Genomic DNA, 115,343 nt, shown 5'->3' on the forward strand with positions numbered 1-115,343 from the left:
CATAAAAAAGCACCTTGTATTGGTCTGTTGTCGTAAACAAATTATACTTTAAAGTGCCTATTTATGGGCTTTATTTATGCTTTTGAATGTAGGAAATTTAGGATTTTCTATGTGCGAAAGTTGAGTATTTAGTAAATAGAAATGCAACTTTGACAAAACCTCTTAAAGATGTATCTTATTTTAAATCATACTTTATAGATTTTGGTGCCTTATGTTGGAAAAATGGACTTGAGTTGAGCGGTGAGGGACTTTACCTTAAAGCAAAAGAGAATAAAACTATACAAAATTGCCAGAATGTGGCGTAATGGAGAAGAAAACAGTGAAATTTAGCGGAAAAAATGTTTTAGTAACGGGTTCAAGCAGAGGAATAGGTGCGGAAATCGCAAAGGTTTTGGCAAGTTACGGTTTAAAAGTTTGGATTAACTACAGAAGCGGTGCGGCAGAAGCGGATGCCATCAAAGATGCTATTGAGGCATCAGGCGGAAGTGCAGCGGTTATCGGTTTTGATGTTAGCAATGAAGATGCGTTTGTGGATGCCATAAAAACTATAATCGATTGTGACGGAGAGTTAAGCTACCTCGTAAACAATGCAGGTATTACAAACGACAAACTGGCTCTTCGCATGAAGAGTGAGGATTTTATGTCGGTAATCAACGCAAATCTTCTATCGTGTTTTGTGGGATGCCGTGAAGCAATGAAAGTGATGAGAAAGAAAAAATTCGGCTCAGTAGTAAACATCGCTTCAATCGTAGGAGAGACAGGAAATGCAGGGCAAACAAACTATTCTGCAAGTAAGGGTGGAGTTATAGCCATGACAAAGAGTTTTGCGCTTGAAGCAGCATCCAGCGGTATCCGCTACAACACTATCACTCCGGGCTTTATAGCAACAGAGATGACGGATGTTTTAAGCGATGAGATAAAAAACAGCTTTACTTCAAAAATCCCGATGGGTCGTTTTGGAAACCCTGCCGAAGTAGCAGAGGCAACCGCATTTTTACTCTCAGACCACTCAAGCTATATAACAGGTGAGACGCTAAAAGTAAACGGTGGAATGAATATGGCGTAACATAAAATGAACATAGCAGTTTCGGCTTGTCTCTTAGGTCAAAAGGTTAGATATGACGGTGGGCATAAACACGATAGATTTATAACCGATGAGTTGGGTCGTTATGCTACATTTATTCCTTTTTGCCCTGAAGCCACTGCATTTGGTACGCCTCGTTCTTCAATTAGACTTGCTCTTAGAGATGATAATGTTTTTGTGCTATCAAACGAAGATAATTCCGATTTAACGCGGCAGCTTTTAGATAAGGTGTATGAAGAGATGCATAAAATTGCGGGAGTAAATCTAAGCGGTATCACCTTTAAGTCAAAATCGCCGAGTTGCGCTCTTGGCAGTGCAAAAATCTACTTTCTGCTTCAAGCAAAAGATGAAAAGCTTTGTAGAGTCTTGGGCAATATTGTTGCAAATCACGAAAAGTTGAGTTTTGATGAGCTTTTTAAAAACTATGAGTATAACTTTAAAGTTGCAATATCCAAAAGATTTGGCTCTTCGCCAATCAATCTATAGCTTCAAATGAAACGCATTCTCTGGTTTAGAAGAGACTTAAGGGTTGATGACAATCCCCTTCTATCTTTTGGCGGGGAAGTTCTGCCTATCTTTGTCTTTGATGAAAATATCCTAAAAGAGCTGCCGAAAAATGACAAAAGAGTGAGTTTTATCTTTTATCATGTAGTAAAACTCAAAGCCGATTTGCAAAAAATTGGGCTGAACCTTAAGATTTTTTACGGCAAACCTGATGAGATTTTTGCGCAGTTTAATGGTTTTGACGAGGTTGTGGCATCGGGAGATTATGACTCTTACGCAAAAGAGAGAGACACTAAAATCTCCCACATGCTGCACTTTCGCTATCTTGGCGACACCTACATTTTTAAACCAAAAGAGGTTTTAAAAGATGATGATACGCCATATCTGGTATTTACCCCGTTTTACAAAAAAGCAAGAGCCGCTCTTAAAGATAAAAACATCGAGAAGGTAAAAATTGCAGAGCATGTTTTGGCTAAAGCGGATTATGAAGGGATTCAAAAAAGAGATAAAATCCTCCTGCTTGAGATTGAGAGTTTAGGATTTATAAAGCAAAATATTGAGATAGTAAACCCACATGTAAAGTTGGAGAGTTTCTTAAAAAAGATAGATGTTTATCAAGAGATGCGGGATTATTTATCCTCTGATGCCACTTCGGATTTAAGCGTTGATATGCGTTTTGGAACTATCTCCATAAGAGAGGTTTTAAGAGCTGCAAGAGACTGCGGGGATGTTTCAGAGCCTTTTATCAGGCAGCTGATATTTAGAGATTTTTACGCCTATCTTCTTTTCCATATCCCAACTTTAGAGACGCAAAACTATAAATATAACTTTAAGGGCATAGATGATGAGGAAAAATTCAAAATCTTTTGTGAAGCCAAAATAGGCGTGCCAATCATTGATGCAGGCGTAAGAGAGCTTTTAAAGACGGGCAAAATGCACAACCGAGTTCGTATGATAGTTGCCTCTTTTTTTACAAAAGATTTGCTTCTTCCGTGGCAGTGGGGAGAGCGTTTTTTTGCTTCGCATCTGCTTGATTTTGACATGGCGAGCAACGTTTTATCATGGCAATGGAGTGCAGGAACAGGAGTTGATCCACAGCCATATTTTAGGGTTTTCAACCCATACTTGCAGAGTAAAAAATTTGACAAAGATGCTCTTTACATCAAAAAATGGCTCCCTGAAATAGCGTACATTGAGCCTAAATTTATACATGACGAAACATATCTTTTAAATAGCACGCTCCCAAACTACCCAAAACCTATAGTCGTACATAAAGAAGCGGCAAAAAAAGCGGTTGAATTTTTTAAAATAAAGCAACACAAGCCGCTATAAAAAAAGATTGCTTCAAGGTAAATATGCTACAATTCCAAGATTTTACACATAAACATAGGAGCTAGAATGGCACTTTTAGACGATATTAAAGCGGTAGTAGTTGAGCAATTAAGCGTAAGCGCTGATGAAGTAAAAGAGGACTCAAAATTTGTTGAGGATTTAGGTGCTGATAGCCTTGATGTTGTTGAATTGGTAATGGCGCTTGAAGAGAAATTCGATATCGAAATTCCTGATGATGAGGCTGAGAAAATTAGAACAGTTCAAGATGTAGTAAACTATATCGAAAGCAAGTAATTATTTACAATTCTACTGAGGATTCCTCAGTAGCAAATATTTTTTAGCGGTCAGTTTTTCTGGCTTTTCAAAAGTATTTCACTATTTTAAAGTTAACGGAGATTTGTATGAGAAGAGTTGTAGTTACCGGACTTGGCATGATTAATGCGGTTGGAAATGATAAAGAGAGTTCTTTTAAGGCTATTTGTGACGGTGAATGTGGCATCGACACAATTACTCTTTTTGACCCAGAAAATTACAGCGTAAAGATTGCAGGCGAGGTAAAGAACTTTGATCCTGAGACTGTTATGGATGCAAAAGAGGTAAAAAAAGCAGACAGATTTATCCATCTTGGACTCAAAGCGGCGCAAGAAGCGATGGCAGAGGCAAATCTGCCTGAAGGTACGGATATGGAGAGATTTGGTATAAGTGCGGGTTCTGGTATCGGCGGTCTTCCTTCTATCGAGAAAAACTCTATCATTATCGAGATAAAAGGACCAAGACGCATAAGTCCGTTTTTTATCCCGGGTGCGCTTGTAAATATGCTTGGCGGTTTTGTCTCTATTGAGCATGGGACAAAGGGTCCAAATCTCTCAAGCGTTACGGCATGTGCTGCAGGTACTCACGCTATCAGCGAAGCAGTCAAGACGATTATGTGTGGCGGTGCAGACAAGATGTTGGTTGTTTCAGCAGAGTGTGCAATTACCGGTGCAGGTGTCGGCGGGTTTGCATCTATGAAAGCACTCTCAACAAGAAATGAAGAGCCAAAAAAAGCATCACGTCCATTTGATGCAGACCGTGACGGGTTTGTTATGGGAGAGGGCGCTGCTGCTTTAGTTCTTGAGGTATATGAAGATGCGGTTGCAAGAGGTGCACACATTTACGGCGAAATTATAGGGTTTGGAGAGAGCGGCGATGCAAACCACATCACAACTCCTAGCCTTGACGGTCCTGCACGTGCGATGAAAGCGGCATACGCAATGGCAGGCAAGCCAAAACTTGACTATGTCAATGCACACGGTACAAGTACGCCTATCAACGATAAAAACGAGACGGCGGCAGTTAAAGAGCTTCTTGGCGGTAAAGAAAACTGTCCTCCGATGAGTTCTATCAAAGGGCAAATCGGTCACTGCTTGGGTGCGGCGGGCGGCATAGAAGCAGTTGTTTGTTTGATGGCGATGCGCGATGGAATTATCCCTCCGACAATCAACCACGAAACACCTGATGAAAATTGTGATTTAGATATTGTTCCTAATGTTGCAAGAAGAGCTGAACTGATAACTGTTATGAGTAATTCATTTGGTTTTGGCGGAACAAACGGCGTTTTAATCTTTAGAAAAATCTAAGGAGTCTATTTTGGCAACATATTTAGATTTTGAGAGCAGTATAAAAACGATTCAAGAAGATATTATATCTGCTCAAGTGCGTCATGATGAGGGGCTTGTTGTCTCTCTTAAGGCAAATTTAGACAAAGAAGTTTCAAAAATTTTCAGCAACCTCTCTCCATTCCAGCAGCTTCAGTTGGCGCGCCATGTGGATAGACCGTATGCACTTGATTATATCAATCTTTTGATGCGTGACAAGTATGAGATTCATGGGGATAGACACTTTCGTGAAGATTCGGCTATTATCTGCTACTTGGGCTATATAGGCGATGAAAAGGTTGTCGTTATCGGTGAGCAAAAAGGGCGTGGAACCAAAAACAAGATAAAGAGAAATTTTGGTATGCCTCATCCGGAAGGCTATAGAAAAGCTCTCCGTGCCGCAAAGCTTGCAGAAAAGTTCAATCTTCCTTTGTTGATGCTGATTGACACTCCGGGTGCTTATCCGGGGATTGGCGCCGAGGAGAGGAATCAGAGTGAGGCGATTGCGAGAAATCTTTTAGAGCTCTCCGTGCTCAATACGCCGAGTGTCTCTGTTGTTATAGGCGAGGGCGGAAGCGGTGGTGCTTTGGCTATCGGTGTTGCAGACAGACTTGCGATGATGCGCTACTCTGTTTTTAGTGTTATCTCGCCTGAAGGGTGTTCTGCTATTTTATGGAATAATCCTGCAAAGGTAGAAGCCGCTACTAATGCTATGAAAATTACAAGTAGTGATTTAAAAGAGCTTGGCTTGATTGATGCAATCATTAATGAGCCTTTAATCGGTGCGCATAGAGATAGAGATGCTGCTGCCGATGCGATAAAAGAGTATTTCTTGGGTGAAATCGCAAATCTGCGTATGCTTTCTAATGAAGAGCGTATGCAGCAGCGATATAAAAAACTCACGGGCATAGGCGCATTTAGCGAGTAGAGTTTTTTTTAAAAAAAAGCTACTCTTGCTCTTCTTCCACAAATAAAAAGGGGTCAAATTTTGGTCTCTTTAACCTCTCCGCTTTTTTTACAAATGATATAAGTTCTTCCGTTGTCTTTATTTCGCTGCTTAGGCGGCTAAGTGATATCTTGAAGAGTTCATACGTCGTCATAACATCGCTCATTGCACGGTGGTGTGTTGCTTCTGGGTGTAAATCAAGAAGTTTATTGAGGTAGGAGAGGGCATATCTGTAAGATTCGATTGTTCTCTCCGCTAAAGAGATAGAGCAGAGTGAGCGGTTGAGGAGCGGCGGAAGTCCTATTTTTTGAAGACTTTGTGAGATGAATTTGTAGTCAAATTTGACATCATGAGCTACAAAAACAGCGTCGCCTAAAAAAAGTTTAAAATCATAAAGAACTTTTTTTAGCGGCGGTGCATCTTTTGTATCTTCGATATTAATGCCTGTAATTTGTGTGATATGCTCATTGATTTCATCGCATTTTACAAAGGAGTCAAAGCTGTCAATAATTTGAGCATTTTTTATCTTGAGTGCCGCAATCTCTATGATTTGGTGTTTCTCTATCTTAGAACCGTTTGTCTCAATGTCAACGATGCAAAAAGTCTCATCTTCTATTTTTGTGAATTTTGTGGAGAAGTAATAGTTGCTAAAATGCTTGACGATATTAAGTCCTTGCGAATGCCAAAGTTCCAGATAGTAGTCAAGATCGTTTTTTAGTTTTAAAGAGAGGGCATTTGCTCCTATACCGTTTGTCGAGAGGAGATGGAGCGTCTTATCGTCAAGCTCAAAACTATTTTTTAGCATTTATTATGAACTCTTTTACTTTTTCCGAATCTTTTTTGCCATAACACAGCTCCACTCCGCTACTCACATCAACTCCGTAGAAGCCATATTTTTTGACCAGAGCTACATTTTGTGCATCAAGACCGCCGGCTAGTATGATTTTAGAGCAGTCCACTCCATTGAACCACTCTAGGTTGACCCTTTTTCCGCTTCCGCCGTAGGATTCGCAGTAGGCATCGACTAGCCTATACTCGTCGCTATATGTTAAAACATCTTGAGGCTCTTTTGCACGAACAACTTTGATATGAGGGATAAAAAGATGCTCATAAAGTTTCGGCGCTGCTTCAAAATGAATCTGTGCCAGAGTTGCTCCTGCTTCTTGGCAGTAAGAGTTGATAATCTGTGCATCGGCATTGACAAAAAGAGCTACTTTTTCTACAAAAGGCGGAAGTTTTTTGATGATAGCTCTTGCGTCGCTCGGCGAAATATACCTTGGAGATGCTTCATAAAAGACAAACCCAAGTGCATCTGCGCCGGCATCTATCGCCATCATAGCATCTTTATATGATGTAATCCCGCAAATCTTACAGCGCATTAGATTTGTAAACTCTTGATGGCTTTTGCTTTATCTGCATGGGAAAATACATAGCTTCCCGCCACCACGATATCTACACCGGCATCTTTGAGCAGATGGATATTTTTGTCGCTTACACCGCCATCAACTTCGATAAGACAGTTCGGGTTTAGGGCATCCCTCATTGCGCTTAGTTTTTTGGCTTTTGGTACAACAGTGTCGATAAAACTCTGCCCGCCAAATCCCGGGTTTACGCTCATAAGCAGCACCATGTCCAAATCTCCAAGCAGATACTCAATAGCCTCAGGCGGGGTATGCGGGTTGAGTACGATAGCAGGTTTGATGCCCAAAGAGCGGATTTTTTGGATAAGCCTATGCGGATGTTTCTCCTCTTCAATGTGAAAAGAGATATATTCGGGCTTAAGAGGTGCAAAAAGGTCAACAAAAAAAGTGTTATTTTCAACCATTAGGTGAATATCTAGCGGTTTTGTAGCAACTTTTGCAACACTTGAGACGACAACAGGTCCGATGGTGAGGTTTGGAACAAAATGACCATCCATGACATCAACATGCACAAAGTCACACCCTGCATCACAAATAGCTTTGACATCATGTGCCAAATTGCCAAAATCGGCAGATAAAATACTTGGAGCTACATACATATTTTTCCTTTATAATTGTGCGAATTTTACACTTTTGTAACTTTTATCTTGTTAAGAAGAAGAGAAATTTATCGCCGTTAAAGGAGAGATCGACTTGCACTCCTTTTCTGTTTGCAACAACCTCCATCAAGCTCTCTATATCTTGGTAAGTTCTAGGAAGGGTGATGTTAACGCTTATCGCCTCATCGGCAAGAAGTGTTTTTATCCTTCCTCCTACAATGTTGACAAGCTCTGCCAATGTATCTAAAACAAGTTCCGCATCATCTGTGCTTTCGCCTATGAGCAGTTCACACGCTTTTTTTGCAATCCCCTCCGGAAAAACCAAAACAATCATTCCGTCCATGTCGCCATAGTAGCCGATGGAGCTGGCAATTTTTCCTTTTGCATCTTTAATACTCAAGCTATGGATACTTGCAGCCTCTTTCATGGCTTTTGCATTTGTCATCATCTCAAGCGTAACAACAGTTGCATCGATAAATTTTGGCAGTTCAGAGACGGTCTCTTTGTTAAGCACTCTTTTGTTTTTGATGTTTGAAGCACTGCTTGCACCAAGTTCCTTAAGAAGCTCTTTGTTTTGTAAGATGTCATCCATCTGTTCATAAAAAAGGATTCCTGCGTCTTCCATCGTCTCTTTAAATACAAGAGGAGTTTTGTCAAATTTCATTCCGACAAAGCAGATTGTTGCATTGTATTCAGCCCCGGAACTCGCAAGTTTTGAGAAAAAGTTGAGTGCATGTATGTTCATACTGATAACTTTATAAGCATCAAAGATGAAAAGTCGAAAGCCGACGTTGAGTGAATTGTTATGGTACTCTATATTGAAATTTTCACCTATATCTGCATCTAAAAAAGAGGTGATGGTATAGATGATGGCATTTCCGGTAACACGTGCAGCAACCTTTTGACCCATTTGTCCTAAAAAAGTTGAGTCAATGATATAGTCGTAAGCATTTTTGTTGGCTGCTTTGGCGGTAAACTCCTCAAAAGATTGTGCAACTACAGGATTATGCCCGCCATCATGCAGTTCTATCGCCATAGCAGAGCGCTGCGATTTGTCACCGCTGTATAGCAGGATGTTTTTCCCCAAATTTTTAAAGCTTGGTGAAAAAAGATGGGCGATTTCAAGAGTTTTAAAGAGTGAAAAATTCAGTTCATCATGAAAAAACTTCTTTATCGCTTCATATTTTTTGCGGTCATAATCGCAAAATCCTACAACAGCTTGGTTTTTTTTGCGAATCTTGGCAAAGAGCTTCACAAAGATATCCAAGCCGTTACGATTAAAAAAAACCACTTTTTTGAGCGAAACCAAAATCATATCCGATTTGATATGCGTTGCGGCTTCTATATCTTCAAGGCTCATAAAAGCGTTAGAGCTGTTTCCGTCTAAAAACCCCTGAGGCGAAAAAACAGCGATACCATCTTTGACTACGGCTTTCATGCAATCTCCATAAGTGAAGCGAAATCTTCATAGATATCGTTTATATATTCAGGCTGAAAATCAACAAAATCGTTAAGTCCGGCAGCTATAAACTCCGGTTGTGATAGTTCGTAAAAAAGCAAAAGATGCATCCATTTTCCAAAGTTGTTTATCTCGTTATCTTCTGATGGCTTTACGCCTGAGGCTGCTTGAATAATTTGAGCTATTTTTGGGTGCATATCCCATTTTTGTGCAATCTCTCCGCAAATATCAAAAAGTCCCATGCCGCAAAGACGTACAAGAATGGTGTTGTAGTCAAGTGCTTTTGCGCTTCTAAGCAGAGCTACATTCTCTTCTTTTTGTGCAAACAGCGCTTCGGCAACGATAATACTTGCACTCAAGAGAGTTATTGCCGCATAGACATTTGTATCTTTGCAGCCGAGATGTTTAAGGATGTTTTCCCATTTTTTTGAAAGATTTGCCTGAAGGTCATGAAAGAGAGAGCTGTTTAATTTAAAAAGTACCCATTTTTTTGGATTAAGCAGAGAAATCATGTAATTGTAAACACTTTGCTGTGCAAGGGATACCCCCAAGATACCAAAGATTTGCCCAACATCACTTACTTCATTTTTGAAACCATATATAGGCTTGTTAACGATGCTCTTAAGATAAGATTTGAGCGCTAAGTCATTCTGGGCTACTTTTGCTGCTTTTACCAAATCACCGACACGCAAAAGAGCGATAGTCTCGTTTAGTATTTCCGGAGAAGGAGGAATCTTGTCTATATACGCATCTATGTTTTCTTTGGTTATCATCGTTACCACGCATCTGTAAAGTTGTATCATTCTACTCTTATATCAATAAAAGAAAAATAAAACCCTTAAGCAGAAGTTTGGTTTAGGATTGATATAATTCGCAACTTTAAACCTAATAAAAGGAAGCTAATTATGGCAAGAAAATGCGCTATCAGTGGCAGAGGCCCAATGAGCGGGAACAATGTTTCTCACGCAAAAAACAAAACAAAACGTCGTTTCTTACTTAACCTTAGAACTGTCCGCATCACTTTAGATGACGGCACAACTCAAAAGGTAAAAATCTCTGCAAAAGAGTTGCGTACACTTAAGAAAAACTCTTAAGGGTTACGACCTTGAATCTCTTAGAGAAGATTCGAAACTTTCTACATTGGGAGATTTCTCCCAAACCTGCTATCACACTCAATGATGAACTTTATGCACAGCTTTTACCCTTTAGAACACCGCTAATCCTTATCCAGCTCCTTATGTTGATAGGAACATTGGGATATGTCTATATAGAAAATTACACTATTATGGATGCAATCTTCCAAGCCGGCTATACATTTACGACGGTTGGATTCGGTGCTCTTAAAGAGGGAGAATTTTCCGCTGCAGGGCAGATTTTTACGGTAACACTTATTATTTTGGGTTTTACTGTTTTTACTATTGCCATAGGTATCGTTGTTGATGTTGTGAGCAAAGGCAAGTTATCCAAAATACTCAAGGAGCGAAGAATGCTCTATGCAATAGCGAGGCTTAAAAAACACTATGTTGTTTGCTACCATAACGATTATACGCTAGAGGTAACAAAACAGCTAAGAGAAAACCATATCCCTTTTGTTGTTGTTGATCCGCGAGAAGAGATTCATGAATGGGCACAAGAGCATAACTACACAACCTACCTAAAAGCAGAACCCCATGCAGAACTTACTATGCTCAAAGCGCATCTCGCTTCTGCGAAAGGGCTTATCACGCTCTCAAGCTCAATGTCTGATAATATCGCTCTTATCGCATCTGTAAGGCTTTTTGAAAAGGAGCACTCTTTACCGCGCCCATACTATATCATCTCCTCTGCCGAGACTGTGAGTGATGTGGAAAAACTCAAAAAATTGGGAGCAGATACAGTTGTTTCTCCGACAAAGCTGACTGCACAAAGAGTAAGTGCTATGGCGGCTCGTCCTGATATGGAAAACCTTTTGGAGGAGTTTTTATACAAAAGCGACAATCCTCTCAACATGGAAGAGATAGAAATTCCAAAATATAGTTGGGCAGTACTCAAAAAGCTTAGAGAGACGCACATAAGAGAGATAACAAACTGCTCTGTCGTGGGAATCACAAAGAAAGAGGGGAAGTTTTTGGCAATGCCAAAAGGGGATGTTTTGATTACAAGCGAGTGTAAACTGCTTGTCATCGGGACACAAAAAGATATTAGTGTGACAAAAGATTTACTAAGAAAAAGAGATAAACCAAAGGAGCTTAAGTTTGTATAATATAATCTATTCAAGTGGCGGAGTATGTTTAAGTGACGGTTTTTTTGCTTCAGGCGTACATGCAGGGCTTAAAAAAGAGGGTGCGCTTGATATGGCGTTTATATATAGTGTAAGTCAATGTGAGGTTGCGGCAGTTTTTACGACAAATAAGATGGCAGCAGCTCCGATAAAGCATTTTAGAAGTATGGGCGATGTGAAGCCCAATTTTATAGTGATAAATTCTAAAAATGCAAATGCTATGACGGGAAGTGCCGGAGTTGAAGATATAAAAGAGGTGCTATCTAACTGCCCGCAGGAAGCTAAAAACCCTATCATGAGTTCAACGGGCGTTATAGGTGTTAGGCTTCCAAAAGCTAAAATCATAGAGGGGATGAAACTCTTTGATTTAACTAAAAAAGATTCAAGCTCTGCGGCAAAAGCTATAATGACAACCGATAGCTTCGCAAAAGAGATAGCCTTTAAGGTAGTGCTTAGTGATGGGAGCAGTTTTAACATAGGTGCTATTGCCAAAGGTGCAGGAATGATAGACCCTGCGATGGCAACGATGCTTTGTTTTATAACGACAGATGCAAAAGCCGATAAAAGTGAGATGCAAGAAGTGCTTGATGAGGTGGTAAAAACTACATTTAACGCTATAAGCGTTGATGGAGACACATCTACAAACGATACTGTTTTTGTTTTGGCAAACGGCAGAAGCGGTGTTTATGAGAGAGAGGCGTTTAAAGAGGCTCTTTTTAAAGTTATGCACTTTTTAGCGTTAGAGATGGTGCGTGACGGCGAGGGTGCTACAAAACTGGTTACTTATAAAATAACAGGTGCAAAAGATGATAGAGATGCTGAAGTAGCCGCAAAAGCACTATCGGACTCACTTTTGGTTAAAACTGCACTTTTCGGCGAAGATCCAAACTGGGGTCGTATAGCTTCAACTATAGGTGCAAGTGGAGTTGAGGCTTATGAAGAGAAGCTAAAAATCTCATTTGACAACCTTTGTGTTTATGACAGAGGAGAGATACTATTTGACGCCGAGATGGAGAAAAAATGCGCCGTTGTTATGCAACATCAAAAGTTTACCATCTCTTGTGATTTAGGTGTAGGAGAAGGGAGCTTCAAAGCTTATGGCTGTGACCTAGGTCATGAGTATGTTAAGATAAATGCGGATTATAGGACGTAGTTGTCATTTACAAGAACAAAAGTTACTCGACAAGAATAAATGTTATTGGAGGATTGAAGATTGGCTCAAAACAATTCAACAATCCTCGACTTCTTCTCAAAATTTCCCAATCAACCGTTTGAGTTCGTTACAGTAACTGACATCAATATAAAAGAACATCCAAACTACTACAAAGCAATCTTCCGCAATATAAAAACAAATAAATACTTCTCATATCCTATAGCTCCTGAAATGATGAGATACAAATACAAAGTCGGTCATATATATACAGATGGTGAACATGTAGGTCAAAACAAAACTCTTTTAAAAAGTGAGTTCACAGTCAATGAAAACACTGATCTAAATCTTGTTGGGCGTGTAACTCATATTTTAGATAACGAAGAAAAAAATATCTTATTATTGCAAAAATTATCAGAACTCTAAAACTTATGCTTCTCTCGTTTCCAACGCTGAAGCGTGGGAATGCATACTTAAATCTCTCATAGATATATTAATTACCATCGAGACGATGGGAACTAGCCAAATAGTAATAAATAGTGAGGTTGAAAAATATGGTTTATTTTATTGGCAAATAAAAAGCAAATTTTCTATAATCCCTATTTTAAGGGATTTGTTTTATTTTGTTTATTTATTTTGAAAATAAAAAACTGGAGAAGTGTTCCTGATGACCGAGTGCCAGACACCATTTCTAAAAAGTATGGTAAAATATGGTAAATATTTAAAGGCTGATAAAATGACTAAAAAAATAACTATAACGCTTGAAGAAAGTTTAGTCGAAGAACTTGCAACTATCGCAATGGATAGCGGGAAGAAAAAAGCTCAAATTATCAGAGAAGCACTACAGGACTATTTTGATATTCAAGCAGTTACAAAAACACTCCAAGAGTATAAAATGGGTACCTTAAAAACTGTTTCTCATCAAGATGTAAGAGCAACTCTTGGCTTATAACATAGAGTATGACCCAAAAGCCCTCAAGCAACTCCAAAAGATGGATAAAAGTATAGCTTCAAAAGTACTTGATGGCATAGAAGAGTTCGCATCAAACCCCGTACTCACAAAAATTAAAAAGTTAAAAACTCCTTTTGATGGGGCGTATAGGCTTAGAATCGGAGACTATAGAGTTGTGTTTTATCAAGAGAATGATTTTATGTTAATATCTAAAATTGCTCATAGAAAAGAAGTTTATATATAGGCAGATAGAAGACCCTTGCATTAAAAATCCTTCTACTGCTAAAATAAAATTCTTTTCTTGCTAAAAAGCTCTTGATTGTAGCGATTTTTTTTCATACAATTTAATTATCAAATCATAGGAGTTTTTTATGTCAAAAGTAGTTTTTATTACCGGTGCAACATCAGGTATGGGAGAGCTTAGTGCTAAGTTTTTATCCGATAACGGTTACATAGTTTATGCAGGTTCAAGAGATGCAACCGTTGCAGAGGGAAGCTCAAATCTAAAACATATATACATAGATGTTACAAATACACAGAGCATAAAAGATGCGGTCGCAAAGATCATAAAAAACGAAGGCAAGATAGATGTTCTTGTAAACAATGCAGGTTTTGGGCTTTTAGCAACTCTTGAAGAGGGAAGTGATGAAGAGATATTTAAGCAGTTTGATGTAAATGTTTTCGGGCTTATAAAAACCTCAAGAGAAGTTCTGCCGTATATGAGAGAAGCTAAGAGCGGTGTCATCATAAACATCAGCTCGTTTTTAGGGAAGATGGGTCTTCCGCTACTATCACACTATAATGCTTCAAAGTATGCGGTTGAGGGTATAACGGATTCGCTTCGCTTTGAAACTCTGCCTTTTGGCATAAGAGTTCACTCCATAGAATCAGGGTTGTTTGGAACAAACTTTGTCAAAAAAGGTCTTATTGCAAATGCAAAAACTACGAGTGAAACTTCGCCTTACAAAGATTTGGTAGCTCATTTTGTGCCGATAGTCGCAAAAGCTATAAACGAAGGTCCGACCCCTCAGCCGATTGCAGATGCTATAAAAATGATAATAGAAGATGAGAATGCACCTATTGCAGTACCTGTAGGTGTTGAAGCTACGACATTTGTACCGATGAGAAAAAGCCTAAGCGATGAAGAGTTTGAGCAAAAAATCAAAGAGACTTTTGGGTTATAATAGATGAAAAAGCTCCTCTCTTACGCTCTGCTTATCGCCATTGTTATTGTAAGTATGATGGCTACTATTGCTTATTTTACACCTCCAAAAAAAGTTCCGAACTATAGCGATGCAGAGTTAAGGGAGTTGGCTATAAACAAGGGGCATAAAGCGATGCCCTCCTCCTTGGATGAACTTATATCCCTTGTGGATGATGCCTCCAACCCGATGACGCAAGAGAAGATAACGCTTGGAGAAGAGCTTTTCTTCGATACAAATCTCTCAAAGAGCGGCAAAACAAGTTGCGCAACATGCCACTCTTTTGACAGAGACCTTAAAAATAGCGGCGCACTGCTAAAAATGCTCACGCAAAAAGAGCCAAAAACCAATGATTGCGCCGCATGTCATTTGAGAGATCAAAGCGGGGTCGATAGATTTACCTTTTCTCAGGGCGATAGAGACACCATGCACCCACATCTTCTCAACACGCAAACCATTTTAAACACAGCTTTCGCAAAACATTTTACATGGAGCGGCGAAGTTAAAAGCATAAGAGAGCAGAGCGCAAACTCACTTTTGGCACATCACAAACTCAACATGACCAAAGAAGATATCAACTCCACTCTTGCCAAAAATCCAAAATATAAAAAATTGTTTGCAGAGGCTTTTGAAGACGGCATAACATTTGACAATACCGCAAAAGCGATTGAAGTCTATGTAAAAACGCTTGTTACAAGAGGAGCGTATGACAAATTTTTGGATGGAGACGACACTGCCATGAGCCAGCGTGCAAAGAGAGGGTTGGCAAACTTCATCAACCACGGATGCAAAGGGTGTCATGCAGGCAGAGCATTTGGGGGCGAGAGCGTCCAGAGATTTCCTCTAAGAGAGTTTGCGCAGCTCTATGATGTAAAGCCAAATTTTGAAGTTATTCCTACTCCAAAAAGGCTTGATAGCGAATTTCCTTTTGAAAATAACGGAGGATATCTCGGCAAAGGAGACGCTCATCTTTTCAGGGTGCCTATACTCAGAAATGTCACAAAAACATCTCCATATTTTCACAACGGCGCAGTACCAAAGATAAGAGAAGCGGTTGATATCATGGGAAGACACCAGCTCGGTCGCCATCTAACACTTGAGCAGATTGATGAGATTGTTGCATTTTTAAAAACATTAGAAGGCGATATAGTTGACTACAGGGAAACAAAATGAGAAGATTTTTAGTAAAATTTTTTATACTTTTGATGTTTATCTCAGGCATGGCTCAGTTCAAACTCTTTGACATTTCATGGGAGATTTTTAGAGTTGTGCAGCCGCTGCACATAGCCTTCTCGCTTCTTGTCATGCTCTTTTTTATGAACTCTTTTATCTATAAACATATCCGCAGATACTATTTTGTAAAAAAAACAAACAGTATGGATGGCTGGATGCTTTTAATCTCTTTTGTTCTTGTCACTCTTAGCGGAGTGTATCTGCTGCTCGTGGGCAATCGTGGCGGAGATGCCTTGGGAGCAGTCTTATTTAACATCCACCTCTTTGGTTCGTTTGTTTTGATGCTCTTTTTCCTATGGCATATAACAGCGCCTATGAAGCAAAGCAGAGAGCCGTTGGCACTTCTGGCAGCTATTCTTCTCTTCTACCCGACTATCTCACAAAGCAAGATAACAAACCTCTCCAACCTTGAGATAACCAAAAATGGTACAAAAAGCTATCACAGCGAGGATTGGACAAGTTCTGCAAAATGCAAATCATGCCATAGCGAGATATTTGAGCAGTGGAGCAACTCTAACCACAAGCACATAGCAGGCTCAAACCCTTACTATATGGTTATGGAGACACTAGCAGGTGAGGTTGAGGGAGAGAAGTTTAGGGAGTGGTGTATGAGCTGCCATAACCCAAGCGCACTCTCGGTTGGGTTTGGCAAAAGCACCCATGCTATGGATGGTAACTTTGTAAGTAATGAACATTTTGAAAAAGGGGCAAAAACGCTTCTGAAAGATTTTAAAGAACATGGAAATTTTAGACTCGAAGAGGGTGTTTCTTGTATAACCTGTCATCAGATAAGCGATGCGACTTCAAAGGGAAATGCTTCATATAAACTATTGCTTGATAGAAAAAAATATGCTTTTGAAGATAGCAAATTTACCATGCCGCATCTATTTAGCGAAAAACTTATAAATGCAAACCCGAGTGTTCATAAAGAGAGCTACTCAAAAGAGTTGTATAAAGATAGCAAATATTGTGCATCTTGTCATGACGAGTCACATCCAAAAAACGGTATAAAGATAGTTTCGACTTATGAAGAGTGGGAAAAATCGCCTTTTAATAATCCAAATGACAAAACAAAGCATAAAAGTTGTATAGACTGCCATATGACAAATCTAAGTGAGGGTAAATTTGCACCACTAAAGGGAACTTCAACAGACGGCGGAACTCTGAAAAAAGATGTGAAAGTTCACTATTTTGCAGGTTCAAACCACTTTTTGGCAGGACTTAGAGATAAAAAAAATGAAGAGCAGACCGTTCAACTGCTAAAGAGTTCCGCCCAGCTTGATGTGGCTATAAAAGGTAAAAATTTAGAGGTAGGCGTAAAAAATATCGGTGCAGGGCATCATCTACCAACCGGTGTAGCCGACTTTAGAGAGCTATGGCTTGATGTTGAAGTAAAAGATAAAGATGGCAAACTCATTGTCTCAAGCGGCAAACTAAAGAGTGATGGAAATATAGAAGATAAAAGCAGGCTTTTTCAAAAGGTTTTCGGCGATGAAAATGGCAAGCCTGTCGGACTTCTTTTTTGGAAGTATAAAACGCTTCTAAGCGATACAAGAATCCCATCAGGAGAGAGAAGAGTAGAGAGCTTTGAACTACCAAAAGATGCTATCTACCCTCTAAAAGTAAGCGTAAAGCTAAATTTTAGGATATATCCGCAATGGGTAAGTGATAAAGTGAGAAAAGTATTTCCAATCCTTCCAAACCCAAGTATTATAGAGCTTCAAAGGTTAGAAAAAGAGTTGAAATGAAAATTTTATGGATACTGATTTTTAGCAGCTCTCTCATTTTTGGTGAACATATAAGACGGCTAGAGTTTTTAGAGGTGCCCTTAAGTAAAATGGTATTTATGTTATCGGTTTGAAAAACTCAGTTATTTCTACATCAAAAAGCTTTGAGAGTTTAAAAAGATGTAGCAAGTTAAAGTATTTCCGCGGATGTGCAAAGTCTGTTACTTGTAAAAGTCAAGACGACTCTGAGCTAAGAGTTTGTGTACTAGAAGATTGTATAAGGGCACTAGGCTCTGCTACAGATGAAGGTAGATATTAACTCTATCCAAGTCGTGGTAAATGCCACTCTTTTTTATACGCTACAAGTCTTAAAATTATGCTAAAGAGTGCTATGGCGACTATGCTAAGCTCGTTTATAGCTCCAAAAATATTAAGAACTCCAAGTGAGAGTGCGGCTATAATCGCTATTGAGCCGTAAAAATCACTAATTAAAACGGCGGGTACTTGATTTATCATTATATCTCTAGCAACGCCTCCTCCTACCGCTGTTATAAAGCTAAGAATGATAATGCCAAAAAAGTTATAGTCGGCATTGATAGCCATAAGTGCGCCCGTGATGCTAAATGCGACAAGCCCTATGGTGTCGCTTACTACAAATATCCATCCTCGCTCGATAGAGTCTTTTTTGTAGAGTCTGAGGGCAAAAATCAAAAAGATGGTAAGTGTTAGCGTGAGGGCCGGATGCAGAGCGGTAAATGAAAAGGGCGGAGTGCTTAGGATAGCATCTCGTACGATACCGCCACCTAAGGCGGTAAGCGTAGAGGCTATCAAAATGCCTAAAATATCAAGCTTGTTTTTGATGGCAACCAAAAAACCGCTTATCGTAAAAGCGGTTATACCTATGATTTCGGCGAAGATAAAGTACTCAGGCATCTAGTTTTGGTAGTGGGATTTGAACTCTACGTAGCGTGAAGCGGAAGCATACAGTTCTTTGACCTCTTCATCGGTGAGTTCTCTCATAACCTTTGCAGGGCTGCCCATGATAAGCGAACGAGGCGGAAAGACTTTGTTTTTGGTTACAAGCGCACCTGCCCCCACAATTGACTCTTTTCCTATTACAGCACCGTCAAGTATAGTCGCACTCATACCGATTAGACACGCGTCTTCGATTGTGCATCCATGAAGCATAACACGGTGACCGATGGTTACGTCACTGCCGATGATAGTCGGATGTCCGTCGCTTCTGTCTGCTTTTTTGTGGTGTGTGACATGTACCATGCTCAAATCTTGTATGCTAACTCTGTCACCGATTGAGATGTAGTGAACATCGCCTCGCACAACAGTTCCAAACCAGATGGAGCAATCCTTGCCGCATGTGACATCGCCTATGACATCGGCAGACGGTGCTATCCATGTATTTTTGCCGATTTTTGGCTCCATATTTTTAAAACTATACAGCACTGTTGTTCTCCTCGCTAAATATATTTGACATAATCTGCTCAACCGTGCCCATGCTCTCTTTGGCAGAGGCTTTAGAGACTTTGTTTACATAGTCTTCCAAGAGCAGATGGTTGTTGATGGTTCTGGTGTCATCATGTTTTACTTTGATGTAGGAGCCGTCGCTTTGGAGTTCGTGTGCCAAAGAGTTGTCTGCACATTGGAGTTTGAGGATTTGCACTATCTTTGCTTTTGCTTTTGGGTCTTTGATAGTGGTAAGAAGCTCTATGCGTCTTGTCAAGTTTCTTGGCATCCAATCCGCACTTGAGATGTAAACCCCTGCTTCATCATTTTTAAAGTAAAAAGCTCTTGCGTGTTCTAGGTATTTTCCAAGAATGGAGATAACTCTTATGTTCTCGCTTACTCCCTCGATTCCCGGTTTGAGGCAGCAGATACCGCGTACTATAAGGTCTATCTTGACTCCCGCCTGACTTGCTTTGTAGAGCGCACGGATAACATCTTCATCCACAAGAGAGTTGAGTTTTGCGATGATGCGTCCATCGCTCTTTTTGCGTGCTTCGTTTTGTATAAGCGATAAAATCTTTGGTTTTATCTGTGATGGAGACATATAGAGTTCGTTGAGTTTGCCCTTTTTGCTAAAACCTGTCAAAAAGTGGAAAAATCTGGTCATATCATTTGTTATCTCGTCTTTTGAAGTGAGGTAGCTCATATCGGTATAGACCTTGGAAGTAGAAGGGTTGTAGTTGCCTGTTCCAAGGTGTGCATACTGTTTGAGTTTGCCATTTTTCTTTTTTGTAATCAAGGTTGCTTTTGCATGGACTTTAAAGCCTTTGATACCGTAGATAACATGCGCACCCGCCTTTTCAAGTGCTTTTGCCCAGATAAGGTTGTTCTCTTCGTCAAATCTAGCTTTTAGCTCAACCATAACCGTGACTTGGATGCCGGCTTCACTTGCTCCCATAAGCGCTTTTACGATTGGCGAATCTTTGCCTGAGCGGTATAGTGTCATCTTAATTGAGACGACATCAGGGTCTTTTGCGGCGGTTTGTATAAGCATAACAACCGGATCAAAACTCTCATAAGGATGAAAGAGCAGAATATCTTGCTTCTCTAGCGTAGCAAAGATATTTTCACTATGATCAAGAGGCGGTAATGTTTTTGTTTTAAAAGGCTCCAAAAGAAGATGCGCAAAACGTTTATTTGAGACAATTTGCCAAAGGCTTGAGAGATTTAAAAATGTGTGAAAACGGAAGATATCATCCTTATAAACATTGGTATGGCGGTTAAAAAAGTTGACTATCTCCTCATCCCCGTCACTTCCGACTTCAAGGCGCACCATCGCTCCTTTGCGTCTTAGTTTTAGCCCTTCTTCCAAAATCTCCAAAAAGTCATCTGCTTCTTCCTCTTCTATCTCGATATCTGCATTTCTTGTTACTCTAAAAGATGCAAATTTTATAAGAGAATATCCGGGGAAAAGGTCTTCTACGTGCTCTGCAACAATGCTCTCAATGGGAACATAGATGTCATTTTCAAGCTCTACAAATCTCTCCAAAACACGAGGAATACGGATAATTCCAAATCTTTCCACGGATGCATTATCGCTATCTCTTAGTTTAACTATAAGTCCAAAACTAAGGTTGTTGAGGTGTGGAAAAGGGTGTGTCGCGTCCACGGCGATGGGGATGATAACCGGATAGATGTTTTCATTGAAGTATCTGTTTAGGTAGTGCTTTTGACCCTGAGAGAGTTCATGGTAATCTTTTACCTTTATCCCCTCGTGTTCGAGTTTTTTGAGAATGCCAACCAAGCAGTGCTCCGCTACCTGCTGCTCTTGATGCAGATACTCTCTTATCTCTCGAAGCTGTTGCAGAGGCGTAAGTTTATCTGCACTTGAAACTACGATACCCGCGGCAAAAAGTTTTTTGAGTCCTGCGATTCTTATCATATAAAATTCATCTAAGTTTGTTCCGTAAATCGCTAAAAACTTTAGTCTCTCCAAAAGCGGAAGAGACTCATCAAGAGCCTGTTTTAGAACCCTTGTGTTGAACTGCAGCCATGAGGTCTCACGGTTGTTGTAAAGGTCTGGATTTTTGAGATTGAGCATAAAAACTCCGAATAATTATTTTTGCTTATTATAGCAAACAATGGTTACTGTATAGGCACGGCGGTGTCATTTCACAACCCCACTCCCCTTCCAGTTTGCGGCATGATAGACCGTTGTGCCGTTTTTTCTGGCATAAAAACGAATTAGGAGTTTTTGCAATGTAGGTTCTATGGATGGGTAGAACCATGCGTTGTTGCTTGTGGCTAGGACATACTGAGCGCCGTCTTCGTAAATCTCTTTGCAGGTTGCTTCATAACAGATGGCGTTGCGGAACTTTACGCCTTTGATGATGAAATCTGTCGGTTTGTCTGCTGTTTTAAAGTCCGATGCGCCGCCAAAAAAGAACTCATTGACAAAGCCTTTTGCAAAGGAGGGAAGCGGAATATACTCTCCAAATGGAACTAAAATCATCTTTTTTGCTATCTGGTATTCACCATTCTCAAACATATAAGTAACGTTGTAATGCTGCTCATCCTCTCTTAAAAGTGTGCCTGCAACGATGGAGATTTCATGCGAAAGTTCTTGGAGTTTTACTAAAACCGTGGGTGCTTTGTTCATATAAAATGGAAATACGGACTCCGGTAAAACAACTATGTCGTAGCCCTCGTCAATCGCCTTGTTAATTTCTCCAAAAATGAGTTGCAGCGTAGGTTGCAGGCTCTCTTGCTGCCATTTCTTCTCCTGTTTTATATCTGTGGCTATAAGCTTTATCTTAAGCGGCGCATCTTTTTGCAGAGGCGGAGTGAAACTGAGCGTTAAAAAAAGAAGCGCGAGCGGCGCGTAACGGTAGGATTTTGGGGTATAGGCAACTAAAGAGAGTGAGAGAAGCAATAGTGCAAAATCAAGCTTTTGGATGCCAATGTAGCTATCTACAAACAAAATCTCCGGTTGCAGCCAGTTAAAATCCATCGGCTCAAAAAATGAGAGACCAAAGAGCAAAACGGCACGAAGCCAAATATGTTTTGTAAGTGCCAAGACACCAAAAAAAAGCATATAAATGACGGCAAAGCCAAATGTTACAAGAGGCGTGAGATAGCCTACGCCGTTGTACTCAAAACTATAACCTATCCAGTAAAACCATAGAAGCCCTATGAAAAATCCGGCAACCAAAACAGCTCTTTTTGGGATGTACAAAAGAAGTGCTATGGCTAAGAGTCCAAAAAGTGTGTTGAGAAATTTGAGTGTGATACCAAAATTTTCAAGATAAAGAAATGCGCTAAAAAGAAGTGCCGTAGTGATGCCAATCGCCAAATCAAAAGGCTTACCGTCTCTTTTTTCTCTCAATTTGTTTAGCTTTTCAATCATCTCATTGCTCTTTTTTTTGGTCAAATTATATCACTCTTCAGTCTTTTGTTACTCTATTTTTTGTATAATCGCCGCATTTTAAATTTAAGGAAACCCAGATTCATGGAAATATTAGGTCAATTATTACCGTTTGTATTTTTAATTGCAATTATGTACTTTGTGATTATCCGCCCGCAGCAAAAAGAAGCAAAAACACGTCAAGAGATGATTATGGCACTTAAAAAAGGCGACAGAGTGATTACGGCAGGCGGGTTAATCGTTGTTGTTTATAAAGTTGAAGAGCAGTTCTTAAGCGTAAAAATCAATGAAGAAGTAGTTGTAAAGATAACAAAAGATTCTGTTATCAGAAAGTACGAGGATGAAGTTTAATTACCGCATAGTCGTCTTTGCCGCAGCGATTTTTTTTGGTCTCTTCTTTTCTGCTCCCTCACTTCTTCAAACGCAGGATGGCAAAAAGATAGCGCTCGGTCTTGACCTTCAAGGTGGACTTCATATGCTCCTTGGTGTCAAAACCGAGGAAGCCGTCAAATCACGTATCAAATCCATTGCCGCAAGTATCAAATACTTTACCGAGAAAAAAGATATTCTTGTTGACGGGCTATCGTTTGATGAAAATGGCATTTCATTTACGCTTTTAGATAAAGACGATGTAAAAACGCTTAAGTCTTTTTTGCATGAGATACAAGGTGCCGTAGTTGTTGTTGTGGGAGAAAATATCTCCTTGTCCCTTACAAATGAAGAGATAGCAAGAACCAAAGAACAGGCGATTTCTCAAGCAATTGAGACCATCCGTAACAGACTTGACCAATTTGGTTTGGCTGAGCCTATCGTGGCACGTCAGGGAGAAGAGAAGATTCTTGTGCAGCTTGCGGGTATAAAAACTGCTGAAGATGAACAAAGAGCAAGAGAACTTATCTCACGTGCTGCAAAGCTTGAGCTTATGGCTGTGGATGAAGATCGAGCGGCACGTGTTGGCAATATGAGTGCGAGTGATGCCGCTGCTTACGGTGATGTGATACTAGAAGATGTCGCAAACCCAAGCATTAAGCACCTTGTACGTGAGATTCCAGTTCTTGATGGCGGGATGCTGACCGATGCAAGTGTCGGTTTTGACCAAAACAACCGCCCTCTTATCACCTTTAAGCTTAACGCTGAGGGTGCGCAGATATTTGGCGACTTTACAGCAAAGAGCGTAGGCAAACGTTTGGCTGTCGTGCTTGATGGCAAAGTCTATTCTGCTCCTGTTATCAATGAGCGTATCGGCGGCGGAAGCGGACAAATCTCCGGAAACTACACTGTTTTAGAGGCGAAAGATTTGGCGATTGCACTTCGTTCAGGTTCTCTTATGGCACCTATCTACGTTATGGAAAAGCGCTCTGTCGGTCCTAGCTTGGGGGCCGATAGTATCAAGGCAAGTATGATTGCGCTTTTGGGCGGTTTTGGACTTGTCGTTGTTTTTATGGTTGTTTACTACAGAGCGGCAGGAGTTATAGCAAACATAGCTCTTTTTGCAAATATCTTGCTGATTATCGCGGTTATGAGTCTCTTTGGTGCTACGCTCACACTTCCGGGTATGGCGGGGATTGTTCTTACTATAGGTATGGCGGTGGATGCGAATGTTATCATCTCTGAGCGAATCCGTGAGCTATTGCGTCATGGCGTCTCAATGCATAAAGCCATAGAAGATGGGTACTCAAATGCAATGCGTGCGATTTTGGATGCAAACATTACCACGCTTATCGCTGCCGTTGTGCTTTATGCTTATGGTACGGGAGCTATCAAAGGATTTGCCATCACTATCAGTATCGGGATTTTAGCTTCCATGCTTACGGCGATTTTGGGAACACACGGGATTTACCAGATGCTTGAAGAGAAGATGAAAAAGAGCAAAAATAACCTTTTATGGTTTGGGATAAAGGGGTAATTATGGAGTTTTTTATACACACTAAAACATTTGGATTTATGGGCAAATCAAAGCCGGCAATGTTTTTTTCCATCGCCCTTATCTTAGCCTCTTTCATCGCTTTGGCAACAAAAGGGCTTAACTACGGTGTTGACTTTGCGGGCGGGACGATTATTCAGGTCAAATACGCTTCCGCAGCTCCGATTGATGATATGCGTGAAAAACTTAAAAGTAATGAGATTTTTGATGGTGCGAGCATTACGGAGTTTGGCTCTGCCGATGAGGTGGTTATCCGTATGAGAACTGCAACGAGTGATGTTGTGGTGGATGTGGGAGATGTTACAAGAGAGGCGCTAAAGGGTACGGGCGATTTTGAAGTACGCCGTGTCGATATTGTCGGTCCAAAGGTTGGGAGTGAACTCAAAGAAAAAGGGATAATGTCTCTTGTTTTGGCAATTGCAGGGATTTTGATATATGTTGCATTTCGTTTTGAGTGGAGATTTGCTCTTGCTTCTGTTTTGGCACTTGTACACGATGTTTCCATAGCGATGGGGGCCATTGCGCTTACACAAATGGAGGTTAACCTCGATGTTTTAGCGGCACTTCTTACCATTCTTGGATATTCACTTAACGATACTATTATCGTTTTTGATCGTATCCGTGAGGGGATTATCGGAGGAAAAGGAGTAGAGTTTAGCGAAATCATTGATGACTCCATCACAAACACACTTTCAAGAACGACACTTACGTCTCTTACAACTCTTTTTGTTGTTTTCACGCTTTTTGTATGGGGCGGTGAGATTATCCATGCGTTTGCATTTACTCTTTTAGTAGGTATCACGATTGGAACATACTCCTCTATTTTTGTCGCTTCTCCTACATTGCTTCTTCTTGGTTTTGATGTGAAACAGTACCATATCAATCTTGCAGAAAAAGCAAAAAGAGAAGCAGAAAAAGAGAAGATGAGAAATCAGTTTGAATCCGGAGTGATGTAGCCACAATACATAACCAATGCAGCGAGTTACACACTGCTCATTGCATTTGGTATTAAGATACTTTTTTGTATAATCTCCGCAATTAATACTTAAGGATTTAATGTGGATTGGGGCAAAGTAGTTTATGTTTTTTTTGCGTTGATGAGTTTAACATCAATTGCGGGGTTCTTGTATGAGCATAGCGCGGCAGCACTCTTTGTCGCGGGCAGCTTAAATCTAGTTTCTACATTTTTAAAAATCGGTGTGAGAAATCTTCTCTCTGCCGAACTTTTGGCATCTTCGCTTGTTGCAGATTTACATCTTATTCCGGCATTTATCTATCTTGAAGTTGTAGGTAATTTAGAGTGGGCTATCGCTTTGGCAATAGGTGCGCTTATAGCAAATCTTTTCTCTGTAGGTCTTATTTATATAGAGAGTTCAAAAAATCGTGATGAGTATTAGGAGTTAGTGTTGGAGTATAGTGCAAAAGAGTTAGAAAAAAAGTGGCAAGAGTATTGGGCGCAAAATAGAAGTTTTGAGCCGAGTGAGGATTTTACAAAAGATAAAAAATATATCCTTAGCATGTTCCCTTTCCCAAGCGGAAGACTTCATATGGGGCATGTCAGAAACTACACCATAAGCGATGCGTTTGCCAGATACTACCGCCAACAGGGTTTCAATGTCTTACATCCTATCGGCTTTGACAGTTTTGGTATGCCTGCTGAAAATGCGGCTATCAAAAACGGCTCACACCCAAAAACTTGGACTTACAGTAACATAGATTATATGAAAGGCGAGTTTAAATCACTCGGTTTTTCATTTTCAAAAGAACGAGAGCTTGCAACAAGTGATGAACTTTATACGAAGTTTGAGCAGGGCTTTATCATCGATATGTATGAAAAAGGGCTGCTTTACCGTAAAAAAGGTTTTTTAAACTGGTGCCCAAGCTGTCACACCGTTTTGGCAAATGAGCAGGTTATTGAGGGGAGCTGTTGGAGATGTGACAGCCAAGTAGTCAAAAAAGACATGAATCAGTACTACTTCAAAATCACGCACTATGCGGATGAACTTTTGGCAGATCTTAAAAAACTAGAGGGCGGCTGGCCAAAACAGGTTCTTACAATGCAGGAGAACTGGATAGGCAAATCTTACGGTTTGGAGTTTAAGTTCACTTTTGATGCTGCTTCAAAAGAGAGACTAAGCGGCAGCTTTGAGGGTTTTGAAGTATTTACTACACGTCCCGACACCATTTACGGCGTGAGTTATGCGGCACTTGCTCCTGAACATGAAATAGTCTCCTATATGATTCAAAACTCTCTTTTGGATGACAACACAAGAGAACAGATAGAGTCTATGAAAAATGCCTCTTCCATTGATAGACAAAAAGAGAAGAGCGGTGTATCTTTGGGACTAAGCGTAGTGCATCCTTTGACAAAAAAGAGTGTTCCCGTATGGGTTGCGAATTTTGTTCTTATGGATTACGGAAGCGGTGCGGTTATGGCTGTTCCTGCACATGATGATAGAGATTTTGAGTTTGCAAAAAAGTACGATTTGCCAATTCATGCGGTTATCAAACCATTCGGCGGTGAGGCTGATACTTCAAAAGCGTTTACTGAAGTCGGAGAGCTTTTTGCTTCAGAGCAGTTTGACGGGCTTAACTCCAAAGAGGCGCAGGCTAAAATCATAGAGCATTTTGAAGCTCAAAGCATCGGTACAAAAAAGACAAACTTCAAGCTAAAAGACTGGGGTGTGAGTCGTCAGAGATATTGGGGTGCGCCTCTGCCGTTTGTGCATTGTGAGGATTGCGGCTTGGTTATGGAGAAAAAAGAGAACCTGCCTATCGCACTTCCTGAAGATATCGTTATTACTGGAGAGGGAAATCCGCTTGACAAGCATCCGACTTGGAAGCATTGCAAATGTCCATCTTGCGGCAAGGATGCTGTTCGCGAAACAGATACGATGGATACATTTGTCGAGTCTAGCTGGTACTTTTTGAGATTTTGTGCTTCGAGCCAAAATTGGGAAAAAGAGGCGTTCTCGGCAGAGCAGATTAGATACTGGATGAGCGTGGATCATTACATCGGTGGCATAGAACACGCAATACTTCATCTTTTATATGCAAGATTTTTTACAAAAGTGTTTCGTGATTTGGGCTATGTAGATTTTGATGAGCCGTTTGCGAGACTTCTTACTCAAGGAATGGTGCTCAAAGACGGTGCAAAGATGAGCAAATCAAAAGGCAATACCGTTGACCCTGATGCTATAATCGAGAAATACGGTGCAGATACAGCCAGACTTTTCATCCTTTTTGCAGCACCGCCTACGCAAGAGTTGGAGTGGAACGATAGTGCCGTAGAGGGAGCATTTAGATTTATCAAGAGATTTTACGAGAGAAGCGCAAATGTGCTAAAGTCGGATACGATTCCTCAAATTGATCATACATCACTTACAAAAGATGAAAAATTTGCCAGGAAAAAAGTGTATGAAGCTCTAGTACGCGCTCAAGATGTTTATAACGAAAAATACACTTTTAATACTATGATAGCAGGCGTTATGGAGGCGATGAACGCTCTTAATGCACAAAATAGCAGCGCTGTTTGGAGTGAAGCATACTGGATACTCACGTCAATTATGGAGCCGGTTATCCCACATACATGCTCTGAGATAAGCAGTCGTTGCTTCTCTCTTAAAAATCTTGCTTCCCAAAGAGTGCTGGAAGAGGTTTTTGTGCAAGAGAGCATAACTTTAGGCGTTTCTATAAACGGTAAAGCAAGAGCGGAGATAGAAGTTTCTCCTGATTCTACAAACGACGTGATAATAGCAATGGCAAAAGAGAGTACGGCAAAATGGCTTGAGGGAAAAACTATAGTCAAAGAGATAGTTGTTCCTAAAAAACTGGTCAATCTCGTTATTAAGGATTAAAGTGAAACGATATTTCAATCTTAAAACAAGTGCGTTTTTTTTGAGTCTGCTCTTTTTTGCAAGCGGGTGCGGTTATGCACCGAATGCAAAATTTTCTCGTGATGTAATGGGAGAGAAGATTAGCACAAGCGTTGTTGTATCGGCAGAAGATCCGCAAAATACGGTTGTGATAAAAGATGCAGTTGACAAGGCGGTGATTGAGGTTTTTCAGGCATCATTAACAACAAAAGAGGCTTCAGATTCACACCTTGTTATTAAGATGGGCAAACCAACCTATACTCCAGTCGTTTATGACGAGAACGGTTATGTAACAGGGTATAGAATGAGCGTTGTGCTGCACATAGAGAGAGATTCAAAGGGAGTTTCAAAAAAATATCAAACACGAGGGTTTCATGACTTTTCTGTTGCTCCAAATGCGATTGTTACGGATCAGGATAGATTTAACGCTATCGGTTTTGCCGCTCAAAGAGCAATTAGAGCTTTTGTCGCACAGGTTTCTGCCGAGGGAGCAAGAGCTAAAAAGTAGGGAGTTTGTATGAATATCCAAGAGATTATAAAAAAAAGCATCAAGAGACTGGAATTAGAGGGTAAGCTTCTCACTCCGGATTTTTATGCGGAGGCTTTTTGTAAAGAGGCATCAAAGGCAGGTTTTAATGTTGAGGATTGTTCTAAGCTGGAAAAGTTTAAGTCGATGCTCAATAAAGAGTTCCAAGAAGAACTTAAAAAATACCATATAAAAACTATCTCCGAATTTGCCCATTTTCTGATTTCAAGACTTAATAGAACCAATCCGTCGCACTGCTCAAATCTGCTTGAGGCTCAGAGTGTTTTTACGAAGCGTGTGCTTCAGGTTGTAGAAGTTTTGCATAACAAAGAGGCGGCAGAACTTGCAAGAAAAAGTCTTGATTTGCTAAATCGTGAGGCTTTGCCTTTTGAGATTGACCAGTACAGACAGCTGTGGGTCAACTTTATCACAATATATGATGATACTTTTTTGCAAAAATTGAAACTCTTGGGAGATGTAGATACCACAAATCTAAGAAAAACAGTTGAAAATTTAAATCTTGAAAATGGCTCATTTGCATCAACACACTCATTTGAACTCTCTAAGATTGCATCACTGCTTGTTGCTTCATTTGTTCCCTCTATCGCTTCAGATGTGAATGACAAAATAGCCGCTATCAGCCAAAAAATCAAAAAAGAACCATCTTTGCTTGAGAGTTCTACAATTGAAGCGGAGATAAAATCCGCAATTTCTCTTAGAATAGCACTTGATAAGCAGAGTGTCAAAGAGATGATTGAATCAATTGACGGTGTGCTTGATAAACTCTCTATAAGACTTATTGAGATGATTGAGAGTTCTGACAGCTCTACCGTTGAGATACAAAAGATAAAAAAAGAGCTTGAGAGCTATAATGAGCGTGATTACACAAGCTTTTCTCTTGCGCATAAAAAACTCTATACCATAGCAGTAGCGTTGGAAGAAAATACGCAGGCACTGACAAAAGATTTGAAAAAGCATAGCGGTGAAGTGGCGCTTCTTAGCAAGCGTGTCGAGCAGTTGGAGCAAGAGCTTCAAAAAGCTAAAGAGCAGTCCAAAGAGGATTTTTTAACCAAACTTTTTAATAAACGTGCACTTGACGAATCTATGAATATTAAAGAGGCAGAGTTTGTGCGATATGGAAAAAACTTCACAATTGTTTTTTTTGATTTGGATTTTTTTAAGTCTGTAAATGACACTTATGGGCATGATGCCGGCGATGCGGTTCTTTTTGCTTTTGCAAAGATACTTAAAAAAGAGGTAAGAAGTGTAGATGTCGTAGGGCGCTACGGGGGAGAGGAGTTTATAGCCATCCTTGGAGAGACGGATGCAGAGGGCGGTGCTATTTTTGCAAACAAGGTGCGCATCAAGGTTGAAAATGCACGTATGATGTATAAAGAAAATCGTATAGAACTTACCGTGAGTTGTGGCGTAAGCGAGCGCAAAGCTCATTTTTCACTTCAAAATACAGTCAAATCAGCCGATGAAGCACTCTACAAAGCAAAACAAAACGGCAGAAACAGGGTTGAGACTAAGTGAGGTTTCAAGAGTATCTAAACGCCAAACCGCTTTACTATGATGAGATAGACTACTCGCGGATGCCGCGGGTTTATGAGAAGATAAAACACGCTTTAAAAATCCCAAAAATCATCCACATAATCGGTACAAACGGAAAAGGCACGACAGGGCGGTTTTTGGCGACTGCACTTTTTGCAAATAACTATGGCGTGGGACACTACACTTCGCCACATATTTTGGAGTTTAACGAAAGAGTGTGGGTGAATGGAAGTAATGCAAGTAATGAAAGGCTGCAAAATGCCCATGAAGAGCTGCAAAAGCTCTTAAGTAAAGAAGATGCCGATGCACTTAGCTACTTTGAATATACGACACTTCTTGCCATGATAATTTTTAGCGAGTGCGAGTTTGTGGTTATGGAAGCGGGGCTTGGCGGTGAGCATGATGCAACGGCGGTATTTCCTAAGATACTAACTCTTGTAACGCCTATTGCTTATGACCATGAAGCGTTTTTGGGAACGGATATAAAACAAATCGCAACAACAAAGTTAAATGCCATCCAAAACAACGCAATAATCGCAAATCAGCGATTTGAAGAGGTTTATGAGGTTGCCAAAAGTTTAGTCGGTAAAAATATCGCTAGAGTAGATGACTTTTTAGATGACAATGATAAAAAGAATATTTTAGCCATAAGCAAAGAGCTGATTTTAGCTCCATACCTTGCGCAAAATCTCTCTCTTAGCATTGCGGCTTTGAAATTTTTAGGCATGAGTTACAACGCAAGTGACTTTAAAAATGCAAAGCTCTTTGGCAGACTAAGCCATGTCGCTAAAAATGTTCTTGTTGATGTGGGGCACAATACGCTCGCGGCTTCAAGCATAGCAGAGGCGCTCTTTGGAGAGAAGTTTACGCTAATCTACAATAGCTACAGAGATAAAAACTATAAAGAGATTTTGTCTATTTTAAAGCCTATTATTTTGAGTGTAGAGATTATAGAAGTTGCAAATCAGAGAATAGAGGATGTACAAAAAATCCAAAGTGCACTTGATGATTTGAACATAAAACATACTATTTTTAAAGAGATACAAGAGGAGCAAAACTATCTGGTTTTTGGCTCTTTTAGCGTCGTGGAGAAGTTTTTGAAGGAGCATACGGGTGTCGCAAAATATACTATTTGACTATTTTAAAAAGGGTCAAAATCTTGATGTTCTTGTCGTTCAAGACCATAAAGAGGCGTATGAGCTTGAGAGTGTGGCAAAATTTTTCGGGCGTGAAGTTTTAGTTTTTCCCGACTTTCGAGCATCGTTTGGAGATGACCTGAGGGTTTACAAAGAGGAGTTGCATGAGCTTTTTTCATGCCTTAGAAAGTACCACGCTTCAAAGAAAAAGCCTCTTGTTATTTCGCCGCTTAAAACGCTTCTTTTTCATCTTCCAAAAGAGGAACTTTTAAAGAGTACGACTTTAGAGTTTGGCTCAAAGATAGAACTTAAAAAATTTAAAGAGCTTCTTCTTTTTTGGGGATACAGCTTTGTCGATATGGTGGAAGTTGAGGGTGAAGTCTCGTTTCGTGGCGACATTATAGACATATATCCGCCATCAAGCAAAATGCCGCTTCGCATTTCGCTCTTTGATGATGAGATAGAGCAGATAAAATATTTTGAGCTAGAATCGCAACGCACACAGGGCGAAGAGCTGGAGAGCATAGAGATAGCTCCTGCATTTTTTTCTTTGGATGAGGAGGCATTTAACACTCTTGATGCAAGGGTGAAAAAGAGCGATTTTAACTCTCTTGCTTATGATATCGCTTCGCTTGGACTTTGGTATCTGGGTGAAATGGCGGCAAACTTTTTAGAGGGTAAAGGCGCAAAACTTATACGAAATCTGGATGCGCTTTTAGTTGATGCTTATGCGCTTAATAATCCGATGCTTAGTCGTGAGTGCTTTAACTTGGAGATTTTGCCGCAAAACGATGAGTGTAAAGAGTTGGCGGTTACGGATGCTATGGCACTTCTGGGCGTTCATAAAGATAAAAAGATAACCGTTATCGCATCCAATGAAGCAGTTGTAAAACAGGCGAGGATTTACGATACCAAGGGCATCAAAATCATCTATGCTCCATATGTCTTAAATATCATAGACAAAGACGAAGTTGTAATTTCGCTCAATAAAAAAGAAAAAGCAAGACGCAGACGAAAAAGCTCCATTCTTTTGGATGATTTAAAAGTCGGCGATTATGTAGTGCATGAAGATTACGGTGTTGGTATCTTTGAAGGGATTGAAAAGACGGAGATACTCGGCGGCGTGAAAGATTTTATCGTTATAAAATATGTGGGTGACGACAAGATACTGCTTCCCGTTGAAAATATCGACTACATAGACCGCTACATAGCTTCGGGCGGCTCAACCCCGGAGCTAGACAGGCTGGGCAAAGGGAGTTTCGGCAAACTCAAAGAGAGCGTGCGAAAACGCCTTATGGAGATTGCGGGGCAGATTGTAAACACCGCAGCAGCAAGAGAGCTGATAGCCGCACCAAAAATCAGTATAGACGAGGATGAGTTAAGGGCGTTTCAAAAGTTATCGGGTTTTGTTTATACGGATGACCAAATCACCGCCATAGATGAGATAATAGAGCAGATGAGTTCAGGGCATATCATGGATAGATTACTCAGTGGCGATGTCGGTTTTGGCAAAACAGAAGTTGCCATGAATACTATTTACGCGGCATACAAATCAGGCTTTCAGTCAGCTCTCATAGTTCCTACGACGCTTCTCTCCGCACAGCACTACCGCTCTTTGGCGCAGAGGTTCGATGCGCTTGGTATAAGGGTTGCGAAGCTGGACAGATTTGTAAGCGCAAAAGATAAAACAAACATCATAAAAGCTCTTCGTGAGGGAATCTTGGATGCCGTTGTGGGAACTCATGCGCTTTTTGATTTGGATTTTAAAAATCTCGGAGTTGTTATCATAGATGAAGAGCATAAGTTCGGGGTAAAACAAAAAGAGAAGATAAAAGAACTTTATAACAGCGTGCATCTTCTTTCAATGAGCGCAACTCCTATTCCGCGTTCGTTAAATCAAGCTCTAAGCTCCATAAAAACGATGTCCCAGCTGCTTACTCCGCCAAGCGAGAGAGAGGCGGTCAGGACTTTTGTAAAAGAGTATGAAGAAAAACTCATAAAAGAGGTCATTTTGCGCGAGATCCGTCGTGGCGGACAGATATTTTATGTCCACAACTCCATAGATCATATGCCTATAAAGTACGGCGAATTAAAAGCGATACTGCCACATTTAAGAGTCGTTATGCTTCATTCAAAAATCTCTGCAACCGACACCGAAAAAGAGCTTTTAAAGTTTGAAGCGGGCGAATATGATCTTATGCTTGCAACCTCTATCATTGAATCAGGTATCCACATGCCGCGGGTAAACACCATCATAGTTGACGGAGCTGATAGATTTGGTATGGCGGATTTGCATCAGCTTAGAGGAAGAGTGGGGAGGGGAAGCACCGAAGGTTTTGCCTATTTTATAGTGAACAACAAAGAGGAACTAACCGATGAGGCAAAAAAAAGGCTTTTAGCGTTAGAGTCAAACTCCTACCTTGGAAGCGGCTCGGCTTTGGCGTACCATGACTTGGAGATTAGGGGTGGGGGAAACTTAGTCGGTGATGCGCAAAGCGGACATATAAAAAATATCGGTTATTCGCTCTATCTTAGAATGTTGGAAGATGCTATCAAACTTTTGAGCAATAAAATAGAGGATGAAAAAGCAAAAGTCGATATAAAGTTAACGATATCCGCTTATATATCCGATGAGACCGTAAGAGAGGACAGACTTCGCTTGGACATATACAGAAGGCTCTCATCTTGCAAAGAGGTTGTAGAGATATATGAGATACAAGAAGAGGTCATCGATAGATTCGGTGAGCTTGACATGCCTACAAAGCAGTTTTTTGAACTGATGGTTATAAAAATATTAAGCCTTGCAAAAAAGATAAAAATAGTCTCAAATTATGGACAAAATATCACATTTACATATATGAACGATGCAAAAGAGAGTATAAAATCCGACTCAAAAGATGACGACGACATCATAAAAGCGGTGCTTGGGTGGTTGAGGGGATAGAAAATCGGTAGTTTAAGGTTTTTAAAAATATTGCAAATTGTCATATTTTTAAAGTATAAAATTTTATTTTTGTAATATTTCTCTAAATCATATAGAGATATATAATTTAGGTAAACCTTGACCAATTGTAATGTTTATTGGTAATCAAGATGAATTTAGATAGAATCAAGTAATTAAAGATGGGACTTTAATATGACGAAAAATGAAGCGAAAACAGACATAGATTTGTTTAACTATTTAACAAATAATAAAGTATTTTCAAAACTCTGGATTCCAAAAAAAACAAAAAACAAATATGTTCAAGAAGCACTAAGCAAAGCAACCAAGTCGGAGACCGAAGATAACAGGGGGGAGCCTGATTTAATATATTTAAATGAAGATAAGAAACTTCTTATTTTTGTAGAAAACAAAGACAAAATAAAAGATCATAAATCTAAAAAAGGCGATAAACCTAAAGATTTTGCGATTGATGGAATTAAGCATTATTTAAAATTTTTTTTAAAGAATAAACTAAGCCTATTGAGTGAAACAACGCAAAAATATTTGAAAGATTTTAGAATTTTAGGTATTGCATTTTCAGGGGATATTAATGATAATTTAAATCATTTAATTAATACATTTATAATTCAAGATGATAAAATTAAAGATATTTCTATACTTGAATTTTTAAATGAAGAGGATTATATTTCATTATTTGAAAATTTAGATTTAGAACTTATTTCTAACAATATTTCTAAGAGTTCCAGTGAAATAAATAGAATATTACGAAATATAGATTCTCAAAAAAGACCCGTTTTATTAAGTGCTTTGATGATTTGCTTATATGAAAAAAATGATTTTCATAATGATTTTAAATCAAATTATTTACATTGGAACATAAAAAATATAATTAGAAATATTCCTACAACTATAGAAGATATATTATTAAATGAAAATATAGAGATAAATAAGATTAATGTTTTGAAAAACGAGTTGGCATTTATCAACACAGATGCTGATTTAAACGATACCGAAATATTAAAAGAAATTTTAACAGAGTTAGAAAATAATGTAATTCCCCTTTTCAATAAACAAAGCAGTTACGATATTATTGGAAAATTTTATGAAGAATTTTTAAGATACGCCGGCATTGCGAATGTAAAAAAAGGTATAGTACTCACTCCTAACCATATAACGAAATTATTTACTGAATTGATTGATATTAAAACAAATGACATAATTTTTGATGCTTGTTGCGGAACAGGAGCTTTTTTAATTGCCGGAATGAATAAATTGATTGATACAATTCAAAGTTCTAAAATCGCCAATAAACAAGAACGAGTCAGCAATATAAAACAAAACCAACTTTTAGGATTTGAAAAAAGTAATACTATGTATTCATTGGCAATATCAAATATGTTATTTAGGGGAGATGGAAAATCAAAAATTTATAATATTGATTTTTTTTCAAATGAAGCAACTAGAATATTAGATGATGTAAAACCTTCGGTCGGCTTTATAAATCCGCCGTATGGGGGGAAGGACAATAAAACTAATCCAACAAAAAAAGAGATACAATTTTTAGAAAAAATGCTAGATAATGTCAGTAGGTACGGTGTCATTATTGCTCCATTATCTACGTTTTTTAAGGATGAAGCAGAAAGAGATAGAATTCTTTCAAAACATACACTAAAATATGTGGTAAATATGCCTAGTGAGTTATTTCAGCCAAACGCTTCTACTCATACCGCAATTGCTGTTTTTGAGACAAATTTGCCTCATAATGATAAGGAAGTAGTATTTTATGAATTAGAAGATGATGGATTTGTTTTGTCAAAAAGCAAAGGGCGAACAGATGTTTATAGCAAATGGAAAAATAAGAAAAAAGATCTATTTGAAAAGCTAAATAATCCTAATAAATTTAACGATGAAATCCATTTGGTTTATAAAAGTATAAACGCAACAGATGAATGGATCCTGCAAGCACACAAAAAAAATGATTTTTCTATGTTGAATGATAAAGATTTTATTTCAACAATAAAAAAGAATATCATATTCAATGTAAAAAATGAACTAAATTTACTTTTTACGGATATTGATGAATTAAGCTTGATGGAGATTTTTGGCAAAAATAATATTAACAATGATTCAATTATTGAAAGAAAACTTCAATTATTTGAAAATATTAAGTGGCAAGAATTTAAATTAACTGATATCTTTGAAATTTATAAAGGTGAAAGATTAGTTGAAGCAGAAAGAATCGAAGGAGATGTGCCTTTGATAACAGCCTCGGCAATCAACAATGGAATAACAAGCTTTATTGATTATGATAGTTTTCATAGAAAGAAAAAAATTTTTGAAAATCAAATTACAATAGATATGTTCGGAAGCGTTTTTTATCACAATTATGCTTATTTTAGTGATGATAATATACATACTTTATTGTTAAGAGATGAAAATAAAGATAGGTTAAATGATATCAATCAAATCTTTTTGGTAACTATACTTAAACAGATATCATCCAAATATGGATATGGAAGACAAGTTAGGATACAAAGATTGGAAAATGAAGTGATAAAACTTCCTATATTAAAAAAAGATGTTATTTATTGGGATTTTATAGAGGATTATATAAAAACCTTGCCTTATTCTAATAATTTGATAAAAGAGTAACCTAAAAAATGATAAACCCTAAGATGGAAGAGAGTTGGAGAGAAGTTCTTTTTGATGAGTTTCAAAAACCATATTTTGAAGAGTTAAAGAAGTTTTTGGTTGAAGAGAAGCAAAGACATACTATTTATCCGCATGGTTCAAATATATTTGCCGCATTTGATAACACTCCTTTTGATGGCGTAAAAGTGGTGATTTTGGGGCAAGACCCGTATCACGGGGCAGGTCAGGCACACGGACTTGCATTTTCCGTAAATGACGGAGTGCCATTTCCCCCTTCGCTTCAAAATATTTTTAAAGAACTTTGCGATGATACGGGTTGTTCTATGCCAAAGAGCGGTGATTTGACAAGCTGGGCAAAAGAGGGCGTTTTTTTGCTAAACACCGTCTTAACGGTAAGAGCGAGTGAGGCAAATTCGCATAAAAACAGGGGATGGGAGATATTTACAGATGCCGTTATAAGACTGCTTAGCGCACAAAAAGAGAATCTTGTATTTATCTTGTGGGGAGCGCCTGCGGGTGCAAAAGCTTCGCTAATTGATGCAAAAAAACATCTTATCCTTAAAGCGCCGCATCCTTCTCCTCTCTCGTCATACAGAGGATTTTTCGGTTCAAAGCCTTTTTCAAAAACAAATGAATTTTTAAAATCAAAAGCGATAAAGCCTATTGAATGGTGTCTTTGAAATTTTACAGAGTATTAATAAAAGTTTTTATATAATACTCTTAATCATACTATTTGGAGTATTAAAATGGTCGTTATGGCAAATGAGGTAAAGACAAAAGGGGTTTCTCTGTTTGATTCGCTTCTTCAAAAGGCGGAGGAGATTATCATAAATGTCAGAGGGAAGAACAAATTTGTAGTTGTCGATATAGAGAGATACAAAGAGCTTAGAGCGTTGGAGCTTGACAGAGCGTATCAAGATGCGATGAATGATATAAAAGAGGGAAGATATAAGGTTTTAAGCGCAAAAGAGCATCTGGAGGAGTTTTTTAAAGAGCTAGAGCATGAAATACAAAATTAGCATAACAGATGATTTTAATAAGAAAGTTGTTAAATTTTTAAAAAAACACCCAAATCTATACTCTAAGTTTACAAAAAGCGTCTCATTGCTTGCGGACAATCCTTTCCACCCCTCACTTAGGCTTCACAAACTTCAAGGGCAGTTAAGTGATTATCACTCTGTATCGATAGATTTGAGTTATAGAATGGTGATAGAATTTATCATCAAAGAGAGTGAAATTATACCTATTGATATCGGAACACACGATGAAGTATATTAAGGAAAGAGTATAGTGAGAGTAGCATTTATAGGCGATATCGTAGGAAGTCATGGCAGGGATATGCTCAAGGCGCATCTTAAAAATCTAAGAAAAGAGTATGAGATAGATTTTGTAGTCGCAAACTATGAAAATGCGTCGCATGGGTTTGGACTTACGGTAAAAAATGCAAATGAGATTGTAAGCTACGGTGTGGATTGTATGAGCGGCGGAAACCATACTTGGGATAAGAAAGATGTCGAAGCCCTTTTTAATACACATGAGATTTTAAGACCGCATAACTACCCAGACGAGGTAAAAGGGACAGGCTGCAAGGTGTATGAGGTTGCAGAAGAAAAACTTGGAGTCTTAAATCTGATGGGACATTACTCTATGCCCTATGTAGATAATGCTTTTCGTAAAGCAAAAGAGAGTGTAGAGATGCTTCATGCAAAGGGCGTAAAAAATATTTTTATAGATTTTCATGCAGAGGCTACAAGTGAGAAACGAGCTTTAATGATGCTGCTTCAAGGGAGCGTGAGTGCAATCATAGGTACTCATACGCATGTAAGCACAGATGATTTTCAGATAGTTCAAGGCACGGCGTATATGAGCGATATCGGGCTTACGGGATGCCGTGACAATATCATCGGGATGGATAATGCAACTCCTATAAAGCAGTTTTTAACGGGCATAAAAGGGCATTTTGATATTCCAAAAAAGTGCAAAAAGATTCTTCAAATCGCGATAATGGATTTTAAAGACGGAAAATGCGAGGGTGCGTTCAAACTCAAAGTGTTTGATGACGGAGCAGTGCTTAGAACAGATGCTTGGGTGGAGCGTTAAGCAGCTGTGATACGGTAGTAGTTTTCGTTTGCAACATAGGTGTTTATCATCACATGACGCAATGTTTTTACCTTTGCTTCTTTGGTCTCTTGTGGCAAGGTTATGTCGATTTTTGGAGTTAAGTCCAGAGCAAGTGTAGGTTTTTTAGCTAAAGAGAACTTTTTGGCGCTCTCTTCATACGCATTTTTTGCATCTGCCAAAACGTTTAGCCCTTTGAGTGTAAACCTATCTTGCCCCTGGAGTTGTTCTTGAAGTTTTTGCTGATTTTGAAATGATTTGTAGTTGGAGATATAGTCGATAGGAAGGCTTTTTTCGTTTCTTGGGGCAAACGCCGGTTCATTTGAAGCAGCTTCGCTAAGAAAGAAAGACTCTTTTTTAAACTCGTTTGCTTTAAAATCTCTGCTTTTGTTGGTGTTGTCTGTTTGAACATAGGTATTGTAAGAAGATACAAACATAAAAACACCTTCAAATTATTTGTTGAAATTATAACACTTTTTATGTAATAAAAATGAAATTCTTTTTGGATACAATAAATAAAAAAAGTGTTTTAGGAAAAAAATGAGTGCAAAAATCGTTATTGTAGAGGATGAAGAGGATCTCTTGGAGCTTGTTGAGTATAACTTGCAAAAAGAGGGGTATGATGTTGTAGGTTTTTTAAACACCAAAAACGTGGAGCAGATGCTCCTAGAAGAGAGTGTTGATTTGCTTTTGATGGATAGAAATCTCCCCGGGGTAGAGGGAAGTGAGTTTGTGCAATCGCTTAGAAAAGATGGATGTACAACACCTGTTATCTACCTAAGCGCAAAAAGTCTTGATACGGAGATAGAAGAGGGATTTGTGCGAGGTGCGGACGACTACATCACAAAGCCTTTTAACATGAAAGAGCTTTTGCTTCGCATTAAAGCCGTGCTTCGCCGCACCACTAAAAAAGTAGATGACGGTGTTTTGGCACATCGTGACTTGGTACTAGACAAGGGTTCACGTACTCTGAGTGTTGATGGCAAAAATGTGGAAGTAACAAAGCTGGAGTTTAACCTGCTGAGCGAATTTATTCTTAACAAAAACAGTGTGCTTGACCGCGACTATCTACTTGAAAATGTATGGGACGGGGCAGAGGAGTACCAGTACAAAACGGTCAATGTCGCCATCAATCGCCTTAAAGAGAAAATTGACCCGGACAAAACAAAAGAGTATATCCAAACAGTTCGCGGAGTAGGGTATAAACTGTGTTAAAAATCCATCAAATCTTTATTCTCAAATTTCTACTTCTTTTCTCAAGTACGCTTTTTATAACTTCTATCATCAGTTATTTGGCGCTTAAATCTATCATTATTGAGCACAACAAAAATCACCTCAAGCATGCCATAGAGTTTATTGAGATGGAGTTGGAAAATGTCGTAGATATGGATAAATATGTGGCAAAAATCCATAAACGTACCTCTTTGCGTGCAACAATTATCGCTGAGGACGGGACAGTTTTGGCAGAATCAAATGCAGATAAAACAGAGATGGACAACCACGCTTCACGCCTTGAAGTAATGCAGTCAAACTCTGCGGGCTATGGAGATGTAATAAGATACTCAAACACTGTAAATGCCGACTTTTTGTATGTGGCAAAAAAAGCGACCTATGGAGACGGATATATCTATATAAGGCTCTCTATGAGTTTGGCGCAAATCATGGATGATTTTTACTCTCTATGGAAAAAACTTCTGTTTATCTTTTTGGGTATTTTGTTTTTTGCGGCACTTGTTTCTCAGCAGATGAGCAAAAGAGTGGTTTATGATATCACACAAATTACAAACTATCTTGACGAAGTTTCAAATAAAAACTATAAAGCCATTCTCAAAACAAAATATTTTTATGAGTTTTTGCAAATCTCTTTACTGCTAAAAAATCTGGTAAAAAAACTAAGCAAAAACGAGAAGAAAAAGTCCAAACATATGGCAAAACTCAGACTTATCAATAAGCAAAAAAACGACATTTTGTCTGCCATATCGCATGAGTTTAAAAATCCTGTTGCCGCTATCATCGGATACTCGCAAACGATTCAGGATGATGGTGAGATGCCAAAAAATATCCGTGATAAATTTTTGGGCAAAATCACATCTAACGGCGAAAAAATCTCTAAGATGCTCGATAGACTCACGCTCTCGGTGAAACTTGAAAACGGCGATTTGAAAGTCAACAAAAGCGAGTTTGAACTCCAGCAGCTTTGTCATGAGGTAGCGTCAAATCTGCTTTTAAAACATAAAAACAGGGAGATTGTAGTTGAAGTAGAGCCGACGGTGCTTTATAGTGATAAAACCATGCTAGAGCTTGTCCTTATCAACCTTATCGACAATGCACTAAAATACTCAAAAGATGATGTCATTATCACACTTGAGGGGCAAAAACTCTTAGTCAAAGACAGTGGGATAGGGATAAAAGAGGATGAGCTGCAAAAGGTAACCAGTAAGTTTTACAGGGTTGACAAAAACAGCTGGGACAACTCTATGGGGCTTGGTTTAGCGATGGTTACCTACACTCTTAAGATGCTTGATTCTTCAATAGAGATAGAGTCAAAGCTTGGCAAAGGGTCAACATTCGGCTTTACAATCGCTAAAATGCTCAAGCACTAAACCTTTGATTGAACGGTAATTTTTGTTGCTTCAAAGAGTTCTGTCGCTCTTTGAAGCATTGGCTCTTCTAGGATTTTTGCTCCATCTATCTCTCTTGCAAAATCGCTGCTCTGGCAGTTTGTAACGCAGCTCGCACTTCCGCCCATTTCACTCTCTTCTATCATGGAAGAGGGTTCATAAAACTCTGTTTCTTGCGGCTTTTGAGGCACTTCTGCTACTTCATGTGCAACTTTGCTGCAAACTTCATGTTTTATTTTTGTCTCAAAACCAAAGATTTCACGCACAAACTGTTTGATGACGGAGTATCCGTGTGTCAAAATCTTTTTGCACTCCTCATCCGTACAGCTCTCCCATCTTAAAATACCATCTTCATAGGAGAGAAAAGAGATGCTTTTTTCAAAGCACTCGCCTAGCTCTATATTTCTATCTTTGACTTTTGCAACAAGTGCGGCAAATAGTTTTTGACTTGGGTCTGCTTTTGTCTCCGGTACTTTTGGTGTCTGATGAATCGGTGTGCTGCTTTGCGTACGCACTTCTTCTTGTGGAGGCAGTGTGGTGATTTGAGGTCTGTATATCTCTTTTTGCAGAGACTCTATCATTTGGTCAACCTCTTTGATGCGAAGTGCCTCTACCATTTTAAAAAAGATAAGAGAGAGGACAAAAGAGCCATCGGCATTGATGCTAAAGAGGTATTTTGCGTCGCTTAAAATCCTGAAAAATCTATCTAGTACCAGAGTTGAGTATAGCGTATCTGAGGCATACATGCGCTCTTTAAGATAGGCGATAAGCTCATCGACGACCATCTGCGATTCATAATCCTCAAGCGCCTTGACAAACTCTACTATTTTTGCATAATCTCTTGCAAAAACCGCTCCAAAGAGTTCGTTTAAAAATTTTGGGTCAACGAGTCCGAGCATATCCGTAACAGTACGCACATCCACATAGTTTTTGGAGTATATGATAGCTTGGTCTAAAAGTGTGAGCGTATCTCTAAGGCTTCCGCTTCCGCTTCTTGCCAAAATCTCAAGTGCTTCTTGTTCGTACTTGATTCTCTCAAGATTGAGGATATACGCCAAATGGTCTGTTATCTTGTTTGTTGCGATGGACTTGAAGCGAAAATGCTGTGTGCGACTTAGGATGGTTGCGGGAAGTTTGAGCGGGTCGGTCGTCGCCAAGATGAACTTTACGTAAGAGGGCGGCTCTTCAAGGGTTTTGAGAAGCGCATTGAACGCCTCTTTTGTGAGCATGTGCACCTCATCTATGATGAAGATTTTAAACCTTGCAACGGTTGGTTTGTACTTTGTCTGCTCTATAAGGTCTCTTATGTCATCAATCTTGCGAGAGGATGCACCGTCCATCTCCACGATGTCGATATGGCGGTTTTCAAGTGCGTTGATACAGTTGTGACATTCGCCGCAAGGTTTGTGTGAGATACCTTTTTCGCAAATAAGGGCTTTTGCAAAGATACGTGCTGTAGAAGTTTTGCCGCTTCCGCGAAGACCTGAGAAAAGATAAGCGTGAGAGAGTCTGTTTGCATCAAGTGCTAGAGAGAGCGTTTGAGAGATACTCTCCTGTCCGATAAGCTCTTCAAAGTTTTTAGGTCTATATTTTCGTGCTAAAACTTCCGAACTCTCTTGCATGCTACACTCCACCTTTTAGTTGGTGTGATTTTAACATTTGTAGGGTTAAACCCGAATTATTTTAAAGCATACAGCTGATAGAGATGTGGTTGGCTTCCTGCTTTGCGACTTTTTTTTGAAAAGAGAAAATCTCGTTAAGAGTGTCTAAGTCTCTTTTTTTTGATGAACTTCTAACCATAAGCACCGATGCACTCACGCTTAGAAGCGGAAACTTTTTTTTGTTTCCTTCTCTGTCAGTGGAGAGAATGTAACCGTTTTCTTTATCCTCTTGTGAGTAGAGCTCTCTTGTGTCATCGCAAAACTTTTTTACTATATGCGATATTGCATCTATATGTTTTTGTTCTTCTTCTGAGCTGCTTTGCGTGGCTATAAAAAAATCATCCCCGCCGATATGTGCTTTAAAAAACTCCTGTGAGAGATTTTTTTTCAAAATATCTGCAAAAAGTATGATGGCTCTGTCTCCGTTTCTAAACCCGTAAACATCATTGAATGCTTTAAAATTATCTAGGTCAAAATAACAAAGGATATAAAACTCTCCATTTGTGCTTACCTCATAAAGATACTTTTCTATTATAGCGTTTCCGGGGAGTTTGGTTAGAGGATTTTGCTCTCTGGCGTAGAGAAGATTTTGCTCGTTCATAATGGAGATAATAGCTCTTGCAGATAAAAATCCGTAGTATTTTGCGTTGTTGGTTAAAATGATGCCGACAGACTCAGGGTTATTGGAAAATAGCTCTATAATGGTGGATATGTTTGCGTTAACTTCGGTAATACCGCAAGGTTGCAGAAGATTTTTAAGCTTGAGCTTCATTGTTGTACTGTTTGTCATGAGTGATCTGCCATAAGGGGAGTAGATATACTCTTTGATTTTACTCTCCAGCAAGATGCCTATAGGCTCATTGTTTGAATTGACGATAACAACGCTCTGTATATGTGGGTTTTTTTGAAAATGTTTGATAACCGCGCCCATCTCATCGTCAATACAAAGCGGAGGGTTTTTGCCCAGATAGGTTTCAATTTGGTAGTTGCCGACACTTACTCTCTTTTCTGTATTTAAGATTTGCGCTATATTTTGGTACTCTTGCAAAATCTCTTGGGCTTTTTTTGTCGGTTTTTGGATTAGGTAGCCTTGGATAAAGTGGCAGCCGATATCTCTGCATGCGAGCAGCTCCTCTTGTGTCTCAATCCCCTCCGCGATGACTTTTATGCCAAGTTGGATGGCAAGATGCGTAATGCTACGTGACATAATCTTTTTTTTGCTGTCAGTGTCGATATCGGCAAGAAAAAATCTATCTATCTTGATGATATCGGGCTTAGAGTCATAGAGAAGTTTGTATCCGGAGTACCCCACGCCAAAATCATCTATGGCGATACAGTACTTCTCCTCTTTATAGTGTGCAAGCATCTCTTTCATCCTCTGAATGTTAGAGATTTCATGCCTCTCTGATATCTCAAAACAGATACTCTTCTTGCCCATGCCGTAACGTTCAAGCAGTTTGAGTGTGTTGCCATATGAAAAATCCGGCATTTCCAAAACTCTGTTGTCAAGGTTGTAAAAGAGCTTTATCTTCTCATATCCCTCTATCTCCACAAATTTTTTGATAGCCTTTTTTCTGAGCTTCAAATCAAAAGAGTAGAGAAGATTGTCCTCATAAACCGCATCAAAAAGCTCAAAGATAGAACCAAAACCAATCTCTTCATAGTTTCTCAAGAGTGCTTCAACGGCAAAAATTTTACCGGTGTGAATATTTAAAATCGGCTGTAGTGCGATATCTAAAATTTTTAAATTTTGTACCCATTTTTTTGGCAGATCTTTTTTCATCTTTTTTCTTTATGTCCTAAAAATTTCAAGTTTGGTGCGAAGAGTATCTGTCATAGCGTTTAGATGCTCGGCTGCGGCTGCAATCTCTTCTACGCTTCTTGCGTTGTGTGATGAGATGGTGTTTACTTGGGCTATTTGTGAGACGATATTTTGTATATTTGTTCTTGTGTTTTCAAAATCACCGATGGTTTTGTCACTTAGAGTAACAGCTCTATCTACTGTCGTTACACTCTCGTTTATCTTTGATTCTACCTCAGATGCACTTTGTGCCAATGTCTGGATCTCATCGGAGTTGATATTCATCTGAGCGCTCACATCTATGATGGAGTGTACGATGATGTTGATGGTCGCATTGATTTCTGTGAGACTTTTTTGCGTCCGCTCCGCAAGTTTGCGTACCTCATCGGCAACAACGGCAAATCCTCTTCCATGCTCACCCGCACGGGCTGCTTCTATGGCAGCGTTAAGCGCTAAAAGATTTGTCTGATCGGCGATATCGGAGATGATTTCTAAAACAACCTTTACCTGATTTGCCTCGTGAGAGAGTGTTTGCATTCTCTGGGCGAGTTCGCTCTCTATCTCTGCACTTTTTTGGACTTGGTGCGTTAAATATGCTATTTTTTCTCTTGCCGAACTAAGATTTTTATTTGCACTTGCTATCTCTTTTTTGCTCTCGTTTGCCTCATCAATGGCTCTGTTAATCTCATCCTTTATTACGTCGGCTTCTTTGCTTGCTCTATCGATAACAATAACGGATTTTTCAACATTTTCTCTAACTTTGAATGCGGTAGTTGAGAGTTCATGGGCGATAGAGGCGTTTTCATTTGAACTTGCTTTTGAAATTTGAATCAAATCTTTAAGTGTCGCTATAAGTATGTTAAAACTTGATGCCATTTTTGAGAGTTCAAGCGGTACATTTTCATCTGCTTTGATGGTAAGGTTATGTGTTGTGCTGATATTTGAGAGAGTGTTTTGAAAATTTTGCAGAGGTTTTATAACGCTGTGGTTTACTAAAAACAGAGCAACGGCAATGATAGCACCCAAGATGCCAAATGAAGATAGAATAATGCTGTTTTGGATACTGTTTGGTGTCTGAAGCACCTCTTCTTCATCTATATCACAAAGAATTGCCCACATAAAATCCTCTCCGACATGCAGTGGAGCATAAGAGCTTAATACCTTATGCCCATTGTAATCAACAACTATCTTTGTATCGCTATTTGCCCCAAGAGCCTCTTTGGCTGCCTCTGTATCTACTTTTCCCACAGACGGATTTGCAAAAGAGGCACTTAGCGAGTGCGTTGAAGGGCTAAGAAAGCTATCGCTTCGCATCAGTTTGTCAGAACCTACAAGATAATCCTCTTGTGTCGCTCCATACCCGTTTCTATAGTTTACTATCTTGCTTATCTGCGTGGTGTCTATTTTAAAAATAAGCACTGCTTGCATCTCTGCCCGCACCATTACAGGTGTTGCGACAAACATAGCAGGAGCTTCGCCATCGACAGAGTATCTTTGCGTATCAAGAAATGTTGTGCGTTTGGAACTGCGTGTTTGTTCATATACTTGTGCAAGAGGTGAATTTTTAAGTGTCCCTTTGTGCAGGTTTGCGCCAAAATCCTCTTTTTTTGCACCGCTGTAAACTACATGTCCACCTTTGGTTAATACGATATAGATGTCGCTGTAGCCATACTCTTTATAGTATTTTTGAAAATAGGTCTCATGAGGCAGACGCTCTTCCAGTGTAAGTGAATCTTTAACCGGAAACGACTCCTCCTCTGTTACTTCAAGTTCATTAAAAACGCTCAGCAAATCCCAAGTCAAATTTTGAAGATTGTCGCTATGCGCCAAAATCTCAATATCTTTGACACATTTGTTGAAAAAGTCTTCAATCTGATGCTTTTTTATATCTCGTGAAGCGGTCAGTTTTGCATAGCTTTGCGCCATAAGAGCTTCTTTGCTTTTAGAGCCTGAGATGTAAGATGTGATGAGCGCTAAAATAAACAAAGAGATACAGACAAGAAGAAGAATCTGAATTTTTATGGAAAGTTTTGGCATAAGAGCGAACCCCTTGAAGTAATACCAAAATTGTAATGCGGGATTATTTCTTAATGATTACGAAAAAGTCTGTTAGAGGTGGAGCCACTTTTTAGCAACGTTTTTGAGTGCTTCGGGATTTTCGGAAGCGAAAAATTCCAGTTTTGTCGTTGTGTATTTTGTGCTAAAGTCAAAATCTTTCTCCAGCTGCTCTACGATGGCATCACCGGAATGGATAAAAATCGTCTCGTTTGAGAAGTAGTTTTGCAGAGCATCCGTGATAAGAGGAAAGTGCGTACACCCCAAGATGACGGCGTCTGGTTTTTCAAGTGCATCAAAATAGTGTGCAAAAGTTGCCTCTAAAATAGCTCCCTCGTAAATCTCCTCTTCTACTATGGGTACAAAAAGCCCCGTCGCTTTTGCTTGAAGATTTGTAAACCCTTGTTCTCTTAGACCTATTTCGTAAGCTTTGGAGTTGATAGTTGCTTTTGTTCCAAGAATGAGTATATTTGAGGTTTTGTCATTAAGCGCATTGGATGTCGCTAAGATTCCCGCCTCAACAACGCCTATAACCGGACAAGATGCGACCTCACGCATCTCATCCAGCGCATGTGCGCTCACCGTGTTGCATGCAACGATGATAAGGTCAAGCTTAAAGTTTTTGAAAAACTCCACCGCTTCTATGGCATAGCGTATGATGGTTGTTTTGTCTTTGATACCATAAGGTACACGTGCCGTATCGCCAAAATAGATAATCTCCTCAAAAAGCTTATGCTCTAAAAGAGATTTTACAACCGTCAGTCCGCCGATACCGCTGTCAAATACGCCTACTTTCATGATTTACTGGCTTGGATTCATGCTTTCTAAAAATTCTGCATTAGTCGGTTTTTTGCCCATTGTCGAGTAAACAAAACGCAGAGCTTCCACCTCGTCATCTTGTTTGTGCATCATCTGGCGGAGGATAAATACTTTTTGTAAGACTTCAGGAGAGACAAGAAGCTCATCTTTTCGAGTACCGGATTTGAGAATGTCGATAGCAGGGAAAATACGTCTGTCGGCTATCTTTCTATCAAGCACAACCTCGGAGTTACCAGTACCTTTGAACTCTTCAAAGATAACCTCGTCCATTCTGCTTCCCGTGTCAATGAGTGCAGTTGCGATTATAGTCAAACTTCCGCCGTTTTCGATGTTTCTTGCGGCTCCGAAAAATCTCTTTGGTTTGTGAAGCGCATTTGCATCCACACCGCCGGAGAGAACCTTGCCGCTTGATGGCGTAACTGTGTTATAAGCTCGTGCAAGACGGGTGATGGAGTCAAGCAAGATAACGACGTTGCGTCCAAGCTCCACTCGTCTTTTTGCTTTTTCTATAACCATCTCTGCTACTTTGACATGGTTTTTTGCAGGCATATCAAAAGTGGAGCTGTAAACCTCGCCCTTAACGCTTCTCTCCATGTCGGTCACCTCTTCTGGTCTCTCATCAACTAGTAAAACCATCAAATCTATCTCAGGATGGTTGTGCGTGATACCGTGAGCTATCTCTTTTAAAAGTTCTGTTTTACCGCTTCTTGGAGGTGCGACTATAAGCCCGCGCTGACCCTTTCCGATAGGCGCAAAAAGGTCCATCATACGACCTGTCAGTCCTTTTTCTCTGTATTCCAGTTTTATTTGTTCCGTTGCGTAAAGAGGAGTGAGGTTTTCAAAGAGAGGTCTTTTTTTGCTCTCTTCAGGCGGAAGACCGTTAACCGCTTCTATCTTTATGAGGGCATAGTAGCGTTCCTGCTCTTTTGGAGGGCGAACCTGACCCGTAACCACATCTCCGTTACGAAGCGCAAAGCGTTTGATTTGAGTGTTGGAAACATAAGCGTCGTTGATACTCTCGTCAAAACTCTTATCGATAGATCGGATAAAACCGTAACCATCCTGCATAATCTCCAAAATACCGCTAAAGAGGATAAACCCACCCTGTTCGGTTTGTGCTTTTAAGATTTCAAATATAAGGTCTTGTCTCTTTAGCTCATTTGGCTGCTCAACTCCAAGCTCATCAGCCATAGCCGTCAACTCTTCTATACTTTTGATACGAAGGTCTTCTACGCTGGCACCCTTGACCGGATTGTGCGTTCTTGATTTTGCGTTGTTATTTTTAGGATTTTGGACTTTGCGAGGTTGCTGCGGAGTATTTTCGCTCATATATAAGACTGCCTTAACATTTTGGATTTTTGCCCTGTGGAATTTTGATGGGCGTTAGGAAAGCGTAGGAAAAGATTCATACGATTTTTGATGGCGTAATTTTACACTAATAGAAGTTGTAATGTCAAGTATGTTAAAATAGCGGTTATGAAAAATGAAAATAGATATAAGATTTTAGTAACAAATGATGACGGCTACGAGGCAAACGGTCTATTGGCGCTTGTGGATGCGCTTAGGGAACTTGATGGCGTTGATGTGACTGTGGTTGCCCCTGCAAATGAAAAATCAGCCTGCGGACACTCTTTGACGCTTGTGCGGCCGCTTCGTTTTGTGGGTGTCGGGGATAACTTTTTTAAGCTTGACGACGGTACGCCGAGTGATTGTGTCTATCTCTCGCTTAGTGCGATATTTGCAGACTCAAAGCCGGATTTGCTTATAAGCGGTATCAACCGTGGTTCTAACATGGGGGAGGATATTACTTACTCAGGAACGGCGGCAGGAGCTATGGAAGGGGTTTTGCATGACATACCCTCTATTGCCATCTCGCAAGTTATGGATTTTACAGACCCGCAAGGCGATTTTACTTTGGCGCAAAAGACGATTAAAGAGTTGGTTACAAAGATACGGGGAGGCTCTTTTCCTCTGCCTGAGCGTGAGTTTTTAAATGTCAATATCCCGCCAAACATCGATAGCACGGACAAAAAAGATGCGAAAATGGTCATAACTTACGCCGGATACAGAATGTACGCAAACGACTCACATCTGCATAGAAACCCGCGAGGCGAGGAGTTTTACTGGCTCGGTCTGCATCCGCTTAACTTCTCGGCACGCAAAGCAAGCGAGGGGATAAGCGACTATGAAGCCATAGAGATGGGAGATATCTCCATTACGCCCATTCAGCTTGATATGAGCGCATACAAAAGTATGAACAGACTAAAAGAGTGGCTAGAGCGGTGAAGTATGAGCGCATAAAACCTCTCTTTGGAGATGATTTTGTCAAACTTCAAAATGCAAAAGTCCTGCTTTTAGGTGTCGGCGGTGTCGGCGGACACTGTCTTGACTGCCTGTGCAGAAGCGGTGTGAAGCATATAACGATTGTCGATTTTGACACTTACGATGCAAGCAACCAAAACCGCCAGCTCCACTCAGAGTTTCATGAAGGCGAAGTAAAAGTCCACGCACTTCAAAAACACTACCCGCACATACAAATCATAAACACCAAGATAGACGAAGCATGGGTTGAAGCGTTTGATTTTGGCGGGTACGATGTGGTTTTAGATGCCATAGACGACATAAAACCCAAACTCTCTCTTGCGCAAAAATGCCATAAAAAACTTATCTCTTCTCTTGGAAGTGCAAAACGCCTAGACCCTACAAAAGTAGAAGCCGGCGATATCTGGAAGAGCTACGGCGACAAGTTTGGTGCAAAAATCCGCTATGAGCTTAAAAAAAGAGGATTTAACAAAAAATACAAAGTTGTCTTTAGCGCAGAAGAGGCAAAAACAAAAGAGAAAGCAAGTTTTGTAGGTGTTACGGCAACTTTTGGACTTGTTATGTGTGCAGAGGCACTTGGGATGCTAAGGAGAAAAAAAATGGATGATTTGCAAATAAATCCTCTTATGTGTGAGGGAATCATAGGCGATGGATGCGGCGGCGGACGGATTTTTTATATTGAAGATGAAACGCTTTATGCCCACGACCCCGTCTCCAAAGAGAGCATGACACTGCTAAAAAACATAAAAAAAGCAAAAAAGATAAGCAAAGCAAAGTGTATCATCACTATAGAGTGTGAAGACGAGATGATAGAGTTTGACCTCTCGAAGATGAAAAAAGAGTGAATTTGCTATAATGGCGCAAAAAAAATCAACAACAGAGAAAAGTATATGGAAAAAATTGAGCCGATGACACTTTTTGGGTATAACAAACTTCAAGCAGAGGTAAAGTACCTAAGAGATGTGAGAAGACCACAGATTGTCAAAGATATAGAAGAGGCGCTCTCGCATGGCGACTTGAAAGAGAATGCAGAGTACCATGCGGCAAAAGAGAATCAAAAACTCATAGATTTACGATTGGCGGAACTTGCGGAGCTTATAGGCTCTTCCAAGATTGTTGACCCGAGTGAACTCGAACATGCAAAGGTAAGTTTTGGTTCAACTGTAGTTGTTTGCGATGTCAACACGGAGGAGGAGTTTACCTACACTATCGTCGGCGGATGTGAATCAAACCCTGATATGGGGCTTATCTCGTTTAACTCTCCTTTGGCAAGACAGCTTTTGGGCAGAGAAGAGGGGGATGATGTGAAAGTTCAGCTTCCAAACGGGCAAAAAGAGTTTGAGATTGTTGAAGTAAAATATCAGGAGATTGTTTTTGAGTGCCATTAATGTAGGCGTTATAGGCGCTAGCGGATACACAGGGCTTGAGCTTGTCAAGATTCTTCTTAAACATCCGAAGTTTCATCTCTCTTATGTTGCCAACACGGAGGGGGGAACAACTTTAGAGAAGCTTCATCCATCACTTGCAAAAGTTGCTTCTATGGAGGTGCAAAAAGCGGATTTTGATGCTTGCGCTGCTGCTTGTGAGCTTGTGTTTTTGGCACTTCCGCACCAAACGGCTATGGCATATGTTAAGCCGCTTCTTGAAAAAGGTTTGAGAGTTGTTGATCTCTCGGCTGATTATAGACTTCCACAAGATATTTATGAAGCGTTTTACTGCCCTCATACCGATACCAAAAATTTAGAGCATGCGGTTTACGGGCTTCCCGAACTTTTTGCCAAGGAACTCAAAAGTGCAAAACTTGTTGCAAATCCGGGTTGTTTTTCAACTTCGGCGATTTTGGGCGTTTTGCCTTTTATGAGCAGAAGAGTAAAGGGTACTCCAATAATCGTTGATTCAAAAACAGGCGTGAGCGGTGCAGGTAAAAAACTTAGCGATGTTACGCATTTTGTAAATGTAAACGACAACCTCTTTGCCTACAACCCTCTTTCTCACAGACACGCACCCGAGATTGCCCATAAGCTTGGCGTAACACTTGGCGAGGTTCATTTTGTACCGCATTTATGCCCGCTAACACGAGGGATGCTAAGCTCCATTTATATACAGGTTGAGGGAGATTTTGATGCAAATGAGGTGCTTGAAGAGTTTTACAAAGATGCAAAACATGTACGTGTAAGCAAAAATCCGGTCGATATGAAAAACGTGGCAGGAACAAACTTTTGCGATATTTATGTCAAGCAAAAAGGCAATCTTCTCTTTATTTCAAGTGCCATAGACAACCTTATGAGGGGTGCATCATCGGCAGCGGTGGCAAATGCCAACCTGATGATGGGACTTGATGAAGATGTAGGCATACCCAACATAGCGTATGTACCATAGTATAGAACTCAAAGAGGGTGCGCTTATTGTAGCAGATGCGCACTACTCCCACAAACGCCCTGAACTTTTGGCTTTTCTCAAAGAAATTCACGCCCAAAGCATCCCAGCAACACAGCTTTTTTTAATGGGTGACATCTTTGATGCACTTTTTGGGGAAATTCCTTATACCCATATACAAAATCAAGAGGCGATAGGGCTAATCAACAAGATAGCACAGCGTATAGAGGTTTTCTATTTTGAGGGCAATCACGATTTCAACCTTGCTTCTATCTTTTTAAACGTCAAAATATTTCCCATAGAACATCAGCCCGTAGCATGCAGCTACGAGAGCAAAAAAATCCTTCTTGCTCATGGCGATATAGATGGTGATTTTGGGTATAAAATCTATGCTAAAGTAATTCGTAATCGCATACTTTTACATCTGCTATCTTTTTTGGATACTTTTTTTGGACATGCGATTTTAAAGCGTTTGGATGCTTACTTAAGCAGAAAAGATGATTGCAGAGAGTTTGTCGGATTGAAACAATTTATACAAAAGAGATTAGGGACAAAATATAGCTGCGATTACTTTGTAGAGGGGCATTTTCACCAGAACAAAACCATACAGATGGATGATTTTGTCTATATCAATCTTGGTGCTTTTGCTTGCAATCAAAGATACTTTGTAGTAGAATCGTCTCAAAATAGAGAGTTGTTTGAACAAAAAAATTTCTTAAAAGGGATTTAGTGTATGGATATAGATAATTCATTAAAAGTTGGCTCAAATGAGATGGAGCTTGTAGATTTTCGTATTTTTAAGCAGGAAGAGGGCGGAGTTTATGAGGGCATTTATGGCATCAACGTCTCAAAAGTGCGTGAAATCATCAAGCTTCCAAAATTGACGGATTTGCCGGGTACACCGGAGTTTATTGAGGGAATTTTTGATCTTAGAAATATTGTAATTCCTGTTGTAAACCTAGCGAAATGGATGAAAATCAAGCAGCCTGAGGGCGTGGAAAAGAGTTCACGTGTCATTATTACTGAATTTAACAACGTTCTTATAGGTTTTATAGTCCATGAAGCAAAAAGAATCCGACGTATCAATTGGGCTGATATAGAACCTGCTTCTTTTATGAATAGCAGTTCTGCTATTGAAGGAAACAAGATAACAGGTGTTACAAAGATAGAGGGCGATAATGTTCTGCTTATCTTGGATTTAGAGAGCGTTGTCCAAGATCTTGGTCTTTATGAGCCGGACACTCAGTTTGATAACACGGAAATCGAGAGTTTTTCAGGACTGGCACTTGTATTGGACGATAGCTTGACTGCACGAAAAATTGTTAAAGAAGCACTTGTAAATATGGGCTTTGATGTGATTGAAGCTATTGATGGAGAAGATGGGCTGCATAAGCTGGGTGAGCTTTATGAAGTCTATGGCGAAAAAATTGCAAGAACGTTGAAGATAATTATCTCTGATGTTGAGATGCCGAAAATGGATGGTTTTCACTTTGCAGCAAACGTGAAAGAGGATGCTAGATTTGTGGATATTCCAATTGTATTTAACTCTTCCATAAGCGATCATTTTAGCGAGGGGCGAGGAGTTGAGGCTGGCGGAGAAGCTTACTTGGTGAAGTTTAAAGCAAGTTCATTTTATAAAGAAGTAGCGCGAATAGTTCGTGCTCATATGAAGTAGGAGTGTAAAGATGGATGAATTTCAGGAGATATTGCAGGATTTTTTAGTTGAGTCTTTTGAGCTTATTGAGCAGCTGGATCAGGATTTGGTGGAACTTGAGACAAGACCGGATGACTTGGAGCTTTTAAACAGAATCTTCCGTGTTGCACATACCGTCAAAGGTGCTTCATCGTTTTTAAATTTTGATGTTTTAACACATCTTACACACCACATGGAAGATGTTTTAAATAAGGCAAGGCATGGTGAGCTTTACATAACACCGAGTATAATGGATGTTATTTTGGAGTCTATCGACCTTATGAAAGCACTTCTTAGTACGATTCGTGATACAAGTTCGGATGATGGCATTGATGTGTCTGGCTGTGTTGCAAGACTTGATAAGTGTGCTAAAGGGGGAGCAGATTTAGAAGTCTCTGCGCAACAAACTTATATTGAAGCGGAAGATGAATTGATGGAGACTATGGAAGATGAGACCCTTGAGGCTGTCTGTGAGAGTGAACCTGACTATGAAAATATGGATGCCGATGAGATAGAAGCTGAGATAGAGAGACTGCTGCAACAACGACAAGCAGAAGACAAAGCAAAAAGAGAGCAGAAAAATACACAAAAAAAAGCTGCCGTATCCAAAGTGCAAGAGGACGAAGAGGACGAGGAAGAGTATCATACGGTAAGTAAAGCTCCTGTTGTTATCACTCCTGCACGCAAACCAGCCTCTTTGGGAAATGATGAGCAAGAGAGTGACGATGCAAGAGCAGCGTCTCCTGCAAAAAAACAGTCCGCTGTGGAGCAGACTATCCGTGTGGATGTTAAGAGACTTGACCATCTTATGAATCTTATCGGAGAACTTGTTCTTGCGAAAAACAGACTTATCAAGATTAATGATGACGTGGAAGAGCGTTATGAGGGCGAGAGCTTTTTAGAGGAGCTAAACCAAGTAGTCTCTATCGTCTCTATCGTAACAACTGACCTTCAAATCGCAGTTATGAAGACGAGAATGCTTCCGATTGGCAAAGTGTTCAACAAGTTTCCGAGAATGATTCGTGACCTTGGTCGTGAACTCAACAAAAAGATAGAACTAGAGATATCGGGCGAAGAGACCGAACTTGACAAATCTATCGTTGAAGAGATTGGCGATCCGCTTGTTCATATCATCCGCAATTCATGCGACCATGGTATTGAAGCGCCGCATATTCGTGCAGAACAGGGTAAAAGCGAAACAGGTACGATTAAGCTAAAAGCATATAACGAGGGGAACCAAATCGTTATCCAGATAGATGATGACGGGAAAGGTCTTGACACGGATATGCTTAAGAGAAAGTCTCTTGAAAAAGGGCTTATCACCGAAAAAGAAGCAGACAATATGAGTGATAAAGAGGCGTTTGGTCTTATCTTTAAGCCGGGCTTCTCTACAGCGGCTGTTGTAACCAACGTTTCAGGTCGTGGTGTAGGTATGGATGTTGTCAAAACAAATATAGAAAAAGTTAACGGCATCATCGACATCGACAGTGAAGTAGGTGTCGGTACTTCTATGAAACTCAAAATTCCTCTGACACTGGCGATTATTCAAGCACTTCTTGTAGGTGTTCAAGAGGAACATTACGCTATTCCTCTTGCTTCTGTTTTAGAGACGGTACGTATCTCAAAGGATGAGGTCTATACAGTAGAGGGACGCTCTGTTATGAGGCTACGCGAGGACGTCTTGTCGCTTGTGCATATCGGAGATATTTTTGAAGTGGAGCGTATTTTGGACTCAAGCGAGTATGCTTATGTTGTTGTTCTTGGTTTGGGTGCAAGCAAACTCGGTCTCATAGTCGATACACTTGTAGGGCAAGAGGAGATTGTTATCAAGTCTCTGGGCGAATTTCTCAAGGGCATCAACGGCATTGCAGGAGCGACTATTCGCGGGGATGGCGGCGTAACGCTTATTGTTGATGTTGTAGCTATTATGGATATGGCAAAACATGTTAGAGCATCAGCGGTTGTAGATACGAAATCAGACGTAGCGCTCTTAACACGTGAAAAATCAAAAGCAAGTGATTATACAGTTATGATAGTAGATGACTCTAAAACCGATAGAACTATCATGAGAAAAGCACTAGAGCCACTGGGAATCACGCTTGTTGAAGCAGGTGACGGTCAAGAGGCACTAAGTATCTTAAAGCAGGGTGATTATAACTTTGATGCGATGCTGGTCGATATAGAGATGCCGAGAATGGATGGGTACTCTTTGGCAACAGAGATTAAAAAGTATAACCGATATAAAAATATGCCTCTCATAGCCGTTACGTCACGCACCGGAAAATCTGATCGTATGCGTGGCGTTGAGTCCGGTATGGTAGAGTACATTACAAAGCCATACTCCGCTGACTACCTTATGAGCGTGGTTCAAAGAAATATTAATTTTAAATCGGAGTTTTTAAAATGAGCGATAAATTAAAACAGATTATAAAAAAACAGAGCCAAAAAGAGAGTGAAAACTTAACGCATACGGATGATGTTGTACAGTTGGTTGGTTTTGTTATCGGAGATGAGGAGTATGCGGTGCCTATTCTCTCGATTCAGGAGATTATCAAACCTTTTCCATGGACAAGAGTACCGCAAGTGCCAAAGTATGTGATTGGTGTTTTTAATATGCGTGGCGCTGTTATTCCTCTGATTGATTTGCGTACGAAATTTGGGCTTAGTCCTAAAAAGCATAACGAAGAGACAAGATTTATCGTTATGCGTGATGGAGATGATGTAGCAGGATTTGTTATCGATAGACTGACAATGGCGATAAGAATCAAAAAATCAAATATCGGACCGGCCCCTGATACGGCAAGCGGTGATGATACGGCAATTGACGGCGTTGGAAAACAAGCGGATAAGATTATAACTATTTTAAAGGTTAAAAAGCTTCTGCAAAGGGATTTTTAACATCTCTAATGAACTATTCATCTTTTAGATTTATCGACACAAAGGATGCGCTCTCTTTAAAGTTTAAAGGCGAGCTCACTCTTTACAATCTTACTCTCTACCAAAAACAGGTGGAGGGTGCATTTTTTTCAAAAGAGAAAAAAATCATTCTTGATTTGTCTGAACTTGAGTTTATAGATACGGCAGGAGCCCTTTTTTTAAACAACCTTCAAAAAAAACTCCACACAAAAAAAGTGCAATTCGAAATAGACTGCAAACATCAAGATGTACTTGCAATGCTCTTGCTTGTCCAAAAACAGTCATTAACTACATCTGCCGTACAAAAAAAGAAGAAAAGAAATTACATTGAGAAATTAGGTGAAAACAGCTATAAAAATTATCTTAGTTTTCTCTCTTTTTTGGCATTTATGGGTGAGCTTTTTATGCACAAACTACACTATCTTTTCTCATTCAAAAGCATTCGTTACAAAGAGATGGCTTTTGAGATTAACGAGAGTGCTATAAAGGCATTTGGTATTATCGCACTTACAAGTTTTTTGATTGGTGTTGTTATTGCGTATCAGTCATCTGTTCAGTTAAAACAATACGGAGCCAATATATTTATAGTAGATATGCTTGGACTCTCAGTATTGCGCGAGTTATCTCCGCTCATTACGGCAATAGTTATAGCAGGTAGAAGCGGTTCGGCGTTTACTGCCCAAATAGGCGCTATGAAGATAACACAGGAGCTAGAAGCGATGCAGACTATGGGATTTGATCCTTTTCGATTTTTGGTGCTTCCAAAGATTGCAGCGCTGATGTTGACGATGCCTATTATGATATTTGTCTCAGATGTAATGGCTATCATTGGCGGTATGGTTGTGGCAAATCTTGATTTAGGCATTACAGTAGATATGTTTTTGGATAGATTTAGTAATGTGATAGCAGTGAGACATTTTCTTGTAGGGATATTTAAAGGACCGTTTTTTGCGTTTTTGATTGCTGCTATTGCTATCTATAGAGGACTTCTGGTAAAAGACGATACGCAAAGCATAGGATTTAACACGACAAAAAGTGTTGTTGAGTCTATCTTTGCAGTCATTATCTGTGATGCGGTTTTTTCTATCGCTTTTACAAACTTGGGCATATAATGGAAAATATTATTAAAGTCAAAGGGGTAAAAACAGAGTTTGACGACAGGGTGATTCATAAAAATATCTCCCTTAGCGTTCCAAAAGGGAGTATCTATGGACTTTTAGGTCCAAGCGGATGCGGCAAAACAACGCTTCTTAAAGAGATGGTTATGCTTCAAGAGTTTCATGGCGGTACGATTGAAGTGCTTGGGAAGAGTCTTAAAAACATCAGCTATGACGATGCAATGAGCCTTCGCAGGCAGTGGGGTGTACTATTTCAGATGGGTGCACTTTTTTCTTCGTTAAGCATTCGGGACAACATAGCTCTTCCTTTGGTGGAATATACCGATTTATCTGAAGCAATGATTAGTGAAATTGTCGCATTTAAGATAAATATCGTAGGACTAAAAGCTTCAGATGCCCATCTCTACCCATCCCAGATAAGCGGCGGTATGAAGAAAAAAGCAGCTCTTGCACGTGCTCTTGCTATGGATCCAAAACTTCTTTTTTTAGATGAACCCACAAGCGGGCTTGACCCAATCTCTTCACGGGATTTTGATGCTTTGATTTTGAAGCTGCGCGACCTTCTTGGGCTAACCATTGTTATGGTTTCGCATGATTTGCGCTCCATTTATGATACGCTTGATTATGCAGCTGTTTTAGATGATAAAAAAGTGGTCTATGAGGGGAATTTAGATAATATATTTAGTGTTGAAAATAATTTTATCAAAACTTTTTTTAGCGGTGTACAGAGGTGAAGTGTGAATAATAGGGTCAACTATAGTTTAATCGGTTTTTTAATGCTTTTTGCAATCTCGTTGATGCTTGGATTTGGATATTGGCTCTTAAAGCCTGCCAAAGAGATTGAGATGAGAACATACGCTATCTACTTTGAAGAGTCTGTTTTGGGGCTAAATCTTGATGCAGCCGTAAAGTACAGAGGTATTAGTGTCGGTAAAGTAACACAACTCTCCATAAATCCTAAAAATTCACAAGAGGTAATGGTGCTTGTAAGCATACTCAAGTCAACGCCCATCAAATCATCAACAAGAGCGCAGCTCACATCGCAGGGCATTACGGGCTTGAGTTATATTAACCTAAGCTTTAGCGACGATAGCGCAGAAGAGCTTAAGCGTACAAAAGGCGAGGATTATCCTGTGATAAAAACTATCCCATCACTGCTCATTAAAATTGAAAACAGTCTCGGCGATATCACACTGCAACTCTCAGAGACGCTGAAAAATTTCAATGTACTGCTAAGAGATAAAAACCAAGAGGAGGTAACGCTTCTTTTGAAAAATAGTGCGCTTTTCGTTTCAAAACTTAATAGTTTGTTGGATGATAAAACAGCAGAGAGTTTAAAGCAAACTATAAAAAACTTAGAGAACTCTTCGGCAAAACTTGATGCAATGATGCCGCGTATCGCAAAGCTTATTGATAACAGTATTGTCTGGGAAGATCGCATTGCAGGCTCTTTTGCATCTATTATGCAGAGCTATATCGGTATCCGTGGGGCTATGGATACCATCAACAATGCAGTTAAAAGCGGTGATTTTAACTTTAAAGAGATGACAAGCGAACTCTTGCCTACAATGAACAATACACTTTTAGAGATGCAGACCCTTATGATAAAAATAGAAGAGACACTTAAAAAATATGAAAGAAGCCCTTCTGATATTTTATTTTTGCAAGAGCAGATGAAAAAAGGACCGGGGGAGAAGTAAATGAGAATTTTTTTATATGTAGCAGTTGGGCTGCTTTTTTTGGGATGTACAACACTCAAGCCGACTGTGGCGGAGTATAGGATGGGTGTAAAAGAGGATGTGGTAAAGAGTAGTGCAAAGGGGTGCGCTGCAAAATCACTCAAAGTCGCACAGGCTTTCAGCACAGCTTCACTTCTCTCTTTGCAGATGGAGTATGCAGAGACGGGTGGGAAAGTTTTTGCCTACTCGCAGTCGCAGTGGCAGGAGTCGCCAAATAGTTTTATCACATCACAGCTCTTTGGAAGCGTAAGAGATTTTGAGCTTTTTGGAAGTGTCCACTCTTTTGGCTCCAGAGTAAAAACAGATTTGATTTTAGAGACAAATATAGAGGAGTTTATGCAGTTTTATGCACCTGATATGAACAGTTCTTATGTAAATGTTCTTATCTCACTGACACTTATCGACACCAAAACATCTACGGTTATTGCAACTAAGACATTTCGCTCAAAAGTAAAAACAAAAACAGCTGATGCCTCCGGTGGGGTGGAAGCATACAGAGAAGCTCTAGCAGAGATTGTCGCAAATAAGAGAGTATGGCTTGAGGAGAGTTGTAGATGATTTTAGAGAGTGAGTACAAAAGCCGCAGGGACAAAGTTTTCAAAAAGTTGGCAAAAAGCTCTTTGGCGGTTATCTTTAGCGCTGAGACAACAACACGTTCTCATGATACACACCATCCATACAGGCAAGACAGCAATTTTTATTATCTTACCGGCTTCAAAGAGGATAATGCGATACTTCTTTTTATAAAAAGCAGTACAAAGAGCAGAACAGTTCTTTTTGTGCAAAAAAAAGAAAAAATAATGGAGCTTTGGAACGGAAAACGACTTGGTGTCAAAGAGGCAAAAAAGAGATTTTTGGTAGATGAGGTCTATGCAAGTGAAGATTTTATAAAAATTTTTAAAAAGTATGCAAGAAGAAGAAAAAATCTCTATTATGAGCAAAATGTAAAAAAAATTTGTGTAAAAAAGATAGCAAAAACTGCAAAATCTTTTCAAACAGAGCATGATATCCTTCCGCTTATCCAAAAAATGAGACTTTACAAATCTGCTTCAGAGATAGAGCTTATAAGAGAGTCTATAGCAATTACGGCAAAAGCACATCATAGAGTTATGAATATGCGCAAGAGTGGCATATATGAGTATAATCTTCAAGCAGAGATTGAACATGAGTTTAAGATGAATGCTGCCTACAGTGATGCCTACATATCCATAGTTGCATGTGGCAATAATGCAAATACACTTCACTATATAGAAAACTCCAAAGCACTTGTCGAGGGGGAGCTTATTCTTATTGATGCCGGATGTGAGCATAATTATTACGCTAGCGATATTACAAGAACCATCCCGGTCAATGGAAGATTCAGTGAGGCGCAAAGAGAGCTTTATAATCTAGTGCTAGATACGCAACTTCAAATCATTCGCATGATAAAACCTTTCGTAAAAAGAAGCCATCTGCAAGAGAGTGCAGAGAGGCTTTTGACAAAGGGGATGGTAGAGCTTGGGATTTTAAGCGGTGATGTCAAGGAGCTTATTAAAAAGCAGAAACATAAAAAGTATTATCCTCACGGCATAGGGCATTGGATGGGTATAGATGTACATGACCAGGCACCATACAGAGATGCAAAAAATCAAGAGATACCTCTGCAAAAAGGGATGGTTTTGACCATAGAACCGGGTCTTTATATCGACGCAAAAGATAAAAGCGTGCCAAAAAAGTATCGTGGTATCGGAATTAGAATCGAGGATAATATCTTAGTTACAAAAGATGGATGTGAAAATCTCTCTTCTTCCATTGCCAAGAGCATTGAAGAGATAGAGATGATGTCTAAAAATTAGCTATCGTAAACATAGCTCCATCCGGTAAGGCTGTTTGTTTTTGCTTCGCTAAAATTTTGGGAATCCGCCAAAAAGTCCATTACAAACATAGGAGTGTGAGGGATATTTTGCATATCCTCTTGTTTTACAAGAAGAAGCGGCATATGCGTTTCATGTACGCCCTTGCCAAATCCCACAGGCATTATCCGGCTTATAACTTCTTTGGGGTTTCTGATACCGTGTTCATCTAAAAATTTCTCAAAAACAGCCTCTTGAATCTTTTGCGGTAAATTCTCATGTGTGTTTAAAAAAAGCGTAAAATGAATGGGTGTCTCTTTAAAGTGCTCTGGAGCCGGTGCAGCCATGATAATATAAGAAACACCACCAAGGTGTTTTTGAATCTCGGCTGGCTCAAGATAACTTAGCGTTTGTATAGCTTTTGCTTCCAAATCTCTTAGTTTCCTTTGATAAGCGGCTCGCCAATCTCATCTTCTAGTTCACGTTGAAGTTTTGACATCTCAAAGCGGATGCCATCCATGACATAAGGCGGAACATTGAGATCTTTTGTCCATCTTACCTCAATATTTCCGTCATAAGCTTTGCCTAACTCCTCTATCTTTTTAGAATACTCCTGCAAATCTGCACAGATTTCAGTTTTATTTTCAAAAAGGTCTCTTAACTCTATATACCAATCTTCACGGCTGTCTTGTGCCATTTTTATGGTTGATTCAAATACTGCCGCCAAAATCTACCTCTTTGTAGCGTCGAATTTTTTAGTAAATGTTACTAAATCATCTTTTGTTTTTAAGTCGCCGTTGTATTTGATGGCAGCTAAATCAATATTGTCGTCATTAAGCATTTTAGGAACAGCATCGCCGTTTGCTATAACTTCCATGTGTGAATCAAGCTCATCTTCACTATATGACATCTGCATATCAGCAGTAACAACATGGGGAATCGCTTCAATAACTCTTAGTTTTTCAAGCTCCTGCGCAACATTTTCACCCTCAATAGTGATAATAATTCTTCCTTGACCATCATGCATATGATAATCACAAACTTCACAATCCTTAAGACTTTGTACTACTTCATCTATATATTTTGGAGCAGTCTTTACCACAATACTCGATATATTCATCTGTTTATCCTTTTTTTTGTAAATTTTATTTTATACTATATAAATTAATGGTTTTGTCATCACTCCCAACCAAAAATCTATTTTCATCAATGAACTCTATCTTTGTCAGCGTCATTTTGTTGCCTCCAAACTTCCCAATCGTTGCTTTAGTGATAGTGTCAAAAACTGTTACATTATTTTGTTCGTCTGAAGCAAAAGCGGCAGTTTTGCCACTTGGAGATAGACCTACACTATAGATTAGGAACCCAGATACTATAAAATAGGCAGAATTTACCTTTGGAACATAGATAACTGTTCTTCTGTCTTGTCCGGCAGTAGCAACAACACCTTTTTTATAGTCAACTTGAAAAACATTGTCAAGGTTTTGATCAGCCAAAGTTTTTATGCGTTTGCCGTTTTTTGTGTCAAAAATCCCAAGATCTCCGCTTTCATCTGCCACTATAACTTCGTTTTTTTGCTCATTTAAAACAAAATCGGAAAACTTTGCTCCAGATACCTGCATCGACCAGTTATATGTTTTTTTGTTTATGTCATAGGAGATAAGTTCATTACTTAAAAGTCCGAGTAGAATTGTATTTTTACTTAAAAATTTCGCTTTTGCAACAGCGAGTGACTTACTACTGTCAAAAAGTATCTCTGTTTTGCCATTTTGGTAAATATGAATCCTTCTAAAACCACTTTTATCCTGTGAGAGAATAAGAATTTTATCTTCAACCACATCAACCGAATATACTTTCGAATGAACCAAGTCACCGGCAAAATCAACAATTTTTGGAACTTCTATCTTTTGCAGCAGTTTTTTTGTTTCTAAATCAAAAATATCTACGCTACTGTTGGCAGTTGCGCTGTAAACTTTTCCATCCTTATAAACAATATCTACGACTGGACCGCTCGCCTCAAGCTTGCTAATCGGCTCTTTAAGAGAGGCGCCAAAAAGCGAAGTAAAAAGAAAAACCAAACTTAAAAAAAGTTTCATGACAACACCTTTATTTCAATTGCATCTGTTGGACATCTACTGAGGCAAAAGCCACAAGCTGTGCATTTGTCGTCTATTTGCGGCATAAACATCGCTTTAAAGTCAATCGCGTTTTCAAGACAAGGATCCTTGCAGGAAAAACACATTGTGTGATCCCAGCTCAAACACTTCTCTTTATTGATGGTAACGGTTGCGGCAATTTGGTGTTTTGCTTCAACACTCAGCACACCAAAAGCACATGCTTCCGCACACTTGTCACAGTACGTACAACCATTTTTTAAAAAGAGAAGATAAGGAGTTTTATCGCTTGCGATAAATATTATATCTTCTTCACAAGCAGCGGCGCAACTACCTAAGCATTTGCTACACTCATTGTGAAAAAGAGATAAATCACTGTAATAAGGAGGACGGATAAACTCTTCTTGCTTTTTCTCTTCTTTGTGAAAAGAAGCAAGAGAGCTAAAGAGCTCTCTTCTCTCCATTAGTGTTTTGCGCCGCCTAGTGTACCGGCTTTAGAATTTTTGTTTGCTAAGTCATCCTCAGTAACAAAACTTGCCGCACCAACCGTATTTAGAGATTTTGTATATTTGCTCTCATCCCACGCAGATCTGTTAGCACCGTCTTTTGATGTAAATACCGGTTCAAAAGTATTTTCAACAACCAATGCTCCCTGTGATTGTGGTGCATGGCATTGTGAACAGTTAAATCTTGCATTTTGAAGATGATCGCTTTTGACGATTTTAGTCTCATTTTTGTAGTTGTTTACCGTATCTACCGCCATACCGTTTACGATTTTAGCTCTTGGTCTGAAATCTGTAAAGTGTGACACAGGAATCGGAGTTGCACCCATTGCCGGAGCGACTGCAGGCATGTGACATCCAACACAGCTGTTATCACCGGTTTTGATTGGAAGCATTCCGTTTGTATCGTGTGGAATCATTGGAGGAGCATCTTGAAACGCTCTTTTGATTCTTGTACTTGTGCTTGCCTGAGCTGTACCATAGGCAGTTTTATCAGCCACCGTGTTGCTCTCAGTGTAAAGAGTCGTTTTTCTAAGACCTAAAGACTCTTCGCTGATTGAAGGTTTTACTACCTCTTTTTGTGCGCTTTTGACACCATCTGTCGCACAACCTACTATAAGGAGTGCAGCGGTTGCCAAACCGATTGTTAATTTCCCCATTGCTTTCATTTTATTCTCCCGATTTATTATTTTTTATGAGATCTCTGATTGAAAAATTTAGAGCATCATCATCACACACTTCTATACATCTTGCACAATTTGTACACTCTCCGGAGAGGACCGGCATAGTCTCTTTTCCTATCATGTACAGAACCTGTTGCTCAGGACAAACAACCTTGCATTTCATACAAAGTGTACAGTTCTCCTGTGTGTGATGTACCCTTACTAAACTATACTTACCAACAAGTGAATAAAATCCACCAAGTGGGCAGATATGCCCACACCAACCGTTTTTTAGAACCAAAAGATCGAAATTAAAGATAATGAGCACTGCTGCCCATCCAAAACCCATCCCAAATATAATGCCTCTGTGAAGCATTGATATCGGCGATACAAACTCAAAAGCCGTTACTCCCATTGCAAATGAGATAATGAGACTTAAACCTAAGACCCAGTAACGAAGGTTACGCGTCGCAGGTTGCTTTTTTGCAAAATCATCTACTTTTATCTTTCTTCTCAAAAATGCAGCAGCATCCGTAATGAGATTGACAGGGCAGACCCAGCTACAAAAAGCACGACCGCCTACTACAAAGTAGAAGACGGTAATAATAAGCGCTCCGACAACCAAATCCACTGCTAAAACAGCGCCTGCTGCAAGCATCTGAAGTGCTGCATAAGGATCGCTCAGTGGAATAATGCCAAAAAGCGAAGAGGAGCTAAGATTTCCCATCAAAGCAGTCCATCCCCATGCATTTGCACCAAAATAGAGAAAAAGCAGACCTACTTGTGTTGTTCTTCTAAAAAAAAGATATCGATATTTATTCCAAAGTGTTTTCATTAGTATAAACCCTTATCGCTATTTAAAGAATCAACAGCACTCTCTTTGCTTATCTCTGTCGTGGACTTAATTTCTTGGGCATTTTCAAGTCTCTTCTCATCCTTTTTATCCCAGCCTTTGATATAGTAGTTACCAGCCTTGCCCATTGCTACTTCTTTTGGAAGTATGAAAATAGCAGGTTTTTCGGTAACACACGCTTTCTCGCAAAGACCACATCCCGTACATGCATCTGCATGTACAACCGGAGTGAGATAGGCATGTTTTCCCGTCCTCTCATTTTTGTGGTACTCAACAGAGATAGCCTGACCCAAAATAGGACATGCCCGATAACACGCATCACACTGGATACCCCAAAAAGCGATACACGTCTCCCTGTCAATGACTGCTAAACCCATCTCAGCTATATTGATATCAAGCTTACCGTCTGTTGTGACACTCGCTTCATCAAGTGCACCTGTTGGGCACACAGGAACACAAGGAATGTCCGGACACATATAGCAAGGGATGTCCCTAGGGATAAAATAAGGTGTCCCTAAAGGCTTGTGATCGCCTGGTTTTGCTAGCAATAGCGTATCATACGGGCAGGCTTCAACACAAAGCCCGCACTTGACACACGTTTTTAGAAAATCTTCTTCTTTGATAGCTCCGGGTGGGCGCAAAAGGAGTTGAGAAGCTGTTACTTCATCAACATACGCACTCCACACGAAACCGCCAAGAGCAGCTATACCCGCACCTCTTGCCATTCTCAAAATAAATTTTCTTCTATCACTCTCTTCTCTTGCTGTCATCTTTTGCAGAGAACACCGCGTAGCGGAGTTCTCTCTCCTTTAAATTTTGGTTAGCTTATGCTTTGTAAATTTTTACAGCACACTTTTTAAAGTCTGTCTGTCTTGACATTGGACATGTCGCATCAAGACAAACTTTGTTGATAAATACTTTTTCATCAAACCATGGAACAAATACAAGTCCTCTTGGAGGTCTGTTTCTACCACGAGTCTCAACCCTTGCTTTTACCTTGCCACGGCGAGATTCAACCCAGCAAAGCTCACCTTGTTTAACGCCTTTTGCATCAGCATCTTTTGGGTGCATATAGCATAGAGCTTCAGGAACCGCACGGTAAAGTTCAGGAACACGCATAGTCATAGTTCCAGAGTGCCAGTGCTCAAGCACACGACCTGTACATAACCAAGTATCGTATTTTGCATCCGGCATTTCTGGAGGATCCATGTATGGGCGTGCAAATATTTTAGCTTTATTTGGCAGTGGCTTCGGTTTGCCGTCTTTGTCTGTAACTCCAGTTAAGTTACCTTGTTTCAACGCTTTTGCAAGTGTTCCATAGAATGCATGCGAATTGCCGCTATCTTTAGTAGCTTTTGCTGCATAAGGGTCATACTTGGCATTAAATCTCCACTGTGTCTCTTTACCGTCAACAACCGGCCACTTAAGACCACGAACTTTATGATACATGTCAAACGGTGCAAGGTCATGCCCGTGTCCACGTGTAAATGCCGCATACTCTTCAAAAAGATATTTTTGAATAAAGAAGCCATAGCCTTCAAATACTTTACCGTCACTTCCGACAACTTTTCTGCTGTCTCCGTACGCTTCGGTATTGTCATATCCTTTTTGGATAGGGTCGTTTTGGTCAAGTTTGTATGATTTTGCAATATCGTTAGCAAAAAGAATCTCAAACATTGTTGTGTCTTCTTTGTAACCCATAGCTTTTGCTTTTTCAATCATGCTTGGAAGAGCCTCTTTTCTTGGACCGCTTGGCTTCCACTCACCCCATACATCTTTTACCGTAAATCTCTTAGAGAGTTCAACCCACTGCCACGTATCACTCATAGCATCTCCGACAGGAAGTACTTGTTGTCTCCATAGTTGAGTTCGTCTCTCAGCATTACCGTAACCACCCCACTTCTCATAAATCATAGCCGAAGGTAAGATAAGGTCTGAAACTTTTGCAGAGATACCAGGGTAACCATCAGATGTTACGATGAAGTTATCCATCTCACGTGCTGCTTTTAACCAGTGCTCAGCTGAAGCTGTATCTTGGTATGGGTTACAAACGTTTACCCATGCAAATTTGATAAGACCATCTTCGATATCACGGTGAATCTTCATAATGTGCTGTACGCCGACAGGGTTGATTGTTCCCTCCGGAACCATCCACTTGTTCTCTGTGATTTTTCTGTCAGCAGGATTTGCTACCATCATATCGGCAGGTAGTCTGTGTGTAAATGTACCAACTTCACGAGCAGTTCCACACGCTGAAGGCTGACCTGTTAGAGAGAATGCACCCTCACCCGGATTTGCTTGTTTGTTTAGTAGGAAGTGAACATTGTAAGAGAGTGTATTTACCCAAGTACCACGTGTATGCTGATTCATACCCATTGTCCAGAAAGATACTACTTTTCTACCTTTTTCTATGTAAAGGTTTGCAAGTGCTTGAAGTTTTGCTTTGAACTTTTCTATATCTTCATCAGGGTCACCTTTTGAAATTTTAGCAGTATAGTCAAGTGTGTATGGTGCTAAAGCTTTTTTGTACTCTTCAAACGAGATTTCCCAGTGACCAAGGTTGCCAAGAGGTGCATCTTGGTTTTTCATAATGTCACCCTCTTTGTACCCGTAAGGTGCCAGCGCCGGCGCTTCTTTAGCAGACACTGCTTTGCTCATCTCTTTTGAAACGGTTTCCATCTCAAGAGCCGTATATTTACCTTCTTTGAGTGACTTTTCACCATCTTTTCTCATACCATAACCGATATTTACCGGGCTAGCTGCGAAAATCATATGTTTTTTGACAAAGTCCCAATCAATAATCTTCTCTGCATCATCTCTATAAACGATTTCTCTTGCAATATAGTTCCAAAGAGCCAAGTCTGTATTTGGAGAGAAGATGATTTCGATATCAGCGATATCTGAAGTTCTGTGTGTATATGTCTGGATAGAGACAATTTTTACACGCTCAGGGTCTGATAACTTTCTATCTGTTACACGAGACCATAAAATCGGGTGCATCTCTGCCATGTTTGAACCCCAAGATACGATAGTGTCTGTGAGTTCGATATCATCATAACAACCAGAAGGCTCATCCACACCGAATGTTTGGTAAAAACCTACAACAGCAGATGCCATACAGTGGCGAGCATTTGGATCGATTGCATTTGATCTAAATCCGCCCTTCATCAATTTTTGAGCTGCGTAGCCTTCCATGATTGTGTATTGCCCTGAAGCAAATACGCCAACACCCTCAGGACCGCTTGCTTTAAGTGCTTTTTTGATGTGGATTTCCATCTCATCAAAAGCTCTCTTCCATGAAACCGGAGCAAATTTACCTTTTTTGTCAAAGTTTCCATTTGCATCAACTCTAAGCAGTGGCTGCGTAAGTCTATCCGCACCGTACATAATCTTAGCATTAAAGTAACCTTTAATACAGTTAAGACCACGATTTACTGGTGCAGCCGGGTCTCCCTTAACAGCAACGATTTTACCGTTTTTTGTTGCCATCATAATACCACAACCTGTACCACAGAAACGACAAGCTGCCTTGTCCCATCTCCAGTCGCCCTCAGCTTCTGCTGCTGCTGCTTCTAGCTCCGCCGGTACACTCATACCAATCGCTGCTGCTGCAGATGCTGCCGCTGAACTTTTAAGAAATTCTCTTCTTGAAAGTGACATATTTTCTCCTTAAATAATTTTAGAAACACGAATATTGTAAGTTAATAAACCTTGCCCCAATGAAGTTAAGGTGCCCATTAACATAGCTAAATAATAGCACGTAAAAGTAACAAATTCTTTGATTTAAGTCATAAGAGTAGTTTTTATACTTAAGAATAGTTTAAAATTATAAGAAATGTAAATATAAGTAACACTTACAAAGATAATAAGTTAAAAAAATAGAGCTTGCAGGAGAACTCTATTTTAAGTCTTGGCAGCTTTTAATAAGTTTGTCAAGCTCTTCTTTGAGGTCTATGAGCTTTTTGGTTGAGTTGATAAGCACTTCCGTTGACTCTATTACCATGTCTTCGCTGTTTGTCAAATGTCTGGATGCCGAAGCATTATCTTTTAGTTCTGCGAGAATGGTGTCAAACTCATCCGTGAGTTCTTCAAGTTTGAGTGAAGCTTTTTGTGATTGAAGCAGTGCTTCGTTGGAACACTCAACAGCAGAGTTGATTTTGTTGATAAAGCAGTTTATGGTATCACTTACTTGCACAATCTCGCTTTCGCTTTCAGCTTCAAGCTGTATGGGAGCAAGATTTGCTATATCTTCATTGTCCACGAGCATTTTAGAGTATTGCATAAAAGAGTCCACGTGCGCTTCAATCGATTTTAGTTGTATCATTGAGTATAAAAAGAGTAAAAAGAGTACAACGCCGGCGCTGTATTGGAAGTTTTTTATAAAGTTTGTCTTCTCTTCGCTGTAGTTTGTATAAAGTGTGACAAGAATATCAACGTTATGCAGGAGTGTCGTATTTTGAGTATGTATCGATGAAACGATTTGTTCAAGTCTCTCTTTGTCTTGAGTTTGTGATATTTCAAGGTTTTTGAAATTTTTCACATCGTCATAAAATTTATGCCAAAGGGTATCTACTTTAGAGAGTTGTGCAGCTATTTCATGTGTATGAAAAGGGTCTATTTTTTTAATTGTGTTTCCAAATTTAAGAGTAGTTAACCCATCGATAAAAGTGTCGCAAGCAGTGTCTAGTTCTTTAAAATCATCCAAAGAGTAGTGATAGAGATAAAATACATTTTTTGCAATTTTTTGTGTCAACATTCTTTGCTTTCCGGCGATATTGATAACAAGCGCGTCTTTGATGTTTTGCTGGTTAAGATAGATAGTCGTACCGATAACAGAGGCGATTAGTAGGATAAGAAGTGCCCCGATAAATTTGATTTTTGTACTGATTTTGTTGAACTTAAGCATGGGAAGCCCCTTTGTAGATGTCACAAAGCATCTCTTTGTCTAAAATAATAATATTTGTATTTTCCGTATCTATGATAGAACTTCTTTTAAGTTTATTTAAGACTCTTGAGAGTGTTTCAGGTTGGATATGAAGCATAAAAGAGACCTCATGCCTTTTGTGTGAGTTAAACATCTCTAGGTCATTTGCAAGAGCAAAAGCAACTTTTGCAGTTGCGTCAAATACAAGCTCTCTGTTGACAACACAATGAAGCTGGTGTGTTTTTGAGAGAATCTCGTTGATAAACTCATTGTTGAGAATGTTTTTGGACAAAAATTCCTGCTTGAACTTTAAAAAATCTACCTCCAAAACAACACTCTCTTCCATAAATTCTGTATTTGAAAAACAGTGGATAGTGTCGCTGCTTACTGTAGTAAGCTCAGAAATCATAGTGTCTTTGTAGATGTAGTAGAGAAATATTTCATTCTCATATTTGTCGATTTTATAAACTTTTATAAGACCGGAGATAAGAAAAAATATCTTATTGTTACGATCGTTTTCGTAGTACAAAACAGAATTTTTTGTGTAGTTGCTTATCTTTGAGATAGCGTCAACAGCATTAAGTTTATCTTCATCAAGAGAGCTGAAAAAGGATAACTTTTTAATAAGATTTAATTTTTCATTCATACTTCTTCTCTGTTTTGTAGTCTTTGAATTTTAGCATAAAAGAGCTTTTGTTGGCATGCTGTTTGCTTTGTTTATAAAACAATGTTGGGGAAGTGATGGATTTTATAGATACTTTAAAATCAAGAAGCAAGCTTTTTTCTATTTTTTTGATTATTACGCTTAGTCTTTTGGTTATAGGGGCTATGGGAACAATCAACCTGAGGGCTATGAAAAAAAACCTTGATTCTCTCTATTTTGGTTCACTTGTTCCTATTGTAGAGCTAAACAGTATCCTTCAAACATATCATGACAATCTTGCCGGTACGCTCTATAGAGCAAAGGATGCGCAAGTTGCGCCGGATGAGCTAAAATCAGAAATAGAGTCTGCCATCACGCTTATTGGCAAAGAGTGGAAAAGTTACGAGTCGCATTTTAAAAGAGATGAAGAGCTTGAGTATGTTGCCTATACGGCAGTTGAATTGCAAGAGACGAATAAATACTTTCTTGCTGTCTTAAAGGCTTTTGAGGATGGGCAAGATATGAAAAATCTCTCCTTTGGACAGCTTGAAAAAAAGGTAACCCATATCAATCAAGTAATAAAAAAACTTATCAAATATGAGATTGATATCGCAAAATATGAACGAAAAAATTTTTTAAATATCTATGAATCCCTTTTACTAAAGCTAGGAGTTCTTTTGGTTATGGTTATTTTGGGTGTTATGGTTGTTTCATACTATGTGCTTAAAAGTATTCAGCTTGATCAAAGTGCTCTTGAAGCAAGTGCAAAAAAATTGAAAATCGCAAACAAAAAGCTGGAAAATGCCTCTTATACCGATTCTTTAACATCTTTGTTCAATAGGAGATATTTTAACCTTGTTTATGAGCGGGAGATAAAAAGAGCAAAAAGAAACCATACGTTCATCACTTTTATGATGTTAGACATCGACTACTTTAAACAGTATAACGATATGTATGGGCACATCAAAGGAGATGCGGTTCTTAAGCAAGTAGCATCAGTTTTTCAAGATATTCTAAAACGTCCGAGTGATTATGTCTTTAGGCTTGGCGGAGAGGAGTTTGGAGTTTTGCTCATAGATACATCGGAGATAAGCAGTGCTAATGTTGCAGACGCTATTTGCGATGCTGTTAGAGCGTGTGAAATCACACATGATGGTTCTAAGATAGAGAAGTATGTAACAATCTCAATCGGTGTGGCAAGCTGTGTAGCTGATAGTGCTTTAGATGAAGAACTTCTTATGGCAAGAGCCGATGAGATGCTATATGATGCAAAAGAGAGCGGGAGAAATAGATATAGCATAACCACAAATATAAGTGCGGCAACTTTGCATGAGATAGAAGAGAGTGCTTAGTGTCCGTGTTTAAAGCGAAAGTTGTTTTCAAGTAATAAAGGTTTTAGTTTATCTTTTAGTTCGCCCTGAAATTCCATCCATCCCTCTTTGAGCGTACCGCCGCATCCAAGCCTCTTTTTGAGCATTTTTAAAGTAGCCTCTGCATCGTTTTGAGTAAGATGAAATTCGCCTACCAAAGTAACCGTTTTTCCGTTTCTTTTCTCTTTTTTAAAGAATAAAAAGTGCTTTTGCGGCTCCAAAATCTCGTTAGACACATCTGTTTTTCTGGGAGAGGCAACTTCTGCCCACCCGTCCTCTATCTCGGCATCGATAAAAATATCGAGCTTTTTGCCTCTGCTCATAAGCGCACCTTTTGTTTTAAAAGGCTTGTCCCTTCCAAAAGAGGGGCGTTTGCTTCAACCATTTCAAGAAGAGAGGATGCGTTTGTTGTTATGTTGTTGTATAGCATAATGATAACTTCGTCGCCGTCTTGTAAAAAAGTATGTTCTCCATATAAGGTATATCTTGTTGCGCCTATACTAATAATGGCTTTTGATGGGTGGTTACACGCAGCTATGTAGTTGCTCAAATGTTCTAGTGGTCCAAAATCTTCTTGTGTATTTATCTGCTTCACCATCCACTCAAGTAGTTTTTCATAGAAATAGCTATATCCCTTAAGTTCTACATCTTCGCCGTATGCATGGATGTTGCCATCTCTTTTTAAAAATGAGCAGATAGAGTAGCTGTCCATAATACCGCCATCGCTGAACTTGTCAATCTCAAGGAGGTTTTGGCTAACTCCTTTGGAATTTTTGCCCCAGTTTTTCTTATCGCTGATTTTACTTGCTCCTGCAACTCTGATGGAGCAGTCGTTGTATGCGCCAAAATGGGTCGGAATAATCTTTAAAAGGGTGTTGTTTTCATAGATAAAATCGCAGATAAGAGCAACTTCCGGTTCTGCTTGAACATTGACTTTGTCGTCAGGGAGTTGAATGGTAGAGCTTGAGAAAGGGTAGGTGCTTAGTATCTCTTTTGCGCCTAGTACGTGCTTTGGCAGATAAAAAGGGAACATTCCTTTTGGAGCGGCTTCATCGGCGGTGATAATCTCTTTAAAATCTTCCAACTCTCCCGCCTGAGCCAAATGCAGTGCAAAATTGCCTGCAATACCCAGCCCTAAAAACTCCCTATATGCGTCCATTTTCTTTCGCTTCCGCAAACTCTTCGTAAGAGCCTTTGAAGTCCACATACGTACCATCGGCTCTGAGTTCGATAACACGGTTTGCAAATGCATCTAAAAGTTCACGGTCATGTGAAACACAGATAACATTGCCTTTGAAGTTGTAAAGTGCTTCTCCCAGCGCTACGATAGCTTCAAGGTCAAGGTGGTTTGACGGCTCGTCAAGTACAAGAAAGTTTCCGCCCTCAAGCATCATTTTACTTAGCATCATTCTATGCTTCTCGCCGCCTGAAATACTTACAACAGACTTTTCTTGCTGCTCACCGGAGAAGAGCATACGCCCTAAACAGTTTCTAATCTCTGCGATATCTCTCTTTGGATCAAACCCTCTAAGCCAGTCATAAAGAGTTCCATCCCCTTTGATGATATCTGCCGTATCTTGCGGGAAGTAGCTATTCTCAATCGTTGCACCCCAGTGAATGTCGCCGCTTGTCGGCTTCATCTCTTCCATAATTATTTTAAGCAGAGTTGTTTTTCCAACACCGTTAGAGCCGATAAGTGCTACTTTTTCATCCGGCTCAAATTTGAGGTTGATATCTTTTAAAACAGCGTTGTCACCATAAGAGTGGCTGACATTTTTGACTTCCAGTGCCTCATCTCCCATAGTTCTTTTTGCCTTAAAGACGATACTAGGATCTCTTCTTGAAGATGGTTTGATGTCGTCGATAACAAGTTTGTCAAGTTGCTTTTGTCTTGAAGTTGCCTGTTTTGCCTTTGAAGCGTTTGCGCTAAAGCGGCGGACAAACGCCTCTAGCTGCTCTTTTTCTTTCTCTTTTTTAGCGTTATTTAGCTCTTGTTGTTTTGCTATGACATTTGCAGCGATGTACCAGTCGTCATAGTTGCCCGTAAATTCACGGATTTTTTGATAGTCAACATCAAGGATATGTGTAACAACGGAGTTTAGAAAGTGTCTATCGTGCGAGATGACGACCATTGTTCCCTCATGGCGTTGCAACTCATGTTCCAGCCAGCTGATAGTCTGAATGTCTAGGTTGTTGGTAGGCTCATCGAGAAAGAGAACATCAGGCTTTGGAAAGAGAACCTGAGCAAGCAAAACCTTAAATTTGTCGGCACTGTCAAGCGTACTCATAAGTTCCCCGTGTTGGCTTGCAGGTATCCCGACATTTTCTAAAACTTTGGCGATATTTACATCGTACTCGTAAGTCGGATCCTCTTCAACACAGATAACTTCCAGCTCTGCAAGACGGTCATTTACTGCATCATCCTCAAAATCACCTGTTGCATAAATCTCTCCCTTTTCTTTAATCGCATCATAAAGTCTTTTGTTGCCGCATAAAACAGCATCTGCAATTGTGTAATTTTCGTAAGCATACTGATTTTGTCCCAAAACACCGACTTTGAGTCCGTTTTCGACAATAACATCGCCTTCATACTCTTTTATCTGTCCGCTTAGAATTTTTAAAAAAGTTGTTTTTCCTGCGCCGTTTGCGCCGATAAGACCATATCTTTTGTGACGGTCAAGTTTGAGGTTGATATCTTGGAAGAGGATTCTGCTTCCATAACGCATTGTTAGATTTTGTACTATTACCATAATTTATCTCTTATTTTGACAGAGTGGAACTGCCTGTGATTTTTTGCGATTGTACCTAAGAGTTGTTTAAAAACTGATTACTGTTGCCAAGAGATTGGCTTTTTGTGGTGGTGGAGTGTAGGGGGTTCGAACCCCTGACCTCGACGCTGCCAGCGTCGCGCTCTCCCAACTGAGCTAACACCCCAAAAAAGTAAGAGAATTTTATGAAAAAATGGCTTATTGCAAACTTATACCAAATGCATGGTATGATATGTGTAAAAATGAGAGTAGCGATAATGCAAATTAGAGAGCTTGGCTTAAAAGAACTTTTTATGATTTACGAGGTGGTTTCACAACTTCGAACATCACTCTCTTATGATGAATTTGAAGATTTGGTTTATGAGATGCAAAGCATGCAGTATAAGATGCTTGGGATTATAGAACGAGACAAACTTGTAACATATGCAGGCGTGGCGATACAGACGAATCTTTATGACAAAAGACATCTTTTTGTTTTTGATTTGGTAACGGATGAAGCGCTTAGAGGCAAAGGTTATGGGAAGATGATGCTTGAGTATCTGCACGACTATGCAAAAATGGGAATGTGTCAAAACATAGTTTTATCGTCAGGTTTTGCACGGGAAGAGGCGCATCGTTTTTACGAAAAAAATGGATTTTCTAAGAAAAGTTTTGTTTTTTTTAAGAGTGTTTGAGCGAAACGAGTATAAATGAATACAGAAGTTTGCGGGCAAAAACCCGCAAGGTAAACCTTAAAGAGGTGTTACGTTCTCAGCTTGAGGACCTTTTTGACCCTCACCGAGTTCGAAAGTTACTCTTTGACCTTCAGTCAAAGAAACACGACCCGGACCTGTTCTGTTTACTTGGCGAAAATGTACAAATACATCTTTTCCACCATTTTCTTGTTGAATAAAACCATAACCTTTTTCTTCATTGAACCATTTAACTGATCCGTCTAGCAATTCTGCCATGTGTAGTACCTCTTTGGTAAAAATTCACTTCTTTAAAAAAGTGGAGTCAAAATAAAGGGAGAGTCGTTTGTCTAGCAGAATATACTATAGATGAACTCGCACACAAAAATCTTTCATCAAACAGAAGTATAACGAAAATTTTAAATTTTGCACAGAAAAATAAAAAGTTTAAAAAAAACGGCAAATCTGCCGATAATTATGGTAACTAAACTCAAAGGATTTGTTATGCAAGTTACATCAGATACAGCTCTTGTCGGCAAAACAAAAGGTGGTGCGGAAATCAAACCTCTCTTTACGGAGAGGATTTCAAAAGATGAAGCCAAAGAGATAAAAGAGCAGATTCAAAAGAGTGCAAATGAAATGGCTTTCAAGTCGGCGTCGGTGCAAAGTGCGCTTTTTAGAAAGGATGATGCTTTTGCAAAAGAGTATGATGAGTTTCAGACATTTTTGCAAGATATAGGGTATGATGGAAAGCCTATAGCAGAGCTTTCACAAGAGGAAGCAAGTGCGCTTGTCAGTGAGGATGGTTTTTTTGGTGTTGCGCAAACATCGCAAAGAATTGCTGATTTTGTTATCAACGGAGCAGGCGGTGATGAAAAGATGCTTCGTGCGGGACGTGAGGGAATGCTTAGGGGATTTAAAGAGGCTGAGGAGATGTGGGGAGGCAAGTTGCCTGAAATCTCACAAGAGACTATGAAAAAAGCATTGGAAATGGTCGATAAGGCGATTTACGATCTTGGTTTTTCCGTACTAGACACAGAGGCATAGGCAATGAGATTTGAACTCAAAGAGGAGTATATTGAACTGTATAAGCTTTTTAAACTCTTAGAGCTTGTTGACAGCGGTGCGGAGGCTAAGCTTATCATTGCAGATGGGCATGTGAAAAGAAACGGCGAGGTTGAGTTACGAAAAAGGGCAAAAATTCGAAGAGGGGATGTAATCGAGGTTGCTGATGTAGTTGTTGAAGTTGTATAGCTTCGTCATGGGCAATAAAGCAAAATTGTATTAAAATGACGAAAAAACGGATGCTTATTGATGAAACAAGAGATATATGAGCTTTTTAAAAGTGCTGCGGTGCAGGCGATTTTGGAAGTTATAGGGAGTGAGTTGCAAAAAAGAAACGAGTCCCCTTTTTGGAGAGAGAAGGTTGTCCCTTTTAGTGAAGCGATTTTAAGTGTTTTAGTGCCATTAAGAGACCAAGGAGTGCTTTTTGATCCTCAAGGGGATAGGGTTAGCACTCTTACGCCTGAGATTTTCTTTGCATGGAGTGATTTTGTTAGTCTTAAAACACTTGCTTTTACAATTCAAAAATCAAACGAGGCAGGAGTTTTGCTTCGAACAAAACTTGATGAGACGCTGTGTAAAAAATATACCTCTGTTGACTTGACGATTTTGGGTGCTTATCTCTCAAAAAACAGAGTCAATTTGGAAAACGAGTATCTTGATTTCCCGATTTCTAGCTACAACCTTCATCAAGGTGTAAGCAACGTTATCAAATCGCTTCTTTAAGAGTCTGCTTTGATAAAGCTTATAGACTATTTCATCAAAAACAGCAGGCTTAATTACGCTATTTTATTTTTCTTGATTTTTATGGGAATTAACTCATATATCGCTATTCCTAAAGAGATTTTTCCGGATGCTCAGCTTGACCAGATAAGTGTTATCGGCTCTTATGGCGGTACGAGTGCTTCTGTTATGGATAAGATGGCGGTTCGTGATATTGAGGATGAGCTTAGCAACGTAACGGGTATCAAAAAAACGGAAACGACTATTACCCCCGGAGCGTTTGCAATACTGCTCACACTTGATAAGAATACCAATAGAGAGATAACACTGGGGCGTGTAAAAGATGCCATTGCTCTGACACGTCAGTATCTTCCATCAGACATGAATGAGCCGGTTGCAAGACTTTTGGATAAGACGCGTTCTCTTATCAAAGTTGCAGTCTCTTCGGCTACTCTGCCTATCGGTGAGCTTACGGTTATAGCACAGGATGTCAAGACAAAAATAGCTAAAGTAGATGGGATTAGCGAGGTATTGGTTCGTGGGGATTCAGATGAAGAGGTCACCATAAAAATTGATTCTCAAGCCATTTTGGCGTATGGTTTAGGTCATGAAAATGTGCAAAAAGCTATTGCAAATCTATCTTATATCTTTCCGGTTGGCAATATTGAACAGATGGGAAAGTTTGCTTATGTATCGACTTCCAACGGTAAGGCGAATGCCAAAGAGTATGAGGATAGTATCTTAGAAGTCGGTGGAAAATATATACGGCTTGGAGATATCGCAACGGTAAAGATAGAGTATCCGCAAACCGATACCCTTGCCACTTTTAACAACAAAAAAACAATCTCTCTCGTTGTTTCCAAAGCGGTTGAGGGTGATGCTATAGTTCTATCTAAAAAGCTGCAAGAGTATGTGCGCTCCATTGAGAAAAACTATAAAGATGTAGATTTTTACTTTTATGAAGACTCTTCAAAACCGGTTCAGCAGAGGCTTGATGTTATTATCTCCAACTTGATGTTTGGGCTTATTTTGGTTTTTGTGTCAATGGCGATTCTTATCAATGTGCGTATTGCAATAATTGTGGCGCTGGGTATTCCTTTTTCCTTTATCATAGGTCTTTTAAGCATCTACTATATGGGTTACTCCATCAACATTGTTTCGCTTCTCGGCGCGCTTATCGTTATAGGTATAGTTGTGGATGATGCTATTATTGTTAGTGAAAATATCCAGCGTTATATTGATGAGGGGATGAGTAATTATGATGCGGCAATTGCAGGTGTAAAGGAGATGATGCTGCCTGTAACTCTTGCGACTGTTACTACGGTTGTGGCATTTTTGCCTATTTTTATGCTTCAAGGTGAAATTGCTCTTTTTATCATGCTTATTCCTATTACTGTTATTATCATCTTGCTTGGATCGCTTTTGGAGAGTTTTCTTTTTCTCCCTTTGCATGCACAGGAGTTTTTACGAAAAAGCAGTAACTCTCTAAGCTGGGTGCCTTTTGAAAATCTTTATGAAAAAGCCGTTCTTTACTTTTTGCAATACAAAAAAATAACACTTTTTCTCTTTCTTCTTTTGATTCCAATCGCAACTGTTTATACGGCAAAATCAATGAAGTTTCAGTTTTTTCCAAATTTTGACGGAAATTATCTCTACATTTCCGGTAAACTCGATATCAACACGCCGCTTGAGAACAGTTATGAAGTTTCAAAAGAGATAGAAGCTGAACTGATGAAGCATGCTGAGGAGTTTTCACTTAAGTCTATCTCTTCGGTTGTCGGATACAGACGCAGTCTCTCCGGCGATACGCAAAGAAATAACGGCGTTTTTATGATAACTATGGAGCTTTACGACAGAGAGGAGACAAATTGGGTTGATAAGTATATAAATCCTGCTCTTAATTTTAGTTTTGCGTTTAATAATCCTGAAAATATCCGCAAAAAACAGACTTTTGAACTCTCTCCTCGTGCCAAAGAGATAATTGAGCCTTTTAGGGCAAAATACAATATGGAAGATTTAGGCGTTATGGAAGACAAATCAGGGCTTATTAAGAGTGATATCCAGATAAATCTCTCAGGAAGCAATGATGCAGCACTGCAAGATGGAATCAAAAAGCTAGAAGAGCAGTTATCAAAAATAAAAAATGTGCGGGATTTTAGCGATAACATCAGATATGGAAAAATGGAGTATGTCATCAAAATAAACTCTTATGGAGAGAGTTTGGGCTTAAGCGAGGGAGCTGTCGCTAAAACTTTGAGCACCTACTTTTTAGAGAAAAAACAGGCAACTACATTCAACGATTTGGGTGTTATGGATATAAAAACCGAGGAGAGTACAAAAGACAGTATCGCTACTTTTTTAGATTTTAGCATAGCCTTGCAAGATGGAAGATATGTAAAGCTATCTGATATTGCGGAGATTTCACAGGTAAGAGATTATGAAAAAATCGATAAATTAAATGGAAATATTATTAAAACTGTTTATGCAAATATAGACAAAAGAAAGATTACTTCACAAGAGATTTTAGATATGCTTGAACCTACACTCAATGAAGTCAGGGCCTCAGGTGTAGATGTGGCGCTTCTTGGGGAAAAAGAGAAAAATCAGCAACTTAAAACAGATATGCAAAAAGCGGTGTTGCTTGCGCTCTTTTTGATTTTTTTGACATTACTGCTTATTTTTCCAAAGGTAAAGTATGTTTTGATGGTAATGAGCGTTATTCCTCTTTCTATTTTGGGAGCGCTTTTAGGGCATAAACTGCTTGGTCTTAATCTCTCAATGCCGTCTATTATAGGGATTTTGGGTTTAGCAGGTGTTGTTATCAATGATGGTATTATCATGCTTGATTTTCTTCATGGAACGCATAAATTAGAGGAGTTTTTGCAAAGAGCAAAATTGAGACTTCGTCCGATTATGATTACATCTATAACAACCTTTTTGGGACTTTTTACGCTGATATTTTACGCAAGCGGTCAAGCGGTTATTTTGCAGCCTATTGCAATCTCAATAGGATTTGGACTTGTCTGGGGTACAGTGCTCAATCTTCTTTATCTTCCAACGCTTTACGCATTGGTCAATAAAATCGAGATAAAGAATATTACTTCTGAGAATATGGCAAAATAGGGAGTTTTAGGTGTTTGGCATAAACAATGCCGCTTTTAATGTTGACTACTTCATAGCCCAATTTCTGCGAGAGAAAAGCTGCTAAAATCCTCGTTCTGCTGCCTGTGCGGCAGATAATGGCAAAACGTTTTTTAGTATCGACTGCTTGATTGAGTTTAGTGAGAAAGTCTTGAAGGTCGTAATTACCTTTTTCATCAAAAAGCATGATGGGAATGGAACCTTGCAAAAGCCCTGTTTCTTTCCATTCCGCAGGTGTTCTAATGTCCACTATAGCCATTTTTGAGTCAAGAAGCTGTTGTGAAGCCTCTTCATTGATTACAGTCGCCAAAAGCGAAACACTGAGCAGTAAAAGCAACGCTATAGTTTTTTTCAATCCATCTCTCCATAGTTTATAATCCTCCCGCTTTATGCGGGTAGCTTTAGGGGGTTGCAAGGGACACTTGTGTCCCTGCCATAAATAGGGGCTTTGCTCCTATTTATGTGTCAAATCAGTGTATAATTATATCAACAAATAAATAATAGGTTTTGAGAGTGGCATCACAAAAAGCAATAGACAATGCAGCGAGACTTCGTTATGTACGGGCTATAGAGAGATTTCACAAGAGTATCACCTCTTACCTTGCGAGCACGGCGGCTCTTACAAGAGAGGGGTATGATAAAAAAATTGATAGTGGTTTAAAAATACTTCAGAGAGTTGAAGAGATAGCACTATACAAAGGCGACTTGCAGGAGTTGCAAAAACTTGTCCAAAAGATGATTTCTTATAAAGAGAGCGACAAGGAGATAGGGGAGATAAAAGAGGATATTTTGTATCTCTCAAACCAGCTTGAAAAAACAAAAAATGCAAGACGCTACAAAAAAGAGAAGCACTCCCGCTCTATCTATGAAGAGTGGGAGTAGTAATTTATTTTGACTCTTGAAGCATCTTATCTAAAAGTCCAAAAAGCTCTTCGGAAGCTTTTTCCATATTGTCAAAATTTTCAATAATATTTTGAGCATTGTTGAGTGTTGTTACCTCTGCATCACGGTCAAGATACGCTAGATTTGAGTTTGCGTTTTTATGTACCGTTTCATGTGGAGCCGCTAGTTTGCCAAATGATGCAGTTTGGGAAAATCTTCTCTTTCCTTCAGCATCATGCCACGTACCAAGCGAACACTCATGAGTATTTTGCTGTTCAAGCATTTTGTTAAGCGAAATGATAGAGTTGTAAACACGTGATTTGTATAAGATATGTTCAAGTTTTGCAAGTACGACAAAGACACTGTTTTCCATCCCATAGGAGTAGTCAACCATTTTTGAAGAGTTATCGCTAAGAGCGATAAGTGTATCTTCGAATCCATTCATTTTCTGCGTTGAATCTTCAACCGTTATTTTCATATTTTCTGAACTTGTTTGAATCTCATTCATGTCTTGCTGTAGCGATTTTATAGAGACGGAGATTTCGCCTGTTGCTTTATGAGTTCTCTCCGCAAGTTTACGCACTTCATCGGCAACAACCGCAAATCCTCTTCCATGCTCTCCTGCACGTGCAGCTTCGATAGCCGCGTTAAGTGCAAGAAGATTTGTCTGATCTGCGATATCGGTAATAAGCTGGATAACAGAAGTGATTTCATTTGCCTGATTTGCAATCTCTGAGATGCTATGGTTGTTGCTGCTGACTTGTTCTGTGAGTGCATTTAGCTCTCTTGTGATATCTGAAATATCATTGCGTGAATTTATAGCTAGCTCAGAGGCACTTTTTGTTGCAGAGGTAATTGTTTTTAGGTCGTTAATGTTTGAACTCAAATCAGAGATAATAAGCGAAAGTGACTCTGAAACATTAACGCTTCTTGTGCTGATTTTTGAGTTGAAAATATCACGCTGTGCTTTTGCATTTTGCGCTTTCATAAAATCTATGCTTTTTCGTACACTCTCTACCGCATCAATAAATTCGCCGCTCATTCCCTCTGAGGAGATATTATGCGTGAAAATCCCTTTGGATGCATCCGTAATAGTTGTGTTGATTTCGTGAATAAGACTCTTTGTATGCTCGATAAGCTGTGAGAGTTCATAACCCATAATCCCAAGTTCCGTGTTTTTATCGGTTGTTGCAGCTTGTTGTGAAAAATCACCCCTAGATACACGGCTGATGAGTGATGTAAAATCGTTGATACCGGCAGTTATCGATTTTCTGATAACTGTTGCCAAAACAAGCACAACAATACCTACTGCAATACCTGCAATAAGTACAAGATATTTGAAAAAATTTATCTCTTTGCCAAGTGAAGAAGAGTCATTTTCTAGCTCTTTTGATTTTAAATCGACAAGCTTTTTAAAAGAGTCTCTTGAAGCATTTGCGTATGGAGTGAGTTCTTTGGAGTAGTTAGCATAAATTTGAGTTTTATTTTCTTCAATTTCTTTGGGAGTTAACTTTTTCATCATGGCAAGAGTGTTGTTTAAAAATAACATTGTAGAGTTTTTTGCCTCTTGAACCATGCCAAGAGAACCCTCTTTTTCCATGAGTTTTTCAAGTGTGACAAAACCGTCCTCTACATCATGGATTGTTTTTTCAAGATTCGCCACATTTTTATCATAGCTTCCGTTAAGCATAATATCTCTTGAGAGTCTGCTGACGTAATTAAGGTTTTTTTCAATCGTGAGCGTAGTTAAACCGCCAATCATAGAGTTTTTATGCAGATGCTCATACTTGGTATCAATATGCCCCATTGCTAAAAAAATAGATATTGCGGCAGAAAAGACAGAAATTGTTACCATCGCGATGAAATAATTCATCTTCTTGTAGATACTTAACTTTTGAAACATTCAAAACCCTTTAGCCATTGTTTTGCTGAATAATAGCATATTTTCCCGATAATATTATGAATTTATCTTATAGTTTTAAATTTATAAATACATAAATTGCGAAAGAAGAATGATAACAACAACAAGGCTAAATGGAAAAAAGTGGCTCTTAAATACCCAAGGATTGATTTTGAAAAGTTTTTGGTTGATGCCTCTTAGACCCAGCCATAATCCAAAAAATGCTTTGATGGCAAGAAGTGTTTGAAAGTAGGAGAGTGAGCCGTTTTCTATCTTGCCAAAAACTTGTGAAAAAAGATAAAGCCCGCTTGCAACTGCTACCATAAGCGCATAAGGTACAACTTTTCTTACATGCATCATGATAGCTTCTCTTGCTTTTGCGTGCTCCTCACTCGTAAGTGTCTGCTGCATTTTTGAGAGAAAGAGGATGTCAACAAATAAAAAACCGCCATAGATAAAGACTGAAAAAATATGAATGGTATGTATAAGTGTGTAAATTATGGTAAATCCTTTTTGGCATAATTTTAGCATATCAAAAAAGCAATCAATTTGTTTTATGTCAAAATTATGTAGAATGATAGCTTTTATACCAAAGCAGGATGAAAAAATGGGCATAGCAGAAAAAGAGATAAAAAAATTTGAACAAAACAGAGTAGTGGATGAGGCTATTTTTTATCAGGCGATGGAGGAGATAGTTTACTCTATTGCCCCGCTTCTGGAGTCTGATGCGCGATACCAAAAATACGCGATTTTAGAGAGACTTGTTGTTCCGGATAGGGTGATTAAGTTTAAGGTTGCCTGGATAAACGATAAAAATGAGATAGAGGTAAATACCGGCTACCGTGTACAGTTTAACAATACGCTAGGACCTTATAAAGGGGGACTTCGCTTTCATCCGAGCGTAAACGAGGGGGTTTTAAAATTTTTAGGTTTCGAGCAAATTTTTAAAAATGCGCTCACTGGGCTTCCAATAGGCGGTGCAAAAGGGGGAAGTGATTTTAATCCAAAGGGAAGAAGCGAGTTTGAGATTATGCGTTTTTGTACTGCTTATATGCAGGAGTTGCACAAATACATAGGCGCTAGAATCGATGTTCCTGCGGGAGATATAGGGGTGGGCTGCAGAGAGATAGGCTATCTTTTTGGTGCATATAAAAAAATCACCGCTACGTATGATGGTGTCTTAACAGGAAAGCCTTTCGTGTTTGGCGGCTCTCTTATGAGACCGGAGGCAACAGGATATGGCGTTGTTTACTTTACTCAAGCTATGCTGGAAATGCAAAAGAGAGAGTCTCTTCAAGGAAAAATTTGTACCGTGAGCGGTGCTGGCAATGTAGCACTTCATACCATAGAAAAGCTCTATCAAGTAGGTGCAATACCTGTCACTTGTAGTGATTCCGGCGGCATGATTTATGATCCGCACGGGGTAGATTTGGCGCTGCTTCAAGAGATTAAAAATGTTCAAAGAGGTTCGCTGGAGAAGTATGTAGAGACACGCACCGGAGCAAAATATATTAGCGTGTCGGAGTATCCGATAGAGGAGCATCCTGTTTGGAGTACTCCTTGTTATGCTGCATTTCCATGTGCAACACAAAATGAGTTGAATGAAGCGGATGCTAAAAATCTTATTGCCAATGGGTGCATGTGTGTAGCTGAGGGCGCAAATATGCCATCTACACCACAAGCGATTGAACTTTTTTTAAATCAAAAAATCTCTTTTGCTCCGGCAAAAGCCGCAAATGCAGGCGGCGTTGCCGTCAGTGGACTTGAGATGAGCCAAAATGCTTCCATGAAGCGGTGGAGTTTTGAGAAGGTAGATGCAAAACTTAAAGAGATAATGCACCAGATTTGTAAAACAGTTTCCTTGACGGCTCTGGAATACGGAGTTGAGGGAAATTTTGTCGATGGTGCAAATATAGCAGGATTTAAACGAGTTGCTGATGCGATGATTGCCGAGGGGGTATAATATTTATACTTTTTAGATAGAATCACAAATCAAAATTACTTATAAAGAAAAATAAAAAATGCAAAATACAAAAGCAAGAACAAATATTTATGGACTACTCTCTCGAATACTGCTCCAAGAATTAGATGAGGAGATGCTGCAAACAATTAAAAATGATGCAATTATATTGGATTTTTTTCCAACGCTCAGAGAGTGGAAGCCATTTTTACAAGTGCAAAACAGAGAGCTTTTAGATGAGTATCTTAACCCTGATTTTGTAAACCTTTCCCTTTTGCATCTGATTCCTTATGAAACTTTTTATATACGAGAAGATCAAAAAATTGAAACCGGCGGTGCAAATCCGGTAACAGATATGTATAGTGCATATAATTTTATTGTTGATTATGAAGCAGCGCGTGCAATTTCTTCTGATCATATCGGTGTAGAACTTGAGTTTATGCATCATCTTGTAGAGGCTGAGTTAAAAGCCTTGCAAGAAGACGATAAAGATGCATGCAAGGCGTTTCAAGAGATACAAAAAGAGTTTTTAAACAAACATCTTTTACGTTGGGCACCTATGTATCTTATAAATGTAAAGTACGAGGCAAGAACACCTCTTTATTATGATGCGGCGGAGATGGCGCTAGAATTTTTGTTGAGTGATAATGAATACCTTGCAAGTGAGCTTGGCGAATAGATGATACAGCTCAAAGCTAGCCGTTGCGTGCGTTCTCTTTCAAAAGAGAGCGAGTGCAACAAGTGTGAGGTTATCTGCCCGACTAATGCTATTGTTGTTGGGAACAACCCGCTTCCTGCTATCAATTTTTCTGCATGTGTTGGGTGTGGAGCGTGTGATGCTGTTTGCCCAAATGAAGCACTCTTTTTAGATGATTTTAACGCTACGGAGTTCTTCTTTAATTTTATAGAAGATGAAGAAAATATTGTCTCTTGCCGAAAAAATGTACCGTGTATAGCTGCTCTCAATATTGAGCATATCATAGCTATGGCTCTTTTGAAAAAAGAGGTGATTTTTGATATGGGGCATTGTAGTGGGTGTGCTATTGCCTATAAATGCGAGATACAAATCAGAAAAAACTATGAAGAGGCATCTTATATCCTTGAGGCTATGCAGAGTGATGCACGCATAAAGCTTGAAAATATCATGTATGAAAAAGAAGAGCAAGAAAAAAGCACATCAAGAAGGGAGTTTTTTTCCAAAGCCAACCTAAAGGGCGCTCTGAAAACAAAACATGCATTTGAAAAAGAGATTCAAAAGGCAACGGATGAGCTTATAGAACATACGCTGCAAAAAAGTGATATAGCACTTTTGAGACAAAAACGTATTACCGAGCGACGAAAACTTTTTTTTACGGCACTAAAAAGGGTAAAAAAACCATCTGTTTATCATGTTGTTGAATCAGATGAGCTTACATTTACTTCTATGAAGATTCTTGATAGCGAGACGTGTACGGCGTGTCAGATGTGTTATAGAGTTTGTCCGACAGGAGCGCTTGGTTCGGATATAAAAAACTCCAAGATAGATTTTGACCCGTTTTTGTGCATCAAGTGCCATATCTGCCATGATGTATGCGAGCCGGACGCTATCAAACTCTCTCCAAGCTATCGCATTAAAGAGTTTTTTGAACCTGAGGTGCAAAATCTTATTACTTTTAAAGTGCGACGATGCAATGAATGCAATATGATTTTTAGTACAAACTCTAACGACAGACTTTGCTACAGATGTAAAGCGGAAGAGGAAGAGGCGCGAGAACTTTGGGGAATAAGGACTTATCATGATGAATGATGCAAATGAGATATCGCATCACACGATGCTTTATGGATTTATAGGCGAGAGTGCAGGGCAGAGCAGTTTCTCTGCTACACTCAACAAGCTCTTTAAGGCAAACAATAAAAATGCGATGATGATTCCTATGAATATACGGGAAGATGATTTTTATTATACGCTTGTCAATATGAAAAAATCACATGTAAACGGAGCGCTTCTTGCAAGGGAATACACAAAAAGCATTATAGAAATTTTAGATGATGCTTCAGATAGAGTGAAGCTCTCCGGAGTATGCGATATTGTGGTGCGAGATGGTCAAAAGCTCTTTGGAGATGTTATCTTTGCATCTGTTTTGGCTGATGTTTTAAAAAAAAGAGGGGCAAAAAAAATAGCGCTTCTCGGAGTTAACGGCTATGCAAAAGCATTTTGTTTGGCGGCAGAGGGATTTGAGATAAGCTACTTTTATGATGATTTGGAAGCTTTAATGCAGTTTGTTGTGCAGATGCAAAGAGAAAATGCGGATATCAACCGTATTGCTTCTGGAATGCAGGTGAATCTTGCATCTTATGACGCAGTAATTGATTTTTCGGATTTTGAGAGTTTGGATATGGTCTGTTCGTTGAGTGCTGTCAATCTTGATATAAATGGCAAAAAAGAGCCTTCGGTGCTTAGAACAAGGGCAGGTGAACTTGGTGTTTCTTACAAAGGTTTTGATGATGTACTAGAAGAGACGGCGCAAGAGGTTTTTGAGTTTTTAAAAATGCAAAAGCACCTTGAGCATGATAAAAGCGATATGAAATTTTAAAGTTTAGGAGAATAGAATGAATAGAGAAGATTTTAGAGATTTAAGATCGGAGTTTGAAGCGCTTGTCAAAGAGAACTGCTCCCTAGACCCGCAAGAGACGCAAAGAGACAGAGATGCCGGTGATAAAGAAGATGAAGAGCCTGTACCGCAGTTTGTAGATGCATTGAGCGCAAAACTGCTCGCTCCTGCTATAAGTGGTATTTATCTCTCAAGACTGGATATCAAGAGAATTGCAGAGGCAATTGATGAGTCTTTGCCAATCAAAGAGCGTGTTAAGATGATTAGAGCACTTTTTAGACACACAAACTCTAAAGAGTACTTAAGAAAAGCATTTGATGAGATAAATAGACATATCAACGGTCGTATCTTGATATATCAAGAACTAAGCGAGTCTTTTCCACACTCGAAGCCTATTTTTGATGATTATACCCTCAAAGCAAAAAAGACTATGAAGATGTTTGAACAGATTATAGATGATTTTGAAGAGATAGAGCCGTCTGAAGACCCGCTGTTTATTTAGCAGCGGAAATCTGGTTATAATTGCCTTGCTAGTTGGCGGTTATGATTGGTTTGATTGTGTTGTGAAGGAGAAGGTGGGACAGGGTCAGCCTTTTTTTAAGGATATAACAATGCGACTCGCAATCATAATTGTTATAATCATTCTGCTTTTAGCAGAAAGATTGTATTAAAAAGCTTATAGAGAGTTCTCAGCTCTCTATTTGTCCCAACTAGGCAAAATTATAACACAGAAATTTAAATAAAGCTAGAGAGTTGCAACCATCCGTGCCAAAGCAGAGCACTTACTATTCCTGCGGCAAAACCGGCAACTATATCATCCGCCATCACCCCGACACCGCCTTTTGCCTCACGGTCAAGCCTTCCGATGATAGAGGGTTTTTTGATGTCAAAATAGCGAAAGAGTGCGAAAGAGAGCAAGCTCTGGATCAAAAAACCATTTTGCAAGTCAGATATTTCACCCATATTTATACTCATCGCAGGTGCAACGCTCAGGGCAAACCACATTCCTGCAAGTTCGTCTATCACAATGCGTTTGTCATCATGTGTGCCGCTTTGCGCCTCATATTTGTTAATCTCGCGGATGCCTATAACAGAAAAAAGCACTGCTGCTAAAAAAAGCGTTTGTACATCAAAAAAGAGAAGCACCGCTATGCCGAGTATGAGTGCAACCAAAGAACCAACCGTTCCGGGAGCTTTTGGTGAGAGACCGCTGTAACCGAGTGTTATAAAAAACCAGTTCATTTTGTTCCTTATGTTAGCGATGACGTTTGGTAAAGTTTCATAAGCTCCAGATAAAAATCATTCTCGGTATGCTCTTGTAAAAGACCCTCTGTCGGAAGTATATCATAGTAGAGTTTTTCAAGGTTTTTAAATCTGTTTGGATGGAGCTGTGAGAGAATGACTGCCGCAATCTCTTTGCGCATCAAGATAGTAGGCGGCAAAATCCCAAGCTCTAAAAGCTCCAAAATAGAGTTTGAGTGGTAGGAGATTTGATGGTGCTGCCCATGAGGACACGTGTTTTTACTGACCAACGTCGTGCATTTGTCGCAGTAGACATACTCGCTCGCGACAGTTATCTCTATATCTATTCCCACTACTTTGTCAACAATAGATTTGTTGGAGTTGCAGTCGTAAAACATCCCCAGTCCTGCATGATTGCGCCCAATGGTAAGCTTGTCGCAACCGTAATTTTTAGCAACAACCGCATCAATAATAATCTCATTGTACCCTGCAAAAATATAACTGTTTTCAAGAGGAACAACTATAACGTGGTTTTTAGTCAAGAAATTATTGATAAAAAAATCAAGAGCTTGTTTTCTAATCTCATAAGATAGATTTGATTCTGTATATGGTTTTAGGAGAAAGATAACAAGCAAATCAGTATTTTCTAATGTTTGACGAATCAGTTTTTCATGTGCACGATGTAGAGGATTTGCTCCCATGACAAGTGCGGTTGTATGTTTTGCATCAATAAGTTTTTTTGCTTCATCTATAGTTTTTTTGTTTGTATTGCTTGACTTGTTGAGAAGAGTATATTCGCCACATACAGCTAAAGAACCGATTCTCTTCAGTGTTGCCAAAACGCCGGGATGTGAAATGTCATCAGTACCATAAATCTGCTTGATTCTTTGACTTGGGTCGATGTGAAATACTTCATCCACAATAAGCGTAGCAAAAGGTTTGTTGTTGAAAAGTATAGTAACCTCTTCACCACTCTCCAAAGAAGATAGAACTTGAGAATTTACTTTGCCTGAGGGTGCTAAGATAAATGGAAAAGGAAACGACTTTCCATTAAAAAGCCCTGATTCAAGAACGCCTTTGCTTTGCTCTTCATTCATAAGCGATACAACCGGTGAGAGTAAACCATCTTTTAAAAGTTCCAGCGCCGAAGCAGCTTCCTTGTCAATAAGAATTGTTTTATTTTTTCTTGACGATGTCATATTTCTTTCGCTTTTCCCATAAACTTTTACGGCTGATTCCCAGTTTTTTTGATAGTTCTGTATCCGGAAATTTATGTTGATAGTTTAAAACTATAAACTTGACATACTCTTCAATCGGAAGAATCTCACCTTGATCAAAGATATTGCTCTCACTTTTTATCTCCAAAAGAGGGTAATCGTCATCATCAATTTTATCAGTGCTTGATAAAATTGCTTTCTTATTTTCAAGTAGAGTATAGAGTGCTTTTCTTTCGTTCTTTTTTAGCAATTGCAAATCTATGATGTACAAAAGCGCATTTTCCGTAATAGCCTCTATTTCATCCATGGCTCTTGCATCACTAAGAGTGATAAAATAAAGCGGCAGGTTTTTTCTTTTTGCATACTCAAATGCAAAAGAATCCGCGTGTTTTTGATATGCAGAGGAGATAAAAAGAGGAAGCTCTACGTTTTCAAAGTTGTGTCCGGATATAAGTGATGCAAAGTTGTGTGTGAGGTATTTGTCATACGCCACATTTCTCTTTTTTAGTTTTTCATAATCTTGGTAATGATTGATTTTTCTGATAAGTTCTTCAATCATAAACGGCTTAAGAATATAGTCTTTTGCCCCTGCCGCAAGTGGCTTGGAAACAGTGTCGTTGCTGATATAAGAGACCATCAAGATGATAATAGAACGCTTAAATGTCTCTATGACAGGGTTGAAGTCTTGTCCGTTGATATTTGTCGAGAGTAAAACGACATCATAGTTATTGCTCTTGATGGCATCTCTTGTTGATGTGCACATTTCACAAACATGTCCTAACTCGCTTAGTTTTGTAGCGATACTCTGTGCGAGATAAACTTCGTTTTCTATAATTAGTATCTTCAAATTTTTGTCCAATCAAAATATTTTAAATTTGCATTTGCAATCACGCCGACCCCTTCACTTCTTCCGATAAAACCTAGTTTTTCAGTTGTTGTTGCTTTGATGTTTACTTTTTGGCTGTGTATGTTAAGCAGAGGAGCAAGCGTTTTTCTCATAGCCATTTTATAGTCGCCAAGCTTTGGCTGTTGTGCGGCAATAGTAATGTCAACATTGACAATGATATAACCAAAACGGCGCAGTTTGTTAACAACTATGCTCAAGAGCTCTTTTGAGTTTATCCCTTTGTATGCTACGTCGGTATCTGGAAATAGTATGCCGATATCGCCCATTCCTGCTGCACCCAAAAGAGCGTCTATAAGAGCATGAATAGCTACATCGCCATCGCTATGTGCGAGAAAACCATAAGGCACATCTATCTTTACACCACCCAGATACATCTGTGCATTTTCGTCAAAAGCGTGTACATCAAAACCTACGCCACTGAGTATATCTTGCGATGGAGGAATAAGGCATGGAATTTTTTGAAGATCTTGTGCGTGGGTTATCTTGTGTGCACTCTCTTCTCCCAAAATAAACTCTCTTGTGCCGCCGCTTGCAACGATGGCGCTGCTTTCGTCAGTAAACTCTTCTTCTTGCGATAGAGCCTTATGAAGTGCTGAGGTGCGTGAGAGTTGAGGTGTTTGCACTCTTTTGACAAGTTCACGATTTATGGTTGTGGTGCCATAGACAACCGTGTCGCTGATGGGAAGATACGGAACAATGCAGTCGCTTTTACCGATATACGAGAGGATTGTATGTAAAAAAGCCTCACTTACACAAGCACGTGCAACATCGCTCACCAAAACATACTCCGTATCAACATGTGCAAGAGCGTTTTTTAGCGAACCTTGGCGTGTTTGCGCACCCTCAATAATGGTATAGTCGGTGCAATATTTCATAAACTTTATCTCATCGGCAGAGGATGTTACGATAATTTTGTCAAAGTAGCCGGTACTTTCAAATTTATCTGCTACGTATTGCCACAGCGGGAGTTCTCCGACTCTAAGCCACTGTTTTTTTACACCCGTGCCAAAACGAGAAGAACTGCCGGCGGCAAGTAAAATAAGCGTCAAGTGAGACAAATGTGCTCCTAAGTTAAGTGTTACGAAATTATACATAGCAAAAGCTTTTTTTTATCTTGAAGCTACGCTTTTTTGTGATAAAAATAGAGATAGATTAAATTTAGATTAACTTTATTTGACTATATTTCCAAAAGAATGAAAAATGAAAAATCAGTATTGGAGTAATTATGAGAAGCGAATGGGTAAAAAAACGCCAAAATGACCCTATCAGAACGCAGATGTATTATGCAAAAAAGGGCATTATCACCGAGGAGATGGAGTATGTTGCAAAAATAGAAGATTTGTCTCCTGAACTTGTTCGCAGTGAAATCGCACGAGGAAGACTTATCATCCCTGCAAATGTAAACCATACAAATCTTGAGCCTATGGCAATCGGGATAGCTTCAAAATGTAAGATAAACGCAAATATCGGCTCTTCTGCAATCGCATCCGATGTTCAAGGCGAGATAGAGAAGATTCAGGTATCACAGCACTATAAAGCAGATACCGCAATGGATCTATCAACCGGCGGGGATTTGGATGAGATAAGAAAAGCGGTTATTGCGGCTTCAAAAATTCCTATCGGAACTGTACCGATTTACCAGATACTTCATGATGTCGGCAATAAAATAGAGGATTTGAGCATAGATGTTATGCTTGAGGTTTTGGAGCGTCAGGCAAAGCAGGGGGTGAGCTATTTTACCATCCATGCAGGATTTTTGCTTGAGACTATGCCAAAAATCGCAAAGCGAAAAATGGGGATAGTAAGCCGTGGCGGAAGCCTTATGGCGGCATGGATGATGCATTACCATAGAGAAAATCCGTTTTATACCGCATATGACGCTATTTTAGATATCTGTGCGAAGTATGATGTCGCACTCTCTCTTGGCGATTCGCTCCGTCCGGGATGCTTGGCGGATGCAAGTGACGATGCACAGCTTGGTGAGTTGAAAGTTTTAGGTGAGCTGACGCTTCGTGCATGGGAGAGAGATGTTCAGGTTATGATTGAGGGTCCGGGGCATGTGCCGCTTAACCAGATTGAGCGAAACATGAAGCTTCAAAGAGAGCTTTGCCATGAAGCGCCGTTTTACATCCTAGGACCGCTTGTAACGGATATTGCGGCTGGGTATGACCATATCAGTTCTGCTATCGGTGCGGCTGTGGGCGGATGGCACGGAGCGAGCATGCTCTGCTATGTTACGCCAAAAGAACACTTGGGACTGCCAAATGCAAATGATGTTCGTGAGGGGATTATCGCCTACAAGATAGCCGCACATGCCGCAGATATAGCAAGAGGGCGCAAAGGTGCTAGAGATATCGATGATGAGATGAGCGATGCAAGATACCGCTTTGACTGGAAGAGACAGTTTGAGCTTGCACTTGACAGTGAGAGAGCCCAAGAGTACCATGATGAGACTCTGCCTCAAGATGTCTTTAAAGAGGCGGAATTTTGCTCCATGTGCGGACCAAAGTTTTGCTCTTACAAGATAACGCAAAACCTTATGGATAACCCTGAAGCGATAGAAAAAATCATACAGGATGCAAAAGCCAAAGAGGCTGTGTGAGTAAAAAAGTTATAGTTTTGAAAAAAAATAGATTAATTGATATAGGATAATTTTTGTCTTATTTAATTATGATAGAGTTACAAAAATAAAATTTATATAAAGGAAAGAAATAGATATGACAAAAGAAGTTGTAAATGCGGCACTATCAAAAGTTCTTTATCCGGGGTTTACCAAGGATATTGTGACGTTTGGTTTTGTAAACAGTATAGAGATTAATGGAAACGATGTAAGTTTTAATGTTGAGATTACTTCAAGCGCACCTGAAGTGGCACAACAAATCACAGATGATGCAACAAAAGAGCTAAAAGCTGCAGGTGCAAACAATGTAAGCGTTAATATCAAAGCTCCAAAGATGCCTGAAGCTCCAAAGCCAAAGAGCAAAAATATCGCACCGCAAGTCAAAAACTTTTTGATGGTAAGTTCAGGAAAAGGCGGTGTAGGCAAGTCAACAACCTCGGTAAATATAGCTATCGCACTGGCACAGCAAGGTAAAAAAGTGGGACTTTTGGATGCTGATATCTATGGACCAAATATCCCAAGAATGTTAGGTGTGGCAGATGTCAAGCCTGAAGTGGTGGGCAACAAAGTGCTTCCTATCAAAGCTTATGGTTTAGAGATGATGTCGATGGGTTCACTTATGGAAGAGGGACAGTCACTTATCTGGCGCGGTGCTATGATTATGAAAGCAATCGAGCAGTTTTTAAGAGATATCATGTGGAGTGATTTGGATGTTTTAGTTATCGATATGCCTCCGGGAACGGGTGATGCGCAGCTCACACTTGCTCAAAGCGTACCGGTTACTGCAGGTTTGACGGTTACTACACCTCAAGCCGTATCTCTTGATGACTCAAAAAGATCGCTTGATATGTTTCAAAAACTAAATATTCCAATCGCAGGAATTATTGAAAATATGAGCGGTTTTATCGCACCTGATACCGGTGTGGAGTACGATATCTTTGGAAAAGGGACATCCCAACCAATGGCAGATGCGTTTAAAACAAAGATAATCGCTGAGATTCCAATCGAGCCTAGCATCAGAACAGGCGGAGATGAAGGAAAACCTATCACTTTTGTAGCTCCTACTAGCCAGAGTGCAAAACGCTATATGGCGGCAGCTGAGTCCATCTGGGCTACTATAGAAGCTGTAAATGCACAAGGCGGAGCAAGCAATGAAGGCGTGCAACCGACTACGCCTCCGGGTGTAAGTGCTTGCAGTACTAAGCACTAAAAATCAAAATAGCAACGCAATTCACGCCTTTTTTGATGAGTGCGGCAGAATCAATAGCACCGTTCGCCCTGAGCTTGTCGAAGGGTGTTTTGTGCATGGTTCGACAAGCTCACCACGAGCGGAAAGCCGAGTTATGAAAAAGAAGTCTAAAACTCATCACCGCTTTTATGCATCTCTGCTCTAAACTCTACTATCTTGTTTCTTCCGGTCTCTTTTGCCTCATAGAGCGCTGTATCTGCATATTTGATACATTTCCAAATAGTGTCTCCATCAGTTGGGAATTTTGCTATACCGATACTTATTGTTTTTCTTAAAGGTTCGCCATTTCCCACATCAAAAGCAAGTTTTGCAAATTCTGAGTGAATCTTTGTCGCAATGCTCATCATTCCTTCGTCATTTGCATTGTGAAGCATAACTACAAACTCTTCTCCTCCATATCGGATGGCAAGGTCTGATTCGCGGATACTGCTTTTTAAAACTTTTGCCAATGCTACAATAACCCTGTCTCCTACATCGTGACCGTAAGTATCGTTTACCATTTTAAAGAAGTCAACATCAAGCATTAAAACAGCGTAAGTATCCTTCTTTCTTGTCGCTTGGCTCATGATTTTGTCGATAACCTCTTCTAAAAATCTTCTGTTGTAAAGACCCGTCATACCATCACGAAGTGAAGTGTCTCGCAGTTTTTCCATAAGTATCTGACTCTCTATCACCGGTTTTGCAGCTTCGAGATAGTGCTTTATACTTGAGATATTTTTCTTCATAAGCTCTACTTCGTCTCGTTGGTTTGAAGTCATTGAGAGAACGAGGCTGATGTCATGGTTGATAGGAAAAGGGATACAAACATAATTGATATCCGATAGGATACATGCTTGACAGAGATTTGGAAATTCTGTAGAGATGGTAACGCTATTGGTTCTGTATGCTCTGCACAAAAGGGCATCTTTATTTGTTTTTTCAAAACAGATATTTTTCTCTTCTGTAGAGTGGATAAGTTTTCTCTCGCTGCTAACATTGTTGACTTCATATAAAGCAAAATGTCCGACATGATATTTGAGTTTTAAAATATCTATAATTCTTGTATAAACATCACTTTTTGAAGCATCAAGCTCTATGGTCTTTTTAAACTTGTATATATCGGAGAGTTCGTTGATAATGGTTTTTGCTTCATGAAGTGGATCGGTAGAAGAGACGCACCCTTGAGGGATAAAAGTAGCAAGGTTGTACTTGATATCGCCAAAAGTCTCTTGCATTTTTCTAAACAGAGAGTTTATCTGCTCCACAACATTTTTAGCATCGCCTCCTACTTTAGATGTAAACTCATGAGTAAAATCTCCGCTGTAAGCTTTTTTAATACCGCTTTGTAGATTGGAGAATAGGTTCATATACGGAGTTACAAAGTGGTTAATAAGCAAAAGTGCAACAACAATAAAGAGAAGATTGATACCAAGAATCTTTGCAATTGTCATAACACCGCTGCTACGCATATCACCTATATCAAACTCCATGCTGATAACGCCAAGAACTTCACCTTTTTGAACATTATGGCAGTTAAGACAGCTTGCGATAGTGTTGTCCTCTGTTGCTTTGTAAGGAATGCTTACTCTTAGTTTTGTACTTTTTGCGGTTTCTGTGATTTTTTCTACACTGTTGCCGGTTTTAAGTACCTCTTCATCGATGGCATCACGCAAACTCTCGTGTTCAAACCCTTTTCCATATTGCTTGATAACATTCTCGCCACGTACTAAACGTAAAAATTCCACATCATTGCTGCTGGAGATTTGATTAAGATAGTAAGCTCTCTTGTCCATAATCCCATTTACCATATGTGCGGTAATACCGTCTTTTACGATGTTTGCTACCATCTGTGATTTTTCAACTGCACTTTTGATACTGTAGTCTCTAAAGTTAAGCGAAACATTGATAATAGTAGCTGCGCTAAGCCCAAGGAGCATAAAGGTGACGATAAGTAGAAGGCGTGATTTGGTTGTCATAGAGACTCTCTTGCTCTTGGTTTTGCTTTTTGCGCAAAACCAATTTTAAATTTTTATAGATAGTAGCGAAGAAAATATAAATTTAATTTTAAACAGTCTCAAAATTATTCGACAGTTACGCTTTTTGCTAAGTTTCTCGGCATATCTACATCATTACCTAATCTTATGGATATCTCAAGCGAGAGAAGCTGGAGTGCTACCATCATCTCGAAAAACTCAAGCATATAGTGGTCGCACGGTGAAATCTCTATGAAATCATCCGCTTTGTCAAATGGAATCTGGCTGATGGCACAGATGGTGGAGTCTCTGGCACTCAGCTCCTCGACATTGCTTTTTGCTTTTTCGTAGTGCAGGTGTTTTGGAAGAAGTGCGATAGTAAAGAGCTCGGGATCGGCTAGAGCAATAGGACCGTGTTTCATCTCTCCGGCAGGGTAGCCCTCTGCATGAAGGTAGGAAATCTCTTTGAGTTTAAGAGCGCCCTCTAGTGCGAGCGGGTAGAAGATATCTCTGCCGATAAAGAAAAAACCATGTCCGTGAAGGTATCTTTTGGAGAGCCTTTTGATGCGCTCGTGCATCTCATCGCTTACTTTTACATGTGACGGCACTTCACGAAGCGTTGCAATGTGAGAAGCTATCTGCTCTTGGGCTAAAGAGCCTTTGATTTTTGCTACATAAAGTGAGAGCATCCAAAAAACGGTTATTTGTGTTGCAAAGGCTTTTGTAGATGCAACCCCTTTTTCGATGCCCGCACGAGTGAGAATAGAAGCATCGGCAAGACGCACCATAGAGGAGTTGTCCACATTGCAGATAACTAAAGTTTTAAGCCCCGCTGCTTTTGCCATCTTAAGTGTTTCAAGTGTATCTGCTGTTTCGCCGCTTTGTGATATGGCAACAAAAAGCGTATCTTTGGTCATAATCGGCTCTCTGTAGCGAAACTCGCTTGCAACTTCGATGGAAGTTTTTATTTTAGAGTATCTCTCAAAAAGATAAGATGCACTCATAGCTGAGTGGTAAGAAGTCCCGCATGCACATAGTTTTATCTCACTTATACCATCAAAAAGTGATGCGTCAAGCTCATCGAAAAGAATTTCATTTTCTGTAACTCTTCCCATTAAAGTGTCAGAAATTACACTGCCTTGCTCATAAATCTCTTTTTCCATAAAAAAGCGATATCCCTCTTTTTGGGCAAGAATCTTGTTTTGAGAGAGAGTAACAAACTTTGCCTCTTTTTTTATACCGTTTTTGTCAAAAAGCGCAATCTCTTGCGGTGTTACATACCCGTAATCCCCGTCTTCTAGGTAAGAAACATTGGTGCAGTGTCCGATAAGGGGAGTGTCTGAAGATGCAAAATACTTCTCATTTGCTTCATTGACACCTATGAGCAGCGGCGAACCGTGCTTTGCAAAGAAAATAGTCTCCGCTTCTCCCTTTGTCACCAGTAAAATAGCATACGCACCATGAAGCTCTTTTATGGTTTTTGCAAATGCCTCAAAAGAGTTTTTTGCTGTTTTTTGGTTTTTTTCAAACTGATGCACGATAACTTCCGTGTCTGTTTGACTTAAAAAAGCGGTACCGCCTGCTTGAAGCTCTTTTTTAAGCTCTGCATAGTTTTCGATAATTCCGTTATGCACTACATAGGAAAATTCACCTAAATGCGGGTGTGCATTTAATTCTGTAGGTTTTCCGTGAGTTGCCCATCTTGTGTGACCTATGCCCATGGCAAAGCCGCTTGTTACAAAATCTTTGGTTTTTTCTTCAAGATTTATCAGTTTTCCGACTGCTTTAAAGTTATGAAAAGTGCCGTTTTGTAAAACAGCTATACCTGCCGAATCGTAGCCGCGGTACTCTAACTCTTTAAGCCCTGATAGTAAAATCTCTTTTGTGTTTTTTTCACCCAAGTAACCGACAATTCCGCACATCTAAATTATTTCCTTCATCTTATACCAATTTTTTTGTAAGTAGCTTATAAATTTTTGCGACATTATTGCATATATCGTTTTGTTTTTCGATTAAGAAACTGTCTCTTACTTTATGTTTGGTACTGTGTATTTTTGCTGTGACTATGTTTATGCCCAGCTCCTCGAAGCACTCCATTATATACGCTAAAAGACCTTTTTGGTTATGTGTGTTGACGGTTACTTCTGCAAGAGTGAGCGAGTGTTCACAGTCCACGCTAATCTCCTCTTTGTGGATGGTAACATCTTTGAGTTTGACATGGCGGTTCATGTCAAATGCGTTATGAATGATACTCTCTATATGTCCGGCTTCTTCTGCTTCTACATGTTCTATAAACTCGATTTTAAAGTATTTGACCCCGTCAAAGAGTGTGAAAATTTCCATAGATGCGACATCAAGATGGCTGAGCATTGCAAGAAGGTAGCCTATGTTAAGCGGGATTTTTCTATAAATCTCTATACTTAGTGATTTGTCCGTGTTGATGGAGAAGTTGTAACTTTGTGTCTCTTTTGCAATCTGTGCGATTCTGATATTGTCAAGCTGCGTGTGTTTGAAAAAGAAAAGATTAGACTCTACCCGCAAAAGTTTGCTTTGCAGTAGTTTTGGGAGTTTGAGAAATTCGGGGAGTTTTTGCAGTTTTTTCTCTATGTTGATTCTCTTGGTCGCTTCGTTGATTCTTCCAAAATCTTCAGCGGCTTCAAGTGCACTGAGGTAGAGTTCATAAAGAAGATTTGAGTTGAAAGAGTTGAAAACTCCCTCTCCTACGCCGTTGATGTCGGCATAAGTGAGTATGTAGAGAAGTTTTAGGTTAGTTGCATTTTCGATGGTTGACATAAATTTGTAGAGCGTTTTTTCGTTGTGGATATTCTCTTTAAAGGCGATGTTACTCATGCTAACATGCTGTTTGATGAGTGTGACGCATCTTTGAATCTCCTCCTCTTTAAACTTCATCTTTTTGACAAAAGGGACGATGAGTTTTGCTCCGACCTCGCTGTGGTCTTGAACCCTTCCTTTGCCTGTATCATGAAAGAGCACGACTATCTTGAGCAGGAGTTTTTCATCAGCATTAAGCGCGTCATAGAGCTTTTTGATAAAAGCCTCTTTGATGTTCTCTAATGCCTCAATACACTTAATGGAGTGGATGTCAACGGGGTAGTGGTGGTAGCCGTCAAACTGTGGAAGGTGAAGCACTTTTTTAAAAGCACCAAAGAGATGATGGAGTATGCCTGCGTCATAAAAGAGCTTTAAAAAGCTGTACATATTTTGCTTTTTAAATAGCTCTCTCAGGAGTGTATAGCTCTTTGCTTGGAGCGGATGAGAGATTTTTGTATAGGTAAACTGGCGTAAAAAACCTGCATCGAAATGGTAAGGTATATCTTCAAGCGAAACTAAAATCTCCAGAAGCGTATTTAGCGGTTGAATCTCAAGGTTGTATGAGGCATAAACTCTCCCCTCTAGCGTGTAAATGCCTCTGCTTAAGCGGTTTTTCTTGAACTTTGTCACAAGCGACATATCAACGATATAGGGACGCACCATTTTTTTTACAAAGATTTGTGTAAAGTTGCTGATGCGCCACTGTGCTTCAAGGACTTTTGTTACCATCTTTTGTTGGTTTTTAAATCCAAGCATTTGGCTAACATCAGGGATAAGCTCCAAAAGAAGCCTGTCTTCTTGCTTATTTGTGATGAGGTGCAGTGCACTGCGCACACGAAAGAGAAGTTCCAGTGCGATGCGGTACTCCCTGTACTCCTCTTCCAAAAAAAGTTTTCCGGTCAAATCCTTAAGCGAGTTTACCCCGTAAATGGTTTGCGCTATCCAAAAAAGAAGGTTAGAATCACGAAGTCCGCCCGCACTCTCTTTGATGTTTGGCTGCATCACATTTGGGTACTTTTTGCGCCGTACCTGCGCCTCTTCTATTTTGGCAAGGATAAACTCTTTTTGGTTAAAGAGGCGGATTTTGCCCAGCTCTTTTGTTGTACTGTGCCATGTGAGTGTGGAGCCCGTGACAAACCTCGCCTCCATAAGTGCCGTGCGGATGGTGATATCGTTTTGGCTTGACGCAAAAAGCTCTTTTGTTTCATGAACTCTGTGTCCAAGCTTTAACCCTGCATCAAGGGCAAGATAGAAAAACTTTTCGATGATAAGCTTTGTATGAAACCCCTCTACATCTTCATAAGCGATGAGCAGATCGATATCGCTATGAACACACAACTGCTCCCGCCCATAACTCCCAAGCGCAACAATAGCGATAGGAACAGAGCTGCGCATAGGCATATAGTTTCCAAAAAGACGTCTTAAGACAGTTTTATACATCAAAGAGATGATAGAATCAAGCCCTTTTGTGTGACGGACTAAAAAATCCTTCCCCTGACTTTTTTCAAAAAGCTCTCCTAAAGAGCTTTTGTACTCTTTGATATAGGCTTTGAAAAGTTTGGAGAGCTCAAAATCACTCCCGTTTTTTTCGATAATATCTTCTATCTGCAGAGTTAAATCCAAGAGAAATATCCTAATTTTTTTATCATTATAGTCAAATTACCCATTTTTGCTATAATCGCTACGATTAAAATTTAAGCATAGGAAAATATGAGATGACAATAACAAAGAAAGTAACATTTATAGCAAAAAAAGAGGGTGTCGAGAAGATGAAGGAGCTTCTAAGTGCGATGGTAGCACCAAGCAAAGCAGAGGACGGATGTATTTTTTATGACATTTTTCAGTGCAAAGATAGACCAGAAAAGTTCTTTGCAGTTGAGACTTGGAGAGACGAAGCAGCACTTGAGGGGCATAGAACTTCAGAACACTATAAAATCTATAAAAGCAGTTATGAGCAGTATTGCGAAGATAAGTACACCGAGGAGCTAAATATACTTGGGTAGTTTGATTATGAAAGAAAAAAAGATGAACTACTTAATGGCGATAGACGCGGGAACCGGAAGTGTTAGAGCCGTAATATTTGATACTTTTGGCAATCAGATAAGCGTTACGCAAAAAGAATGGACTCACATAGAAGAAGAGGGTGTGGCTAACTCTATGAGTTTTGATTTTGCTGCAAATTGGCTTTTGGTGTGCGGGTGCATAAGAGAAGCCTTAAAGAGTGCAAACTTAAGCGGCGAAGATATAGCCGCCCTTAGTGCAACCAGTATGCGTGAGGGAATTGTTCTTTATGACAGAGACGGCAGAGAACTTTGGGCGGTGGCGAATGTCGATGCCAGAGCAGATAAAGAGGTGAGATACCTAAAAGAGAACTTCAAGGGAATCGAAGAGGAGTTTTACAAAGAGTCTGGGCAAACTTTTGCGCTTGGGGCAATTCCACGCATTATATGGTTAAAGAACAATAGAGCAGAACTTTATGAGAGAGTTGCGAAAATCTCTATGATTGGGGATTGGATTTTGGCTCGTCTTTGCGGAGTGATTGCAACGGATCCGAGTAATGGCGGGACAACGGGGATATTCTCTTTGAAAAACCGTGACTGGGCGAGTGAAATGGCAGAAAAAGTCAGTTTAAAAGATGATATTTTTCCAAATGTTTTAGAAGTCGGAACTTTAATGGGAAGCGTTAGTGCAAAGGCATCCAAAGAGAGCGGTTTGTCCATAAACACTAAAGTGGTCATGGGCGGCGGAGATGTTCAGCTTGGATGTGCGGGTTTAGGCGTCGTAGATGCCTCTCAAGCTGCAATTTTGGGCGGCTCCTTTTGGCAGCAGGTCGTAAATATTGACAAAAATACGCCGCCACCAAGTGATATGAATATAAGAGTAAATCCGCATGTTATTCCAAACCTTTCTCAAGCAGAGGGGATTACATTTTTTAGCGGTTTGGTTATGAGATGGTTTAGGGATGCTTTTTGCGACATGGAGAAGCTTCAAGCAAAAGAGCAGGGAGTTGATGTTTATGCGCTTATGGAAGAAAAAGCCTCTAAAGTTCCAGTCGGTTCATACGGAATTTTACCTATCTTTTCAGACAGCATGAAGTATGCAAAATGGTATCACGCAGCTCCGAGTTTTTTAAACCTTAATATAAATCCGGAGATTTGTAATAGAGCGTCAATGTTTAGAAGTCTGCAAGAAAATGCAGCGATAGTGTCAAGCATAAATCTCGATAAAATAAGAGAGTTTACGGGTGTAGAGATAGATGAAATTGTCTTTGCAGGCGGTGCGAGCAAAGGCAAACTTTGGTCTCAAATAGTTGCAGATGTGACGGGATGCAGAGTCAAAATCCCCAAAGTAACCGAAGCAACGGCGTTGGGTGCGGCTATGGCGGCAGGTGTTGGAGCAGGTATATACAAAGATATGAAAAGTGCTGCAAAAGAGCTTGTGGTTTGGAAGAGAGCCTATGAGCCAAATCCTCAAAACAAAAAAATATACGATGAGATAAAAATAAAATTTACAAAAGCGTATGAAGCACAATTGAAGTTAGTTGATGATAATATCACGGCTTCAATGTGGAGAGCGCCTGGTCTTTGAAGGCCAAAATCAAAATGCGTTTTCTGAACTAGTCTGCACTTTTGCGGGCTGATAATAACTCAAGGAAAAAGATGTATTTATTTACGAGTGAAGTAGTTAGTCCGGGACATCCCGATAAATGTGCGGATATTATCGCAGACAGCATAGTCGATAAGCTAATTATCGGAGACCCGAAGTCAAGAGTTGCATCAGAGGTTTTTGTTGCAGGAAAACATATAGTAATCGGCGGAGAGGTAACTTCAAAAACAAGAGTTACGACTGAAGATTATAAAAAAATTGTTCATGATGCACTTGTAAACATAGGTTACGACGGCAATCCGTACTTTACAAAAGAGGAGTGCCTTCATCCTGAAGATGTTGAACTTCAAGTGCTTTTAAATGCGCAGTCTCCAGACATCAACCAAGGCGTTGACCAAGAAGACGGAGAAACGGGTGCTGGCGATCAGGGTATCATGTTCGGTTATGCCGACATTGAGACGAAAAACTACATGCCAAGTGCCATTACATACGCAAGAGTTTTGATGGAGAAAGTTTATAACTTTGCAAAAGCAAATCCCTCAAAACTGGGCGTTGACATCAAGACTCAAGTTACTATGGACTACGGCAAGAAAGAGAACTTTGAGAAGTGCCAACCGCAAAAAATCCACACTATAGTTGTTTCAGCTCCGTGTGTAAATACCATGGATATAGTTACGGTGCGAAAACTTATCGGCGAACTGATAGACGATGCAGGGCTTCCAAGCGAACTTTACAACAAAAACGACTGTATCATTCACATCAACCCGACTGGAAAATATGTATCTCACTCATCACTGCATGATTCAGGACTTACCGGAAGAAAACTCATCGTTGACAGTTTTGGCGGTTATGCACCTATAGGTGGCGGTGCTCAAAGCTCTAAAGACTACACGAAAGTTGATAGAAGCGGGCTTTATGCGGCACGCTACATTGCAAAACATATCGTTGCAGCAGGACTTGCCAAAAAAGCACTGGTTCAAATCTCTTATGCAATCGGGGTTGCTCGCCCGACTTCAGTTGCGGTTGATACTTACGGAACAGTGATAAACGGTTTGGATGATGATAAACTCTCAGCTTTTGTACAGGAGAAATTTCCGCTTACTCCAAACTGGATAACACGCAAATTCAATCTTGACCATCCGTCCAAAGAGACATTTTTGTATGCAGATGTAGCGGCTCGCGGGCAGGTAGGGCAGAGTGACTATCCATGGGAAAAGCTTGATGCGCTTGAGATTTTTGAGGCTCTAAAATAGTGATGAGCCTTAGAGGGAAGATAGAAGCAGGAGAGAGAGTTAGTTTTGATGAGGCACTCTCTCTTTACGAGATGGATTTGTTTGAACTCGGCTCGCTTGCATCAGGCATAAGAGAGAGACTTCACGGCAAAAAAACATACTACAACATTAACCGCCACATCAATCCGACAAATGTTTGTGCGGATGTCTGCAAATTTTGTGCTTACAGCGCAACAAGAAAAAATCCCAACCAATACACCATGACGCACGAACAAATCATGGATATCGTAAAAGATGCCGCAAAAAGGGATATAAAAGAGGTGCATATCGTCTCGGCGCACAACCCAAATACGGGCTTAGAGTGGTATCTGGAGATTTTTAAAAAGATAAAAACCGCATATCCGCATCTGCATGTAAAAGCTCTGACAGCCGCTGAGATAGACTTTTTGGCAAGGCATTACGGCAAAAGTTATGATGAGATACTAGATCTTATGGTAGAGTACGGCGTGGACTCTATGCCGGGTGGTGGAGCTGAAATTTTTGATGAAGAGGTGCGAGACTATATCTGTAAGGGTAAAGTATCGTCACAAGGCTGGCTTGAGATTCATAGAAAATGGCATGAGCGAGGTAAAAAAAGTAATGTTACTATGTTGTTTGGGCATGTAGAGGGCCGAGCAGAGCGCATAGACCACATGATGCGCATAAGAGAGCTTCAAGACAAGACGGGCGGATTTAACTGCTTTATCCCGCTTGTTTACCAAAAAGAGAACAACTACTTAAATATCAAAGACCCTATAACAGCAAACGAGATTTTAAAAACTATGGCGATAAGCCGCATAGTTTTGGATAATGTTCCAAACTTAAAAGCCTACTGGGTTACTTCAACTGTTGGTCTGGCTCTTGTAGCTCAGGAATTCGGTGCAAACGATTTAGACGGAACGATAGAAAAAGAGTCTATAAACTCCGCGGCGGGCGCAAAAAGCGCAAACGGTATAAAACTAGAGGATTTTAGAGCGCTCATAAAAAACAGCGGCTTTGTTCCATTTGAGAGAGACAGTCTTTATAACGAATTGGAGTAGATGGGGGATGCCTATGAGTACATGGACAAAAGAGACGAAAACAACACTGCTTTACATTGTACTCGCGTTTGCGTTTTCAGTTGCGATGAGGATGGTTTGGCTCTATCAGTTTAGCGGCTATGAGCCTTTTTATCACAATGCCCAGTTTATGATAAACACAAATGACGGTTATTATTTTGCAGAGGGTGCGAGAGATATCTTAAACGGTGTACATCAAGAAAACGACCTCTCTGCACTTGAGAGTGCCGCCTCGCAACTGACTGCATTTTTTGCTTATATCTTGCCTTTTTCTTTTGAGACTGTTATTCTCTTTATGCCCTCTGTGCTTAGCTCGCTTATCGTTATACCCATTATCCTTATAGCAAAAAACATTGACAGCTTGGAGATGGGCTTTGTAGCGGCACTTTTGGCAAGTATAACGCACAGCTACTACAACCGTACGATGATAGGCTACTATGATACCGATATGCTTAACATCGTACTTCCTATGTTTTTGCTCTGGTCGATTATCTGGGCAGTTAGAACCAATGAGGATAAATACCTACTTATTACGGCCTTGGATATTTTGGTGTATCGTTGGTGGTATCCTCAGAGTTACTCTTTAGAGTTTGCATTTTTTGGACTTATCCTTTTTTATGCTTTGGTGTTTGATAGAAAAAACCTCTACAACTACAAGCTTTTAGCCATTATGATGTTTGCGATGGTTGGTCTTGATGGGTATGTAAGGGCAATTTTGGTTCTTGGAGTATTTTATATATTCAAACAGAAGCAGTTTGATAGGTATATCTACTATGTTTTGGCTCTTTCTGTTGCCCTGTTTTTTCTATCGGGCGGATTTGACCCTATCTGGTCGCAGTTGAAAAATTATGTATTTAAAGATGCCGTGAGTGCAGGCGAAAAAGGGCTTAAACTTCACTTCTACTCGGTAATGCAGACGGTAAGAGAAGCTGGGCATATATCTTTTGAGACCTTTGCAAATCGTATAAGTGGGCATACCGTTACATTTGTGCTCTCGGTTGCCGGATATATCTATCTCGCATACAAGCATAAAGTGATGCTTTTTGGACTTCCTCTTATCGGTCTTGGCTTTTTGGCGTATGTAGGCGGACTTAGATTTACTATATATGCCGTTCCTGTATTGGCATTTGGAGTTGCGTTTCTTATAACTCAAACTGCTCAGTTTATGCCAACATCAAGACTTAAATTTTTAGCACCGCTTCTTCTTACGATTTTAGCTATCTACCCAAATATCGTGCATATTCAAAACTACAAAGTTCCTACGGTCTTTAATGCCGATGAGGTAAAAATCTTGGAGCAGTTAAAGGGCAAGGCGGACAGAGAAGATTATGTAGTCGCTTGGTGGGATTACGGCTATCCGCTAAGATTCTACAGTGATGTTAAAACACTTATAGACGGCGGTAAGCATAGCGGAGATGTCAATTTTCCTGTCAGTTTTATATTGACAAATCCTCAAGATGTAGCTGCAAAAATGGCAAGGCTTGATGTGGAATATACAGAGAAAACTTTTGCATTTGTAAAAGAGAACAAAGAGCGCGTTAGAGATAAAAATTTAACTATCTTCTCCAACGTAGAGCAGATGACAAAAGAGTATGGATTTAGCGATACAAACGACTTTTTGCTTTCGCTTCAAACAGAGATAGAACTTCCACAAAAAACAAGAGATATCTATTTCTATCTCCCTATAAGAATGATGGACATATATCCGACAGTAGAGATGTTTTCCAACATTGACCTTATGAGCGGCGAGATGAAAAAGCGCTCTTTTTTCTATATGACAAAGTCTTTTAAACAAGAGGGAAACAGTATCAATCTTGGTCAGGGAGTCGTGTTTGATTTGCAAGCTGCAATGCTTAGTATCGGAACTCAAAAAGTAGCAGTGAAGAGATTTGTTCAAACAGCATATGATAAAAATATGAAACTGACAAAAAGTATGCAGATGGCAAATCCTGCAGGAGAAGTGAGCATAGTTTACATGTCTAACTACAACACTTTTTTAGTTCTTGACGAAAAAGCCTACAATTCACTCTATATTCAGTTAGCAGTTTTGGAAGAGTATGATAAAATGCTATTTGAAGAGGTTGTTTTAACCCCTCAAGCAAAAGTATATAGATTAAAAATTTAATGACAAAGGCGAGTATATGCCACAAAACAACACAAAAATAAGAAAATGCCTTTTTCCGGCTGCCGGATACGGAACTAGATTTCTTCCTGCTACAAAGGCAATTCCAAAAGAGATGCTTCCAATCCTTACAAAACCGCTATTACAGTACGGTGTAGAAGAGGCTAGAGAAGCGGGTATAAATACCATGGCAATCGTAACGGGACGCGGAAAACGCGCCATCGAAGACCACTTTGACAGGTCGTATGAGCTTGAGCATCAGATAAACGGAACTCCTAAAGAGTTGCTTATGAAAGAGATACGCGATATTGTAAAGAACTGTACTATTACTTACACAAGACAAGTTGAGATGAAAGGTCTTGGTCATGCTATCCTAACGGGGGAAACGCTTATAGGAGATGAACCGTTTGCGGTTGTTTTGGTGGATGACTTGTGTGATAATGACGGAGAATCTGTTTTGACTCAAATGGTAAAACTTTTTGATAAATATAGATGTTCTATTGTAGCTGTTGAAGAGATACCTTTGGAAGATACAAATAAGTACGGCGTTATTGCAGGTTTTGAAGAGGAGCAGGGCGTTATAAGAGTAACCAATATGGTTGAAAAACCGGAACCTAAAGATGCGCCTTCAAATCTGGCAATTATAGGAAGATATATACTCACACCCGATATTTTTGACATCATAAGAGAGACAAAACCGGGAAAAGGCGGAGAGATACAGATAACGGATGCCCTTTTGGAGCAGGCAAAACAAGGAAGAGTAATCGCCTACAAATTTAAGGGCAAAAGGTTTGACTGCGGAAGTGTGGATGGATTTGTCCAAGCGACAAACTTTTTTTATAACAAAAACGAAGAGTAGTCATGCACTATCAACATAACTTTATTCCGACAATTTCAGATGAAGATGTTTTTAACCATATAGCAGCGCAGAGGGAGTCGGTAGGATACTACAATCTTGTACATCAAGATACTTCTGCTTTTAAAGAGTATGCTTCAAAAGTAAAACAAAACAATATTGTCGTTATTGGGATTGGTGGCAGTACACTTGGAACTTATGCTATTTATAAATTTTTAAAACACTCTAAAAATTTGGATAAGAAGCTTTTTTTCCTTGAAACCACAGACCCTATAGATATAAAATCAAAACTCAAAAGAGTTGAAGATTTGCAAGATACACTTTTTATCATCATATCCAAATCCGGAACAACGATAGAGACGGTTTCGATTTTTAAATACATAAACTCTTTGGTAAAGTGTGATGAGCATAACACGGTGGTTGTAACGGAGAGTGACTCAAAGTTAAATCAATATGCCGTTGCAAACGGGCTTAGAAATTTTGAGATACCAAAAAATGTAGGTGGAAGGTTTTCTGTTTTTAGTGCAGTAGGACTGCTTCCTTTGGCGATTGTAGGTATAGATATTGATGAGCTTTTAGATGGTGCAAAAAAAGTCTATAACTCTTTTTTTGAGCAAAAAGAGGCGTATGAGAGGGTGCTTAAAAAGGCCCGTTTTTTTGTAGAGTGCAAAGATAGTTTCAATATCAATGTTGTTTTTTCCTACTCATCAAGACTTGAAGGGTTTAATAAATGGTATATTCAGCTTTGGGGTGAGAGCTTAGGCAAGGTAGATCGCAATGCCACAAGACAGGGACTTACTCCTATTGGCATTATCGGACCCATAGATCAGCACTCTTTTTTACAACTCATCGTTGAAGGCAGACGCGATAAGACTGTTACCGTTATCAAGGTAGAGGATTTTGCAAGTAGTTTGAAAATTCCAAAAATCGGACTTCAGGGACTTGAAGAGTTGGATTATATAGATGAGATAGAGTTCTCTGCACTTATAAACAAACAAGCAGACGCTACAATAGAATCTATACAAAATTTAGGTGATATTCCGTGTGATGTTATGACCATAGATAGCGTAAATGAGCGAAGTATCGCATCGCTTATGTATGAGTATGAGCTTTTGACATCCGTATGTGCAGAGTTTATGTACATTAACGCTTACGACCAACCAGGTGTAGAAGCTGGAAAAATTATCCTCAAGCAAAAGCTAAAAGAGGGTAAGTAAAAAAAGCGTAGGGCTGTTTTATACCAAAACATGCCCTACAAATTTGCTCATATTGTTCAAAATCTCACCGCCTTTTCTAAAACCAAGCCCGCATGCTTCATAGGCAAAAAAAACTCCGGCTTGATATTTTGCGCCATCTTTGTCTCTTGGAAGTTCTGCGTACTTTTGATACACCTTTTTATGGTTGCCATAAACTCCCTCTTGCTCTTCTAAAAGTGCGCCATCGCTTCCAAAAATAGCAATATTTGCTCCCTCTCTGCCAAACATAGGTTTTGCAACATGTTTGACCCCTTTAAGCGGTTCAAATGATGTCTTGAGCAGGTAAGGCGAATCAGGGAAAAGGTCATAAAGAACCTTGAGCATCCCTTTTGATTGAAGCAGAAGCGTATAGGCAGGGTTTAGGATAATTGCATTTTGGTTCTGCATGATATTTGTAAGCGTTGTTGCAAGTTCCGGCTCGTCTGTTGCTATATCTTCCCACGGATATAGTTTAAACCAATACTCGTAAGCATTGTCGCCTCTATCATAAATGCCATTTTCATCAAACCTTACATCTCCGAGATACTCAAAACCGGTGTTAAATCCTGCATCCGTTGCCATCTGACGTAAAAGTTTTGTAGTCGCTTCTTCTTCGTCGTTTCCATGGATAGATGAGAATAGTATTTTCCATCCCTCATAATGCTCATCAAAAAGCTCTGTGTCTTCAAAGAGTGTTATAAGACGTTTAAAGTTCTCTTTTATAGCTTCATATACGTTGTTGAACTGTTCATTCTCGTCCATGTTGTTGGCTTTGAGCAGCACCCATTGAAGCAGGGCAGTCTCAAAAAGAGAGGTTGGCGTGTCGGCGTTAAACTCCAAAAGTTTGATAGGTTTTCCATCGATTCCGCCCGCAAAATCAAATCTGCCATAGATATGCCAGTGAACATCATTTTCCCAGCTTTTTTTGATGGCGTCAATAAGATTGAAAGGGATGCCAAGTTCAAAAAAGAGGTTGTTTTTTATAACGTACCCGGCTGCTTCTACATACATGTCGTAAATTTCATTTGCCGCCTCATAGTAAGCCTCTGCCTCTTCGTGCGTTACTTGAACCAATGAATCGCTTATATATCGGTTGTTATCGCTATCTGTGTGCCAAGTAAATCCAAGCTCTTCAAGCTGCTCGTTTTTGAGAGGTTTTATATGCTGTAGCTGAACCATTTGTTAACCTCCGTATGTTGAACTGCTAGATGAAGAAGAAGTTGCGCTTGAGCCGCCAAAATAGCTTTTTTTGGTTGATGATGCAGCACTTGACGCTCCCGAAGCAGGACGGTTATATGCGCTCTGGTTGACTGTTGAAGCTCTTTGGGAAAAGTTTTTGTTGTTCATCAAAGCATTGCCTATCATATTGCCTAAAAGTGAGCCTGCGGCGACTGCCAAGATAGTTCCCGCAAGTCCCATCCCCGCACTTCCCTCAGAAGAGCTGAGTGTTTCAGAAGTGCCGTCTTGTACTTTTTTGTACTCTTGTTCGGCAAGTGCTTTCATCTCTGCTTCGCTCATAATACGCTCTGTTTTGTTTCCGTTTGCATCAGTTTCTCGGATAATTGCCCTGCTTGGACCCTCTGTGGGCATCTCTTCAACAACAACATATTTTCCGTCCGAGAGCTGTTCGATAACCAAAAATTTGTTTTGCTGCTGTTTTTGTTCCTGTTGGCTTGATTCGCATCCGCCAAGAACACTCATCATTACTATGCCGGCACTCCCAAGTGCTACCCCGCTGGCAATAGAGTAGATATGTTTCATTTTAATAAATCCTTTTTTTGTAATGTAATTATTTTTTCTAGGTTGTAACTATAAAAGGTAATTTTCTCTCTCCCGTCATAGATAATGTCACCGGTGTAGGTATGTTTTGCGCTTTTAAGTGTTGCGTTTTTTTTCATAAGTATTGTCTCTCCTGCCATATACCCGATATCTTTAAAGAGTGTCAATAAAGTAAGCAAAGCAAGCAGCAACAAAGGAATAATAGAGACTTTAGAGTTTTTTACATAAACAGATATGTACCCTAAAAGTATTGAGAGTATAAAGTATAGATACCAATTTTGGTTATCTGCAAAAAGAACATTGTAGTAAATTCCAACTTCATAATGCTCTGTATAGTGAAGAAAAATCCCTAAAAAAAGAAAAAAATCTAAAACAAATGTAATTAGCATTCCTGTTAAAAGTGCTTGAATCGCCTTGTTCATCGCAATCTTCTCCATTTTTTAGCATTTATCTTGATAAGTCTTGACGAAGTGCTCTCCCTCAGCCCATTGATATCTTCAATAATTATATCAGCTTTTGATTCACAAAATGCTCTCTCAAAGTTTTCACTGCTTTTATTGGCAGAAGTAGAGTAAAACCATGGAGTTGCTCTTAATAACTCTGAATGTAAAGGTGGCTTGGCAACTCGAAATGAAAAATCACCTAAGATAAAAGTAGTTTTTTTAGAGCGGCGAACCAGTTTTTTTCTTTTTTTAGGAACTCTTTTACCATCGTTTTTGAAACTTTTGAAATCTTTATAAACTTTGATAAAAGGCTTAGAAGGAGGGCGAGATTTAATTTCATAGAGTTTTTGTGCATCTTGTGACAAAAAACCGACCGTAGTGTCGGTTTGTGTGAGCACTACAGGCATCTCTATGCTAGAAAATCTTGCAGCGCTTTTGAGGAGGACCATGAGTCGTTTTTCATTGCATCAAGAGCAAGGATAAGCGCTCTTGCTGCACTTAATGTTGTAAAGTACGGGATATTTCTCTTTAAAACTTCTTGACGGATAACTACTGCATCTTTTTTGGATGTATTGTTGTCAGATGTATTAATTGCCATATCAATTGCATCGTTTTTCATACTGTCTTCGATATTTGGGCGACCTTCCGAGATTTTAAGCACCACTTCACACGGGATGCCTGCCTCTTCAATGACTGCTTGGGTACCTTTGGTTGCAACAAGTTTAAAACCGTGTCTATGCAGACCGCGCGCTATCTCAGGCGCATGCTTTTTGTCCGTATCTACAAACGAGAGGAAACATGTTCCCTCTGTTACGATTCTGTTTCCTGCCGCAATCTGCGCTTTTGCAAAGCTGATGCCAAAGTTTGAGCTTATACCCATAACTTCACCGGTTGACTTCATCTCAGGTCCCAGAACCAAATCCGCGCCATAGAGTTTATGGAATGGGAAAACTGCTTCTTTAACAGAGATATGCCCTTTTAGGCGTGGTTTTAAAAGTCCATTTTGCTCTTCGACAATGTTGTATTTGTCATAGTAAGCAAGTGCATCCCTGAGTGTCTCTCCCACCATAACGCGCGTTGCAACTTTTGCCAAAGGCATACCTGTCGCTTTGCTTACAAACGGAACGGTACGGCTTGCTCTTGGGTTTACTTCGATGAGATAAATTTCATTTTCATAAATTGCATACTGAACATTCATAAGTCCTCGAACTCCAAGACCGAGTGCGATTGTTTTTGTCTGCTGCTCTACTTTGTCAATCATCTCTTTTGACAAGTTTACCGGAGGAAGTGAACATGCGCTATCGCCTGAGTGGATTCCAGCCTCTTCGATATGTTGCATAACAGAGCCGATATAAACATCTTTGCCGTCGCAAATCGCATCAACATCAAGCTCTATGGCTTGATCTAAAAATTTGTCTATAAGTACAGGTGCATTGTTTGAGATGGAGACGGCTAAGTCAATATACTGTCTTAGTTCGTTCTCACTATAAACGATTCTCATCCCACGACCGCCAAGAACAAATGATGGACGCACAAGTACCGGATAGCCTAGTTTTTCTGCAATAACAAAAGACTCCTCTTTTGTGCGAGCAAGTCCGTTTGCAGGCTGTTTTAGTCCATGGCTGTTTACGAAGTTGGAAAACTGCTCTCTATCTTCTGCCAGGTCAATTACATGAGAAGGTGTTCCTGCGATTTTTGCGCCTATTTGAGTTAAAGGGTTTGCTAGTTTAAGCGGAGTTTGACCGCCAAAGTGGACAATGATGCCGTCTGGGTTTTCATTTTCAATCACCTCTCTTACATGCTCTAAATCAATCGGCTCAAAGTAGAGAACATCTGAAGTATCGTAGTCCGTTGAAACTGTTTCAGGGTTACAGTTGTACATGATAGTCTCTATGCCCATTTCTTTAAGAGCAAAAGCCGCATGAACACAACAGTAGTCAAACTCTATACCTTGACCGATTCTATTTGGTCCGCCACCGATAATAAGAACTTTTTTCTTATCGCTTGCTCTGTTTTTGACATTTGGCAATTTCGTAATGTTTGTCGTAGAGTAGAGGTATGGCGTAAGTGCTTCAAACTCTGCCGCACATGTATCGACTTCGTTATACTCCAAG

General features: G+C 39.6%; 110 protein-coding genes and 1 tRNA gene (1 of these 111 running past the window's edge). 65 read left to right on the top strand and 46 right to left on the bottom strand.

What is annotated here, in order from left to right; all coding sequences use genetic code 11:
- The first annotated feature begins 319 nt into the window (after positions 1–319).
- The 6 genes from fabG (at position 320) to accA (ending at position 5,485) form a co-directional block, all read left to right on the top strand.
- Entirely contained in the window at positions 320–1,066 is a 747-nt protein-coding gene (gene fabG, locus PHY84_RS01620; protein WP_299857389.1) for a 3-oxoacyl-ACP reductase FabG, read from the top strand.
- Positions 1,067–1,072: 6 nt separating this feature from the next.
- The gene (locus PHY84_RS01625; protein ID WP_299857044.1) at positions 1,073–1,570 is read left to right on the top strand and encodes a DUF523 and DUF1722 domain-containing protein; all 498 of its coding nucleotides are present in this window, start codon (positions 1,073–1,075) and stop codon (positions 1,568–1,570) included.
- Between the two features lie 6 nt (positions 1,571–1,576).
- Positions 1,577–2,920: a deoxyribodipyrimidine photo-lyase gene (locus PHY84_RS01630; protein ID WP_299857046.1), complete on the top strand. Its 1,344-nt coding sequence runs from the start codon at positions 1,577–1,579 to the stop codon at positions 2,918–2,920.
- Between the two features lie 66 nt (positions 2,921–2,986).
- Positions 2,987–3,214 carry an acyl carrier protein gene (gene acpP / locus PHY84_RS01635; protein WP_299857048.1) on the top strand — a complete coding sequence of 76 codons (228 nt, stop codon included), beginning with the start codon at positions 2,987–2,989 and terminating at the stop codon, positions 3,212–3,214.
- A 107-nt stretch (positions 3,215–3,321) separates the two neighbouring features.
- A complete protein-coding gene (locus PHY84_RS01640) occupies positions 3,322–4,539 on the top strand; it encodes a beta-ketoacyl-ACP synthase II (RefSeq protein WP_299857050.1) in 1,218 nt (405 codons plus the stop codon).
- A 10-nt stretch (positions 4,540–4,549) separates the two neighbouring features.
- Positions 4,550–5,485, top strand: a complete 936-nt coding sequence (gene accA / locus PHY84_RS01645; RefSeq protein ID WP_299857052.1) for an acetyl-CoA carboxylase carboxyl transferase subunit alpha — start codon at positions 4,550–4,552, stop codon at positions 5,483–5,485.
- 19 nt (positions 5,486–5,504) lie between these two features.
- Here the strand turns inward: accA and PHY84_RS01650 are convergent, their stop codons facing one another.
- The 5 genes from PHY84_RS01650 to PHY84_RS01670 are packed head-to-tail and all read right to left on the bottom strand — an operon-like array spanning position 5,505 to position 9,785.
- Positions 5,505–6,308, bottom strand: coding sequence for a 3'-5' exonuclease (locus PHY84_RS01650; protein WP_299857054.1), 804 nt, complete (start codon positions 6,306–6,308; stop codon positions 5,505–5,507).
- Positions 6,295–6,882 carry a phosphoribosylanthranilate isomerase gene (locus PHY84_RS01655; protein ID WP_299857056.1) on the bottom strand — a complete coding sequence of 196 codons (588 nt, stop codon included), beginning with the start codon at positions 6,880–6,882 and terminating at the stop codon, positions 6,295–6,297. Before PHY84_RS01655 ends, PHY84_RS01650 begins: the two co-directional genes overlap by 14 nt.
- A complete protein-coding gene (gene rpe, locus PHY84_RS01660; RefSeq protein ID WP_299857059.1) occupies positions 6,882–7,523 on the bottom strand; it encodes a ribulose-phosphate 3-epimerase in 642 nt (213 codons plus the stop codon). The genes PHY84_RS01655 and rpe overlap by 1 nt, the downstream gene beginning before the upstream one ends.
- A 43-nt stretch (positions 7,524–7,566) precedes the next feature.
- Positions 7,567–8,961: a chemotaxis protein CheX gene (locus PHY84_RS01665; RefSeq protein ID WP_299857061.1), complete on the bottom strand. Its 1,395-nt coding sequence runs from the start codon at positions 8,959–8,961 to the stop codon at positions 7,567–7,569.
- Entirely contained in the window at positions 8,958–9,785 is an 828-nt protein-coding gene (locus tag PHY84_RS01670; RefSeq protein WP_299857063.1) for an HDOD domain-containing protein, read from the bottom strand. The genes PHY84_RS01665 and PHY84_RS01670 overlap by 4 nt, the downstream gene beginning before the upstream one ends.
- A 102-nt stretch (positions 9,786–9,887) precedes the next feature.
- Here PHY84_RS01670 and rpmB point away from each other — a divergent pair, with 102 nt between their 5' ends.
- The 9 genes from rpmB to PHY84_RS01715 all read left to right on the top strand — a co-directional run bounded on the left by rpmB (position 9,888) and on the right by PHY84_RS01715 (position 17,527).
- Positions 9,888–10,076 carry a 50S ribosomal protein L28 gene (rpmB, locus tag PHY84_RS01675; RefSeq protein WP_299857065.1) on the top strand — a complete coding sequence of 63 codons (189 nt, stop codon included), beginning with the start codon at positions 9,888–9,890 and terminating at the stop codon, positions 10,074–10,076.
- A gap of 11 nt (positions 10,077–10,087) precedes the next feature.
- On the top strand, positions 10,088–11,224 hold the full coding sequence (locus PHY84_RS01680; RefSeq protein WP_299857067.1) for a potassium channel protein: 1,137 nt from the start codon (positions 10,088–10,090) through the stop codon (positions 11,222–11,224).
- Positions 11,217–12,395 (top strand): bifunctional glutamate N-acetyltransferase/amino-acid acetyltransferase ArgJ, encoded by a 1,179-nt coding sequence (argJ, locus tag PHY84_RS01685; RefSeq protein ID WP_299857069.1) that lies wholly within the window; start codon positions 11,217–11,219, stop codon positions 12,393–12,395. The genes PHY84_RS01680 and argJ overlap by 8 nt, the downstream gene beginning before the upstream one ends.
- A 60-nt stretch (positions 12,396–12,455) precedes the next feature.
- Positions 12,456–12,818: a hypothetical protein gene (locus tag PHY84_RS01690; RefSeq protein ID WP_299857071.1), complete on the top strand. Its 363-nt coding sequence runs from the start codon at positions 12,456–12,458 to the stop codon at positions 12,816–12,818.
- A 310-nt stretch (positions 12,819–13,128) separates the two neighbouring features.
- Complete coding sequence (locus PHY84_RS01695) at positions 13,129–13,344, top strand: CopG family transcriptional regulator (RefSeq protein WP_299857073.1); 216 nt, start codon at positions 13,129–13,131, stop codon at positions 13,342–13,344.
- Entirely contained in the window at positions 13,334–13,588 is a 255-nt protein-coding gene (locus PHY84_RS01700; RefSeq protein ID WP_299857075.1) for a type II toxin-antitoxin system RelE/ParE family toxin, read from the top strand. Before PHY84_RS01695 ends, PHY84_RS01700 begins: the two co-directional genes overlap by 11 nt.
- A gap of 127 nt (positions 13,589–13,715) precedes the next feature.
- Positions 13,716–14,528, top strand: coding sequence for an SDR family oxidoreductase (locus PHY84_RS01705; RefSeq protein ID WP_299857077.1), 813 nt, complete (start codon positions 13,716–13,718; stop codon positions 14,526–14,528).
- A gap of 3 nt (positions 14,529–14,531) precedes the next feature.
- Entirely contained in the window at positions 14,532–15,719 is a 1,188-nt protein-coding gene (locus tag PHY84_RS01710; protein WP_299857079.1) for a cytochrome c peroxidase, read from the top strand.
- Positions 15,716–17,527: a multiheme c-type cytochrome gene (locus PHY84_RS01715; protein WP_299857081.1), complete on the top strand. Its 1,812-nt coding sequence runs from the start codon at positions 15,716–15,718 to the stop codon at positions 17,525–17,527. The genes PHY84_RS01710 and PHY84_RS01715 overlap by 4 nt, the downstream gene beginning before the upstream one ends.
- A gap of 300 nt (positions 17,528–17,827) precedes the next feature.
- Here PHY84_RS01715 and PHY84_RS01720 read toward each other — a convergent pair whose 3' ends face one another.
- From PHY84_RS01720 to PHY84_RS01735, 4 genes are all read right to left on the bottom strand, one after another.
- Complete coding sequence (locus PHY84_RS01720) at positions 17,828–18,439, bottom strand: TRIC cation channel family protein (RefSeq protein ID WP_299857083.1); 612 nt, start codon at positions 18,437–18,439, stop codon at positions 17,828–17,830.
- The gene (locus PHY84_RS01725; RefSeq protein ID WP_299857086.1) at positions 18,440–18,967 is read right to left on the bottom strand and encodes a gamma carbonic anhydrase family protein; all 528 of its coding nucleotides are present in this window, start codon (positions 18,965–18,967) and stop codon (positions 18,440–18,442) included.
- A complete protein-coding gene (locus PHY84_RS01730) occupies positions 18,957–21,068 on the bottom strand; it encodes an RNA degradosome polyphosphate kinase (protein WP_299857088.1) in 2,112 nt (703 codons plus the stop codon). The genes PHY84_RS01725 and PHY84_RS01730 overlap by 11 nt, the downstream gene beginning before the upstream one ends.
- A 66-nt stretch (positions 21,069–21,134) precedes the next feature.
- A complete protein-coding gene (locus PHY84_RS01735) occupies positions 21,135–22,373 on the bottom strand; it encodes an apolipoprotein N-acyltransferase (protein WP_299857090.1) in 1,239 nt (412 codons plus the stop codon).
- A gap of 102 nt (positions 22,374–22,475) precedes the next feature.
- On the opposite strand from PHY84_RS01735, the gene yajC reads away from it, so the two are divergent.
- From yajC to PHY84_RS01805, 14 genes are all read left to right on the top strand, one after another.
- Complete coding sequence (gene yajC / locus PHY84_RS01740; protein WP_299857092.1) at positions 22,476–22,742, top strand: preprotein translocase subunit YajC; 267 nt, start codon at positions 22,476–22,478, stop codon at positions 22,740–22,742.
- On the top strand, positions 22,732–24,297 hold the full coding sequence (gene secD / locus PHY84_RS01745) for a protein translocase subunit SecD (RefSeq protein WP_299857094.1): 1,566 nt from the start codon (positions 22,732–22,734) through the stop codon (positions 24,295–24,297). The genes yajC and secD overlap by 11 nt, the downstream gene beginning before the upstream one ends.
- Positions 24,298–24,299: 2 nt before the next feature.
- Positions 24,300–25,271: a protein translocase subunit SecF gene (gene secF, locus PHY84_RS01750; RefSeq protein WP_299857096.1), complete on the top strand. Its 972-nt coding sequence runs from the start codon at positions 24,300–24,302 to the stop codon at positions 25,269–25,271.
- Positions 25,272–25,373: 102 nt separating this feature from the next.
- A complete protein-coding gene (locus tag PHY84_RS01755; RefSeq protein ID WP_299857098.1) occupies positions 25,374–25,712 on the top strand; it encodes a DUF6394 family protein in 339 nt (112 codons plus the stop codon).
- A gap of 9 nt (positions 25,713–25,721) precedes the next feature.
- On the top strand, positions 25,722–28,172 hold the full coding sequence (leuS, locus tag PHY84_RS01760) for a leucine--tRNA ligase (RefSeq protein WP_299857100.1): 2,451 nt from the start codon (positions 25,722–25,724) through the stop codon (positions 28,170–28,172).
- A 1-nt stretch (position 28,173) separates the two neighbouring features.
- The gene (gene lptE, locus PHY84_RS01765; RefSeq protein WP_299857102.1) at positions 28,174–28,698 is read left to right on the top strand and encodes an LPS assembly lipoprotein LptE; all 525 of its coding nucleotides are present in this window, start codon (positions 28,174–28,176) and stop codon (positions 28,696–28,698) included.
- Between the two features lie 9 nt (positions 28,699–28,707).
- Positions 28,708–30,252: a GGDEF domain-containing protein gene (locus tag PHY84_RS01770; protein WP_299857104.1), complete on the top strand. Its 1,545-nt coding sequence runs from the start codon at positions 28,708–28,710 to the stop codon at positions 30,250–30,252.
- Positions 30,249–31,406 (top strand): bifunctional folylpolyglutamate synthase/dihydrofolate synthase, encoded by a 1,158-nt coding sequence (locus PHY84_RS01775; RefSeq protein ID WP_299857106.1) that lies wholly within the window; start codon positions 30,249–30,251, stop codon positions 31,404–31,406. The genes PHY84_RS01770 and PHY84_RS01775 overlap by 4 nt, the downstream gene beginning before the upstream one ends.
- The gene (locus PHY84_RS01780) at positions 31,384–34,350 is read left to right on the top strand and encodes a DEAD/DEAH box helicase (RefSeq protein WP_299857108.1); all 2,967 of its coding nucleotides are present in this window, start codon (positions 31,384–31,386) and stop codon (positions 34,348–34,350) included. Before PHY84_RS01775 ends, PHY84_RS01780 begins: the two co-directional genes overlap by 23 nt.
- Before the next feature lie 192 nt (positions 34,351–34,542).
- Positions 34,543–37,002: an N-6 DNA methylase gene (locus tag PHY84_RS01785; protein WP_299857110.1), complete on the top strand. Its 2,460-nt coding sequence runs from the start codon at positions 34,543–34,545 to the stop codon at positions 37,000–37,002.
- Positions 37,003–37,010: 8 nt separating this feature from the next.
- Positions 37,011–37,682, top strand: coding sequence for a uracil-DNA glycosylase (locus PHY84_RS01790; protein ID WP_299857112.1), 672 nt, complete (start codon positions 37,011–37,013; stop codon positions 37,680–37,682).
- 75 nt (positions 37,683–37,757) lie between these two features.
- Complete coding sequence (locus PHY84_RS01795) at positions 37,758–38,021, top strand: type II toxin-antitoxin system prevent-host-death family antitoxin (protein WP_299857114.1); 264 nt, start codon at positions 37,758–37,760, stop codon at positions 38,019–38,021.
- The gene (locus PHY84_RS01800) at positions 38,005–38,280 is read left to right on the top strand and encodes a type II toxin-antitoxin system YafQ family toxin (protein WP_299857116.1); all 276 of its coding nucleotides are present in this window, start codon (positions 38,005–38,007) and stop codon (positions 38,278–38,280) included. Before PHY84_RS01795 ends, PHY84_RS01800 begins: the two co-directional genes overlap by 17 nt.
- Before the next feature lie 12 nt (positions 38,281–38,292).
- The gene (locus tag PHY84_RS01805) at positions 38,293–39,102 is read left to right on the top strand and encodes a TIGR00282 family metallophosphoesterase (protein ID WP_299857122.1); all 810 of its coding nucleotides are present in this window, start codon (positions 38,293–38,295) and stop codon (positions 39,100–39,102) included.
- On the opposite strand, the gene PHY84_RS01810 is transcribed toward PHY84_RS01805, so the two are convergent.
- Positions 39,099–39,557 carry a hypothetical protein gene (locus tag PHY84_RS01810; RefSeq protein WP_299857124.1) on the bottom strand — a complete coding sequence of 153 codons (459 nt, stop codon included), beginning with the start codon at positions 39,555–39,557 and terminating at the stop codon, positions 39,099–39,101. The two genes, PHY84_RS01805 and PHY84_RS01810, sit on opposite strands and share 4 nt — an antisense overlap.
- 103 nt (positions 39,558–39,660) lie before the next feature.
- Between PHY84_RS01810 and PHY84_RS01815 the strand changes: the two genes are divergently transcribed.
- A complete protein-coding gene (locus PHY84_RS01815; protein ID WP_299857127.1) occupies positions 39,661–40,335 on the top strand; it encodes a response regulator transcription factor in 675 nt (224 codons plus the stop codon).
- The gene (locus tag PHY84_RS01820) at positions 40,329–41,723 is read left to right on the top strand and encodes an ATP-binding protein (RefSeq protein WP_299857129.1); all 1,395 of its coding nucleotides are present in this window, start codon (positions 40,329–40,331) and stop codon (positions 41,721–41,723) included. The genes PHY84_RS01815 and PHY84_RS01820 overlap by 7 nt, the downstream gene beginning before the upstream one ends.
- Here the strand turns inward: PHY84_RS01820 and PHY84_RS01825 are convergent.
- The 5 genes from PHY84_RS01825 to rho all read right to left on the bottom strand — a co-directional run bounded on the left by PHY84_RS01825 (position 41,720) and on the right by rho (position 49,406).
- Positions 41,720–43,363 (bottom strand): DNA polymerase III subunit gamma/tau, encoded by a 1,644-nt coding sequence (locus PHY84_RS01825; RefSeq protein WP_299857131.1) that lies wholly within the window; start codon positions 43,361–43,363, stop codon positions 41,720–41,722. The two genes, PHY84_RS01820 and PHY84_RS01825, sit on opposite strands and share 4 nt — an antisense overlap.
- A gap of 61 nt (positions 43,364–43,424) precedes the next feature.
- The gene (locus tag PHY84_RS01830; protein WP_299857133.1) at positions 43,425–45,185 is read right to left on the bottom strand and encodes a bifunctional diguanylate cyclase/phosphodiesterase; all 1,761 of its coding nucleotides are present in this window, start codon (positions 45,183–45,185) and stop codon (positions 43,425–43,427) included.
- Positions 45,186–45,194: 9 nt separating this feature from the next.
- The gene (locus PHY84_RS01835) at positions 45,195–47,240 is read right to left on the bottom strand and encodes a methyl-accepting chemotaxis protein (RefSeq protein WP_299857136.1); all 2,046 of its coding nucleotides are present in this window, start codon (positions 47,238–47,240) and stop codon (positions 45,195–45,197) included.
- A 72-nt stretch (positions 47,241–47,312) separates the two neighbouring features.
- Positions 47,313–48,056 (bottom strand): glutamate racemase, encoded by a 744-nt coding sequence (murI, locus tag PHY84_RS01840; protein WP_299857138.1) that lies wholly within the window; start codon positions 48,054–48,056, stop codon positions 47,313–47,315.
- 3 nt (positions 48,057–48,059) lie between these two features.
- Positions 48,060–49,406: a transcription termination factor Rho gene (gene rho / locus PHY84_RS01845; protein WP_299857140.1), complete on the bottom strand. Its 1,347-nt coding sequence runs from the start codon at positions 49,404–49,406 to the stop codon at positions 48,060–48,062.
- A 147-nt stretch (positions 49,407–49,553) separates the two neighbouring features.
- Here rho and surE point away from each other — a divergent pair, with 147 nt between their 5' ends.
- From surE to PHY84_RS01910, 13 genes are read left to right on the top strand one after another with little or no spacing between them, the layout of a single operon-like run.
- A complete protein-coding gene (surE, locus tag PHY84_RS01850; protein WP_299857142.1) occupies positions 49,554–50,363 on the top strand; it encodes a 5'/3'-nucleotidase SurE in 810 nt (269 codons plus the stop codon).
- A complete protein-coding gene (locus tag PHY84_RS01855) occupies positions 50,360–51,244 on the top strand; it encodes a ThiF family adenylyltransferase (RefSeq protein ID WP_363317880.1) in 885 nt (294 codons plus the stop codon). Before surE ends, PHY84_RS01855 begins: the two co-directional genes overlap by 4 nt.
- A gap of 45 nt (positions 51,245–51,289) precedes the next feature.
- Positions 51,290–51,787, top strand: coding sequence for a transcription elongation factor GreA (gene greA, locus PHY84_RS01860; RefSeq protein ID WP_299857144.1), 498 nt, complete (start codon positions 51,290–51,292; stop codon positions 51,785–51,787).
- The gene (gene argC / locus PHY84_RS01865; RefSeq protein ID WP_299857147.1) at positions 51,774–52,778 is read left to right on the top strand and encodes an N-acetyl-gamma-glutamyl-phosphate reductase; all 1,005 of its coding nucleotides are present in this window, start codon (positions 51,774–51,776) and stop codon (positions 52,776–52,778) included. The genes greA and argC overlap by 14 nt, the downstream gene beginning before the upstream one ends.
- Entirely contained in the window at positions 52,768–53,505 is a 738-nt protein-coding gene (locus PHY84_RS01870; protein ID WP_299857150.1) for a metallophosphoesterase, read from the top strand. Before argC ends, PHY84_RS01870 begins: the two co-directional genes overlap by 11 nt.
- 3 nt (positions 53,506–53,508) lie before the next feature.
- Positions 53,509–54,450: a chemotaxis protein gene (locus PHY84_RS01875; protein WP_299857152.1), complete on the top strand. Its 942-nt coding sequence runs from the start codon at positions 53,509–53,511 to the stop codon at positions 54,448–54,450.
- A gap of 10 nt (positions 54,451–54,460) precedes the next feature.
- Entirely contained in the window at positions 54,461–56,875 is a 2,415-nt protein-coding gene (locus PHY84_RS01880; protein WP_299857154.1) for a chemotaxis protein CheW, read from the top strand.
- Positions 56,872–57,366: a chemotaxis protein CheW gene (locus PHY84_RS01885; RefSeq protein ID WP_299857156.1), complete on the top strand. Its 495-nt coding sequence runs from the start codon at positions 56,872–56,874 to the stop codon at positions 57,364–57,366. Before PHY84_RS01880 ends, PHY84_RS01885 begins: the two co-directional genes overlap by 4 nt.
- 8 nt (positions 57,367–57,374) lie before the next feature.
- The gene (locus PHY84_RS01890; RefSeq protein ID WP_299857158.1) at positions 57,375–58,496 is read left to right on the top strand and encodes an MlaE family lipid ABC transporter permease subunit; all 1,122 of its coding nucleotides are present in this window, start codon (positions 57,375–57,377) and stop codon (positions 58,494–58,496) included.
- The gene (locus tag PHY84_RS01895; RefSeq protein ID WP_299857160.1) at positions 58,496–59,236 is read left to right on the top strand and encodes an ATP-binding cassette domain-containing protein; all 741 of its coding nucleotides are present in this window, start codon (positions 58,496–58,498) and stop codon (positions 59,234–59,236) included. The genes PHY84_RS01890 and PHY84_RS01895 overlap by 1 nt, the downstream gene beginning before the upstream one ends.
- A gap of 3 nt (positions 59,237–59,239) precedes the next feature.
- Positions 59,240–60,202 (top strand): MlaD family protein, encoded by a 963-nt coding sequence (locus PHY84_RS01900; RefSeq protein WP_299857162.1) that lies wholly within the window; start codon positions 59,240–59,242, stop codon positions 60,200–60,202.
- Entirely contained in the window at positions 60,203–60,799 is a 597-nt protein-coding gene (locus PHY84_RS01905; protein ID WP_299857164.1) for an ABC-type transport auxiliary lipoprotein family protein, read from the top strand.
- Complete coding sequence (locus PHY84_RS01910) at positions 60,796–62,076, top strand: aminopeptidase P N-terminal domain-containing protein (RefSeq protein ID WP_299857166.1); 1,281 nt, start codon at positions 60,796–60,798, stop codon at positions 62,074–62,076. The genes PHY84_RS01905 and PHY84_RS01910 overlap by 4 nt, the downstream gene beginning before the upstream one ends.
- Here PHY84_RS01910 and PHY84_RS01915 read toward each other — a convergent pair.
- From PHY84_RS01915 to PHY84_RS01965, 11 genes are all read right to left on the bottom strand, one after another.
- Positions 62,073–62,504, bottom strand: a complete 432-nt coding sequence (locus PHY84_RS01915; RefSeq protein WP_299857168.1) for a hypothetical protein — start codon at positions 62,502–62,504, stop codon at positions 62,073–62,075. The genes PHY84_RS01910 and PHY84_RS01915 overlap by 4 nt on opposite strands.
- Positions 62,505–62,509: 5 nt before the next feature.
- The gene (locus tag PHY84_RS01920; RefSeq protein WP_299857170.1) at positions 62,510–62,800 is read right to left on the bottom strand and encodes a hypothetical protein; all 291 of its coding nucleotides are present in this window, start codon (positions 62,798–62,800) and stop codon (positions 62,510–62,512) included.
- A 3-nt stretch (positions 62,801–62,803) separates the two neighbouring features.
- The gene (locus PHY84_RS01925) at positions 62,804–63,193 is read right to left on the bottom strand and encodes a chaperone NapD (RefSeq protein WP_299857172.1); all 390 of its coding nucleotides are present in this window, start codon (positions 63,191–63,193) and stop codon (positions 62,804–62,806) included.
- 25 nt (positions 63,194–63,218) lie between these two features.
- Positions 63,219–64,169, bottom strand: coding sequence for a WD40 repeat domain-containing protein (locus PHY84_RS01930; protein WP_299857174.1), 951 nt, complete (start codon positions 64,167–64,169; stop codon positions 63,219–63,221).
- Positions 64,166–64,651 carry a ferredoxin-type protein NapF gene (locus tag PHY84_RS01935; protein ID WP_299857176.1) on the bottom strand — a complete coding sequence of 162 codons (486 nt, stop codon included), beginning with the start codon at positions 64,649–64,651 and terminating at the stop codon, positions 64,166–64,168. The genes PHY84_RS01930 and PHY84_RS01935 overlap by 4 nt, the downstream gene beginning before the upstream one ends.
- On the bottom strand, positions 64,651–65,358 hold the full coding sequence (locus tag PHY84_RS01940; protein WP_299857178.1) for a nitrate reductase cytochrome c-type subunit: 708 nt from the start codon (positions 65,356–65,358) through the stop codon (positions 64,651–64,653). Before PHY84_RS01940 ends, PHY84_RS01935 begins: the two co-directional genes overlap by 1 nt.
- 1 nt (position 65,359) lies before the next feature.
- On the bottom strand, positions 65,360–66,187 hold the full coding sequence (gene napH / locus PHY84_RS01945) for a quinol dehydrogenase ferredoxin subunit NapH (protein WP_299857180.1): 828 nt from the start codon (positions 66,185–66,187) through the stop codon (positions 65,360–65,362).
- Entirely contained in the window at positions 66,187–66,975 is a 789-nt protein-coding gene (gene napG / locus PHY84_RS01950) for a ferredoxin-type protein NapG (protein ID WP_299857182.1), read from the bottom strand. The genes napH and napG overlap by 1 nt, the downstream gene beginning before the upstream one ends.
- Positions 66,976–67,030: 55 nt before the next feature.
- On the bottom strand, positions 67,031–69,865 hold the full coding sequence (napA, locus tag PHY84_RS01955; RefSeq protein ID WP_299857184.1) for a nitrate reductase catalytic subunit NapA: 2,835 nt from the start codon (positions 69,863–69,865) through the stop codon (positions 67,031–67,033).
- A gap of 238 nt (positions 69,866–70,103) precedes the next feature.
- On the bottom strand, positions 70,104–71,111 hold the full coding sequence (locus PHY84_RS01960) for a type IV pili methyl-accepting chemotaxis transducer N-terminal domain-containing protein (protein WP_299857187.1): 1,008 nt from the start codon (positions 71,109–71,111) through the stop codon (positions 70,104–70,106).
- Positions 71,104–71,775: a Crp/Fnr family transcriptional regulator gene (locus PHY84_RS01965; protein WP_299857189.1), complete on the bottom strand. Its 672-nt coding sequence runs from the start codon at positions 71,773–71,775 to the stop codon at positions 71,104–71,106. Before PHY84_RS01965 ends, PHY84_RS01960 begins: the two co-directional genes overlap by 8 nt.
- 95 nt (positions 71,776–71,870) lie before the next feature.
- On the opposite strand from PHY84_RS01965, the gene PHY84_RS01970 reads away from it, so the two are divergent.
- Positions 71,871–73,124, top strand: coding sequence for a diguanylate cyclase (locus tag PHY84_RS01970; RefSeq protein WP_299857192.1), 1,254 nt, complete (start codon positions 71,871–71,873; stop codon positions 73,122–73,124).
- Here PHY84_RS01970 and PHY84_RS01975 read toward each other — a convergent pair.
- The 4 genes from PHY84_RS01975 to PHY84_RS01990 all read right to left on the bottom strand — a co-directional run bounded on the left by PHY84_RS01975 (position 73,121) and on the right by PHY84_RS01990 (position 76,076).
- The gene (locus PHY84_RS01975; RefSeq protein ID WP_299857194.1) at positions 73,121–73,465 is read right to left on the bottom strand and encodes a translation initiation factor; all 345 of its coding nucleotides are present in this window, start codon (positions 73,463–73,465) and stop codon (positions 73,121–73,123) included. The two genes, PHY84_RS01970 and PHY84_RS01975, sit on opposite strands and share 4 nt — an antisense overlap.
- Positions 73,462–74,301: a DUF5718 family protein gene (locus PHY84_RS01980; RefSeq protein ID WP_299857196.1), complete on the bottom strand. Its 840-nt coding sequence runs from the start codon at positions 74,299–74,301 to the stop codon at positions 73,462–73,464. The genes PHY84_RS01975 and PHY84_RS01980 overlap by 4 nt, the downstream gene beginning before the upstream one ends.
- Positions 74,288–75,892, bottom strand: coding sequence for an ATP-binding cassette domain-containing protein (locus PHY84_RS01985; RefSeq protein ID WP_299857199.1), 1,605 nt, complete (start codon positions 75,890–75,892; stop codon positions 74,288–74,290). Before PHY84_RS01985 ends, PHY84_RS01980 begins: the two co-directional genes overlap by 14 nt.
- A 108-nt stretch (positions 75,893–76,000) precedes the next feature.
- Positions 76,001–76,076, bottom strand: a tRNA-Ala gene (locus PHY84_RS01990).
- Between the two features lie 91 nt (positions 76,077–76,167).
- On the opposite strand from PHY84_RS01990, the gene PHY84_RS01995 reads away from it, so the two are divergent.
- Complete coding sequence (locus PHY84_RS01995; RefSeq protein WP_299857201.1) at positions 76,168–76,584, top strand: GNAT family N-acetyltransferase; 417 nt, start codon at positions 76,168–76,170, stop codon at positions 76,582–76,584.
- A 57-nt stretch (positions 76,585–76,641) separates the two neighbouring features.
- On the opposite strand, the gene PHY84_RS02000 is transcribed toward PHY84_RS01995, so the two are convergent.
- Positions 76,642–76,860 carry a cold-shock protein gene (locus PHY84_RS02000; protein ID WP_299857204.1) on the bottom strand — a complete coding sequence of 73 codons (219 nt, stop codon included), beginning with the start codon at positions 76,858–76,860 and terminating at the stop codon, positions 76,642–76,644.
- Positions 76,861–77,085: 225 nt separating this feature from the next.
- Between PHY84_RS02000 and PHY84_RS02005 the strand changes: the two genes are divergently transcribed.
- Genes PHY84_RS02005 through PHY84_RS02020 form a run of 4 tightly spaced genes read left to right on the top strand, consistent with a single transcriptional unit; the run spans position 77,086 to position 81,489 of the window.
- Positions 77,086–77,628 carry a hypothetical protein gene (locus PHY84_RS02005; protein WP_299857206.1) on the top strand — a complete coding sequence of 181 codons (543 nt, stop codon included), beginning with the start codon at positions 77,086–77,088 and terminating at the stop codon, positions 77,626–77,628.
- A gap of 3 nt (positions 77,629–77,631) precedes the next feature.
- Entirely contained in the window at positions 77,632–77,835 is a 204-nt protein-coding gene (locus PHY84_RS02010) for an RNA-binding S4 domain-containing protein (protein WP_299857208.1), read from the top strand.
- Between the two features lie 60 nt (positions 77,836–77,895).
- On the top strand, positions 77,896–78,369 hold the full coding sequence (locus PHY84_RS02015) for a hypothetical protein (protein ID WP_299857210.1): 474 nt from the start codon (positions 77,896–77,898) through the stop codon (positions 78,367–78,369).
- Positions 78,370–78,378: 9 nt separating this feature from the next.
- On the top strand, positions 78,379–81,489 hold the full coding sequence (locus PHY84_RS02020) for an efflux RND transporter permease subunit (protein WP_299857212.1): 3,111 nt from the start codon (positions 78,379–78,381) through the stop codon (positions 81,487–81,489).
- Here PHY84_RS02020 and PHY84_RS02025 read toward each other — a convergent pair.
- Complete coding sequence (locus PHY84_RS02025) at positions 81,464–81,862, bottom strand: rhodanese-like domain-containing protein (RefSeq protein WP_299857214.1); 399 nt, start codon at positions 81,860–81,862, stop codon at positions 81,464–81,466. The genes PHY84_RS02020 and PHY84_RS02025 overlap by 26 nt on opposite strands.
- A gap of 158 nt (positions 81,863–82,020) precedes the next feature.
- Here PHY84_RS02025 and PHY84_RS02030 point away from each other — a divergent pair, with 158 nt between their 5' ends.
- A complete protein-coding gene (locus tag PHY84_RS02030) occupies positions 82,021–82,389 on the top strand; it encodes a hypothetical protein (RefSeq protein WP_299857216.1) in 369 nt (122 codons plus the stop codon).
- Between the two features lie 4 nt (positions 82,390–82,393).
- Here PHY84_RS02030 and PHY84_RS02035 read toward each other — a convergent pair whose 3' ends face one another.
- Together PHY84_RS02035 and PHY84_RS02040 are read right to left on the bottom strand one after the other, a co-directional pair.
- The gene (locus PHY84_RS02035) at positions 82,394–84,292 is read right to left on the bottom strand and encodes a methyl-accepting chemotaxis protein (protein ID WP_299857218.1); all 1,899 of its coding nucleotides are present in this window, start codon (positions 84,290–84,292) and stop codon (positions 82,394–82,396) included.
- Positions 84,293–84,373: 81 nt separating this feature from the next.
- A complete protein-coding gene (locus PHY84_RS02040; RefSeq protein WP_299857220.1) occupies positions 84,374–84,820 on the bottom strand; it encodes a hypothetical protein in 447 nt (148 codons plus the stop codon).
- A 76-nt stretch (positions 84,821–84,896) separates the two neighbouring features.
- Here PHY84_RS02040 and gdhA point away from each other — a divergent pair, with 76 nt between their 5' ends.
- Genes gdhA through PHY84_RS02065 form a run of 5 tightly spaced genes read left to right on the top strand, consistent with a single transcriptional unit; the run spans position 84,897 to position 89,342 of the window.
- On the top strand, positions 84,897–86,252 hold the full coding sequence (gdhA, locus tag PHY84_RS02045) for an NADP-specific glutamate dehydrogenase (protein WP_299857222.1): 1,356 nt from the start codon (positions 84,897–84,899) through the stop codon (positions 86,250–86,252).
- Between the two features lie 58 nt (positions 86,253–86,310).
- Positions 86,311–86,928: a molecular chaperone TorD family protein gene (locus PHY84_RS02050; protein ID WP_299857224.1), complete on the top strand. Its 618-nt coding sequence runs from the start codon at positions 86,311–86,313 to the stop codon at positions 86,926–86,928.
- The gene (locus tag PHY84_RS02055; protein WP_299857226.1) at positions 86,929–88,035 is read left to right on the top strand and encodes a 4Fe-4S binding protein; all 1,107 of its coding nucleotides are present in this window, start codon (positions 86,929–86,931) and stop codon (positions 88,033–88,035) included.
- Complete coding sequence (locus PHY84_RS02060; protein ID WP_299857228.1) at positions 88,025–88,822, top strand: hypothetical protein; 798 nt, start codon at positions 88,025–88,027, stop codon at positions 88,820–88,822. Before PHY84_RS02055 ends, PHY84_RS02060 begins: the two co-directional genes overlap by 11 nt.
- 16 nt (positions 88,823–88,838) lie before the next feature.
- Positions 88,839–89,342, top strand: a complete 504-nt coding sequence (locus PHY84_RS02065) for a hypothetical protein (protein WP_299857230.1) — start codon at positions 88,839–88,841, stop codon at positions 89,340–89,342.
- Positions 89,343–89,575: 233 nt separating this feature from the next.
- Here the strand turns inward: PHY84_RS02065 and PHY84_RS02070 are convergent, their stop codons facing one another.
- The 4 genes from PHY84_RS02070 to PHY84_RS02085 are packed head-to-tail and all read right to left on the bottom strand — an operon-like array spanning position 89,576 to position 93,300.
- Positions 89,576–90,082 (bottom strand): phosphatidylglycerophosphatase A, encoded by a 507-nt coding sequence (locus PHY84_RS02070; RefSeq protein ID WP_299857232.1) that lies wholly within the window; start codon positions 90,080–90,082, stop codon positions 89,576–89,578.
- An 8-nt stretch (positions 90,083–90,090) separates the two neighbouring features.
- Complete coding sequence (locus tag PHY84_RS02075; protein ID WP_299857234.1) at positions 90,091–91,281, bottom strand: sulfate adenylyltransferase; 1,191 nt, start codon at positions 91,279–91,281, stop codon at positions 90,091–90,093.
- Positions 91,259–92,146, bottom strand: coding sequence for a response regulator (locus tag PHY84_RS02080; RefSeq protein ID WP_299857236.1), 888 nt, complete (start codon positions 92,144–92,146; stop codon positions 91,259–91,261). Before PHY84_RS02080 ends, PHY84_RS02075 begins: the two co-directional genes overlap by 23 nt.
- On the bottom strand, positions 92,143–93,300 hold the full coding sequence (locus tag PHY84_RS02085) for a bifunctional 2-C-methyl-D-erythritol 4-phosphate cytidylyltransferase/2-C-methyl-D-erythritol 2,4-cyclodiphosphate synthase (RefSeq protein WP_299857238.1): 1,158 nt from the start codon (positions 93,298–93,300) through the stop codon (positions 92,143–92,145). The genes PHY84_RS02080 and PHY84_RS02085 overlap by 4 nt, the downstream gene beginning before the upstream one ends.
- Positions 93,301–93,431: 131 nt before the next feature.
- Between PHY84_RS02085 and thiC the strand changes: the two genes are divergently transcribed.
- On the top strand, positions 93,432–94,808 hold the full coding sequence (thiC, locus tag PHY84_RS02090) for a phosphomethylpyrimidine synthase ThiC (protein ID WP_299857240.1): 1,377 nt from the start codon (positions 93,432–93,434) through the stop codon (positions 94,806–94,808).
- A gap of 115 nt (positions 94,809–94,923) precedes the next feature.
- Entirely contained in the window at positions 94,924–96,036 is a 1,113-nt protein-coding gene (locus PHY84_RS02095) for an Mrp/NBP35 family ATP-binding protein (protein WP_299857241.1), read from the top strand.
- A 146-nt stretch (positions 96,037–96,182) separates the two neighbouring features.
- On the opposite strand, the gene PHY84_RS02100 is transcribed toward PHY84_RS02095, so the two are convergent.
- The 3 genes from PHY84_RS02100 to PHY84_RS02110 all read right to left on the bottom strand — a co-directional run bounded on the left by PHY84_RS02100 (position 96,183) and on the right by PHY84_RS02110 (position 102,482).
- Positions 96,183–98,030, bottom strand: coding sequence for a GGDEF domain-containing protein (locus tag PHY84_RS02100; RefSeq protein WP_299857244.1), 1,848 nt, complete (start codon positions 98,028–98,030; stop codon positions 96,183–96,185).
- Positions 98,031–98,134: 104 nt separating this feature from the next.
- Positions 98,135–99,949 (bottom strand): glutamine--fructose-6-phosphate transaminase (isomerizing), encoded by a 1,815-nt coding sequence (glmS, locus tag PHY84_RS02105; RefSeq protein WP_299857246.1) that lies wholly within the window; start codon positions 99,947–99,949, stop codon positions 98,135–98,137.
- A 19-nt stretch (positions 99,950–99,968) separates the two neighbouring features.
- Positions 99,969–102,482 carry an HD domain-containing protein gene (locus PHY84_RS02110; RefSeq protein ID WP_299857248.1) on the bottom strand — a complete coding sequence of 838 codons (2,514 nt, stop codon included), beginning with the start codon at positions 102,480–102,482 and terminating at the stop codon, positions 99,969–99,971.
- A gap of 92 nt (positions 102,483–102,574) precedes the next feature.
- Here PHY84_RS02110 and PHY84_RS02115 point away from each other — a divergent pair, with 92 nt between their 5' ends.
- From PHY84_RS02115 to PHY84_RS02145, 7 genes are all read left to right on the top strand, one after another.
- The gene (locus tag PHY84_RS02115; protein WP_299857250.1) at positions 102,575–102,862 is read left to right on the top strand and encodes a putative quinol monooxygenase; all 288 of its coding nucleotides are present in this window, start codon (positions 102,575–102,577) and stop codon (positions 102,860–102,862) included.
- A 22-nt stretch (positions 102,863–102,884) separates the two neighbouring features.
- Positions 102,885–104,447, top strand: a complete 1,563-nt coding sequence (lsrK, locus tag PHY84_RS02120; protein WP_299857252.1) for an autoinducer-2 kinase — start codon at positions 102,885–102,887, stop codon at positions 104,445–104,447.
- Between the two features lie 71 nt (positions 104,448–104,518).
- The gene (gene metK, locus PHY84_RS02125; protein ID WP_299857254.1) at positions 104,519–105,718 is read left to right on the top strand and encodes a methionine adenosyltransferase; all 1,200 of its coding nucleotides are present in this window, start codon (positions 104,519–104,521) and stop codon (positions 105,716–105,718) included.
- A gap of 2 nt (positions 105,719–105,720) precedes the next feature.
- A complete protein-coding gene (gene mqnE, locus PHY84_RS02130; protein WP_299857391.1) occupies positions 105,721–106,776 on the top strand; it encodes an aminofutalosine synthase MqnE in 1,056 nt (351 codons plus the stop codon).
- 13 nt (positions 106,777–106,789) lie between these two features.
- Positions 106,790–108,919: an STT3 domain-containing protein gene (locus PHY84_RS02135; RefSeq protein ID WP_299857256.1), complete on the top strand. Its 2,130-nt coding sequence runs from the start codon at positions 106,790–106,792 to the stop codon at positions 108,917–108,919.
- Between the two features lie 16 nt (positions 108,920–108,935).
- Entirely contained in the window at positions 108,936–109,775 is an 840-nt protein-coding gene (gene galU, locus PHY84_RS02140) for a UTP--glucose-1-phosphate uridylyltransferase GalU (protein ID WP_299857258.1), read from the top strand.
- Positions 109,776–109,777: 2 nt separating this feature from the next.
- On the top strand, positions 109,778–110,989 hold the full coding sequence (locus PHY84_RS02145; RefSeq protein WP_299857259.1) for a glucose-6-phosphate isomerase: 1,212 nt from the start codon (positions 109,778–109,780) through the stop codon (positions 110,987–110,989).
- 18 nt (positions 110,990–111,007) lie between these two features.
- Here PHY84_RS02145 and PHY84_RS02150 read toward each other — a convergent pair whose 3' ends face one another.
- The 5 genes in view from PHY84_RS02150 to carB are tightly spaced (at most 3 nt apart) and all read right to left on the bottom strand, a layout consistent with a single transcriptional unit that may run on beyond the window.
- Positions 111,008–112,186 (bottom strand): glutathionylspermidine synthase family protein, encoded by a 1,179-nt coding sequence (locus PHY84_RS02150; RefSeq protein ID WP_299857261.1) that lies wholly within the window; start codon positions 112,184–112,186, stop codon positions 111,008–111,010.
- 3 nt (positions 112,187–112,189) lie between these two features.
- Positions 112,190–112,768 (bottom strand): hypothetical protein, encoded by a 579-nt coding sequence (locus PHY84_RS02155; protein ID WP_299857263.1) that lies wholly within the window; start codon positions 112,766–112,768, stop codon positions 112,190–112,192.
- The gene (locus PHY84_RS02160) at positions 112,765–113,223 is read right to left on the bottom strand and encodes a hypothetical protein (protein ID WP_299857265.1); all 459 of its coding nucleotides are present in this window, start codon (positions 113,221–113,223) and stop codon (positions 112,765–112,767) included. The genes PHY84_RS02155 and PHY84_RS02160 overlap by 4 nt, the downstream gene beginning before the upstream one ends.
- Entirely contained in the window at positions 113,205–113,636 is a 432-nt protein-coding gene (locus PHY84_RS02165) for a Sua5/YciO/YrdC/YwlC family protein (protein WP_299857267.1), read from the bottom strand. Before PHY84_RS02165 ends, PHY84_RS02160 begins: the two co-directional genes overlap by 19 nt.
- Positions 113,637–113,638: 2 nt before the next feature.
- On the bottom strand, positions 113,639–115,343 hold the 3' portion of the coding sequence (carB, locus tag PHY84_RS02170) for a carbamoyl-phosphate synthase large subunit (protein WP_299857269.1). 1,553 nt of this gene lie beyond the right edge of the window; the window shows 1,705 of its 3,258 coding nt (coding positions 1,554–3,258); its start codon lies beyond the right edge, outside the window — the gene reads right to left on this strand; it ends in the stop codon at positions 113,639–113,641.

It is taken from the genome of Sulfurimonas sp., assembly GCF_028694605.1.
GTDB lineage: Bacteria > Campylobacterota > Campylobacteria > Campylobacterales > Sulfurimonadaceae > Sulfurimonas.

Excerpts from the sequence above, each read along its gene's own strand:
- PHY84_RS01970 (WP_299857192.1), top strand. The coding sequence starts at position 71,871 with ATGGATTTTATAGATACTTTAAAATCAAGAAGCAAGCTTTTTTCTATT.
- PHY84_RS02085 (WP_299857238.1), bottom strand. The coding sequence starts at position 93,300 with ATGTATAATTTCGTAACACTTAACTTAGGAGCACATTTGTCTCACTTG.
- PHY84_RS01630 (WP_299857046.1), top strand. The coding sequence starts at position 1,577 with ATGAAACGCATTCTCTGGTTTAGAAGAGACTTAAGGGTTGATGACAAT.
- PHY84_RS02150 (WP_299857261.1), bottom strand. The coding sequence starts at position 112,186 with ATGGTTCAGCTACAGCATATAAAACCTCTCAAAAACGAGCAGCTTGAA.
- PHY84_RS01825 (WP_299857131.1), bottom strand. The coding sequence starts at position 43,363 with ATGCAAGAGAGTTCGGAAGTTTTAGCACGAAAATATAGACCTAAAAAC.
- PHY84_RS01670 (WP_299857063.1), bottom strand. The coding sequence starts at position 9,785 with ATGATACAACTTTACAGATGCGTGGTAACGATGATAACCAAAGAAAAC.
- PHY84_RS01965 (WP_299857189.1), bottom strand. The coding sequence starts at position 71,775 with ATGAATGAAAAATTAAATCTTATTAAAAAGTTATCCTTTTTCAGCTCT.
- PHY84_RS01730 (WP_299857088.1), bottom strand. The coding sequence starts at position 21,068 with ATGCTCAATCTCAAAAATCCAGACCTTTACAACAACCGTGAGACCTCA.
- PHY84_RS01935 (WP_299857176.1), bottom strand. The coding sequence starts at position 64,651 with ATGGAGAGAAGAGAGCTCTTTAGCTCTCTTGCTTCTTTTCACAAAGAA.
- PHY84_RS01665 (WP_299857061.1), bottom strand. The coding sequence starts at position 8,961 with ATGAAAGCCGTAGTCAAAGATGGTATCGCTGTTTTTTCGCCTCAGGGG.
- PHY84_RS02075 (WP_299857234.1), bottom strand. The coding sequence starts at position 91,281 with ATGACATCGTCAAGAAAAAATAAAACAATTCTTATTGACAAGGAAGCT.
- yajC (WP_299857092.1), top strand. The coding sequence starts at position 22,476 with ATGGAAATATTAGGTCAATTATTACCGTTTGTATTTTTAATTGCAATT.
- PHY84_RS01735 (WP_299857090.1), bottom strand. The coding sequence starts at position 22,373 with ATGATTGAAAAGCTAAACAAATTGAGAGAAAAAAGAGACGGTAAGCCT.
- PHY84_RS02010 (WP_299857208.1), top strand. The coding sequence starts at position 77,632 with ATGAGATTTGAACTCAAAGAGGAGTATATTGAACTGTATAAGCTTTTT.
- murI (WP_299857138.1), bottom strand. The coding sequence starts at position 48,056 with ATGAAAGTAGGCGTATTTGACAGCGGTATCGGCGGACTGACGGTTGTA.
- glmS (WP_299857246.1), bottom strand. The coding sequence starts at position 99,949 with ATGTGCGGAATTGTCGGTTACTTGGGTGAAAAAAACACAAAAGAGATT.
- rpmB (WP_299857065.1), top strand. The coding sequence starts at position 9,888 with ATGGCAAGAAAATGCGCTATCAGTGGCAGAGGCCCAATGAGCGGGAAC.
- PHY84_RS02135 (WP_299857256.1), top strand. The coding sequence starts at position 106,790 with ATGAGTACATGGACAAAAGAGACGAAAACAACACTGCTTTACATTGTA.
- PHY84_RS01995 (WP_299857201.1), top strand. The coding sequence starts at position 76,168 with ATGCAAATTAGAGAGCTTGGCTTAAAAGAACTTTTTATGATTTACGAG.
- PHY84_RS02040 (WP_299857220.1), bottom strand. The coding sequence starts at position 84,820 with ATGCTAAAATTATGCCAAAAAGGATTTACCATAATTTACACACTTATA.
- PHY84_RS01905 (WP_299857164.1), top strand. The coding sequence starts at position 60,203 with ATGAGAATTTTTTTATATGTAGCAGTTGGGCTGCTTTTTTTGGGATGT.
- PHY84_RS02155 (WP_299857263.1), bottom strand. The coding sequence starts at position 112,768 with ATGAAACATATCTACTCTATTGCCAGCGGGGTAGCACTTGGGAGTGCC.
- PHY84_RS02005 (WP_299857206.1), top strand. The coding sequence starts at position 77,086 with ATGCAAGTTACATCAGATACAGCTCTTGTCGGCAAAACAAAAGGTGGT.
- acpP (WP_299857048.1), top strand. The coding sequence starts at position 2,987 with ATGGCACTTTTAGACGATATTAAAGCGGTAGTAGTTGAGCAATTAAGC.
- PHY84_RS01695 (WP_299857073.1), top strand. The coding sequence starts at position 13,129 with ATGACTAAAAAAATAACTATAACGCTTGAAGAAAGTTTAGTCGAAGAA.
- mqnE (WP_299857391.1), top strand. The coding sequence starts at position 105,721 with ATGAGCCTTAGAGGGAAGATAGAAGCAGGAGAGAGAGTTAGTTTTGAT.
- PHY84_RS01800 (WP_299857116.1), top strand. The coding sequence starts at position 38,005 with ATGAAATACAAAATTAGCATAACAGATGATTTTAATAAGAAAGTTGTT.
- rpe (WP_299857059.1), bottom strand. The coding sequence starts at position 7,523 with ATGTATGTAGCTCCAAGTATTTTATCTGCCGATTTTGGCAATTTGGCA.
- PHY84_RS02065 (WP_299857230.1), top strand. The coding sequence starts at position 88,839 with ATGAATAGAGAAGATTTTAGAGATTTAAGATCGGAGTTTGAAGCGCTT.
- PHY84_RS02060 (WP_299857228.1), top strand. The coding sequence starts at position 88,025 with ATGATGAATGATGCAAATGAGATATCGCATCACACGATGCTTTATGGA.
- PHY84_RS02035 (WP_299857218.1), bottom strand. The coding sequence starts at position 84,292 with ATGTTTCAAAAGTTAAGTATCTACAAGAAGATGAATTATTTCATCGCG.
- PHY84_RS02055 (WP_299857226.1), top strand. The coding sequence starts at position 86,929 with ATGATACAGCTCAAAGCTAGCCGTTGCGTGCGTTCTCTTTCAAAAGAG.
- PHY84_RS01655 (WP_299857056.1), bottom strand. The coding sequence starts at position 6,882 with ATGCGCTGTAAGATTTGCGGGATTACATCATATAAAGATGCTATGATG.
- PHY84_RS01625 (WP_299857044.1), top strand. The coding sequence starts at position 1,073 with ATGAACATAGCAGTTTCGGCTTGTCTCTTAGGTCAAAAGGTTAGATAT.
- PHY84_RS02100 (WP_299857244.1), bottom strand. The coding sequence starts at position 98,030 with ATGACAACCAAATCACGCCTTCTACTTATCGTCACCTTTATGCTCCTT.
- metK (WP_299857254.1), top strand. The coding sequence starts at position 104,519 with ATGTATTTATTTACGAGTGAAGTAGTTAGTCCGGGACATCCCGATAAA.
- PHY84_RS01985 (WP_299857199.1), bottom strand. The coding sequence starts at position 75,892 with ATGGTAATAGTACAAAATCTAACAATGCGTTATGGAAGCAGAATCCTC.
- PHY84_RS01980 (WP_299857196.1), bottom strand. The coding sequence starts at position 74,301 with ATGGACGCATATAGGGAGTTTTTAGGGCTGGGTATTGCAGGCAATTTT.
- PHY84_RS01890 (WP_299857158.1), top strand. The coding sequence starts at position 57,375 with ATGAACTATTCATCTTTTAGATTTATCGACACAAAGGATGCGCTCTCT.
- napH (WP_299857180.1), bottom strand. The coding sequence starts at position 66,187 with ATGAAAACACTTTGGAATAAATATCGATATCTTTTTTTTAGAAGAACA.
- napG (WP_299857182.1), bottom strand. The coding sequence starts at position 66,975 with ATGACAGCAAGAGAAGAGAGTGATAGAAGAAAATTTATTTTGAGAATG.
- gdhA (WP_299857222.1), top strand. The coding sequence starts at position 84,897 with ATGGGCATAGCAGAAAAAGAGATAAAAAAATTTGAACAAAACAGAGTA.
- PHY84_RS01940 (WP_299857178.1), bottom strand. The coding sequence starts at position 65,358 with ATGAAAGCAATGGGGAAATTAACAATCGGTTTGGCAACCGCTGCACTC.
- PHY84_RS01650 (WP_299857054.1), bottom strand. The coding sequence starts at position 6,308 with ATGCTAAAAAATAGTTTTGAGCTTGACGATAAGACGCTCCATCTCCTC.
- PHY84_RS01885 (WP_299857156.1), top strand. The coding sequence starts at position 56,872 with ATGAGCGATAAATTAAAACAGATTATAAAAAAACAGAGCCAAAAAGAG.
- PHY84_RS01830 (WP_299857133.1), bottom strand. The coding sequence starts at position 45,185 with ATGAAAAAAGATCTGCCAAAAAAATGGGTACAAAATTTAAAAATTTTA.
- PHY84_RS01895 (WP_299857160.1), top strand. The coding sequence starts at position 58,496 with ATGGAAAATATTATTAAAGTCAAAGGGGTAAAAACAGAGTTTGACGAC.
- PHY84_RS02145 (WP_299857259.1), top strand. The coding sequence starts at position 109,778 with ATGCACTATCAACATAACTTTATTCCGACAATTTCAGATGAAGATGTT.
- rho (WP_299857140.1), bottom strand. The coding sequence starts at position 49,406 with ATGAGCGAAAATACTCCGCAGCAACCTCGCAAAGTCCAAAATCCTAAA.
- thiC (WP_299857240.1), top strand. The coding sequence starts at position 93,432 with ATGAGAAGCGAATGGGTAAAAAAACGCCAAAATGACCCTATCAGAACG.
- PHY84_RS01925 (WP_299857172.1), bottom strand. The coding sequence starts at position 63,193 with ATGAATATATCGAGTATTGTGGTAAAGACTGCTCCAAAATATATAGAT.
- PHY84_RS01640 (WP_299857050.1), top strand. The coding sequence starts at position 3,322 with ATGAGAAGAGTTGTAGTTACCGGACTTGGCATGATTAATGCGGTTGGA.
- PHY84_RS02165 (WP_299857267.1), bottom strand. The coding sequence starts at position 113,636 with ATGCCTGTAGTGCTCACACAAACCGACACTACGGTCGGTTTTTTGTCA.
- PHY84_RS01770 (WP_299857104.1), top strand. The coding sequence starts at position 28,708 with ATGAATATCCAAGAGATTATAAAAAAAAGCATCAAGAGACTGGAATTA.
- PHY84_RS01790 (WP_299857112.1), top strand. The coding sequence starts at position 37,011 with ATGATAAACCCTAAGATGGAAGAGAGTTGGAGAGAAGTTCTTTTTGAT.
- PHY84_RS02015 (WP_299857210.1), top strand. The coding sequence starts at position 77,896 with ATGAAACAAGAGATATATGAGCTTTTTAAAAGTGCTGCGGTGCAGGCG.
- secD (WP_299857094.1), top strand. The coding sequence starts at position 22,732 with ATGAAGTTTAATTACCGCATAGTCGTCTTTGCCGCAGCGATTTTTTTT.
- PHY84_RS01870 (WP_299857150.1), top strand. The coding sequence starts at position 52,768 with ATGTACCATAGTATAGAACTCAAAGAGGGTGCGCTTATTGTAGCAGAT.
- PHY84_RS02095 (WP_299857241.1), top strand. The coding sequence starts at position 94,924 with ATGACAAAAGAAGTTGTAAATGCGGCACTATCAAAAGTTCTTTATCCG.
- PHY84_RS01960 (WP_299857187.1), bottom strand. The coding sequence starts at position 71,111 with ATGCTTAAGTTCAACAAAATCAGTACAAAAATCAAATTTATCGGGGCA.
- PHY84_RS01910 (WP_299857166.1), top strand. The coding sequence starts at position 60,796 with ATGATTTTAGAGAGTGAGTACAAAAGCCGCAGGGACAAAGTTTTCAAA.
- galU (WP_299857258.1), top strand. The coding sequence starts at position 108,936 with ATGCCACAAAACAACACAAAAATAAGAAAATGCCTTTTTCCGGCTGCC.
- PHY84_RS01875 (WP_299857152.1), top strand. The coding sequence starts at position 53,509 with ATGGATATAGATAATTCATTAAAAGTTGGCTCAAATGAGATGGAGCTT.
- secF (WP_299857096.1), top strand. The coding sequence starts at position 24,300 with ATGGAGTTTTTTATACACACTAAAACATTTGGATTTATGGGCAAATCA.
- PHY84_RS01720 (WP_299857083.1), bottom strand. The coding sequence starts at position 18,439 with ATGCCTGAGTACTTTATCTTCGCCGAAATCATAGGTATAACCGCTTTT.
- napA (WP_299857184.1), bottom strand. The coding sequence starts at position 69,865 with ATGTCACTTTCAAGAAGAGAATTTCTTAAAAGTTCAGCGGCAGCATCT.
- PHY84_RS02050 (WP_299857224.1), top strand. The coding sequence starts at position 86,311 with ATGCAAAATACAAAAGCAAGAACAAATATTTATGGACTACTCTCTCGA.
- PHY84_RS01705 (WP_299857077.1), top strand. The coding sequence starts at position 13,716 with ATGTCAAAAGTAGTTTTTATTACCGGTGCAACATCAGGTATGGGAGAG.
- surE (WP_299857142.1), top strand. The coding sequence starts at position 49,554 with ATGAAAAATGAAAATAGATATAAGATTTTAGTAACAAATGATGACGGC.
- PHY84_RS02000 (WP_299857204.1), bottom strand. The coding sequence starts at position 76,860 with ATGGCAGAATTGCTAGACGGATCAGTTAAATGGTTCAATGAAGAAAAA.
- PHY84_RS01795 (WP_299857114.1), top strand. The coding sequence starts at position 37,758 with ATGGCAAATGAGGTAAAGACAAAAGGGGTTTCTCTGTTTGATTCGCTT.
- PHY84_RS02070 (WP_299857232.1), bottom strand. The coding sequence starts at position 90,082 with ATGAACTGGTTTTTTATAACACTCGGTTACAGCGGTCTCTCACCAAAA.
- PHY84_RS01835 (WP_299857136.1), bottom strand. The coding sequence starts at position 47,240 with ATGCCAAAACTTTCCATAAAAATTCAGATTCTTCTTCTTGTCTGTATC.
- greA (WP_299857144.1), top strand. The coding sequence starts at position 51,290 with ATGGAAAAAATTGAGCCGATGACACTTTTTGGGTATAACAAACTTCAA.
- PHY84_RS01810 (WP_299857124.1), bottom strand. The coding sequence starts at position 39,557 with ATGTTTGTATCTTCTTACAATACCTATGTTCAAACAGACAACACCAAC.
- PHY84_RS01975 (WP_299857194.1), bottom strand. The coding sequence starts at position 73,465 with ATGAGCAGAGGCAAAAAGCTCGATATTTTTATCGATGCCGAGATAGAG.
- PHY84_RS02160 (WP_299857265.1), bottom strand. The coding sequence starts at position 113,223 with ATGGAGAAGATTGCGATGAACAAGGCGATTCAAGCACTTTTAACAGGA.
- lsrK (WP_299857252.1), top strand. The coding sequence starts at position 102,885 with ATGAACTACTTAATGGCGATAGACGCGGGAACCGGAAGTGTTAGAGCC.
- PHY84_RS01710 (WP_299857079.1), top strand. The coding sequence starts at position 14,532 with ATGAAAAAGCTCCTCTCTTACGCTCTGCTTATCGCCATTGTTATTGTA.
- PHY84_RS01785 (WP_299857110.1), top strand. The coding sequence starts at position 34,543 with ATGACGAAAAATGAAGCGAAAACAGACATAGATTTGTTTAACTATTTA.
- PHY84_RS01930 (WP_299857174.1), bottom strand. The coding sequence starts at position 64,169 with ATGAAACTTTTTTTAAGTTTGGTTTTTCTTTTTACTTCGCTTTTTGGC.
- PHY84_RS01715 (WP_299857081.1), top strand. The coding sequence starts at position 15,716 with ATGAGAAGATTTTTAGTAAAATTTTTTATACTTTTGATGTTTATCTCA.
- PHY84_RS01880 (WP_299857154.1), top strand. The coding sequence starts at position 54,461 with ATGGATGAATTTCAGGAGATATTGCAGGATTTTTTAGTTGAGTCTTTT.
- PHY84_RS02115 (WP_299857250.1), top strand. The coding sequence starts at position 102,575 with ATGACAATAACAAAGAAAGTAACATTTATAGCAAAAAAAGAGGGTGTC.
- PHY84_RS01815 (WP_299857127.1), top strand. The coding sequence starts at position 39,661 with ATGAGTGCAAAAATCGTTATTGTAGAGGATGAAGAGGATCTCTTGGAG.